The sequence below is a fragment of the Caldimonas sp. genome (assembly GCF_046291045.1).
Lineage (GTDB): Bacteria > Pseudomonadota > Gammaproteobacteria > Burkholderiales > Burkholderiaceae_C > Caldimonas.
In genome coordinates this window covers 1-106,471 of record NZ_JBKBSL010000006.1, presented here as the reverse complement: position 1 = coordinate 106,471, position 106,471 = coordinate 1, and the positions used below count along the sequence as shown (strand labels likewise).

Annotated in this window: 96 protein-coding genes, 5 tRNA genes, 1 pseudogene and 1 riboswitch; of the genes and pseudogenes, 49 read left to right on the top strand and 53 right to left on the bottom strand. The window is 68.1% G+C overall.

From position 1 onward, the window contains the following. Positions 1 to 26 precede the first annotated feature (26 nt). A complete protein-coding gene (locus ACK4ZD_RS03800; protein WP_409658949.1) occupies positions 27 to 527 on the bottom strand; it encodes a hypothetical protein in 501 nt (166 codons plus the stop codon). Positions 528 to 543: 16 nt separating this feature from the next. Beyond that, entirely contained in the window at positions 544 to 1,677 is a 1,134-nt protein-coding gene (locus ACK4ZD_RS03795; protein ID WP_409658947.1) for a JmjC domain-containing protein, read from the bottom strand. A gap of 25 nt (positions 1,678 to 1,702) precedes the next feature. On the opposite strand from ACK4ZD_RS03795, the gene ACK4ZD_RS03790 reads away from it, so the two are divergent. Continuing rightward, positions 1,703 to 2,224, top strand: a complete 522-nt coding sequence (locus ACK4ZD_RS03790) for a peptidylprolyl isomerase (protein WP_409658945.1) — start codon at positions 1,703 to 1,705, stop codon at positions 2,222 to 2,224. 37 nt (positions 2,225 to 2,261) lie between these two features. Here the strand turns inward: ACK4ZD_RS03790 and dut are convergent, their stop codons facing one another. From dut to ACK4ZD_RS03770, 4 genes are read right to left on the bottom strand one after another with little or no spacing between them, the layout of a single operon-like run. Then, positions 2,262 to 2,711 carry a dUTP diphosphatase gene (dut, locus tag ACK4ZD_RS03785; RefSeq protein ID WP_409658943.1) on the bottom strand — a complete coding sequence of 150 codons (450 nt, stop codon included), beginning with the start codon at positions 2,709 to 2,711 and terminating at the stop codon, positions 2,262 to 2,264. After that, positions 2,708 to 3,940 carry a bifunctional phosphopantothenoylcysteine decarboxylase/phosphopantothenate--cysteine ligase CoaBC gene (gene coaBC, locus ACK4ZD_RS03780; protein WP_409658954.1) on the bottom strand — a complete coding sequence of 411 codons (1,233 nt, stop codon included), beginning with the start codon at positions 3,938 to 3,940 and terminating at the stop codon, positions 2,708 to 2,710. The genes dut and coaBC overlap by 4 nt, the downstream gene beginning before the upstream one ends. A gap of 7 nt (positions 3,941 to 3,947) precedes the next feature. After that, complete coding sequence (locus ACK4ZD_RS03775) at positions 3,948 to 5,054, bottom strand: transglutaminase-like domain-containing protein (protein WP_409658941.1); 1,107 nt, start codon at positions 5,052 to 5,054, stop codon at positions 3,948 to 3,950. A 41-nt stretch (positions 5,055 to 5,095) separates the two neighbouring features. Beyond that, complete coding sequence (locus ACK4ZD_RS03770; protein WP_409658939.1) at positions 5,096 to 5,551, bottom strand: TlpA family protein disulfide reductase; 456 nt, start codon at positions 5,549 to 5,551, stop codon at positions 5,096 to 5,098. 330 nt (positions 5,552 to 5,881) lie between these two features. Between ACK4ZD_RS03770 and ACK4ZD_RS03765 the strand changes: the two genes are divergently transcribed. The 3 genes from ACK4ZD_RS03765 to ACK4ZD_RS03755 are packed head-to-tail and all read left to right on the top strand — an operon-like array spanning position 5,882 to position 8,820. Further along, a complete protein-coding gene (locus ACK4ZD_RS03765) occupies positions 5,882 to 6,442 on the top strand; it encodes a GbsR/MarR family transcriptional regulator (RefSeq protein WP_409658937.1) in 561 nt (186 codons plus the stop codon). Positions 6,443 to 6,466: 24 nt separating this feature from the next. Next, positions 6,467 to 7,828 carry a cytochrome ubiquinol oxidase subunit I gene (locus ACK4ZD_RS03760; protein WP_409658936.1) on the top strand — a complete coding sequence of 454 codons (1,362 nt, stop codon included), beginning with the start codon at positions 6,467 to 6,469 and terminating at the stop codon, positions 7,826 to 7,828. Next, positions 7,825 to 8,820, top strand: a complete 996-nt coding sequence (locus ACK4ZD_RS03755) for a cytochrome d ubiquinol oxidase subunit II (RefSeq protein ID WP_409658934.1) — start codon at positions 7,825 to 7,827, stop codon at positions 8,818 to 8,820. Before ACK4ZD_RS03760 ends, ACK4ZD_RS03755 begins: the two co-directional genes overlap by 4 nt. An 11-nt stretch (positions 8,821 to 8,831) precedes the next feature. Here the strand turns inward: ACK4ZD_RS03755 and ACK4ZD_RS03750 are convergent, their stop codons facing one another. Then, a complete protein-coding gene (locus ACK4ZD_RS03750) occupies positions 8,832 to 9,440 on the bottom strand; it encodes an NMCC_0638 family (lipo)protein (RefSeq protein WP_409658932.1) in 609 nt (202 codons plus the stop codon). 28 nt (positions 9,441 to 9,468) lie between these two features. After that, positions 9,469 to 12,096: an alanine--tRNA ligase gene (gene alaS / locus ACK4ZD_RS03745; RefSeq protein WP_409658930.1), complete on the bottom strand. Its 2,628-nt coding sequence runs from the start codon at positions 12,094 to 12,096 to the stop codon at positions 9,469 to 9,471. 216 nt (positions 12,097 to 12,312) lie between these two features. Here alaS and ACK4ZD_RS03740 point away from each other — a divergent pair, with 216 nt between their 5' ends. Beyond that, positions 12,313 to 13,791 carry an NAD-dependent succinate-semialdehyde dehydrogenase gene (locus ACK4ZD_RS03740; RefSeq protein ID WP_409658928.1) on the top strand — a complete coding sequence of 493 codons (1,479 nt, stop codon included), beginning with the start codon at positions 12,313 to 12,315 and terminating at the stop codon, positions 13,789 to 13,791. Between the two features lie 47 nt (positions 13,792 to 13,838). Here ACK4ZD_RS03740 and ACK4ZD_RS03735 read toward each other — a convergent pair. From ACK4ZD_RS03735 to ACK4ZD_RS03710, 6 genes are all read right to left on the bottom strand, one after another. Beyond that, positions 13,839 to 13,912: transfer RNA gene (locus ACK4ZD_RS03735), tRNA-Gly, on the bottom strand. Between the two features lie 76 nt (positions 13,913 to 13,988). After that, positions 13,989 to 14,064: transfer RNA gene (locus tag ACK4ZD_RS03730), tRNA-His, on the bottom strand. Between the two features lie 61 nt (positions 14,065 to 14,125). After that, positions 14,126 to 16,000 carry a SurA N-terminal domain-containing protein gene (locus ACK4ZD_RS03725; protein ID WP_409658926.1) on the bottom strand — a complete coding sequence of 625 codons (1,875 nt, stop codon included), beginning with the start codon at positions 15,998 to 16,000 and terminating at the stop codon, positions 14,126 to 14,128. Between the two features lie 182 nt (positions 16,001 to 16,182). Continuing rightward, a tRNA-Val gene (locus ACK4ZD_RS03720) sits at positions 16,183 to 16,258 on the bottom strand. 16 nt (positions 16,259 to 16,274) lie between these two features. Next, entirely contained in the window at positions 16,275 to 16,547 is a 273-nt protein-coding gene (locus ACK4ZD_RS03715) for an HU family DNA-binding protein (protein WP_104301907.1), read from the bottom strand. A gap of 238 nt (positions 16,548 to 16,785) precedes the next feature. After that, positions 16,786 to 17,898, bottom strand: a complete 1,113-nt coding sequence (locus ACK4ZD_RS03710; RefSeq protein ID WP_409658924.1) for a tartrate dehydrogenase — start codon at positions 17,896 to 17,898, stop codon at positions 16,786 to 16,788. 134 nt (positions 17,899 to 18,032) lie between these two features. On the opposite strand from ACK4ZD_RS03710, the pseudogene ACK4ZD_RS03705 reads away from it, so the two are divergent. Further along, positions 18,033 to 18,860 (top strand): annotated as a pseudogene (locus ACK4ZD_RS03705) (LysR family transcriptional regulator); the annotation flags it as partial. 56 nt (positions 18,861 to 18,916) lie between these two features. Here ACK4ZD_RS03705 and ACK4ZD_RS03700 read toward each other — a convergent pair. The 4 genes from ACK4ZD_RS03700 to uvrC are packed head-to-tail and all read right to left on the bottom strand — an operon-like array spanning position 18,917 to position 22,867. Then, positions 18,917 to 19,828: a DMT family transporter gene (locus ACK4ZD_RS03700; protein ID WP_409658922.1), complete on the bottom strand. Its 912-nt coding sequence runs from the start codon at positions 19,826 to 19,828 to the stop codon at positions 18,917 to 18,919. Further along, entirely contained in the window at positions 19,825 to 20,394 is a 570-nt protein-coding gene (gene pgsA, locus ACK4ZD_RS03695) for a CDP-diacylglycerol--glycerol-3-phosphate 3-phosphatidyltransferase (protein ID WP_409658920.1), read from the bottom strand. Before pgsA ends, ACK4ZD_RS03700 begins: the two co-directional genes overlap by 4 nt. A 15-nt stretch (positions 20,395 to 20,409) precedes the next feature. After that, a complete protein-coding gene (locus tag ACK4ZD_RS03690; RefSeq protein WP_409658918.1) occupies positions 20,410 to 20,904 on the bottom strand; it encodes a hypothetical protein in 495 nt (164 codons plus the stop codon). Between the two features lie 34 nt (positions 20,905 to 20,938). Continuing rightward, a complete protein-coding gene (gene uvrC, locus ACK4ZD_RS03685) occupies positions 20,939 to 22,867 on the bottom strand; it encodes an excinuclease ABC subunit UvrC (RefSeq protein ID WP_409658916.1) in 1,929 nt (642 codons plus the stop codon). 40 nt (positions 22,868 to 22,907) lie between these two features. Here uvrC and earP point away from each other — a divergent pair, with 40 nt between their 5' ends. The 3 genes from earP (at position 22,908) to mnmC (ending at position 26,704) form a co-directional block, all read left to right on the top strand. After that, on the top strand, positions 22,908 to 24,011 hold the full coding sequence (earP, locus tag ACK4ZD_RS03680) for an elongation factor P maturation arginine rhamnosyltransferase EarP (RefSeq protein ID WP_409658914.1): 1,104 nt from the start codon (positions 22,908 to 22,910) through the stop codon (positions 24,009 to 24,011). A gap of 139 nt (positions 24,012 to 24,150) precedes the next feature. Next, on the top strand, positions 24,151 to 24,705 hold the full coding sequence (gene efp, locus ACK4ZD_RS03675; protein WP_409658912.1) for an elongation factor P: 555 nt from the start codon (positions 24,151 to 24,153) through the stop codon (positions 24,703 to 24,705). Positions 24,706 to 24,772: 67 nt separating this feature from the next. Further along, entirely contained in the window at positions 24,773 to 26,704 is a 1,932-nt protein-coding gene (gene mnmC, locus ACK4ZD_RS03670; protein WP_409658910.1) for a bifunctional tRNA (5-methylaminomethyl-2-thiouridine)(34)-methyltransferase MnmD/FAD-dependent 5-carboxymethylaminomethyl-2-thiouridine(34) oxidoreductase MnmC, read from the top strand. Positions 26,705 to 26,709: 5 nt separating this feature from the next. Here the strand turns inward: mnmC and rmuC are convergent, their stop codons facing one another. The 4 genes from rmuC to ACK4ZD_RS03650 all read right to left on the bottom strand — a co-directional run bounded on the left by rmuC (position 26,710) and on the right by ACK4ZD_RS03650 (position 30,720). Beyond that, on the bottom strand, positions 26,710 to 28,164 hold the full coding sequence (gene rmuC / locus ACK4ZD_RS03665) for a DNA recombination protein RmuC (RefSeq protein ID WP_409658909.1): 1,455 nt from the start codon (positions 28,162 to 28,164) through the stop codon (positions 26,710 to 26,712). A 29-nt stretch (positions 28,165 to 28,193) separates the two neighbouring features. Next, positions 28,194 to 29,213, bottom strand: a complete 1,020-nt coding sequence (locus tag ACK4ZD_RS03660; RefSeq protein WP_409658907.1) for a 2-hydroxyacid dehydrogenase — start codon at positions 29,211 to 29,213, stop codon at positions 28,194 to 28,196. A gap of 117 nt (positions 29,214 to 29,330) precedes the next feature. Continuing rightward, a complete protein-coding gene (locus tag ACK4ZD_RS03655) occupies positions 29,331 to 29,762 on the bottom strand; it encodes an acyl-CoA thioesterase (RefSeq protein WP_409658905.1) in 432 nt (143 codons plus the stop codon). Further along, positions 29,743 to 30,720: a histone deacetylase gene (locus tag ACK4ZD_RS03650; protein ID WP_409658903.1), complete on the bottom strand. Its 978-nt coding sequence runs from the start codon at positions 30,718 to 30,720 to the stop codon at positions 29,743 to 29,745. Before ACK4ZD_RS03650 ends, ACK4ZD_RS03655 begins: the two co-directional genes overlap by 20 nt. A 236-nt stretch (positions 30,721 to 30,956) precedes the next feature. On the opposite strand from ACK4ZD_RS03650, the gene phaP reads away from it, so the two are divergent. After that, positions 30,957 to 31,508 (top strand): TIGR01841 family phasin, encoded by a 552-nt coding sequence (phaP, locus tag ACK4ZD_RS03645; protein ID WP_409658952.1) that lies wholly within the window; start codon positions 30,957 to 30,959, stop codon positions 31,506 to 31,508. 161 nt (positions 31,509 to 31,669) lie between these two features. Here phaP and ACK4ZD_RS03640 read toward each other — a convergent pair whose 3' ends face one another. Then, positions 31,670 to 32,605 carry a patatin-like phospholipase family protein gene (locus tag ACK4ZD_RS03640; RefSeq protein WP_409658901.1) on the bottom strand — a complete coding sequence of 312 codons (936 nt, stop codon included), beginning with the start codon at positions 32,603 to 32,605 and terminating at the stop codon, positions 31,670 to 31,672. Positions 32,606 to 32,803: 198 nt separating this feature from the next. Here ACK4ZD_RS03640 and ACK4ZD_RS03635 point away from each other — a divergent pair, with 198 nt between their 5' ends. The 11 genes from ACK4ZD_RS03635 to ACK4ZD_RS03585 all read left to right on the top strand — a co-directional run bounded on the left by ACK4ZD_RS03635 (position 32,804) and on the right by ACK4ZD_RS03585 (position 43,599). After that, entirely contained in the window at positions 32,804 to 33,571 is a 768-nt protein-coding gene (locus ACK4ZD_RS03635; protein WP_409658899.1) for a sulfite exporter TauE/SafE family protein, read from the top strand. A 20-nt stretch (positions 33,572 to 33,591) separates the two neighbouring features. Further along, complete coding sequence (locus ACK4ZD_RS03630) at positions 33,592 to 35,307, top strand: nitrite/sulfite reductase (protein ID WP_409658897.1); 1,716 nt, start codon at positions 33,592 to 33,594, stop codon at positions 35,305 to 35,307. 14 nt (positions 35,308 to 35,321) lie between these two features. Further along, the gene (locus ACK4ZD_RS03625) at positions 35,322 to 35,807 is read left to right on the top strand and encodes a DUF934 domain-containing protein (protein WP_409658895.1); all 486 of its coding nucleotides are present in this window, start codon (positions 35,322 to 35,324) and stop codon (positions 35,805 to 35,807) included. Continuing rightward, on the top strand, positions 35,804 to 36,556 hold the full coding sequence (locus tag ACK4ZD_RS03620; RefSeq protein WP_409658893.1) for a phosphoadenylyl-sulfate reductase: 753 nt from the start codon (positions 35,804 to 35,806) through the stop codon (positions 36,554 to 36,556). Before ACK4ZD_RS03625 ends, ACK4ZD_RS03620 begins: the two co-directional genes overlap by 4 nt. Beyond that, complete coding sequence (gene cysD / locus ACK4ZD_RS03615) at positions 36,553 to 37,512, top strand: sulfate adenylyltransferase subunit CysD (RefSeq protein ID WP_409658891.1); 960 nt, start codon at positions 36,553 to 36,555, stop codon at positions 37,510 to 37,512. Before ACK4ZD_RS03620 ends, cysD begins: the two co-directional genes overlap by 4 nt. Then, positions 37,512 to 38,804, top strand: coding sequence for a sulfate adenylyltransferase subunit 1 (locus tag ACK4ZD_RS03610; RefSeq protein WP_409658889.1), 1,293 nt, complete (start codon positions 37,512 to 37,514; stop codon positions 38,802 to 38,804). Before cysD ends, ACK4ZD_RS03610 begins: the two co-directional genes overlap by 1 nt. Positions 38,805 to 38,818: 14 nt before the next feature. Then, positions 38,819 to 39,607: a uroporphyrinogen-III C-methyltransferase gene (cobA, locus tag ACK4ZD_RS03605; RefSeq protein WP_409658887.1), complete on the top strand. Its 789-nt coding sequence runs from the start codon at positions 38,819 to 38,821 to the stop codon at positions 39,605 to 39,607. Between the two features lie 85 nt (positions 39,608 to 39,692). After that, a complete protein-coding gene (gene fdxA / locus ACK4ZD_RS03600; protein WP_409658885.1) occupies positions 39,693 to 40,016 on the top strand; it encodes a ferredoxin FdxA in 324 nt (107 codons plus the stop codon). Between the two features lie 9 nt (positions 40,017 to 40,025). Continuing rightward, positions 40,026 to 41,099: an NAD(P)/FAD-dependent oxidoreductase gene (locus tag ACK4ZD_RS03595; protein WP_409658883.1), complete on the top strand. Its 1,074-nt coding sequence runs from the start codon at positions 40,026 to 40,028 to the stop codon at positions 41,097 to 41,099. Between the two features lie 53 nt (positions 41,100 to 41,152). Beyond that, positions 41,153 to 41,253, top strand: a riboswitch (TPP riboswitch). Between the two features lie 65 nt (positions 41,254 to 41,318). After that, positions 41,319 to 43,487 (top strand): TonB-dependent siderophore receptor, encoded by a 2,169-nt coding sequence (locus ACK4ZD_RS03590; protein ID WP_409658881.1) that lies wholly within the window; start codon positions 41,319 to 41,321, stop codon positions 43,485 to 43,487. Between the two features lie 36 nt (positions 43,488 to 43,523). Beyond that, a tRNA-Asn gene (locus tag ACK4ZD_RS03585) sits at positions 43,524 to 43,599 on the top strand. A 60-nt stretch (positions 43,600 to 43,659) separates the two neighbouring features. Here the strand turns inward: ACK4ZD_RS03585 and ACK4ZD_RS03580 are convergent. After that, complete coding sequence (locus tag ACK4ZD_RS03580) at positions 43,660 to 44,058, bottom strand: hypothetical protein (protein ID WP_409658879.1); 399 nt, start codon at positions 44,056 to 44,058, stop codon at positions 43,660 to 43,662. A gap of 145 nt (positions 44,059 to 44,203) precedes the next feature. Further along, the gene (gene ppa, locus ACK4ZD_RS03575; protein ID WP_409658877.1) at positions 44,204 to 44,743 is read right to left on the bottom strand and encodes an inorganic diphosphatase; all 540 of its coding nucleotides are present in this window, start codon (positions 44,741 to 44,743) and stop codon (positions 44,204 to 44,206) included. Between the two features lie 224 nt (positions 44,744 to 44,967). Here ppa and ACK4ZD_RS03570 point away from each other — a divergent pair, with 224 nt between their 5' ends. Together ACK4ZD_RS03570 and ACK4ZD_RS03565 are read left to right on the top strand one after the other, a co-directional pair. Then, entirely contained in the window at positions 44,968 to 47,127 is a 2,160-nt protein-coding gene (locus tag ACK4ZD_RS03570; RefSeq protein ID WP_409658875.1) for a sodium-translocating pyrophosphatase, read from the top strand. Positions 47,128 to 47,578: 451 nt separating this feature from the next. After that, entirely contained in the window at positions 47,579 to 47,764 is a 186-nt protein-coding gene (locus ACK4ZD_RS03565; RefSeq protein WP_409658874.1) for a hypothetical protein, read from the top strand. Positions 47,765 to 47,791: 27 nt separating this feature from the next. On the opposite strand, the gene lpdA is transcribed toward ACK4ZD_RS03565, so the two are convergent. From lpdA to aceE, 3 genes are read right to left on the bottom strand one after another with little or no spacing between them, the layout of a single operon-like run. Then, positions 47,792 to 49,579, bottom strand: coding sequence for a dihydrolipoyl dehydrogenase (gene lpdA, locus ACK4ZD_RS03560; RefSeq protein WP_409658872.1), 1,788 nt, complete (start codon positions 49,577 to 49,579; stop codon positions 47,792 to 47,794). Between the two features lie 10 nt (positions 49,580 to 49,589). Beyond that, complete coding sequence (gene aceF / locus ACK4ZD_RS03555) at positions 49,590 to 51,215, bottom strand: dihydrolipoyllysine-residue acetyltransferase (protein ID WP_409658869.1); 1,626 nt, start codon at positions 51,213 to 51,215, stop codon at positions 49,590 to 49,592. Positions 51,216 to 51,238: 23 nt separating this feature from the next. After that, a complete protein-coding gene (gene aceE, locus ACK4ZD_RS03550) occupies positions 51,239 to 53,956 on the bottom strand; it encodes a pyruvate dehydrogenase (acetyl-transferring), homodimeric type (protein WP_409658867.1) in 2,718 nt (905 codons plus the stop codon). 329 nt (positions 53,957 to 54,285) lie between these two features. Here aceE and ACK4ZD_RS03545 point away from each other — a divergent pair, with 329 nt between their 5' ends. The 5 genes from ACK4ZD_RS03545 (at position 54,286) to ACK4ZD_RS03525 (ending at position 61,076) form a co-directional block, all read left to right on the top strand. Further along, a complete protein-coding gene (locus ACK4ZD_RS03545; protein ID WP_409658865.1) occupies positions 54,286 to 56,826 on the top strand; it encodes a PAS domain S-box protein in 2,541 nt (846 codons plus the stop codon). A gap of 8 nt (positions 56,827 to 56,834) precedes the next feature. After that, entirely contained in the window at positions 56,835 to 57,458 is a 624-nt protein-coding gene (locus tag ACK4ZD_RS03540) for a response regulator transcription factor (protein ID WP_409658863.1), read from the top strand. Between the two features lie 72 nt (positions 57,459 to 57,530). Next, entirely contained in the window at positions 57,531 to 58,388 is an 858-nt protein-coding gene (folD, locus tag ACK4ZD_RS03535) for a bifunctional methylenetetrahydrofolate dehydrogenase/methenyltetrahydrofolate cyclohydrolase FolD (protein ID WP_409658861.1), read from the top strand. Beyond that, positions 58,385 to 60,406: a M3 family metallopeptidase gene (locus ACK4ZD_RS03530; RefSeq protein ID WP_409658859.1), complete on the top strand. Its 2,022-nt coding sequence runs from the start codon at positions 58,385 to 58,387 to the stop codon at positions 60,404 to 60,406. The genes folD and ACK4ZD_RS03530 overlap by 4 nt, the downstream gene beginning before the upstream one ends. Before the next feature lie 34 nt (positions 60,407 to 60,440). Further along, the gene (locus ACK4ZD_RS03525; RefSeq protein ID WP_409658857.1) at positions 60,441 to 61,076 is read left to right on the top strand and encodes a glutaredoxin family protein; all 636 of its coding nucleotides are present in this window, start codon (positions 60,441 to 60,443) and stop codon (positions 61,074 to 61,076) included. A gap of 52 nt (positions 61,077 to 61,128) precedes the next feature. On the opposite strand, the gene rpiA is transcribed toward ACK4ZD_RS03525, so the two are convergent. Continuing rightward, positions 61,129 to 61,788, bottom strand: a complete 660-nt coding sequence (gene rpiA, locus ACK4ZD_RS03520; protein WP_409658855.1) for a ribose-5-phosphate isomerase RpiA — start codon at positions 61,786 to 61,788, stop codon at positions 61,129 to 61,131. A gap of 63 nt (positions 61,789 to 61,851) precedes the next feature. Between rpiA and ACK4ZD_RS03515 the strand changes: the two genes are divergently transcribed. After that, positions 61,852 to 62,889 (top strand): quinone-dependent dihydroorotate dehydrogenase, encoded by a 1,038-nt coding sequence (locus ACK4ZD_RS03515; RefSeq protein WP_409658853.1) that lies wholly within the window; start codon positions 61,852 to 61,854, stop codon positions 62,887 to 62,889. Here ACK4ZD_RS03515 and ACK4ZD_RS03510 read toward each other — a convergent pair. The 13 genes from ACK4ZD_RS03510 to uvrB form a co-directional block, all read right to left on the bottom strand. Further along, on the bottom strand, positions 62,876 to 64,030 hold the full coding sequence (locus ACK4ZD_RS03510; RefSeq protein ID WP_409658851.1) for an NAD(P)/FAD-dependent oxidoreductase: 1,155 nt from the start codon (positions 64,028 to 64,030) through the stop codon (positions 62,876 to 62,878). The genes ACK4ZD_RS03515 and ACK4ZD_RS03510 overlap by 14 nt on opposite strands. Beyond that, entirely contained in the window at positions 64,027 to 64,860 is an 834-nt protein-coding gene (locus ACK4ZD_RS03505) for an N-formylglutamate amidohydrolase (protein WP_409658849.1), read from the bottom strand. The genes ACK4ZD_RS03510 and ACK4ZD_RS03505 overlap by 4 nt, the downstream gene beginning before the upstream one ends. Positions 64,861 to 64,973: 113 nt before the next feature. Further along, positions 64,974 to 65,048, bottom strand: a tRNA-Val gene (locus ACK4ZD_RS03500). Between the two features lie 49 nt (positions 65,049 to 65,097). After that, positions 65,098 to 65,805 carry a DNA polymerase III subunit epsilon gene (gene dnaQ / locus ACK4ZD_RS03495; RefSeq protein WP_409658847.1) on the bottom strand — a complete coding sequence of 236 codons (708 nt, stop codon included), beginning with the start codon at positions 65,803 to 65,805 and terminating at the stop codon, positions 65,098 to 65,100. Positions 65,806 to 65,836: 31 nt separating this feature from the next. Further along, positions 65,837 to 66,175 (bottom strand): ISC system 2Fe-2S type ferredoxin, encoded by a 339-nt coding sequence (gene fdx, locus ACK4ZD_RS03490; protein WP_409658845.1) that lies wholly within the window; start codon positions 66,173 to 66,175, stop codon positions 65,837 to 65,839. A gap of 18 nt (positions 66,176 to 66,193) precedes the next feature. Further along, positions 66,194 to 68,050: a Fe-S protein assembly chaperone HscA gene (gene hscA / locus ACK4ZD_RS03485; RefSeq protein WP_409658843.1), complete on the bottom strand. Its 1,857-nt coding sequence runs from the start codon at positions 68,048 to 68,050 to the stop codon at positions 66,194 to 66,196. A gap of 58 nt (positions 68,051 to 68,108) precedes the next feature. Continuing rightward, a complete protein-coding gene (gene hscB / locus ACK4ZD_RS03480; RefSeq protein ID WP_409658841.1) occupies positions 68,109 to 68,627 on the bottom strand; it encodes a Fe-S protein assembly co-chaperone HscB in 519 nt (172 codons plus the stop codon). Between the two features lie 70 nt (positions 68,628 to 68,697). After that, a complete protein-coding gene (iscA, locus tag ACK4ZD_RS03475; protein ID WP_409658839.1) occupies positions 68,698 to 69,021 on the bottom strand; it encodes an iron-sulfur cluster assembly protein IscA in 324 nt (107 codons plus the stop codon). Positions 69,022 to 69,025: 4 nt separating this feature from the next. Then, positions 69,026 to 69,430, bottom strand: coding sequence for a Fe-S cluster assembly scaffold IscU (gene iscU, locus ACK4ZD_RS03470; protein ID WP_409658836.1), 405 nt, complete (start codon positions 69,428 to 69,430; stop codon positions 69,026 to 69,028). 30 nt (positions 69,431 to 69,460) lie between these two features. After that, positions 69,461 to 70,681, bottom strand: a complete 1,221-nt coding sequence (locus tag ACK4ZD_RS03465; RefSeq protein WP_409658834.1) for an IscS subfamily cysteine desulfurase — start codon at positions 70,679 to 70,681, stop codon at positions 69,461 to 69,463. Positions 70,682 to 70,728: 47 nt separating this feature from the next. Beyond that, the gene (iscR, locus tag ACK4ZD_RS03460; protein ID WP_019559624.1) at positions 70,729 to 71,262 is read right to left on the bottom strand and encodes a Fe-S cluster assembly transcriptional regulator IscR; all 534 of its coding nucleotides are present in this window, start codon (positions 71,260 to 71,262) and stop codon (positions 70,729 to 70,731) included. Between the two features lie 128 nt (positions 71,263 to 71,390). Then, entirely contained in the window at positions 71,391 to 71,900 is a 510-nt protein-coding gene (locus ACK4ZD_RS03455; protein WP_409658832.1) for a low molecular weight protein-tyrosine-phosphatase, read from the bottom strand. A gap of 14 nt (positions 71,901 to 71,914) precedes the next feature. Continuing rightward, positions 71,915 to 74,029: an excinuclease ABC subunit UvrB gene (gene uvrB, locus ACK4ZD_RS03450; protein ID WP_409658830.1), complete on the bottom strand. Its 2,115-nt coding sequence runs from the start codon at positions 74,027 to 74,029 to the stop codon at positions 71,915 to 71,917. Positions 74,030 to 74,128: 99 nt separating this feature from the next. On the opposite strand from uvrB, the gene ACK4ZD_RS03445 reads away from it, so the two are divergent. From ACK4ZD_RS03445 to nth, 4 genes are all read left to right on the top strand, one after another. Then, on the top strand, positions 74,129 to 75,328 hold the full coding sequence (locus ACK4ZD_RS03445) for an amino acid aminotransferase (protein ID WP_409658828.1): 1,200 nt from the start codon (positions 74,129 to 74,131) through the stop codon (positions 75,326 to 75,328). A gap of 229 nt (positions 75,329 to 75,557) precedes the next feature. Beyond that, on the top strand, positions 75,558 to 76,856 hold the full coding sequence (locus tag ACK4ZD_RS03440; protein WP_409658826.1) for a polyhydroxyalkanoate depolymerase: 1,299 nt from the start codon (positions 75,558 to 75,560) through the stop codon (positions 76,854 to 76,856). Continuing rightward, entirely contained in the window at positions 76,853 to 77,506 is a 654-nt protein-coding gene (gene rsxB / locus ACK4ZD_RS03435) for an electron transport complex subunit RsxB (protein WP_409658824.1), read from the top strand. The genes ACK4ZD_RS03440 and rsxB overlap by 4 nt, the downstream gene beginning before the upstream one ends. Positions 77,507 to 77,533: 27 nt before the next feature. Beyond that, entirely contained in the window at positions 77,534 to 78,175 is a 642-nt protein-coding gene (nth, locus tag ACK4ZD_RS03430; RefSeq protein WP_409658822.1) for an endonuclease III, read from the top strand. Here the strand turns inward: nth and ACK4ZD_RS03425 are convergent. The 4 genes from ACK4ZD_RS03425 to cobU are packed head-to-tail and all read right to left on the bottom strand — an operon-like array spanning position 78,136 to position 81,111. Continuing rightward, positions 78,136 to 78,714 carry a histidine phosphatase family protein gene (locus ACK4ZD_RS03425; protein WP_409658820.1) on the bottom strand — a complete coding sequence of 193 codons (579 nt, stop codon included), beginning with the start codon at positions 78,712 to 78,714 and terminating at the stop codon, positions 78,136 to 78,138. The genes nth and ACK4ZD_RS03425 overlap by 40 nt on opposite strands. After that, positions 78,705 to 79,499 carry an adenosylcobinamide-GDP ribazoletransferase gene (locus ACK4ZD_RS03420; protein ID WP_409658818.1) on the bottom strand — a complete coding sequence of 265 codons (795 nt, stop codon included), beginning with the start codon at positions 79,497 to 79,499 and terminating at the stop codon, positions 78,705 to 78,707. The genes ACK4ZD_RS03425 and ACK4ZD_RS03420 overlap by 10 nt, the downstream gene beginning before the upstream one ends. Then, positions 79,496 to 80,536, bottom strand: a complete 1,041-nt coding sequence (cobT, locus tag ACK4ZD_RS03415; protein ID WP_409658816.1) for a nicotinate-nucleotide--dimethylbenzimidazole phosphoribosyltransferase — start codon at positions 80,534 to 80,536, stop codon at positions 79,496 to 79,498. Before cobT ends, ACK4ZD_RS03420 begins: the two co-directional genes overlap by 4 nt. Then, the gene (gene cobU / locus ACK4ZD_RS03410; RefSeq protein ID WP_409658814.1) at positions 80,536 to 81,111 is read right to left on the bottom strand and encodes a bifunctional adenosylcobinamide kinase/adenosylcobinamide-phosphate guanylyltransferase; all 576 of its coding nucleotides are present in this window, start codon (positions 81,109 to 81,111) and stop codon (positions 80,536 to 80,538) included. The genes cobT and cobU overlap by 1 nt, the downstream gene beginning before the upstream one ends. Before the next feature lie 120 nt (positions 81,112 to 81,231). Between cobU and ACK4ZD_RS03405 the strand changes: the two genes are divergently transcribed. The 4 genes from ACK4ZD_RS03405 to ACK4ZD_RS03390 all read left to right on the top strand — a co-directional run bounded on the left by ACK4ZD_RS03405 (position 81,232) and on the right by ACK4ZD_RS03390 (position 83,333). Next, positions 81,232 to 81,462 (top strand): DUF904 domain-containing protein, encoded by a 231-nt coding sequence (locus tag ACK4ZD_RS03405; RefSeq protein WP_409658812.1) that lies wholly within the window; start codon positions 81,232 to 81,234, stop codon positions 81,460 to 81,462. Beyond that, complete coding sequence (gene zapA / locus ACK4ZD_RS03400; protein WP_409658810.1) at positions 81,459 to 81,788, top strand: cell division protein ZapA; 330 nt, start codon at positions 81,459 to 81,461, stop codon at positions 81,786 to 81,788. The genes ACK4ZD_RS03405 and zapA overlap by 4 nt, the downstream gene beginning before the upstream one ends. Before the next feature lie 253 nt (positions 81,789 to 82,041). Beyond that, positions 82,042 to 82,521, top strand: a complete 480-nt coding sequence (locus ACK4ZD_RS03395; protein WP_409658808.1) for an EVE domain-containing protein — start codon at positions 82,042 to 82,044, stop codon at positions 82,519 to 82,521. 29 nt (positions 82,522 to 82,550) lie between these two features. Next, on the top strand, positions 82,551 to 83,333 hold the full coding sequence (locus ACK4ZD_RS03390; protein WP_409658951.1) for a sulfite exporter TauE/SafE family protein: 783 nt from the start codon (positions 82,551 to 82,553) through the stop codon (positions 83,331 to 83,333). A 28-nt stretch (positions 83,334 to 83,361) separates the two neighbouring features. On the opposite strand, the gene ACK4ZD_RS03385 is transcribed toward ACK4ZD_RS03390, so the two are convergent. Together ACK4ZD_RS03385 and ACK4ZD_RS03380 are read right to left on the bottom strand one after the other, a co-directional pair. Beyond that, positions 83,362 to 84,459 (bottom strand): diguanylate cyclase, encoded by a 1,098-nt coding sequence (locus ACK4ZD_RS03385; RefSeq protein WP_409658806.1) that lies wholly within the window; start codon positions 84,457 to 84,459, stop codon positions 83,362 to 83,364. Positions 84,460 to 84,577: 118 nt separating this feature from the next. Then, entirely contained in the window at positions 84,578 to 85,837 is a 1,260-nt protein-coding gene (locus ACK4ZD_RS03380; RefSeq protein WP_409658804.1) for a type IV pili methyl-accepting chemotaxis transducer N-terminal domain-containing protein, read from the bottom strand. A gap of 264 nt (positions 85,838 to 86,101) precedes the next feature. Here ACK4ZD_RS03380 and ACK4ZD_RS03375 point away from each other — a divergent pair, with 264 nt between their 5' ends. After that, entirely contained in the window at positions 86,102 to 87,370 is a 1,269-nt protein-coding gene (locus tag ACK4ZD_RS03375) for an MFS transporter (RefSeq protein ID WP_409658802.1), read from the top strand. 42 nt (positions 87,371 to 87,412) lie between these two features. On the opposite strand, the gene ACK4ZD_RS03370 is transcribed toward ACK4ZD_RS03375, so the two are convergent. Further along, positions 87,413 to 89,125 carry a bifunctional protein-serine/threonine kinase/phosphatase gene (locus tag ACK4ZD_RS03370; protein ID WP_409658800.1) on the bottom strand — a complete coding sequence of 571 codons (1,713 nt, stop codon included), beginning with the start codon at positions 89,123 to 89,125 and terminating at the stop codon, positions 87,413 to 87,415. A gap of 166 nt (positions 89,126 to 89,291) precedes the next feature. Here ACK4ZD_RS03370 and nirB point away from each other — a divergent pair, with 166 nt between their 5' ends. The 5 genes from nirB to cobA (ACK4ZD_RS03345) are packed head-to-tail and all read left to right on the top strand — an operon-like array spanning position 89,292 to position 96,695. Then, on the top strand, positions 89,292 to 91,739 hold the full coding sequence (nirB, locus tag ACK4ZD_RS03365) for a nitrite reductase large subunit NirB (RefSeq protein WP_409658798.1): 2,448 nt from the start codon (positions 89,292 to 89,294) through the stop codon (positions 91,737 to 91,739). Positions 91,740 to 91,753: 14 nt separating this feature from the next. Further along, positions 91,754 to 92,110, top strand: coding sequence for a nitrite reductase small subunit NirD (nirD, locus tag ACK4ZD_RS03360; protein ID WP_409658796.1), 357 nt, complete (start codon positions 91,754 to 91,756; stop codon positions 92,108 to 92,110). Next, positions 92,107 to 94,914: a molybdopterin-dependent oxidoreductase gene (locus tag ACK4ZD_RS03355; protein WP_409658795.1), complete on the top strand. Its 2,808-nt coding sequence runs from the start codon at positions 92,107 to 92,109 to the stop codon at positions 94,912 to 94,914. Before nirD ends, ACK4ZD_RS03355 begins: the two co-directional genes overlap by 4 nt. Positions 94,915 to 94,957: 43 nt before the next feature. Further along, positions 94,958 to 95,908, top strand: coding sequence for a DNA-binding protein YbiB (gene ybiB, locus ACK4ZD_RS03350; protein ID WP_409658793.1), 951 nt, complete (start codon positions 94,958 to 94,960; stop codon positions 95,906 to 95,908). Further along, positions 95,892 to 96,695, top strand: coding sequence for a uroporphyrinogen-III C-methyltransferase (gene cobA, locus ACK4ZD_RS03345; RefSeq protein WP_409658791.1), 804 nt, complete (start codon positions 95,892 to 95,894; stop codon positions 96,693 to 96,695). Before ybiB ends, cobA (ACK4ZD_RS03345) begins: the two co-directional genes overlap by 17 nt. On the opposite strand, the gene rhtB is transcribed toward cobA (ACK4ZD_RS03345), so the two are convergent. Then, positions 96,676 to 97,305 (bottom strand): homoserine/homoserine lactone efflux protein, encoded by a 630-nt coding sequence (gene rhtB, locus ACK4ZD_RS03340; RefSeq protein ID WP_409658789.1) that lies wholly within the window; start codon positions 97,303 to 97,305, stop codon positions 96,676 to 96,678. The genes cobA (ACK4ZD_RS03345) and rhtB overlap by 20 nt on opposite strands. Positions 97,306 to 97,374: 69 nt before the next feature. Between rhtB and ACK4ZD_RS03335 the strand changes: the two genes are divergently transcribed. The 6 genes from ACK4ZD_RS03335 to ACK4ZD_RS03310 all read left to right on the top strand — a co-directional run bounded on the left by ACK4ZD_RS03335 (position 97,375) and on the right by ACK4ZD_RS03310 (position 102,615). Further along, complete coding sequence (locus ACK4ZD_RS03335; protein WP_409658787.1) at positions 97,375 to 98,583, top strand: NAD(P)/FAD-dependent oxidoreductase; 1,209 nt, start codon at positions 97,375 to 97,377, stop codon at positions 98,581 to 98,583. 161 nt (positions 98,584 to 98,744) lie between these two features. Beyond that, the gene (rpsU, locus tag ACK4ZD_RS03330; RefSeq protein ID WP_019559597.1) at positions 98,745 to 98,957 is read left to right on the top strand and encodes a 30S ribosomal protein S21; all 213 of its coding nucleotides are present in this window, start codon (positions 98,745 to 98,747) and stop codon (positions 98,955 to 98,957) included. 122 nt (positions 98,958 to 99,079) lie between these two features. Continuing rightward, on the top strand, positions 99,080 to 99,526 hold the full coding sequence (locus tag ACK4ZD_RS03325) for a GatB/YqeY domain-containing protein (protein ID WP_409658785.1): 447 nt from the start codon (positions 99,080 to 99,082) through the stop codon (positions 99,524 to 99,526). 23 nt (positions 99,527 to 99,549) lie between these two features. Beyond that, a complete protein-coding gene (locus tag ACK4ZD_RS03320) occupies positions 99,550 to 99,894 on the top strand; it encodes a TIGR01244 family sulfur transferase (protein ID WP_409658783.1) in 345 nt (114 codons plus the stop codon). 307 nt (positions 99,895 to 100,201) lie between these two features. Next, entirely contained in the window at positions 100,202 to 100,816 is a 615-nt protein-coding gene (locus tag ACK4ZD_RS03315; protein WP_409658781.1) for a TRAP transporter small permease subunit, read from the top strand. Continuing rightward, positions 100,813 to 102,615: a TRAP transporter large permease subunit gene (locus tag ACK4ZD_RS03310; protein ID WP_409658779.1), complete on the top strand. Its 1,803-nt coding sequence runs from the start codon at positions 100,813 to 100,815 to the stop codon at positions 102,613 to 102,615. Before ACK4ZD_RS03315 ends, ACK4ZD_RS03310 begins: the two co-directional genes overlap by 4 nt. A 206-nt stretch (positions 102,616 to 102,821) precedes the next feature. Here the strand turns inward: ACK4ZD_RS03310 and ACK4ZD_RS03305 are convergent, their stop codons facing one another. The 3 genes from ACK4ZD_RS03305 to ACK4ZD_RS03295 all read right to left on the bottom strand — a co-directional run. Beyond that, positions 102,822 to 103,904, bottom strand: a complete 1,083-nt coding sequence (locus tag ACK4ZD_RS03305; RefSeq protein ID WP_409658777.1) for a TRAP transporter substrate-binding protein — start codon at positions 103,902 to 103,904, stop codon at positions 102,822 to 102,824. Positions 103,905 to 104,166: 262 nt separating this feature from the next. Continuing rightward, complete coding sequence (locus ACK4ZD_RS03300; RefSeq protein WP_409658775.1) at positions 104,167 to 105,246, bottom strand: TRAP transporter substrate-binding protein; 1,080 nt, start codon at positions 105,244 to 105,246, stop codon at positions 104,167 to 104,169. 183 nt (positions 105,247 to 105,429) lie between these two features. Further along, positions 105,430 to 106,471: metallopeptidase TldD-related protein (locus tag ACK4ZD_RS03295; protein WP_409658772.1), on the bottom strand; the 1,042-nt coding region annotated here is incomplete at its 5' end.

Genomic DNA, 106,471 nt, shown 5'->3' with positions numbered 1-106,471 from the left:
GCGGATTATATAGGGTTTGCACTTAATCACAATCCCAGCGTGGTGACCGGGAAGTCGGGCACCCCCCGCTGGGCCAGTTCGCGCACCCGGTCCTGCATCAGGAGCAGGTCGGCCGCGGCCGTGTCCACGAAGCCGCGGTAGCGCAAGGGGTCGACCAGGCGCACCGCCTGCAGGCCCGGCGCGAACCAGAAGCACGGCACCTGCGAGGGCTCGACCTCCGGCAGTGCCAGGCACTCCACCACATGCCCCCAGTCGCGCCGCCAGGCCACCCAACGTGCATGGCGCCGCGGCACCTCGTCGAAGCGGCACGCCAGCAACGTCAGTCGCCGGTGGGCATACGCCCAGCGCGTGAGGGCCTGCACCACCGCACGCTCGCCCAGCGGCCAGTCCGCATAGTCCACGTCGCACAGCCAGATCTCGCGGCAGCCGACCTCGGCCGCCCGCTCGAAGGCCTGCACGAGCACCCGGTGGAAGTCGGCGCGGCTCGCGATGGGGGGCGGGGTCGCGCAGGTGTCGGTGGCGTCCATGGGCTCGCTCCTCGGGTCAGGCGGGCGCCGGGGCGAGCGGGTGCAGCCAGCCGTCCTCGGCCCACTGCAAGAGCAGCTCCCGCGCCGCATCGCTGGCCAAGCGCCAGGCGGCGGCGTCCAGTTCGCGACGATCGGCCAGCCGACGCATCAGCCGGGCGTCCGGTCCGGCAGCACGGAACGCCTCGCCATTGATGAAGACATGGTGCGTGTCATACAGCATCCGCGTGCGCCGGTCCAGCCGCAGGCCGTGCGAGAGATCGCCGGCCTCGCACGGCTCGAACCACACGCCGCGCTTGGGTTCGCTCAGGTACTCGCCCAGCGCGCACTGCAGGGCCCGGCGGTCCTGCAGCAGCGACTGCACCGCCTGCAGCGCGAAGTCCTGCAGGGCCTGCGGCATCCGGGCCGGCGTGGCGGTGGCCGCCTGCCGCGGGTCGCGGTAGAGCGGGCTGTCCTCGTCGGCCTCGCGGGCCTCGAGTTCGCGCACGAGCACCTCGCGCAGCAGTTCCTCGCGGCGCGGGGCGCGAAAGCCGATCGAGGCCGTCATGCACTCGCCCTCGGCCACGCCGTCGTGCGCCCAGCGGGGCGGCAGGTAGAGCATGTCGCCCGGCTCCAGCACATGCTCCTCCTCGGCGCGGAAGTGGGCCAGGATCTTCAGCGGCACGCCGTCGAGCAGCCGGCCATCGTCGAGCCGGCCGATGCGCCAGCGCCTGCGCCCGTGCACCTGCAGCAGGAAGACGTCGTAGGAGTCGAAATGCGGGCCCACACCGCCGCCGTCGCTGGCATAGGAAATCATCAGATCGTCCAGCCGCGCATCGGGCACGAAGCGGAAGGCCTGCAGCAGCCGGTGCGCGCCCTCGTGGTGCAGGTCCACGCCCTGCACCAGCAGCGTCCAGCCCGGACGCGACAGCGGCGGCAGGGCACGGCGCGGCAGCGCCCCGTGGCGAAGCTGCCAGCCGCGCTCGGTCCGGCGGATCAGGCGGGACTCGACGTCCTCGCGCGCCGCCAGCGCAAAGAGCTGGTCGCGCGTGGGCAGCTCGGGCAGGTGGCGCAACGCCTGGCGCACGAGCAAGGGTCGCTTGTGCCAATGACGGCGCATGAAGGTCTCGGGGCTGAGGCCGCCGAGCAGGGTGTGGGGACGTGAGATCTGCATGGCCGCCATTGTGCGATCATTGAGCATGCGCATCACCTCTCCCTGTGTCGTCAGCCTCACCTGGCGACTCGAAGACACCCTGGGTCACCTCATCGACGAGCTGGCCGAGCCTGTCGAGTTCTTCTATGGCGGCGACGATCTGCTGGCCAAGGTCGAGGAGGTGCTCGAGGGCCAGGAAACGGGCTTCGAGGCCCGGCTCCACCTGGAGCCCGAGCACGCCTTCGGTGACTACGACCCCTCGCTGGTCTTCTTCGAGGACCGCAAGATCTTCTCCGAGCACATCGAACCGGGCATGCAGTTCGACGGCCTGCCCGAAGGCATCACCACCCGCGACATGCCCGCCGACCGCATCTACACGGTCACCGAGGTCTATGACAGCCACGTGGTGCTGGACGGCAACCACCCCTTGGCCGGCATCGCGCTGCGCCTGGCGCTGAAGGTGCGCGACGTGCGCGAGGCCACCGAGGCGGAGATCGAGAATGGCAGCGTGGGCCAGCCGGTGGTCAGCGTGATGGCCACGGCGCCCGGCGGTTCACAGCTCCATTGAACCGCCATCCGGCCGTTGGACGTGCCCCAGGGGGCCGTCAATGCTGGCCGGTCGAGCCGAAGCCGCCCTCGCCGCGGTGCGAAGCGTCGAAGTCCTCGACCCGCTCGAAGCGGGCCTGCACCACCGGCACGATGACCAGTTGCGCGATGCGCTCCATCGGCTGCACCGTGAAGGTCTCGTGACCGCGGTTCCAGCAGCTCACCATGAGCTGGCCCTGGTAGTCCGAATCGATCAGCCCGACCAGGTTGCCCAGCACGATGCCATGCTTGTGACCCAGGCCTGAGCGCGGCAGGATCAGCGCGGCCAGCCCGGGATCGCCGATGTGCAGGGCCAGCCCGGTGGGGATGAGCCGGGTTTGGCCCGGCTCGAGCAGCAGCGGGGCCTCGAGGCAGGCGCGCAGGTCCAGGCCGGCACTGCCGGGCGTGGCATACGTGGGCAGGTGCTCGGCCATGCGGGGGTCGAGCACTTTCAGGGCGATCGTCGTCATGTGCGGGTCGGGGTGAGGCGTTGGGCGATCTCGCGCACCAGCAGGCGCGCAAGCAGAAGCTTGTCGGCGCGGCCGCCCTCCTCGGGCAAGGCCCGCTCGCCTTGCTCGTCCACCAGCAGCAAGGCGTTGTCGTCGCGGCCGAAGGTGGCCGGGCCGAGATTGGCCACGAGCAGGGGCACCCCCTTGCGCTCGCGTTTGGTGCGGGCGTGCTCGGCCAGTTTCTCGCTCTCGGCCGCAAAGCCTACGCAGTACGGAGGCTTGGGCAGGCGCGCCACGCTGGCCAGGATGTCGGGGTTCTCGACGAAGTTCAGCGCCGGACACCGACCCGAGCCGTCCTTCTTGAGCTTGTGTTCGGCCGCCAGGGCGGGCCGCCAGTCGGCCACCGCGGCCGTGGCGATGAACACGTCCTGCGACGACGCCACAGACATCACCGCCTCGTGCATCTGCACGGCACTGCGCACATCGATGCGGCGCACGCCGCGCGGCGTGTCCAACGCCACCGGGCCGGCCACCAGCGTGACCTCGGCCCCCGCCTCGCGGGCCGCGCGCGCCAGCGCAAAACCCATCTTGCCGCTGGACAGGTTGGTGATGCCCCGCACCGGGTCGATGGCCTCGAAGGTCGGCCCTGCGGTGATCAGCACCCGTTGGCCCTGCAGCAGCTTGGGCTCGAAGAAAGCAACGATCTCCTCGAAGAGCTCCTCGGCCTCCAGCATGCGGCCGTCGCCGATCTCGCCGCAGGCCTGATCCCCGTGGGCTGGGCCCAACAGCACGGCGCCATCGGCCACCACCTGGGCCACGTTGCGCCGGGTGGCCGGGTGCGACCACATCTCGCGGTTCATCGCCGGCGCCAGCAGCAGCGGGCAGGGCTGTTCGCCCACGCCCCAGGGCCGGGCCAGGCACGTCAGGCTGATGAAGTCGTCGGCGCGGCCTTGCGCCAGCGCAGCGATGCAGTCGGCACTGGCCGGCGCGATCACGATGGCATCGACCCCGCGGGTGAGGTTGATGTGCGCCATGTTGTTGGACTCGCGCGCATCCCAGGGGCTCGTGACCACCGGCTGGCCCGACAGGGCCTGCATCGTCACCGCCGTGATGAAACGCTCGGCGCTCTCGCTCATCACCACCCGCACCGAGGCGCCGGCCTTGACGAGCAGGCGCACGAGGTCGGCGCTCTTGTAGCAGGCCACGCCGCCCGACAGGGCCAGCACGAGCCTGCGGCCCTGCAGGGCCAGGGGAGGGTCAGATTTCACGGGCGGATATGGTGTACTTGAAACGGTCGGGATCGAGCGGATCGTAACGGCCCTGGGCATGCTCGGCCTGCGGGTACATCAGGAAACCCAGACGCGGGCCGTCCGAGCCGGGCAAGGCCACGTCATGCGCGGTGTTGTAGGCCATCCAGTTGCCCTCCCAGCCGCCGAACAGCCCCTCGTAGACGGGAGCGACGAGCGGATCGCGCGGATCCCGGATCCACTGCGCGGACTCCTGCCGCATGACCTTGCCCACGTCGGCCGGGTCCATCGCCACCCAGCCATGCTCGCGCAGGAAGACCTCGGCGCGGCAGTGCTGGGCCGATTTCAGGTTGACAGGGTTCGCGCCGAGTTCGCGGTAGCCAAATGCCGACGGCGCCAGCCGGATGCCGTAGACGTCGCGGGCGGGTACCCCCGCCGCGCGGCACAGCCCCACGAAGAGGGCGTTGATGTCCCCGCACTTGCCGCCGAAGTTGCCGGTCTCGAGCATGGCCTTGATGTCGCCCACGCCACAGCCGCGCACCAGCGGCTCCCGGTAGGTGGAATGAACCACCCAGTCGTAGATGCGCCGCACCTTGTCCGTGTCCCGGCGGGCGCCGCCGACGATTCTGCGCGCGGTGTCGCGCACGATGCCGTCGGTGGGCATGAGATCGGTGGGTTGCAGCCAGAAGCGCAACGTGGCGGGGTCTTCGGACACCCGCGACGGACGGTTCCAGTCGACGGCCCGGTCACGGGTGAGCACGACGCTGCTCACCTCGACCACGGGAGCCGACACCGAGGCCTCGAAGCGGGCCATCAGCATGCGCGCGCCGTAGCGGTCATCGGCGACGATGCGGGCGCTGGACGCGTTGCCGCGCCATTGGCTGTCGAGCGACTGCTGGTACCCGGTCTGCATGGACGGCAGCGGCAGCCACACGCTGGCCGCACCGGCCGCTTGCTGCAGTTCGACACGGGTGGTGACCTCAAAGCGGCGCCAGCCCCCCGGCGCCGGCTCGAAGCGGCGTTGTGCCCGGGCCGTCGCCAACGAGCCGAGCCCGAGCATGGCCGCTCCCAGACCCTGCAGCACGCGGCGGCGACGGTACACGAAGCCTTGAACCATGATTCTTTTCCTTGAAATGCAACGAGCCTCGACGCCGCGGATTATCGGTCCTGGCGCAGCAAGGGATTGATCAGATCGCGGGCCTGGGCGCCGGTCCAGTCGAACTCGCCGATCACGCTCCAGCGCGGCCGCCCCGTGCGATCGACGATCACGGTGGTAGGCAGCACGCGCGGCGTCCAGGCTCTGGCGGCCGCACCATCGCGGTCCATCAGCACCGGCAGCGCCTCGGGAATCTCGCCGAAGACCAGGTCCAAGAACGACCGCACCTTGGCCTCGCTCTCCTGGTAGTTGATCGCCAGCACGGCCAGCCCTTGGTCGGCCCAGCCTTCGGCCAGGCGCAGCAGGGCCGGCATCTCCGACACGCAAGGCTCGCACCAACTGGCCCAGAAGTTCAACACCACGACCCGGCCCTTCCAGTGGGCCAGACGGCGCGTCCCGCCCTCCAACGCAGCCAAGGTCAGCGACGGTGCCGGGCGATTGACAGGCCAGGGACGCACCAGGGCCCGAGCCCCGGCGCCGGAACGCGGCGCTTCGCGCGAGACGTGCGGCCCAAATCCGCCCTCCCCGCCCACAGCCACGGGCACAGCCCACAGGGCCGAAGGCCGCAGGCCCAGCAGCGCAGCCGCCCTCAGACAAGAGCGGCGGGATAAAACGTTGCAATGTGAGGCAGCAGCCACGACGAGCGTCCGGACGAAACGACGCGCAAATTATCCGCAGCCTGCACGCGCATTCCTGACCGCCCCGGCAGGTTTTTCCATATTTTCAGAAATTACTGAAATTTCAGACGATACTTGAGGCATCTCAAGACCCTCGTGCAAGCCATCCCCATGAACAGCATGACCCCCCTGGTGCGCAGCTTCGTCGCCCATTTCGGGGAAATGGGCAGCCGCTGGGGCATCAACCGCACCGTGGGGCAGATCTACGCGCTGATCTTCGTCTCGCCCCGCCCGCTCAATGCCGACGAGATCGCCGAGCGGCTCGAGTTCTCGCGCTCCAACGTCAGCATGGGTCTGAAGGAACTGCAGGCCTGGCGGCTGGTGAAGCTCCGGCACCTCAGCGGCGACCGCCGCGAGTACTTCGAGGCGCCCTCCGACGCCTGGGAGATCTTCCGCACCCTGGCCGAGGAGCGCCGCCGCCGCGAGATCGAACCCACGCTGTCGATGCTGCGCAACGCCCTGCTGGAGGAACCCACGCAGGAGGAGGACCGCATCGCCCAGGAGCGCATGAAGGGCATGCACGACCTGATCGAACTGATGACCACCTGGTTCGACGACGTGCAACGCATGGATGCCCAGACGCTGGCCCAGTTGATGAAGATGGGCTCGCGCGTGGGCAAGCTGCTCGAGTACACCGGCAAGCTGCGACCGCAAAGCGCCTTGCCCCGCTGATTCCCCCAGACCGCACCTCTTGCCATGGACGCCCTCCTCCTCGCCCGGCTGCAGTTCGCCGCCAACATCACCTTTCACATCCTATTTCCCACCATCACGATCGCGTTGTGCTGGGTGCTGCTCTTCTTCCGCTGGCGCTGGCTGCGCACGCAGGATGCGGCCTGGCTCGGGGCCTACCGCTTCTGGACCAAGGTGTTTGCACTGAGCTTCGCGCTGGGCGTGGTCTCTGGCATCACGATGAGCTTCCAGTTCGGCACCAACTGGCCGGGCTTCATGGAGCGCGTAGGCAACATCGCCGGCCCGCTGCTGGGTTACGAGGTGCTCACCGCCTTCTTCCTGGAGGCCACCTTCCTGGGGGTGATGCTCTTCGGTCATGGCAAGGTGAGTGAACGGGTGCACCTGCTGGCCACCTTTCTCGTGGCCCTGGGCACGACGATGAGCGCCTTCTGGATCCTCAGCCTCAACTCGTGGATGCAGACCCCGGCCGGCTACGAGATCCTCAACGGCGAATTCCACGTGACGAGCTGGGCCGAGGTGGTTTTCAACCCCTCCTTCCCCTACCGGCTGACCCACATGCTGCTGGCCTCGGGGTTGACGGTGGCCTTCTTGCTGGCGGGCCTGAGCGCCTGGCAGATCCTCAAGAACAAGGCGAATGCCTCCACGCCCAAGGTGATGCGCGCCGGCCTCACGCTGGGAGCGGTGCTCATCCCGCTGCAGATCCTCGTGGGCGACCTGCACGGTCTGAACACCCTGGAGCATCAGCCGCAGAAGATCGCGGCCATGGAAGGCGTGTGGGAGACCCAGCGCGGTGCGCCACTGCTGCTGTTCGCCTGGCCCGACGAGGCCACGCGCAGCAACCGCTTCGAGCTGGGCATCCCCAAGGGGGCGAGCCTCATCCTCACGCACGAGCTCGACGGCGAGATCCGCGGCCTCAATGAATTCATCGGCTCGCAACCGCCGGTGGCGCCGGTCTTCTTCGGTTTCCGCATCATGGTGGGCACGGGCTTGTTGATGCTGCTGGCAAGCTGGCTGGGTTGGTGGATGCTGCGCCGGCGCGGTTGGGCGCCCGAGCGGCTGCCGCGGCCCTTGTTGTGGGGCCTGACCGCGATGAGTTTCTCCGGCTGGGCGGCCACGGTGGCGGGCTGGTACGTCACCGAGATCGGTCGTCAGCCCTATATCGTGCAAGGCCTGCTGCGCACCTCCGAGGTGGTATCGAGCACTCCCGCCCCGATGATCGCGTTCACCTTGGCCGCGTACGTGACCGTCTACCTGGCCCTCATCGTCGCCTATGTGGGCGTGCTGGCCCACATGGCCGGCAAGCCCATCGACGCGCCGGTGCGCTATGCCAGCGCCCGCCCCACTCTCGCTGCAAAGTCCACTCCATGAGCTTCGACGACACCTTGCCCCTGATCTTCATGGCCGTGATGGGCCTGGCCATGCTCGCCTATGTCGTGCTCGACGGCTTCGACCTGGGCGTGGGCATGCTGATGCACCGCGCCACCCTCGAGCAGAAAGATGTGATGGTCTCGTCCATCGGCCCCTTCTGGGATGCCAACGAGACCTGGCTGGTGCTGGGCGTGGGCATCTTGCTGATCGCCTTCCCCAAGGCCCACGGCATCGTGCTCACGGCCTTGTACCTGCCTGTGGCGGTGATGCTGATCGGCCTGATCCTGCGCGGCGTGGCCTTCGACTTCCGCGTGAAGGCGCAAGACGAACACAAGCCGCTGTGGAACCGCGCCTTCTTCGCGGGCTCGATGATGGCCTCCCTGGCCCAGGGCTGGATGCTGGGCCGCTACATCACCGGCTTTGCCGAAGGCTGGCAGTTCACCGCCTTTGCCGCGGCCATCGCGATCGCATTGGCCACGGCCTACGTGCTGCTGGGCGCCACCTGGCTCGTCATGAAGACCGAGGGCGAGCTGCAGGCCCGTGCAGCCGGATGGGCCCGGCTGGCCTGGTTGCCGGTGGTGCTGGGCATCGCCCTGATCTCGCTGGCCACGCCCTGGGTGAGCGAGACGGTCCGCGGCCGCTGGTTCACGATGCCCGGGTTCATCGCGCTGCTGCCGATTCCGCTGGTGACCGCCGCCGCACTGGTCACGCTGCGCGTGCTGCTGAACTCGCCGCGTGTCTTGGGCCGCCTGTGCTGGGTGCCCTTCGCGCTGGTGGTGGCGGTCTTCGTGCTGGGCTTCTTCGGCCTGGCCTACAGCCTCTACCCCTATGTGGTGATGGACCGGCTCACCATCTGGGAAGCCGCCAGCGCGCCCGCCTCGCTCAAGGTCATTCTCTTCGGCACGGCGCTGACGGTGCCGGCCATCATCGGCTACACCGTCTTCGCCTACCGGGTGTTCTGGGGCAAGGCGCGTGAACTGACCTACGCCTGAGTCACCGCGACTCAGCGCCGCGGCAGCCCGTCGGGGTCGGACGCCGGTCCTGCGGGCGGCACCCGCGAGAGCTGTAGCACCTGGGCGGCAGGAGTGTCGGTCAGCGTGGTGACCGAGCCCAGGCCCAGGTCCATCGCGCCGCCCACGCGGCGATAGCGCGCCTGCCACTGGCGCCGCCAGGCCCCCGCGCGCTCGATGTGGCGCTCGAACTGCACCTGCACGCGCGCGCCACGGCTGGCGAGTTGGCCGATGGCTTGCTGCAAGGCCAGGAAGACGGCCGGCCCGATGCTTCGCTCGGCCCACACGGTGCACGCCCCATCAGTGGTGGTGGCCAGCATCACGGCCCCATCGGGGCTGCGCAGCACGGCGCCCGCGCGGCCGGCCAGCAAGGCGCCCACTTCGGGAAAGATCGGATCCAGCGGGTCGAAGCCCTGGGTGAGCGCCCAGTCCATCACCGGCACGGGCTCGCCCTCGTGGGCCACACACCCCTCGACGAACCAGCGCACCACCTCGGTCGGGACGGCGTCGCGCAGCCCCGCGACGTCCCGGGCCAGCCCGGCCGAAGGCACCCACACCCACAGCGCCGCGGCGATCACTGCGAGTCGCAGCCGATCGGCCATGGCGCAACACCGGCGACCGCGGGCCCGCTCAGACCCGCTCGGCCACCCAGGCCTGCACCGAAGCCAGGGCCTGGGGCAGCCGGCTGGCGTCCGTGCCGCCGGCCATCGCCAGGTCAGGCTTGCCGCCGCCCTTGCCGCCCACCTGCTGGGCGACGAAGTTGACCAGCTCGCCGGCCTTGAGCTTGGCGGTGCTGTCGCTCGTCACCCCCGCGGCGAGCTGGACCTTGCCGCCGTCGACGGCCGCCAACACGATCGCAGCCGTCTTGAGCTTGTCCTTGAGCTTGTCCATGGTCTCGCGCAGCGTCCTGGCATCAGCGCCGTCCAAGGTGGCGGCCAGCACGCGAATGCCTTTGACATCGACCGCCCTGGACAGCAACTCATCGCCCTGGGCCGAGGCCAGCTTGCCCTTGAGCGAGGCCAGTTCCTTCTCGAGCGAACGCACCTGCTCGAGCACCTGGACCACGCGCTGAGGCACCTCGGCCGGCGTGGCCTTGAGCGTGCCGGCCAGTTGGGTCACGGTGGATTCCAGCCCCTGCAGGTAGGCCAGCGCGTTCTCGCCGGTCACTGCCTCGATGCGTCGCACGCCGGCAGCCACGCCCCCTTCGGCCACGATCTTGAACAGGCCGATGTCCCCGGTGCGGGCCACATGGGTGCCGCCGCACAGCTCGCGGCTCGTTCCGATGTCGAGCACGCGCACCTGGTCGCCGTACTTCTCGCCGAAGAGCATGACCGCCCCGAGTTTCTGGGCCTCCTCGATCGGCATGATGCGCGCGCGGGTGTCAGCATTGGCCAGGATCTCGGCATTGACCAGCGCCTCGATGCGCCGGATCTGCTCCTGCGTCAGCGGCGCATGGTGGGCGAAGTCGAAGCGCGTGCGTTCGGCATTGACCAGCGAGCCCTTTTGCTGCACGTGCTCGCCCAGCACCTCGCGCAGGGCTTTGTGCATCAGGTGGGTGGCGCTGTGGTTGCGCATCGTGCGGGCGCGGCGCTCGCCATCCACCCGGGCATCGATCAGATCCCCCACCCGGATCTCGCCTTCGACCACGCGGCCGTGATGGCCGAACACATCGGCCTGGATCTTCTGGGTGTCTTCGACGAGGAAGCGCGAGGTCTTGTTGCGCAGCTCGCCGGTGTCGCCGACCTGGCCGCCGGATTCGGCATAAAACGGCGTGTGGTCGAGCACGATCACCGCATCGTCGCCGGCACGGGCGCTGGGAACCGAGGTTCCATCGACATAGACGGCCGTGACCCGGGCCCCCTCGTGCACCAGGCGCTCGTAGCCGTGGAACGTGGTCGGCGCCCCGCTGTAGTCCAGCCCGGCGGCCATCTTGAACTTGCCCGCCGCGCGGGCCTGCTCGCGCTGGCGCGCCATGGCCGCATCGAAGCCGGCCGAATCCACCGTCACGCCACGCTCGCGGCACACGTCGGCGGTGAGGTCCAGCGGGAAACCGTAGGTGTCGTGCAGCTTGAAAGCCAGTTCGCCGTCGAGTTGCTTCACGCCGCCGGCCAGCGCCCCGTCGAGGATCTCCATGCCATGCGCGATGGTCTGGAAGAAGCGCTCTTCCTCCTGCTTGAGCACCTCGGTGATGCGCATCTCGTGCTGGCGCAGCTCGGGGTAGGCCTCACCCATCTGGCGGACCAGCTCGCGCACGATGCGGTGGAAAAACGGCTCGCGCGCGCCGAGCTTGTAGCCATGCCGGATGGCACGTCGGGCGATGCGGCGCAGCACGTAGCCGCGGCCTTCGTTGCCGGGGATCACGCCATCGGCCACCGTGAAGGCGCAGGCGCGGATGTGGTCGGCGATCACCTTCAGCGACGGGGAATCCTTGTCGCAGTCGCCGGCGCCCGCGGCGTCCACCGCCTGCTTGGCCGCCGCCAGCAGCGCCACGAAGAGGTCGATCTCGTAGTTAGAGTGCACGCCCTGCAGCACCGCGGCGATGCGCTCCAGCCCCATGCCAGTGTCCACGCTGGGCTTGGGCAGCGGGTGCATCTGGCCGTCCTCGGTGCGGTTGAACTGCATGAAGACGTTGTTCCAGATCTCGATGTAGCGGTCGCCGTCTTCGTCCGGGCTGCCCGGCGGGCCGCCGGGGATGCCTTCGCCGTGGTCGTAGAAGATCTCGGTGCAAGGGCCACAGGGGCCCGTGTCACCCATCATCCAGAAGTTGTCGGACGCATAGCGCGCGCCTTTGTTGTCACCGATGCGGACGATGCGTCCGGCAGGCACACCAATGTCCTTGTGCCAGATGTCGTAGGCCTCGTCGTCTTCGGCGTAGACGGTCACCCACAGCTTCGAGGCCGGCAGCTTGAAGTGCTCGGTGAGCAGCTCCCAGGCATAACGGATCGCGTCACGCTTGAAGTAGTCGCCGAAGCTGAAGTTGCCCAGCATCTCGAAGAAGGTGTGGTGGCGGGCGGTGTAGCCCACGTTCTCGAGGTCGTTGTGCTTGCCACCGGCACGGATGCACTTCTGTGCCGTGGCGGCGCGCGTGTAGGGCCGCTTGTCGAAGCCAAGGAACACGTCCTTGAACTGGTTCATCCCGGCGTTGGTGAACAGCAGCGTTGGGTCGTCACCGGGCACCACGGGACTGGAGGCCACGATGGTGTGTCCCTTGGACTCGAAGAACTTCAGGAAGGTCTGGCGGATCTCGGCGGCTTTCATCCGGGGCTTTCTGGGCAGGCAAGACGGCGCGCCCCCTGCTTGGGCGGAGGCGCAAGCCGTAAATGCTTGATTTGGCGAATTTTTCGATTATAGGAAGCCCACCGAACGCTTGTGCTGCGTCGGCCCGCCGGCCGGTCTGGTCGCCCAGGTGTCAGCACTCGCCGGCGCGCCGGCCTATGATCGTCGCAACGTCCATTCATCCGAGGAAGTTCGTCCATGGATCCCGCCTCCTCCCCCCTGGCCGCTCTCCACGACCCCTCCCTGTTCAAGACCGATGCCCTGATCGACGGCCAGTGGGTGGCCGGCGGCGAACGCTTTACTGTGAGCGACCCCGCCACCGGCCGACCTCTGGCCGAGGTGGCCAACCTGGGCGCCCCTGAAACCGAGGCGGCCATCGCCGCAGCCCAAACCGCCTGGCCGGGCTGGCGGGCCCAGACGGCCAAACAACGCGCGAGCGTGCTGATGAAATGGTTCCAACTCCTGAACCAGCACGCCGACGACCTGGCCCGCCTGATGACGGCCGAACAGGGCAAACCCCTGCCCGAGGCCCGGGGCGAGGTGCTCTATGCCGCGAGCTTCGTGGAATGGTTCGCCGAGGAGGCCCGGCGCGTGTATGGCGAGACCATTCCCACCACCGATCCCACCAAGCGGTACCTGGTGATCAAGCAGCCCATCGGCGTGTGTGCGGCCATCACGCCCTGGAACTTCCCCCTCGCGATGATCACGCGCAAGGTGGCGCCGGCGCTGGCCGCGGGCTGCCCAGTGGTCATCAAGCCGGCCGAGCAGACGCCGCTGTCGGCCCTGGCCGCCGCCGAACTGGCCCAACGCGCCGGCATGCCGCCGGGGGTGCTGAACGTCGTCACCGGCGACAGCGCCCGCTCCATCGAGATCGGCAAGGTGCTGTGCGGCAGCGACGTGGTGCGCCACCTCTCCTTCACCGGTTCCACCGAAGTCGGGCGCATCCTGATGCAGCAATGCGCGCCCACCATCAAGAAGCTGTCGCTGGAGCTGGGCGGCAACGCGCCCTTCATCGTCTTCGACGATGCCGACCTGGACAGCGCCGTCGAAGGCGCCTTGGCCAGCAAGTACCGCAACGCCGGCCAGACCTGCGTGTGCGCCAACCGGCTGTATGTGCAAGACGGCCTCTACGAGGCTTTCACCGCGAAGCTGGCCGAGAAGGTGCGCGGCCTCAAGGTGGGCAATGGCTTCGAGCCCGGCGTGCAGCTCGGCCCGCTGATCGACGAGGCGGCCCTGGCCAAGGTGGAAGCCCACGTGGCCGACGCCACCGCCAAGGGCGCCCGCGTGCTGACGGGCGGCCAGCGCGTGGGCGAACGCTTCTTCGCCCCCACCGTGCTGGCCGATGTGACGCCCGACATGCTGTGCTCGCGAGAGGAGACCTTCGGCCCGGTGGCCCCGGTGTTCCGCTTCCGATCCGAGGACGAAGTGATCGCGCTGGCCAATGCCACCGAGTTCGGACTGGCGAGCTACTTCTACAGCCGCGACATCGGCCGCATCTTCCGGGTGGCCGAGGCGCTGGAGTACGGCATGGTGGGCATCAACACCGGCCTGATCTCGGTGGCCGAGGTGCCCTTCGGCGGCGTCAAGCAGTCGGGCCTGGGCCGCGAGGGCTCGCACCATGGCATGGACGACTACGTCGAGGTGAAGTACCTCTGCCTGGGCGACCTGCACAAGTGAGGGGGCCACCTCAACGAAAGGGCCGCTGGAGCGGCCCTGGATCATTGTGGAGCGGGTGAAGGGAATCGAACCCTCGTATCAAGCTTGGGAAGCTGGCGTTCTACCATTGAACTACACCCGCATCGGATGACGCGCATTATGACAGCGCATCGCTCCAAGGACAAAGGCCTCCGATCGCTCGAAGGCCTTTGAAATTGTGGGGTGGCTGATGGGACTCGAACCCACGACGACCAGAATCACAATCTGGGACTCTACCAACTGAGCTACAGCCACCGCAGAGCCTGAAATTATAGCCATGAAGCGGCCCGCCCGTCCAGACAGGCAGCCGTGGCGTTCAGCGCGTGACGGTCTGGGTCTTGACCTTGAAGCGTTCCTTGAGCGAGGCGTAGTAGGCCTGGGCTTCGGCGGCGCCCCAAGCTTCGGCGTACTGCGTCTTGAGCTGCTCGCCGGCGGGCGAAGGATCGCGGCCCAGCACTTTGTTGACGCGCACGACCGCGTAGCCCTCGCTGCCCAGGTCCACACCCACCCAGGCCGGCAGGGGGTCGGCGGCGGCCAGCGCGGCACGCAGCACCTGCGGCGGCAGCCCGCCAGCATCCAGCCGCGAAACCGCCTTGGGGCTTTCCAGGCTGGCCGACTCCGGGGCGGCGGCCTTCCAGGCCTCCAGCTTGGCCTGCCCTTCCTGGCGCGCCAGCTCGGCAGCCTTGCGGGCCACGACACGCTCGCGCACACGGTCACGCACCTCCTCCAGCGGCAAGGTGCGCGCCGGCGAGTGTTCGACGATGCGGGCCGAGACGAGCTGGCCCTGCCCCACTTCGATGGCCTGGGTGTTGCGCTTGCTCGTGATGCTGTCGGCGCTGAACAGGGCTTCGAGCAGCCGGGCGTTGGCCAGCGGGCCTTGGGCCCCGCTGGCGGGCTGGCGCTCGACACGCTCGGCCTTGCGCACCTGCAGCCCCAGCGCGTCGGCGGCGGGCTGGAGGCTGTCGGGCTGTTCGTAGACCAGGTTGCTGAACTGCTCGGCCACCTCGGCAAAGCGGGTCTGCGCGAGCTGGCTGCGCACGGCTTCCTCGATCTCGGCACGCACGGCCTCGAAGGGCTTGCGTTCACCGCCGCGCACATCGGTCAGGCGGATGATGTGGATGCCGAAGTCGGTCTCGACCAGATCGCTGGTCTGGCCGGGCTTGAGCGCGTAGACGGCGTCCTCGAAGGGCTTGACCATGGCCCCGCGACCGAAGAAGCCAAGATCACCGCCTTGCGCGGCCGAACCCGGGTCCTGGGAATGCTGGCGCGCCAGCTCGGCGAAGGCCTCGGGTCGGGCCTTGAGCTGATCGAGCAGTTGCTGGGCCTTGGCGCGGGCCTGCTCGCGTTGGCCGGCCTCGGCCTGGATGAGGATGTGGCTGGCACGACGCTCCTCGGGCGTGGAGTAGCGCGAAATGTTCTCCTCGTAGTACTTGCGCAGGTCGTCGGCCGAGATGTTCAGCCCTCGCTTGACCGATTCGATGTCGAGCACGAGGTATTCGACCGAGGCCTGCTCGCGCGATTGGAACTGCGAGGCATGGGCAGGGTCGTTGTAGTAGGCAGACAGCTCTTCTTCAGAGGGCTGGACACGCTCGGCGAAATCCTTGGCGGCAAAGAGCTTCCATTGCACCTCGCGCGACTGCAAGAAGGCGTCGAGGGCCAAGTCACGCACGGTGCGGCCCGCCACGGCGCTGCCGGCCACGGGGCCCATCACCTGACGCAGCGAGAGGTCGCGGCGCAGGCTCTCGGCGAACTGCTCGGAGCTCATGCCCTGAGCGCTCAGGATCTCGGAATTCACCGTGCCGTCGGGCCGGCGCAGGAACTCGAATTGTGGATCGGTCCGGAAGACACGACGCACCCGCTCGTCGGCCGTGACCAGGTGTTGCTTGTCGGCGGCCAGGGCCAGTACACGCTCACGCACCAGGGAATCCAGCGTGCTCTGTTTCATGGCCGGCGTATCGAGCATGGCGATGTCCACGCCGGGCATCTGCTGACGCACGCGCTCGATCGAACGGCGATGCGCTTCGTCGAGCTCGCCCTGCGTGATCTCCAGGTTGCCCACATGAGCCACGACTTGGCGGCCCTCGCGGAACTGGGTGTAACCGTCCAGTCCGAAGAAGACGAAGGACGGAATGATCAGCAGCAACAACACCAGGAACAGGATGCGCGAGTTGTTGCGGATGGCGTCGAACATCGGACAGACCTCTTGAGTGAGCGGCAGGCCGGCCGCCTAAGGATGAACCATCTTCAAAGACAACAAAGGCGAACCGCGGTTCGCCTTGGAGTCCTGTCGGTGGGTCCGGGGCCGCGCGTCGTGGTGTCACGACGCGGGAACGCGCATTTTAGCGCAGCCCCGACGGGGGGACGCAGAGCCCGTGGTGGGTGCTGAGGGGTTCGAACCCCCGACCTACGCCTTGTAAGGGCGCCGCTCTACCAGCTGAGCTAAGCACCCGGGCAAACGCCAACGGTCAGTTCAGCGCGTCCTTCAGGGCCTTGCCCGGACGGAACTTCGGCACCTTGGCCGCCTTGATTTTGATGGTGGCACCGGTGCGCGGGTTGCGGCCACTGCGAGCGGCGCGCTTGCCCACGGCAAAGGTGCCAAAGCCCACCAACGAGACGGTGCCGCCCTTTTTCAGGGTGGTCCGCACGCCGCCGATCATCGCTTCCAGGGCGCGGCTGGCAGCGGCCTTGGAGATGTCGGCTTGTTTGGCGATGTGCTCGATGAGTTCAGTCTTGTTCACGAAAACCCCCTCTCAAGGTGTCTCACACGAAAGATATGGATCCCGGCGCCGCGATTGCGCATGACGCTGTGATGGTGGTTTGGGCGGCTGGCGAAGCTGCGCGACCATTACAGCCACGGCCCCCGACAGTGTCAAGGGCGGATGCGGATTCTATGCGGTTTGCCGTTGCTTCATGAGTGAAAGATCCGCGTGAAATCTCGTCTTGACAGGGGTTGTGCGCCTTTCGCCCACCCTGCGGTCATGCGCCGCCCAGGGCTTGCGCCACCGCCCGGCCGAGATCTTCGGTGCTGGCCGCCCCCCCGAGATCAGGGGTGCGCGGTGCACCGCTGGAGGGTTCGAGCACCTGCTCGATGGCCGCCAGGATCGCGTCGTGCGCCTGTCGGTGGCCGAGGAAGTCGAGCATCATCGCAGCCGACCAGATCTGGCCGATGGGGTTGGCGATATGGCGTCCGGCAATATCGGGCGCCGAGCCATGGACCGGCTCGAACAGCGATGGGAAGCGCCGGTCTGGGTTGAGGTTGGCTGAGGGCGCGATGCCGATCGTGCCGGTGCAGGCAGGCCCGAGGTCGCTGAGGATGTCGCCGAAGAGGTTGCTGGCTACCACCACGTCGAAGTGCTCGGGGCGTTGCACGAAGTGGGCCGTCAGGATGTCGATGTGGAATTTGTCCACGCTCACCCCGGGATACTGCCTGCTCATGGCTTCGACCCGTTCGTCCCAGTAGGGCATCGTGATGGCGATGCCGTTGGACTTCGTCGCCGACGTGAGCTTGCGGCGCGGCCGCGACTGGGCCAAGTCGAAGGCAAACTTCAGCACGCGGTCCACGCCGATGCGACTCATCACCGTTTCCTGGATGACGATCTCGCGCTCGGTGCCTTCGTACATGCGCCCACCCACCGAGGAGTATTCGCCCTCGGTGTTCTCGCGCACGATCATCATGTCGATCTCACCGGCGGCACGCGGCTGGCCGTCTCGGCGTACCAGCGGGGAGCGGATGCCGGGCATCAGCCGAGCCGGGCGCAGGTTGATGTATTGATCGAACTCCCGGCGGAACTTCAGCAGCGAGCCCCATAGCGAGACGTGGTCGGGGATCTTCTCAGGCCAGCCCACGGCCCCGAAGAAGATCGCGTCGTGCCCGCCAATGCGATCCTTCCAGTCGTCGGGCAACATCTTGCCGTGGCGCTCGTAGCAGTCCCAGCTCGCGAAGTCGAACTCGTCCACCTCCAGCGCGATGCCGAACCGGCGCGCCGCGGCGTCGAGCACGCGCAAGCCCTCGGGCATCACCTCCTTGCCGATGCCGTCGCCGGCGATTGCCGCAATGCGCAGCTTGCCCGGGGCGCTCGAAACGTTCATGACTTTCTCCTTTGGTGCACCGCCCCGCCGGCGCGGCGGATCGGTCGGAAAGATTGTGGGTCGCCATGCCATCGCCCACAAGCAATGATCTGGCAATATATTCTTTCCTAGAAGGCATGAATTGAGATGGCCCAATGATCGAACGCCGTGATCTGCAACTGGTACTCGCCGTGGCCGACCAGGGCAGCCTCGCCGCTGCAGCGCGGGCACTGGACATGGAGCCACCCGCCGTGACCAAGCGGCTGGCGGCGCTGGAGTCACGCCTGGGCCTGAGGCTGTTCCATCGCACCACCCGGCGCCTGGGCCTCACCGACGAAGGGGAGGTGTTCTGCGCTCGGACGCGCGAACTGCAGGCCGGCTTGGCTGAGCTGGAATCAGAGCTGCAAGAGCGCGTGGGCGAACCACGCGGACTCATCCGTCTGGTCAGCACCCTGGGCTTTGGACGACGCTGGGTGGCCCCCGCGCTGGCCGATTTCCAGGCGCGGTACCCCGCGGTGGAAGTCCAGCTCCATCTGATGGAGCAGTGGCCGGACCTGGCCACCGGCAGCTTCGATGCGGCTGTGTGGCTGTGGCGTCCGCCGCAGACCGACGTGGTACTGCGCCGACTGGCAGGCAATCGGCGCATCGTCGTCGGCTCCCCTGACTACCTGCGCCGGCACGGCACCCCGCAGCAACCGGCCGACCTGGCGCATCACCACTGCCTCGTGGTGCGCGAGCATGACAGCCGCTACGCCACCTGGCGGCTCACGGCGCTGGACCGCCGGCGCCGCCCCGCCGAGGTCGCCGTGCGCGTGAGTGGGCCGCTGTCGAGCAACTCCGGCGAGGTCGTGCGCGATTGGGCGCTCGCAGGGCGGGGACTGATGCTGCGCTCGCTGTGGGACGTCCACGAGGCCCTGGCCGATGGCCGGCTCGTGCAGGTGCTGCCCGACTACGCCATGCTCGACGCCGATGTGCACTGGGTGGTCCGCCCGCGCGCGGCGGGCGCGCCCCTGCCCTGGCGGCTGCGCCTGCTGCAGGATCACCTCACACGCTGGCTGGCCGATCCGCCCTGGTTGCGCACCACGAGCCACACGCCCCAGGCCACGATGCCCATGCCGGCCAGCGCAAGGGCGGTGAGAGTCTCACCGAAGAGCAGCCAGGCCAGCACGGCCGTGCAAGGGGGCACGAGGTAGAGCAGGCTCGTGAAGGAGGTGGCGGCGCCACGCTGGATCAGCAGGTACATCAGCGAATTGCCGCCCAGCGTGAGCACCAGCACCGACCACGCCATCGCCCCGATGAAGTGTGGATGCAGGACGATCGGCTCGGCTTCCAATGCGGCCAGCGGGGCCGACACGGCCAGCGCGGCCATCAGTTGTACGGCGTTGCCGGTGCGCGGGTCGCCGCCCACGACGCACCGCTTCTGATAGAGCGTGCCCGCGGTGATGGCCAGCAGGGCCCACAGCGCCAGGGCCAGGCTCACCGGGCCGGCCTCACCCACCCCCAGCTTGTCCCACACCACCATCACGAGGCCCGCAAAGCCCAGGCCCAGGCCGGCCCACTGACGCAGGCTGACGCGGCCTTCCCCCAGACGATCGACCGCGCTCACCCACACCGCCGTGAGCACCGGCTGCAAGCCCACGATCAGCGCCACCAGACCGGCGCCCATGCCGGCCTTGACGGCGGCCCACACGCCGCCCAGGTAGCCCGCATGCAGCAGCACACCGACCACCGCCAGATGGCCCCATTGCGAACGGGTGGACGGCCAGCGCGCGCCAGCCCATCGGGCCCAGATCACCAGGCCGAGCACCGAAAAGGCGAAGCGCCAGGCCAGGAAGTTCATCGGTGGCGCATGAGGCATGCCGAAGCGGGCCACCACGAAGCCCGTGCTCCAGATGAGCACGAAGACCCAGGGCATGGCGCGCAGCCACGCGCCTTCGCCGGGGCGAGTCATCGGGACTTCGCGCGGATCTCGGGCAGCGCCTTCTGTAGGTAATAGACCATGGACCAGATGGTCAGGATCGCAGCCACGTAGATCAGGCCCGTGCCCCACAGGCGGGTGTCGATGAAGCGCAGGATCACGCCGTCATAGAGCAGGAAGGGGATGGCCACCATCTGGGTGCCCGTCTTGAGCTTGCCCAGCATGTGCACGGCCACGCTGCGCGAGGCCCCGATGCTGGCCATCCACTCACGCAACGCCGAGATGGCGATCTCGCGGCCGACGATGACCAGCGCGATCAACGCCCCCACCCGGTCCAGTTCCACGAGCACCAGCAGCGAGGCGCACACCAGGAACTTGTCGGCCACCGGGTCGAGGAAGGCCCCGAAGGCCGAGGTCTGGTTGAGCCGGCGCGCCAGCCAGCCGTCGGCCCAGTCGGTGAGCGCAAAGATGATGAACAGCACCGCGGCGGCCAGGTTGCGCGTGGCCACGTCCAGCGAGGGCAGGTAGAACACCCCCACGATGAGCGGGATGGCCACGATGCGGGCCCAGGTCAACAGGGTGGGGAGATTGAAGAACATGGGCGCGATTGTGGCTCAGTCCAGCGTTCGGGGTTTGAAGCGCCGGTCGTCCCGGAACAGGAAGGTTTCGGTCAGCCGCCAAGGTTGGGGCAGATGGGCCACGCTGCCGAAGGGCGCCGCACGGCGCACGGCCTCGATGGCCAGCTGGGTGGTGTCGCGCGCCTGTCCGGGATAGCGCAGCACCTCGATGCGCCGCACGCTGCCGTCGGCGTTGAGGTCGATGGCCAGCACGGGGATGGCCAGCAGCACATCGGGCGGCCGGTCCAGGTACACGCCCTGCGCATTGGCCGACACGATGCGTCGCGCGGCCCGCAGTCGGTATTCGTCCCAGTTGCGCGCGCGAGCCTCCACCGGCACCGGCGCGGCCGGATCCACCGCACGGGTCTCGGGCGCCGTCGGCGTAGGCGTTGGCGCCGGCGCCCTCGGCGGCGGGGAGCACCCCAGCAGCGCGGCACAGGCGGCCAGCGACGCGGTCCACAGGTGCAATCGGCAGTGTCGGCGGGGCTTCATGCGGGTTCTCCTCGTTGCAGACGTGACGACCGGTTCAGTGCAGCGCCTTGTAGATCTCTTCGGCCAGCTCGCGCGAAATGCCGTCCACCGTGGCCAGATCGTCCACACTGGCTTGGGCCACACCGCGCAGACCGCCAAAGCGTTGCAGCAGTCTAGCCCGCTTCTTGGGCCCTACGCCGGGGATGTCCTCGAGCTTCGATCCGCCCGTGCGCACCGAGGCACGCCGTGCGCGCATGCCGGTGATGGCGAATCGGTGGGCCTCGTCGCGAATCTGGGCCACCAGCATCAGGGCGGCCGATTCGCGGCCGAGAAAGACCTTCTCGCGGCCATCGGCGAAGACGAGTTCTTCCAGGCCCACCTTGCGGCCCTCCCCTTTCTCGACCCCCACGATCAGCCCAAGGTCCAGCCCCAGCTCCTCGAAGACCTCACGAGCCATGGCCACCTGGCCGCGCCCGCCGTCGACCAGCACCAAGTCGGGCAGCCGCGCCTCGCCCTTGCCCGCCGCCTCGGCCAGCTTGGCATAGCGCCGCGTGAGCACCTGTCGCATGGCGGCGTAGTCGTCCCCGGGGGTGATGCCCTCGATGTTGTAGCGCCGGTACTGGCCGGTTTGCATCTTGTGGTTCTCGTACACCACGCAGGCCGCCTGGGTCGCCTCGCCGGCCGTGTGGCTGATGTCGAAACATTCGATGCGGAAGCCGTCCAGGTTCTCGGGGCTGAGATCCAGGGCCTCCACCAGGGCTCGGGTGCGCGCTTGCTGCGAACCCTCCTCGGCCAGCAGCCGCGCCAGCGCCAGCTCGGCGCCCTTGAGGGCCATCTCCAGCCACACACGGCGCTGCTCGCGCGGCTGTTGCACGGCGTGGATCTTCCCTCCGGTCTGCGCCGACAGCGCTTCCAGCAAGGCCTTGTCCACCGGGTGGCTCACCACCAGCAGGGGCGGCACGCCGCCGTCCAGGTAGTGCTGAGCGATGAAGGCCTCCAGCACCTGGGCTTCCACGGACGGGCGTTCCGCAGTCTGCGACGCATCGTCCTCGTCCGCCGCCACCGCCGACGCCTCCTCCACATGAGTGGGGAAATAGGCCCGGTCGCCCAGGTGACGGCCGCCGCGCACCATCGCCAAGTTCACGCAGGCGCGCCCGCCCTGCACCTTCACCGCCAGGATGTCGGCATCGCGGTCGCTGCCGGTGTCCACGGCCTGCTGGTGCAGCACGCGCGACAAGGCCCCGAGCTGGTTGCGGATCTCGGCTGCCTGCTCGAACTCCAGCTTCTCGGCGTGCGCCATCATCTGTGCCTGCAAGGTGTCGATCACCTCCTGCTGCTCACCCCGCAGGAACCGCTCGGCATGGGCCACGTCGCGGGCATAGTCCTGCGGGCTGACCAAACCCACGCAAGGGCCCGAGCAGCGCTTGATCTGGTAGAGCAGACAGGGCCGGGTGCGGTGATTGAACACCGTGTCCTCGCAGGTGCGCAGACGGAAGACCTTCTGTAGCAGCTGGATCGATTCCTTGACCGCCCAGGCGCTCGGGTAGGGCCCGAAATAGCGGTGCTTCTTGTCCACCGCCCCGCGGTAATACGCCAGGCGCGGGTAAGCGTGCGAGGCGATCTTGAGATAAGGGTAGCTCTTGTCGTCGCGGAACAGGATGTTGAACCGCGGATGCAGCGTCTTGATGAGGTTGTTCTCGAGCAGCAAGGCCTCGGCCTCGCTGCGCACCACGGTCGTTTCCAGGCGCGCGATGCGGGAGACCATATGGCCGATGCGCGTGCCGCCATGGTTCTTCTGAAAATAGCTGGACACCCGCTTCTTCAGGTTGCGGGCCTTGCCCACGTAGAGCACGGTGCCCTGGGCGTCGAAGTAGCGGTAGACCCCGGGCAAGCCCGGCAGGGCCGCCACCTCGGCCAGCAGGCGCTCGCGATGGGCCTCGGACGGCGTACCGGCAGCGGACTCGATGGTTGCGTCGGAACTCATGCGGGAATTGTGCCGCTCCCGGCGCCCCCACAATGGCGGCATGCGTTGGGATCTTTTCTGTCGGGTCATCGACAACTACGGCGACATCGGGGTGTGCTGGCGGCTGGCGGCCGACCTGGCCGGCCGCGGGCAGGTCGTGCGGCTGTGGGTCGACGACCCCAGCGCCTTGAGCTGGATGGCCCCGCACGGCTGTACGGGCGTCGAGGTGCGCCTTTGGCGCGAGCACTGGGATCCGGTGGAGCCCGCCGAGGTGGTGGTCGAGGCCTTCGGCTGCGATCCGCCCGATCCGTACATCGAGCGCATGGCCGAGCGCAGCCCCCCGCCGGTGTGGATCAACCTCGAGTACCTCAGTGCCGAGGACTACGTCGAGCGTTCTCACGGCTTGCCTTCGCCGCGCTGGCAGTCGCCCGGTGCGGGGCTGGTCAAGCGATTCTTCTACCCGGGCTTCACGCCCCGCACCGGCGGCCTGCTGCGCGAGCCGGGCCTGCTCGCACGTCGGGCCGCCTTTGACGGTGCGGCCTGGCTGGCCCGGCAAGGGCTGGCCCTAAGTCCGCACGAACGGGTGGTCTCGCTGTTCTGTTACGACAATCCCCGACTGAGCCTCTGGCTCGAAGGCCTGACCGAGCACCCGACGCTGCTGCTGGTGACGCCCGGACAGGCCGCCCGTCAAGTCGCCGCCCTGCTGGGCCAGCCCCCCCGCGAGGGCAGGACCGACGCGGTGGGCGCACTGCGTGTGCACTGGCTGCCGCTGTTGACCCAGACGGAGTTCGATCATCTGCTGTGGGCCTGCGATCTGAACGTCGTGCGTGGCGAGGATTCGTTCGTGCGGGCCCAGTGGGCGGCCAGGCCCCTCCTTTGGCACATCTACCCCCAAAGCGACGGGGCCCACGCCCCCAAGCTCGAGGCCTTCCTCGACCGCTACCTGGAAGGAATCGCCCCCGGCGAGGCCGACGCCCTGCGGGCCTTGTGGCGCGCCTGGAACGGGTTGTCGGGCGACCTGCAGGCGCTGCACCCGTCGGCCTGGCCCGAGCCGACCGCCTGGCGCACCCATGCCGGGCGCTGGTGTGAGGCCCTGGCCGCGCAGGTGGACTTGTGCACCCAGGTGCTGGATCTGGCGCAAACTCTGAGGGCGCGCTCGGGGTAGAATAAGAGGCTTTGCGGTATCCGGGTGCGCACGCCTTGCGCGTGTTCGGCTATGAGGCGCCAGTCCCTTCGAACCCGGCCGTGTAGGCACCCCGAAGATTCGCACCGAGACCAGGACCGACCCCCAAGAGGGATTCACCATGAAAATTGCACAGGAAATCCGCGCCGGCAACGTGATCATGCAGGGTAAGGACCCGATGGTCGTGCTCAAGACCGAATACAGCCGCGGTGGCCGCAACGCCGCCACCGTGCGCATGAAGCTCAAGAACCTGCTGAACAACTCCGGTACCGAGGTCGTCTTCAAGGCCGACGACAAGATGGACCAGATCATCCTCGACAAGAAGGAGTGCACTTACTCCTACTTCGCCGACCCGATGTACGTGTTCATGGACACCGAGTACAACCAGTACGAGGTGGAGGCCGAGAACATGGGCGATGCCATCCACTACCTGGAAGACGGCATGGAGGTCGAGGTGGTGTTCTACGAAGGCAAAGCCATCTCGGTGGAACTGCCCACCACCGTGGTGCGCGAAGTCACCTGGACCGAGCCGGCCGTCAAGGGCGACACCTCGGGCAAGGTGCTCAAGCCGGCCAAGATCGCCACGGGCTTCGAAATCCAGGTGCCCATCTTCGTGAACCAGGGCGACAAGATCGAGATCGACACCCGCACGCACGAGTACCGCAAGCGGGTGTGAACCCCTTGGGATCCGTCCAAGAGCCGGCCTGTGGCCGGCTTTTTTCCTTCATGCACGCGGTGTGCCCATGAACACCCAGCCCATCCGGCCCGCCGTCGTCGAGTTCCGCGATGGAGTGCCGTTTGCGCCCACCTTCGGCGATATCTACCACGCGCGCGCCGGCGCGCTGGCGCAAGCCACCCACGTGTTCCTGAACGGCAACGCCCTGCCGCACCGCTGGGCCGGGCGCGACGACTTCACCATCGTGGAGACGGGCTTCGGGCTGGGCAACAACTTCCTCGCCACCTGGGCCGCCTGGCGTGCCGACGCTCAGCGCTGCGAACGCCTGCACTTCGTCTCGATCGAGAAACATCCCCTGGCCCGCGAAGACCTGGCGCGAGTGCTCGCCGACCACCCACTGGGCGACCTGGCGGCGCCGCTGCTGGCGCAATGGCCGCTGCTCACACCCAATCTGCACCGCCTGGAATTCGACAGCGGGCGGGTGCGTCTCACCCTGGCTTTCGGGGATGCGAGGGCCTTGCTGCCCGAATTGCGGCTGCGCGCCGATGCGTTCTACCTCGACGGTTTCGCGCCCGACCGCAACCCTGAGATGTGGGGCGAGCGCCTGCTGGCGGGGCTGGGCCGTCTGGCCGCTCCCGGTGCCACCGCTGCCACCTGGAGCGCCGCTCGTGCCGTGCGCGATGGCCTGTCGGCTGCAGGCTTCGAGGTGAAACGTGCGCCCGGCTTCGGCGGCAAACGCGACATGACGGTGGCACGGTTTGCGCCCCGGCACTGGGCGCCGCCGCCCGCAGCCCAGGCGCGGCCTGCGGTTCGCAACCGTCATGCCGTGGTATTGGGGGCGGGGTTGGCCGGCGCCAGCGTGGCCCACGCGCTGGCCGCTGCGGGCTGGAGCTGCGAACTCATCGACCGCCATGCCCGGCCGGCCGCCGGCGCCTCCGGCAATCCCGCGGGACTCTTCCATGGCATCGTACTGCCCGATGACGGGGCTCATGCCCGGCTGCACCGTGCCGCCGCGCTGCGTCTGCAGCAGGGGCTGCTGCGGCTGCGCGAGCGCCATCCCCTGACCGGTGGCTTCGAGGGCCTGCTGCGCGCTGACGACGGACCAGTGTCCTCGATGCAGGCCCTGCTGGCCCGCCAAGGCCTGCCGCCTGGCTATGTGCAAGCTCTGGATCCGACCGAAGCCGCAGCCCTGAGCGGCTTGCCCCTGGGCCGCCCGGCCTGGTACTTTCCGGGCGGCGGCTGGCTGCGGCCGGCCGACCTGGTGCAGGCCCTCTTGGCGCAGGCGGGTGAGGCCGTGCGCTGGCGCGGCACGCTGGAGATCCGTGCGCTGTCTCGCCTGGCCGACGGCTGGGCGCTGGTCGATGCCGCCGGCGCCGTGGCGGCCCGCGCCGAGGTGGTCGTGCTGGCCAACGCCTTCGAGGCCGCCTCGCTGGTCCCCGGCTTTCCCTGGCCGCTGCAGCGGGTGCGCGGCCAAGTCACCCGGTTGCCGGCCACGCTGCCCGGCCTGACCTTGCCCCGCATGCCCGTGGCCGCTGGCGGCTATCTGCTGCCCGCCCATGACGGGTGGTCGCTGTGCGGCGCAACCAGTCAGCCCGGTGACGACGACCCCACGGTGCGCGCGAACGACCACTCGCACAACCTGGCCCAGCTCGCTCGGCTGGGCGTGAAGCCACCAGCGGTCGATCCGGCCAGGTTGGAAGGCCGGGTCGGCTGGCGCGCCGTGACGCCCGACCGCCTGCCCCTGATCGGCCCGCTGCCAGACGTGGCCGCGCTGCCCACCCTGGGCCACCGTGCCGGTCAGCCCCGCCACCTGCCGCGCCTGCCCGGGCTGTACGCATGCACCGGGCTGGGGTCGCGCGGGATCACTTGGTCGCTGCTGGCTGGCGAGATCGCGGCCGCCTGGATCACGGGTCAACCCTGCCCGGTGGAGGGCGGATTGCTCGATGCGGTGGACGTGGGGCGCTACCTCAGTCGCCGTGCGCGCCGTGCGCGCCCTTGACGGACTCAGCCCCGCTCGTCCACAGCCTCGTCGGACAACAAGCCGGCGGCCTGGGCATCGGGCAAGGCCTCGACGGCTCGAAGCGCCCGGCTCATCTGCCGCGTGCGGGTCTCGGCCTTGTCCAGGGTGTTGAGCACCGTCTGGGTCTGGTCCTTCACGCGGGCCAGCACCTCCCCGAACTTGCCGAACTCGGTCTTGACGGCCCCCAGCACCTTCCAGACCTCGGACGAGCGTTTCTCCAGCGCCAGGGTGCGAAAGCCCATTTGCAGGCTGTTGAGCATGGCCAGCAAGGTGGTGGGCCCGGCCAGGATGACGCGGTGATCGCGCTGCAGGGCGTCGGTGAGGCCCGGGCGGCGCAGCAGTTCGGCGTACAGCCCCTCGGTGGGCACGAACAGCACGCCGAAGTCGGTGGTGTGCGGCGGGGCCAAGTACTTGGTCGCGATGCTGCGCGCCTCGTCGCGGATGCGCTGCTCCAGGGCCTTGGCCGCGGCCTCGGCAGCCTCACGGTCGGCATCGTCCTGCGCGGCCAGCAGCCGCTCGTAATCCTCGCGCGGGAACTTGGCGTCCAGCGGCAGCCACACGGGGGCGCCGTCGTCGCCCTTACCCGGCAGGCGGATCGCGAACTCGACCCGCTCGCGGCTGCCCGGCACAGTGGCCACGTTGGTTTCGTACTGCTCTGGGGTGAACACCTGTTCCAACAAGGCGGCGAGCTGGGTCTCGCCGAACACACCGCGGGTCTTCACATTGGTCAGCACCCGTTTGAGATCCCCCACCCCCTGGGCCAGCGACTGCATCTCGCCCAGGCCGCGATGCACCTGCTCCAGGCGTTCGGCCACTTGCCTGAAGCTCTCGCCCAAGCGCTGCTCCAACGTGGCATGCAGCTTCTCGTCCACCGTCTGGCGCATCTGCTCGAGCTTCTTCTCGTTGTCGGCGGCCAGCGCGGCCAGTCGGGTCTCCACCGTCTGACGCACCTCGGCCAAGCGGCGCTCGTTGGCCTCGGACAAAGCCCGCAACTGCTCGTTCAAGCCCTCGGCAAAGCGCCGCAGGGCGACGTCTTGCGCCTCGCGCGCCGACTGGGCCTGGGCAGTGAGTGCCGAGGCCGTCGAGCGCAGGCTGTCGGCGACGAGCTGCTGCAGGGTCGCCAGTTGCGCGCGGAAGCTGTCGATCTGCTCGTTCTGGGTGCGCGCCACGTCGCCCTGCTGAGTCATCAGGGTCTGCTGGAACAGCGCCAGCGTACCGCCAAGTTCCTGGCGCGTGCCTTGGGCGCTGCGGCTCAGTTCGTCTCGCAGCTCCCGCTCCAGGCGCACCAGCGCCTCGCCCTGCAGCCGCGTCTGCGCCAGCAGGTCCTCCCGACTGGCTGCCGGCTCGCGCCCGGCGCCGAGCATCCGCCAGGCCAGAACGATCAGCACCACGACATTGGTCGCGCCCAGCGCGGCCAGCCACCACAGATTCGATTCCATCGGCCGATTGTGTCAGTCCCGCAACGCTCTCAGCGCTTCAGCACTTCCGGGTTCACCGGCGTGGGTGGGCGGCCCGCATCCGGCCCGCAGCCCAGCGCGGCGATCAGGTTGTCCACCGCCAGGTTCGCCATGGCCCGACGCGTGGCCACCGAGGCGCTGGCGATGTGGGGCGTCAGCACGACATTGGGCACCTCCAGCAGGTGCGGATGCACATGGGGTTCACCCTCGAACACATCCAGCCCGGCCGCCGCGATCCGTCCGTCGCGCAAGGCCTGAGCCAAGGCCGCATCGTCCACCACACCGCCCCGGGCAATGTTGGTCAGGGTGGCCGTGCGCTTCATCTGCGCCAGCTCGGCCGCCCCGATGGCGTGGTGGGAACTGGGGGAGTACGGCACGACGATCACCAGATGGTCCGCCTCGCGCAGCAGCGTGGCCTTGTCGACATAGCGTGCACCGCACTGCGCCTCGGTCGCCTCGGGCAGGCGCGAGCGGTTGTGGTAGATCACCTTCATGCCGAAGCCATGCGCGCCACGCCGCGCGATGGCCTGGCCGATGCGCCCCATCCCCAGGATGCCCAGCGTGGCACCGTGCACATCCGGCCCCACGAACATGTCGTAGCGCCATTTCGTCCACCGGCCGGCGCGCAGATAGTGCTCCGACTCGGCGATGCGACGCGCCGCAGCCATCATCAGCGCAAAGCCGAAGTCGGCGGTGGTCTCGGTCAGCACGTCCGGCGTGTTGGTGACGACGATGCCGCGCGCGGTGCAGGCCTGCACATCGATGTTGTTGTAGCCCACGGCCATGTTGCACACCGCCCGCAGCTGCGGGTGGGCCGCCAGCAAGGCTTCATCGATGCGCTCGCTGCCGGTGGCGATCAGCCCGGCCTTGCCCTGCAGGGCCCGGCTCAGGGCCTCGGGACTCCACACCTCGTCCTCGGGATTGTCCTGGACCTCGAAGTACCCCCTCAGGCGGTCGATGATGTCGGGGAAGGTGGCGCGCGCCACAAGCACCTTGTGCACGACGGTCTCCTTGATGATGAGCCCGACCATTGTAGGAAGGCCCCCGGTCGACCGAGCTGAGCATGGGCTGAACGCCGCCGCCCATGAAAGCGCCGACACTCAAGCGCCAAGGCAGGTGCCGCACGATGAAGCCCCCGTACTCGAGCGCTATCGCAGCCCCTCCAGCGCCGCCGCCAAAGCCGCCGGCAGCGGCACCGGCTTGCGCGTGACGCGATCCACGTAGACGTGCACGAAATGCCCCCGCGCCGCCGTGAGCGGCTCGCCCTGCGCGAACAGCCCCACCTCGTAGCGCACGCTCGACGACCCCAGATGCGCCACGCGCAACCCGGCCTGCACCGTCTGCGGAAAGGCCAGCGGCGCAAAGTAATTGCACTGGGTCTCCACCACCAGGCCGATGACCCCGCCCGCATGGATGTCCAGCACGCCCCGGGAGATCAGGTACTCGTTGACCACCGTGTCGAAGTAGCTGTAATAGACGACGTTGTTGACGTGGCCATAGACGTCGTTGTCCATCCAGCGCGTGGTGATGGGCAGGAAGTGGCGGTAGGCCTCTCGGGGTTCAGCCTGGGGTCGGCTCATGCCGGGTGTCCTCCTCGAATGGGGCCTGGGCACGGGACCAACGCTGCCAGTGCTCGCAGGCCAGTTGCAGGGTGCGCCATTGCAGCGCCACGGTCTGTGCAAGGTCGTGGCCGTAGCCGCCGGCCATGGTGACGACCACCGGGATGCCCCGCTCGGCGGCGGCCCCCAGCACCCGGGCATCGCGCTCGGCCAGTGCGGCCGCCGACACCTTGAGGCGGCCCAGCCGGTCGCCTTCGTGCGGATCGGCGCCGGCCAGGTAAAAGATCAGGCCCGGGAGGGCACCCTCATGGCTGGCCCACAGCGTCTGCAGTGCGCCGTCCAGTGCATCCAGATAGGGCCCGTCGGTGCAGCCGTCGGGCAGTTCCACGTCGAGGTCGCTCACCTCCTTGCGGAAGGGGAAGTTGCGCGCCCCGTGCAGCGACAGGGTGAAGACGGTCGGGTCGTCGCGGAAGATCGCCGCAGTGCCGTTGCCCTGGTGCACGTCCAGGTCGATCACGGCCACGCGCAGCAGGCGTCGGGACTGGCGATGCCACTGCGCCTGCATCAGCCGGGCGGCCACCGCCACGTCGTTGAAGACGCAGTAACCGCTGCCCTTGTCAGCGTAGGCGTGGTGCGTCCCGCCGGCAAGGTTGGCCGCCAGCCCCTCCTCCAGCGCCGCACGGGCCGCCGCTATCGTGGCGCCGACCGAGCGACGGGCACGCTCGGCCATGGCCGGCGACCAGGGAAAGCCAATCTCACGCTGCTGGGCCGGACTGAGCGTGCCCTGCAGCACCGCCTCGATGTAGGCCGGCGCATGGGCCAGGGCCAGTTCCCCTTCGCTAGCCGCAGGCGCCTCCACCAGCCGCACGGCCGGCAGCTCGGCGGCCACGCGGTCGCGCAGCATCCGGTACTTCGCCATCGGGAATCGGTGCCCAGGCGGCAGTGGCAGCACGAAGCGGTCGGAGTAGTAGGCCAGCATGACAGCGGTGAGCGCGATCGGCGCATTGTGGACCGCCGAGGCCTCGCGGGCTCGTCACGGCGGCGACATATCCCTGCGGAACACTCGCCCCCGGAGTCGAGCCAGCACCTCTAGAGTAGGCCCCCTAAATCTTGCTGCATCGCAACAAAACTGCTTGCAATGCTTGCTAACTCCCCTATACTTTCGATCATGTTGCGATGCAACATAAATGTGTCCACCCACCCGAGGAGTCCTCGATCATGATGACCGCTGAACAACTGGTTGCCGCCCACAAAGCCAATGTCGAGACCCTGTTCGGGCTCACCCAGAAAGCCTTTGAAGGCGTCGAAAAGCTCGTCGAGCTGAACCTGCAGGTTGCCAAGGCCTCGCTGGCCGAGGCCGCCGAGCACGCCCAGGCCACCCTGTCTGTCAAGGACGCCCAGGAACTGCTGGCCCTGCAGGCCTCGCTGCTGCAGCCCAGTGCCGAGAAGGCCGCCGCTTACAGCCGCCATGTCTATGACATCGCTTCGAGCACCAATGCCGAAGTGAGCAAGATCGCCGAAGCGCAAATCGCCGAGGCCCAGAAGAAGTTCATGGCCGTCGTCGACAACGCCGTCAAGAACGCTCCGGCCGGCACCGAGAACGCCGTGGCCCTGGTGAAGTCGGCCGTGGCGGCGGCCAACAATGCCTTCGAAAGCGTCCACAAGGCCGCCAAGCAGGCCGCGGAAGTGGCCGAAGCCAACATCCAGGCCGTGACCAGCTCGGCCGTGAAGGCGGCCCAGACCCCGCGCGCCAAGCGCAGCGCCTGACACCCGCATTTGCAATCGGGGGGTTGAACTTTTCCGGTTCGCCCCGATTCTCAGGAATGCCGTGCAGCGTGGCTCCACGGTCTCCCTGAAAGGTTGTCTCCTCGGTACCTCCCAAGGTACCTTCAGCCCGGTGGTCCCCCACCGGGCTTTTTTCTGCACCTTCAGCCGGAGCGGGTCTTGGCGGCCAGACGCTCGCGGATCTGGGGCAATGCCGCCAAGGCGGCGTCGCGGCCGGCATCCATCGCCAGCCGGCGGGAGCGGAAATCGGTTCCCGCCAGGCCGGCCAGTGGCGGACGGATCACGACATCGGCCTCGCGCAGCTCGAAGTGATTGATGCTGCGCCCCATGATGGCAAAGGTCTGAAGCAACATGCGCATGGCATCGCCCACCGCGCCGCCCTGAGGCGGGGAAGAGATGTCCACGGCGATGACGAAGTCGGCCCCCATCTGCCGCGCAAAGCGCACCGGCACCGGCGAGACCAGTCCGCCATCGACGTACTCGCGCTCACCGATGCGCACCGGCTGGAACACCGCGGGCACGGCGCTGGAGGCTCTCACCGCCGTGCCGGTGTCGCCGCGCCGGAACAGTACCGGCTCCCCGCTGGCCAGATCGGTGGCGACGATGCCCAGCGGCAGCTTCATGCGCTCGATCGTCAACCCACCGGTCTGCTGATTCACGTAACGCGCCAAGGCCTCGCCCCGGATCACCCCGCGCAGCGGGAAGGACCAGTCGGTGATCGCCGTCTCGTCCATGGTCTCGGCCAGGGCACGCAGTTCGGCACGCGATTTGCCCGAAGCGTACAGCGCCGCCACCAGGCTGCCCGCCGAAGTGCCCACGACCAGGTCGGGCTGAATGCCCTGTTCCTCCAGCACCTGAATCACCCCGATATGCGCAAACCCGCGGGCCGCTCCACCACCCAGCGCCAGACCGATGCGCACAGGCCGCGGCTGCGGCGCGGGCGCCGGCGCAGGGGTCACCGAGACGGGCGGGGGAGTTTGACAGGCAGCAAGCGCCACGGTGGACAGCAACAGGCTGCGCCGGCGCAGCTGGTGCAAGCCCAGGCCGGTCCCGGGCGGGAACGAATCGGAAGCTGACATGGAGCGTGATGTTAGCCGGCTGGTGCAGCACCTTCGGTGGAAAGAAAAAAAGAAGCAGGCGTCACAAAATAACTTCACAGCATAACTATCAAATGATTTTGTAGTTCTCATTTATATAAGACCTCCCTACAGTCCCTCCATCCGCGCGGGATGCGCGCGCTGCGTTGGCCTTGCTGGCCGGGTTTCACAAGGAACAACATGGATTGGGTGGCTGTCGTCAGTGGATTCGGGGTCGGCGTGATCGTCGGCCTGACCGGCGTGGGCGGTGGTTCGCTCATGACGCCGCTGCTGCTGTCCGTCTTCAAGCTCAACCCGGCCGTGGCCATTGGCACCGATCTGTGGTTCGCGGGCCTGACCAAGGTCTCAGGCTCGGTCGCCCATCACCGCCAGGGCAATGTCGACTACCGCATCACCGGCCTGCTGCTGGCCGGCAGCGTACCCGCCTCGGTCGTGATGATCGGGCTGATGCACTACACCGGCGTCACCAAGGGCTGGGCCAGCGCCCTGACCTTCTCGCTGGGCATCGCCTTGCTGCTCACCGCCCTCACCGTGGCCTACCGTCAGGCCTGGCACCGCGTGGCTCTGAAGCTGCAACGCTGGTTGCCCGAGCACCGCAAACCCGTGCTCACCGTGGTTGCCGGAGCAGCCCTGGGTGTGCTGGTCTCGCTCAGCTCCATCGGCGCCGGGGCCATCGGCGCCACCCTCATCCTTTTCCTGTATCCGCACATCGAGGCGCGCCGCCTGGTGGGTACCGACATTGCCCACGCCGTGCCGCTCACGCTGGTGGCCGGCATCGGCCATGCGAGTCTGGGCCATGTCGACTGGACGTTGCTGGTCACGCTGCTGGTGGGCTCCATCCCCGGCATCTGGATCGGCGCACGCCTGACCCGCAATCTGCCCGACCGACTCGTGCGCGGTCTGCTGTGCGCCGCCTTGGTCACCGCCGGCCTCAAGGTCATCCACTGATTCGCCTCACGGACCCCGAGATGTATCAATACACCGAGTTCGATCGTCACTTCGTCCGACAGCGTGCGGCCCAGTTCCGCGACCAGCTGCAGCGCCACTTGGCCGGCCAGCTCGGAGACGAGGAATTCAAGGCGCTGCGGCTGCAAAACGGCTGGTACCTCCAGCGCCACGCGCCCATGCTGCGCATCGCCATCCCCTACGGCGAGGTCAGCAGCACCCAGTTGCGTACCTTGGCACGCATCGCTCGCGAGTATGACCGCGGGTTCGGCCACTTCACCACGCGCCAAAACATCCAGTTCAACTGGATCCCGCTGGAGCGTGCCGCAGACGTGATGGACGAGCTCGCAGCCGTGAACATGCACGGCATCCAGACCTCGGGCAACTGCATCCGCAACATCACCAGCGACGCCTTCGCCGGCATCGCCCCCGACGAGATCGTGGACCCGCGCCCCTATTGCGAGGTGATGCGCCAGTGGTCGACCCTGCACCCGGAGTTCGCTTTCCTGCCGCGCAAATTCAAGATTGCAGTCAGCGGTGCTGCCGAGGACCGTGCCGCCATCGGCTGGCATGACATCGGTTTGCAACTGCTGCGCAACGCCAATGGCGATGTAGGCTTCAAGGTGCTAGTGGGCGGCGGCATGGGCCGCACCCCTCTCATCGCCACCGTCGTGCGCGAGTTCCTGCCCTGGCAGCAGATCCTCGTCTACCTCGAGGCCATCGTGCGCGTCTACAACCGCTACGGCCGTCGCGACAACCTGTACAAGGCTCGCATCAAGATCCTCGTGAAGGCCGAAGGCCAGAAGTTCATCGACGCGGTCGAGCACGAGTTCCGCCAAATCCTCGAGCGCGACGTCGACGGAGCCGCTCACATCATCCCTCAGGAGGAGCTCGACCGCGTGGCCCAGCACTTCGACGCCCCCCCCGGCGTGCGCTACGACCCCCAAGCCGCCAACGATGCGCTGGCCGCCGCTGCGGCCGACGCCCCGCCGTCCTACCGTCGCTGGTTGGAGCGCAATGTGCACCGCCACCGCTTCCCAGGCTACCGCGCCGTCACGCTTTCGCTCAAGCGCGTAGGCCAGGCGCCCGGCGACGTCACCGATGCGCAACTGGAGCACGCCGCCGATCTGGCCGAGCGCTACAGTGCCGGCGAGGCCCGCGTCACCCATGACCAAAACCTCGTGCTGCCTTGGGTGCGCGAGTCGGAACTCTATGCCTTGTGGCAGGAGGCCAAGGCCGCCAGCTTCGCCACGCCCAACATCGGCTTGCTCACCGACATGATCGCCTGCCCCGGCGGCGACTTCTGCGGTCTGGCCAATGCACGCTCGATCCCGATCGCCGAGCAAGTCGCCCAGCGCTACCAGGATCTCGACGAGCTCTACGACATCGGCGACATCGATGTGCACATGAGCGGCTGCATGAACTCCTGCGGCCACCACCACACCGGGCACATCGGCATCCTCGGCGTCGACAAGGACGGCGCCGAGTGGTACCAGATCACCCTGGGGGGCTCGGACGGTTCCACGCAAAGCGGACCGGCCACGCCCGGCAAAGTGATCGGCCCCTCGTTCGCCGCCGACGAGGTGGTGGACGTGATCGAGGCCGTGGTCGAGACCTACCGCGAGCAGCGCGCGGCCAACGAACGCTTCATCGACACCGTCAAGCGTGTGGGCCTAGAGCCCTTCAAGAACGCCGCCAATGCAGTGCGCCGCACCACCGGCAAGGCCCTGGCAGCCTGAGGAAGGACACGACAATGAAGTTCATTCATCCCCACGACGACGCTTGGCAGCGGGCCCCCGAGGACGAAGCCGAGCCTCGGCCCGCCGCGCACCGCCTGCTGAGCTGGGCTCAATGGCAGGCGGTGCGCGCCACTTGGCCGGCCCACCTGCTCGCAGGCGTGCAAATCTCCAACGACACCGATGTCGAGGCGCTGGAGGCCGACCTGCCCCGCCTGGGTCTTGTCGTGCTGCACTTCCCGAAGTGGACCGACGGGCGTGCGTACAGCCAGGCCCGGCTGCTGCGCAGCCGCTACCGCTTTGCCGGCGAAGTGCGAGCCGTCGGCGAGGTGCTGGTGGACATGCTGCCACTGCTCGACCGCAGCGGCGTCGACGCCGTGCAACTGCGCGCCGACCAAGACGAGGCCGCCGCCCGCCGCGCGCTCGACTTCTTCAACGGCTACTACCAGGGCGACGTGCACGACAACCGTCCCCTGTTTGCCCGCCGGGAGGCCGTGTCATGACGGCCATCGAACTCTACGCCCGCCCTTCGCCGGACTATGCGGCACGCCATGCGCATGCCCTGGCCGTCCTGCAGTCGGCAGCCGCCGAGTTCCGCGGCCGCATCGTGCAGGCCACCAGCCTGGGCGCCGAGGACATGGTGCTCACCGACATGATCGCGCGCCACACCTTGGGCATCGCGATCGGCACGCTGCAAACCGGAGCGCTGCACGCCGAGACGCTGGCCCTCATCCCGCGCATCGAAGAGCGCTACGGCCTGCGCGTGGAGATCTACGAACCCCAGCACGAGGCTGTGGTGCACTTCGTGCGCAACCACGGCGAAAAGGCCATGTACGAAAGCATCGAGCTGCGCAAGCGCTGCTGTGCCATCCGCAAGCTCGAGCCGCTGTCGCGCATGCTGCAAGGCCGCCAAGCCTGGATCACCGGGCTGCGCCGGGAGCAATCGAACCATCGCGCCGAGGTGCCCTTCCGCGACCTGGACGACCAGCGCCGCGTCAAGCTCAACCCGCTGGCCGACTGGACCTGGAACGACATCTGGCACTACATCGCCACGAACGACGTGCCCTACAACCCCTTGCATGACAGGTTCTACCCCAGCATCGGCTGCGCACCCTGCACACGTGCCATCGCGGTGGGCGAGGATTTCCGCGCCGGCCGCTGGTGGTGGGAGGACGAAAAGGCCAAGGAATGCGGCCTGCACGTCCCCCAAGACACGCCCCCTGCCGTTTCCCTGATCGGAGCCCGCCCGTGAACGCGCCCGCAAGCATCGAACAACTCCTGCCGGAACTCGATCACCGGCACCTCGACTGGCTCGAGGAAGAAGCCATCTTCATCCTGCGCGAGGCCGTGGCGGCCTTCGAGCGCCCGGCCCTGCTGTTTTCGGGTGGCAAGGACTCCTGCGTGGTGCTGCGCCTGGCCGAGAAGGCCTTCAAGAACCACCTGGGCAATGGCGTCTTCAAGGGCCGCCTGCCTTTCCCCCTGGTGCACGTGGACACCGGCCACAACTTCCCCGAGGTGATCGAGTTCCGCGACCGCCGCGTGGCCGAGATGGGCGAGCGCCTGGTGGTCGGCCACCTGGAGGATTCGATCCGGCGCGGCACCGTGCGCCTGGCCCACCCGCTGGAGTCGCGCAACGGCCACCAGACCGTGACGCTGCTCGAGACCATCGAGGAGCACCGCTTCGATCTGATGATCGGTGGAGCCCGCCGCGACGAAGAGAAGGCCCGCGCCAAGGAGCGCATCTTCAGCCACCGCGACAGCTTCGGCCAGTGGCAACCCAAGGAGCAGCGCCCTGAACTCTGGACGCTGTTCAACACGCGCATCCGTCCGGGCGAGCACATGCGCGCCTTCCCGATCAGCAACTGGACCGAGCTGGACGTGTGGCTGTACATCGCCCGTGAAAACATCCCGCTGCCCAGCCTGTACTACGCCCACGACCGCCGGATCGTGCGCCGCAAGGGTCTTCTGGTGCCGGTGACCGAGGTCACCCCGCCCCAGGCCGGCGAGACGGTCGAGACCGTCCAGGTGCGTTTCCGCACCGTGGGGGACATGACCTGCACTTGCCCGGTCGAAAGCACGGCGGCTCATGCCGTCGAGATCGTCTCAGAGACGCTCAAGGTCACCGTGAGTGAACGCGGCGCCACCCGCATGGACGACCGCACCTCCGATGCCTCGATGGAGCGTCGGAAGAAAGAGGGGTACTTCTAATGAACGCCGCAGTCCGCACTCAAGAGATCGCGGATCACCGCGCCTTGCGCTTCCTCACCGCCGGCAGCGTCGACGACGGCAAGAGCACGCTGATCGGTCGCCTGCTCTACGACAGCCGGGCCATCCTGGCCGACCAGCTCGACATGCTGGAGAAGAAGGCCGCAGGCCAGCCCATCGACCTGTCGCTGCTCACCGACGGCCTGGAGGCCGAGCGCGAGCAGGGCATCACGATCGACGTGGCCTACCGCTACTTCGCCACCAAGCAGCGCAAGTTCATCATTGCCGATGCGCCCGGCCATGAGCAGTACACCCGCAACATGGTGACGGCTGCCGCCGGCAGCGATGCCGCCGTGGTGCTGGTGGACATCACCAAGCTCGACGTGGCGGCCCAGCCGGTCGCCTTGCTGCCGCAGACACGCCGCCACGCCCTGCTGGCCCACCTGCTGCGCGTGCCCAGCATCGTGTTCGCCGTCAACAAGCTCGATGCGGTGAACGATCCCGCCCGGGCCTACACCGCCGTGCGCAACGCCCTGCTCGACTTCGCCGAACAGGCCGACATCCAGGTCGCCGGCATCGTGCCCGTCTCGGCCCTGCGCGGCGACAACGTCACCCAACCGCTGGATGCGCCCTGGTACGACGGCCCCTCGCTGCTACAACTGCTCGAAACCCTGCCCACGGTGCAAGAGCGTGTCAGCGGTCACCTGCTCGTTCCCGTGCAGTACGTGGCCCGTGAAGGCGAAGGCACCGGCAACCAGCCGCGCACGCTGTGGGGCCGCATCGCCCACGGCCAAGTCAAGGCGGGCGACGCCGTGCAGATCGTGCCCAGCGGCGAGACCGCCGTAGTGGCCGAGGTGCGCCGCGCCGGCAGCGTGGTCGCCTCCTGTGTGGCCGGTGAATCGGCCGGCATCGTGCTTGACCGCCAGCTCGACGTCTCGCGCGGCGACTGGATCGCCACGCCCGGCACGGCCCGCACCACCCAGCGCTTCGCGGCCACGCTGGCCTGGCTCGACACCGAGCCGGCCGTCGTGGGTCGCAAGTATTGGGTGCGCCACGGCAACCGCTGGGTGCACGCTCGCATCACGGCCATCGACAGCCGCCTGGACATCCACAGCCTGCAGCCCACCGAGGCACATGAGCTGGCCGTCAACGACATCGGCCACGTCACCGTCGAGACGCAGCAGCCGCTGCCGGTCGAGCCCTATGCGGACAACCGCGTCGGCGGTGCGCTCATCGTCGTCGATCCGAGCAGCCACCGCACCAGCGGCGCCCTGCTCGTAAAGTCAGTCGGCTGAAGCAGGCGCTCGCCATGGGCAGGATCGCCTTCATCGGAGCCGGCCCCGGTGCGGCCGACCTCATCACCCTGCGCGGGGCCCGGCTGCTGGCCCAGGCTGACGTCGTGCTGTACGACGCCCTGACCGACCCAGCTCTGCGCGAACTCGCCCCCCGGGCGCGCTGGATCCACGTGGGCAAGCGTGGTTTCTGCGATTCGACGGCCCAAGCCATGATCAATGCGCTGCTGGTGCGCCATGCGCGCGAGGCGGATCTGGTGGTGCGGCTCAAGGGCGGAGACCCCAGCGTCTTTGGGCGTCTGGAAGAAGAACTCGAAGCCGCCGCCGCCGCAGGCCTGGCCACCGAGGTGGTGCCTGGCGTCACGGCGGCGCTGGCCGCGGCCGCCGGCACCCAGCGCCCGCTGACCCGTCGCGGGGCCGGCCGCAGCGTGAGCCTGACCACGGCCATGACACGCGCCGGCGACCTGCATGCCAGCCGCTGCGCCGACACCGAGGTCTTCTACATGGCCGGCCGCCAGCTCGGCGCCCTGTCCCGCCGCCTGCGGCAAGCCGGCTGGCCGGACGACACCCCGGCCAGCGTCGTCTCGCGCGCCGGCTGGCCCGACGAGCTGCACAGCGATCACACCGTGGCCACCCTGGCCCAGGCCAGCGTGCTGCACGCAGGACGCCCCGCCGTGGTCATCGTGGGCTGCGGCGCCCGGCCCCTGACCGCCGTGACCCGCCGGCTTTGTGCAGTACACGGCACGGATCCGGCCGACAAGGTTGTTGCCCCGGGTCAAGACACGAGCCCCGGCCCCCGGCCTTAGAATCCTCGCCAATGCGCCCGATCGGTCGGCTCGCCGCGGTGCTCCGGCCCGGCCTCTGTTTCCTCCATTCCTCGAGACTCCCCCTATGACCCACGTCGTGACCGAAGCCTGCATCCGCTGCAAGTACACCGACTGCGTGGACGTGTGCCCGGTGGACTGCTTCCGCGAAGGCCCCAATTTCCTGGCCATCGACCCCGACGAGTGCATCGACTGCGCGGTGTGCATCCCCGAGTGCCCGGTCAATGCCATCTTGCCGGAAGAGGACGTGCCCGGCGACCAGCAGCATTTCATCGCACTCAATGCCGAGCTGGCCAAGATTTGGCCGAGCATCACCAAGCGCAAGCCGCCCCTGCCCGATGCGGAGGAGTGGAAAGACCGCACCGGCAAGCTGTCCGAGCTCAAGCGTTGAGGTCGATGCATGGAAGCGCCTGAGAGCACGCTGCCCATCGAGACCGATGCCGTCATCGTCGGTGCCGGCCCGGTGGGTCTGTTCCAGGTTTTTGAACTGGGCCTGCTCGAAGTCAAGGCCCACATCATCGACTCGCTGCCCTACCCTGGTGGTCAGTGCATCGAGCTCTACCCCGACAAGCCCATCTACGACATTCCGGCCGTGCCCGTGTGCACCGGCAAGGAACTCACCGACAACCTGCTCAAGCAAATCGAGCCCTTCGGTGCCACCTTCCACCTGGGCCAGGAAGTCACGGAGGTGCGACGCCGCGAGGACGGACGCTTCGACGTGGCCACGGCCAAAGGCACGCGCTTCATCACCCGGACCGTCTTCATTGCCGGCGGCGTGGGGGCCTTTCAGCCCCGGCTGCTGAAGGTCGATGGCATCGAGAAGCACCACGACCGCCAGGTCTTCTACCGCGTCAAGAACCCGGCCCAGTTTGCTGGCAAGAACCTCGTCATCGTGGGCGGGGGCGACTCCGCCCTGGACTGGACGCTCAACTTCGCCCAGGACGGCCCGAACAGGGCCGAAAGCGTCATCCTGATCCACCGCCGCGACGGCTTTCGCGCGGCGCCCGCCTCGGTCGCACGCATGAAAGAGCTGTGCGACGCGATGGAGATGCAGTTCGTGATCGGCCAGATCACCGGCATCGAGGAACAGGGCGACCGCCTCACCGGCGTGAAAGTCACCGGCAGCGACGGCGTGACGCGCGTCGTGCCCCTGGACGTGCTGCTGGTCTTCTTCGGCCTGAGCCCCAAACTCGGCCCCATCGCCGAATGGGGCCTGGCGTTGGAGCGCAAGCAGGTCGTGGTCGACACCGAGAAGTTCGAAACCAGCATCCCCGGGATTTTCGCCGTGGGCGACATCAACACCTATCCGGGCAAGAAGAAGCTCATCCTCTCGGGCTTCCACGAGGCTGCACTGGCCGCCTTTGGCGCCGCGCCCTACATCTTCCCCGACAAGCGCATCCACCTGCAGTACACCACCACCAGCCCCAAGCTGCACAAGGTGCTGGGCGTCGAGACCCCCACCTTCGACGACTGACGCGCCACACGCACCTGCGCCATAATCCGCTGTGTTGCGCGGCCTGCCGCGCATCGCTCCGCTAGGGGTGTTGGGCCTGCCAGGGCCCGACTGAGAAAGTCCCTTTGAACCTGATTGAGGTAATCCTCGCGCAGGGAAGCGTCCGAACGACTGGGCCCCCGCTCCCCACGGGCCTCCTCCTTCCGCCGCCCACCTGCGTCCTGCCAGAAGAGATCGCAGATGGCCGCCGCAGTACATCGTTCCTCCTTCTTCATCCGCCCCGCCCTTCACCCCATTGCGCTGGCCTGCCTTGCCCTGATGGCCTGTAGCGCCCGAGCGCAGGCCGTCTCCGACGCCCTGCCCGTCATCACCGTCTCCGGCCAGGCCCCCACCGCCCGCGCCGAAGTGGGCGGCTTCGGTGCGGTGCCGCTGGCTCGCACGCCCCTGTCAGCCGCGGTCCTCCCCGAAGGCGACCTCAAAGACCGCGGCGCCACTCGCATCGCCGATGCCGTGAGCCTGGATGCCGCCGTGAGCGACAGCTACAACTCCCAGGGCTACTGGGACTTCCTGTCCGTGCGCGGCTTCGTGCTCGACAACCGCTTCAACTACCGGCGCGACGGCCTGCCCATCAACGCCGAAACCTCCATCCCGCTGGACAACAAGGCCGCACTCGAAGTGCTCAAGGGCACCAGCGGCATCCAGGCCGGCACCAGTGCGCCGGGCGGCCTGGTCAACCTCGTCGTCAAACGCCCCGAAGGCCGCGTGCGCAGCGCAGAGCTAGGCTGGCGCAGCCGCCACACCGTGGGCGCGGCGGCCGACCTCGGCGAGCGCTTCGGCACGGATGAACGCTTCGGCCTGCGCGTGAACGCTGCCTACGAACACCTCGACTCGCCCCTGCGCAGCGACACCGGCCACCGCCGCCTGCTGGCCGTGGCCGGCGACTGGCGCCTCAGCCCGGCCACCACCGTGGAAGCCGAGGTCGAGACCAGCCGTCGCAGCCAGCCCAGCCAACCCGCCTTCAGCCTGCTGGGCGACACCCTGCCCGCGCCCACCGACCCCCGCATCAACCTCAACAACCAGCGCTGGAGCCAGCCCGTGGTGATGGAGGCGCTCACCGCCTCGCTGCGCATGCGTCACCAGGTCGATGCCCGCTGGCGGCTCACGGCCCATCTGGGCACGCAGCGGCTGGCAACGGACGACCGCCTGGCCTTTCCCTACGGCTGCGATGCCGAAGGCAACTACGACCGCTATTGCAGCGACGGCAGCTTCGATCTCTACGAGTACGTCAGCGACGACGAACACCGTCGCACGCATGCGCTCGACCTTCATGTCGACGGCAACGTCCAGCTGGGCGGGATGCCGCACACCCTCACCGCCGGCGTACTGTTCAGCCGCTACAAGGCGCGCCTGGAAGACCAGATCTACCGCTGGGCCGGTATCGGCACCATCGACGGCGAGACCCAGGTGCCGCCGTCCGACAGGCGGGCCGCCCCCAACACGAACCGCACCGAGCGCTCCACCGAGTTCTATGTACGCGACACCATCGAGCTGGCCCCGCGCTGGACGGCCTGGGCAGGCCTTCGCCACACGCGCCTGCATCGCAGCACCGACAGCACCAGTGGCGACCCCGAAGCCACCGACTACCGCCAGTCCGTCACCACGCCCTGGCTGGCACTGAGCCACGAGTTCCTGCCTCGCCACATGGTCTACGTCAGCTGGGGCCGCGGGGCCGAATCCGATGTGGTGCCCAACCGTGCCCGTTACACCAACGCCGGGCAGGCCCTGCCCAGTCTGAAAAGCCGTCAGGTCGAACTGGGCCTGAAGGGACAGTCCGACAGCCTGCGCTGGGGCGTGGCCTACTTCGACATCAAGCGCCCGGTGACCTCCGACCTGGGCACGGACTGTTTCGACGACACCACCGGCGACACCTGCACGCGCCAGTTCGACGGCAACGCCCATCACCGCGGCCTGGAAGGCGGTGCCACCTGGGATCTGGGCGCCTGGCGCCTGAACACCAGCGCCATGTGGTTGCACGCCCGCCGCGAAGGTGCGGCCGACGCGGGCCTCAACGGCAAGCGTCCTGTCAACGTGCCCGGCCACACCGTGAAGGCCGGCGTGGAATACCGCGTGGATGCCCTGCCCGGCCTGCGCCTGGCCGCTGCGATGGTGCACGAAGGCGACCGCATGGTACTGGCCGACAACAGCGTGCGCATCCCCTCCTGGACCCGCTTCGACGTGGGCCTGGTGCACCAGCAGCGCGTGGCCGGCACGACACTCACCTGGCGTGCCGGCATCGACAATCTCACCGACAAGCGCGCCTGGCGCGAATCGCCCTTCCAGTACGGTCACGCCTATCTCTACCCCCTGGCGCCCCGCAGCTTCCGCGTGTCCTTGCAGGCCGACTTGTGAGCCCAGGAATTTTCTGGCTATAATTCAAGGCTCTGTTCCCCGATAGCTCAGTCGGTAGAGCGACGGACTGTTAATCCGCAGGTCCCTGGTTCGAGCCCAGGTCGGGGAGCCAAGATGAATGAGGCCCTGCACGCAAGTGCAGGGCCTTTGTCTTTGCCGTGATCCGTGGTGATCACTGAGGCAGGGCGCGGCGCGGGCTGCTGCGGCTCAAGCGCCCGATCAGCCAGTGGGCTGCGATGGCCAGGGCCAGCAGGGTCAGCATGCCCAGGCCCCAGCCGACCCACACGAGCGGCACGATCCAGCCGGCCATGGCCCCCACGGCCGGCAAAACGGCCTGTCCGGCTTCGATCAGCCACTGAAGCTGTGAACGCAGGAGTTCCAGCCACGCAGGGTCGATCCAAACGCCCAGCCACGGGGGCAGGGGCGCTTGCAAGACGGCCTGGGCCGCGCGCCCGGCCTCGGCCGAGCCGATCGATTGCACAGCCCAATGCGCCAGTTCCGCCATCACCCAGGCTCCCAAGGTCCACCCCACCGCGATCACCGCCCACGCGGCCCAGACCACAACGCGCATGATGCCCTCCGACAAAGCATTCGACACCCTGGCCTGGGACCGGGACGGTGGCCCCACGGTTCCCACCGACGGGCTCCCGGCACGAAAAAGGCCGGCACACGGCCGGCCCTTCCATCGCGGCCCCGGGGCTGCGCCCCGGCGCAGCTCACTGCTGCTGCGCCTTGGCGTAATTGGCGATACCGCTGGCCACCTCGGCCTTGGCCGCCTCGGGGCCATCCCAGCCCTGCACCTTGACCCACTTGCCGGCTTCGAGGTCTTTGTAGTGCTCGAAGAAGTGCTGAATGGCTTTCAGGCGCATCGGGTTGATGTCCTCGGGCTTCTTCCAGTGATCGTAGATGGGCAGGATCTTGGTGGTGGGCACGGCCAGCAGCTTGGCGTCCCCCCCGGCTTCGTCTTCCATCTTCAGCACGCCGATGGGGCGGCAGGTCACCACCACGCCGGGTGTGAGCGGAAACGGCGTGATCACCAGCACATCCACGGGGTCACCGTCGTCCGACAGGGTCTGGGGCACGTAGCCGTAGTTGCACGGATAGTGCATGGCCGTGGTCATGAAACGGTCGACGAAGATGGCGCCGGTTTCCTTGTCGACCTCGTACTTGATCGGGTCGGCGTTCATCGGGATCTCGATGATCACGTTGAACTCTTCGGGCGCTTTGGCGCCGGGGGTCACGTTGTGCAGGCTCATGGCGGATGTGGTGAATCGCGAGGGAAAACCCGGATTCTACCGAGGGCCCTTGCAGTGCCCTGACACCCGGCCACGGTGCGAGTGGCGTAGTGTCCGCTGGTAAACACGGGGCGAGCCGTCATTGCGGCGCCGCAGGGCTTTGCGTAGCATGGGCCGGCCAACGTGGCAAGCAAAGACCACGGGCCTTCGATCACCATCGGATCACCAGAGGAAGGAGCCCTTTCATGTCCACCGATTTGGCGCTGTATTTTGCGCTCGTGTGTGGCGTGGCCGCCGTCGTCTACGGTTTCGTGTCACGCAGCTGGATCCTGAAGCAAGACGCTGGGAACCCCCGCATGCAGGAGATCGCCGCGGCGATCCAAACGGGAGCGGCGGCCTATCTGGCGCGCCAGTACAAGACCATCGCCATCGTCGGCGTGGTGTTGGCCGTGCTGATCGGCATCTTCATCGACGGCGCCACCGCCGTGGCCTTCGTCATCGGGGCCGTGCTCTCGGGCGCCTGCGGGTTCATCGGGATGAATGTGTCGGTGCGAGCCAATGTGCGCACCGCGCAGGCGGCCACCCGGGGCATCGACACGGCGCTGGCTGTGGCTTTCCGTGGCGGCGCGATCACCGGATTGCTGGTAGTGGGCCTGGGCTTGCTGGGCGTGGGGGTGCTGTTCTGGTTCCTCATCATGAACGGGCAGGTCAACCCGGTCACGCCACTGTCGTCCGTGCTCAAGCCGCTGATCGGGCTGGCCTTCGGCTCCTCGCTCATCTCCATCTTCGCGCGCCTGGGCGGGGGCATCTTCACCAAAGGGGCCGATGTGGGTGCCGACCTGGTGGGCAAGGTGGAAGCCGGTATCCCTGAGGACGACCCGCGCAACCCTGCGGTGATCGCCGACAACGTGGGCGACAACGTGGGCGACTGCGCGGGCATGGCCGCCGACCTCTTTGAAACCTATGCCGTGACGCTGATCGCGACCATGGTGCTGGGCTCGCTGATGGTCACCGCCTTCCCGATGCAGGCGGCCGTGCTGCCGCTGGCGCTCGGCGGGTTCTCGATCATTGCCTCCATCATCGGCTGCGGCGCGGTCAAGGCCTCGCCGGGCATGAAGAACGTGATGCCAGCCCTCTACAAAGGCCTGATCGTCTCGGGCGTGATCGCGCTCGTCGGCTTCTTCTTCATCGTGAAGTGGGTGATGCCCGACGACGCGATCTACGCCAGCGGCACTCAGCTTCGTCTGTTCGGCGCTGCCGCGGTGGGCCTGGCGCTCACGGCGCTGATGGTGTGGATCACAGAGTACTACACCGGCACCGACTACTCGCCCGTCAAGCACGTGGCCAAGGCCTCCACCACGGGGCATGGCACCAACATCATCGCCGGCCTGGGCGTGAGCATGAAGTCCACGGCCTGGCCGGTGATCTTCGTGTGCGCGGCCATCATCGCCAGCTACCTGCTCGCCGGCCTGTACGGCATCGCGATCGCCGCGACCTCGATGCTCAGCCTTGCGGGCATCATCGTGGCGCTGGACGCCTATGGTCCGATCACCGACAACGCTGGCGGGATCGCCGAGATGTCCGAGCTGCCCCAGTCGGTGCGTGACATCACCGACCCGCTGGACGCCGTGGGCAACACGACCAAGGCCGTCACCAAGGGCTATGCCATCGGCTCAGCCGGCCTGGCCGCCCTGGTGCTGTTTGCCGACTACACCCATGGCCTGGAAGCCGCCGGGCACCATGTGAGCTTCGACCTGTCGAACCACATGGTGATCGTGGGCCTGTTCATCGGCGGCCTGATTCCCTACCTGTTCGGCGCGATGGCGATGGAAGCGGTGGGCCGTGCGGCCGGCAGCGTGGTCGAGGAAGTGCGCCGCCAGTTCAAGACCATCCCCGGGATCATGGAGGGCACGGGCAAGCCCGAGTACGGCACCGCGGTGGACATGCTCACCAGCGCGGCCATCAAGGAGATGATCATCCCCTCGCTGCTGCCGGTGGTCGTGCCCATCGCGGTGGGCCTGCTGCTCGGGCCCGAGGCGCTGGGCGGCTTGCTGATGGGCACGATCGTGACCGGCCTCTTCGTGGCGATTTCGATGTGCACCGGCGGCGGCGCCTGGGACAACGCCAAGAAGTACATCGAGGAAGGCCACTACGGCGGCAAGGGCAGCGAGGCCCACAAGGCGGCCGTCACCGGCGACACCGTGGGCGACCCCTACAAGGACACCGCCGGCCCGGCCGTGAACCCCTTGATCAAGATCATCAACATCGTCGCGCTGCTGATCGTGCCGCTGCTGCCGGTGAGCACGGCCACGAAAGCCGAGTCGGTGCCTGCGGCGCCGATGGTCCAGGCGCAGGCCGTGGCCTCCACGGTCACGCCGGCTGCGGCCCAGCCCGCTGCCCGCTGATCCCGTCCCACCCTTTGCAACGCCCGCCCCGCGCGGGCGTTGTGTCGTGGAGTGCCCCCTCAAGCCGCGCCCGGTTGTGGGCATTGCTTCACGCCGATGACGAGGTTCGACCCGCCAGGGTCGGGCCTGCCATGTTTCAATGCCGGCAATGGGGAACGTCGTGGGACTTCGAGGCTTGAGCGGACCGGGAATCTGGCCGGTGCTGGTCGTCGTCTGTGCCTGCTCGTCTGCATGGGCCCAGGCACGCGACACGACCGTCGCGCTGGCCGCCCCCGCTTTGGCCCGGCCCGCGCTCGTCGCCCCCGCACCGGCGCCGGCAGCCGTTCAGCCCGTGCCGCGGCCGGCCAGGAAGAAGGCGTCACCGGCCAGGGCGCCACAGAAGGAACCCGTCGCCCGGCCGGCTCCCGCCTCCCCGCCGGCACTCGACCTGCAGCTTGTCGATGCAGCCCCGATGTCGGCGCCGATGGGGGCGGCCCGCACGACACCGCTGGCCCTGCCTGCTGCGGCACGCCCGGCCACGGGTCTGGATCTGCGGGCCCCGGTGTCGGACCGCTGGTGGGTGGACGCCCGTCTGGTGGACGACGGTGACCGCCACCCCGAGCCGGGGCTGACGGTCGGCGTCAAGCTCAAGTTCTGAGCCCGCCCGGCCCCTGCCGGGCCGAACTCAACGGCGTGCCGGCGGCACGTCGGTGCAGGTGCCGTGCGCCACTTCGGCCGCCATGCCGATGCTCTCGCCGAGCGTGGGGTGCGGATGGATGGTCTTGCCGATGTCCACCTCGTCGGCGCCCATCTCAATGGCCAGCGCGATCTCGCCGATCATGTCGCCGGCATGGGTGCCCACGATGCCACCGCCCACGATGCGATGCGTGTCGGCATCGAAGAGCAGCTTGGTGAAGCCCTCGTCGCGCCCGTTGGCGATGGCCCGGCCCGAGGCCGTCCAGGGGAACAAACCCTTCTTGACCTGGCGGCCCTCGGCCTTGGCCTGGTCTTCGGTCAGGCCCACCCAGGCCACCTCGGGGTCGGTATAGGCCACGCTGGGAATCACCCGGGCGTCGAAGGCCGCCTTCTGGCCCGCGGCCACCTCGGCTGCCACATGGGCTTCGTGCACGGCCTTGTGAGCGAGCATGGGTTGGCCGACGATGTCGCCGATGGCGAAGATGTGCGGCACGTTGGTGCGCATCTGCAGGTCCACCGGGATGAAGCCGCGGTCGGTCACCGTCACGCCCGCCTTCTCGGCCCCGATCTTCTTGCCATTGGGGCTGCGGCCCACGGCCTGCAGCACCAAGTCGTAGAGCTGCGGCTCCTTCGGCGCGCCTTCGCCCTCGAAGCTCACCAGGATGCCGTCGGCCGTCGCCTGGGCGGCCACGGTCTTGGTCTTGAGCAGGATGTGGTCGAAGCGCGGCGCGTTCATCTTCTGCCACACACGCACCAGGTCGCGGTCCGCGCCTTGCATCAGGCCGTCGAGCATCTCCACCACGTCCAGCCGCGCACCCAGCGTGGAGTACACCGTGCCCATCTCCAGGCCGATGATGCCGCCGCCCACGATGAGCATGCGCTTCGGGGCGTGCTGCAGTTGCAGCGCGCCGGTGGAATCGACGATACGGGGATCGTCGGGCAGGAAAGGCAGGCGCACCGCCTGCGAGCCGGCTGCGATGATGGCCTGCTTGAAGCGAATGGTCTGCGTCTTGCCGGTCTTGTCCTGGCCGTCGCCGGTGGTCTCCTCGACCTGCACATGGTGCGGATCGACGAAACTGCCATAGCCGCGCACGATGGTGACCTTGCGCATCTTGGCCATGGCCGACAGGCCCCCGGTGAGCTTGCTCACCACCTTGTTCTTGTGGGCCAGCAACTTGGCGCGGTCCACCGTGGGCTCGCCGAAGCTCACACCCAGGTCGGCGAAATGCTTCACCTCGTCCATCACCGCCGCCACGTGCAGCAAGGCCTTGGACGGGATGCAACCCACGTTCAGGCACACGCCGCCCAGCGTGGCGTAGCGCTCCACCAGCACCACCTTCATGCCGAGGTCAGCCGCCCGGAAGGCGGCCGAGTAGCCGCCAGGGCCTGCGCCCAGCACGAGCATGTCGCATTCGATGTCGGCACCACCGGCGTAACTCGACGCGACGGGAGCCGGGGGGGTTGCGGCCGCCGGGGTGGGTGCGGGCGCGGGTGCGGGGCTCGCCGTGGGTGCCTGTGCGGGCGCTGCCGCGGCCGCCCCTTCAGCCTCCAACAACAGGATGACCGAGCCTTCGTTGACGGTGTCGCCCACCTTCACCCGGAGCTCCTTCACCACGCCCGCCCGGGGAGATGGAATCTCCATCGACGCCTTGTCGGACTCCACGGTGATGAGGCTCTGCTCAGCCTTGACTGCATCGCCGGGCTGGACCAGCACCTCGATGACGCCGACATCCTTGAAGTCGCCGATGTCGGGAACCTTGATCTCGATGACAGACATGCCGCGCTCCTTACAGCATCACGCGGCGGAAGTCCGCCAGCACCGAAGCCAAATAGGCATTGAAACGGGCTGCGGCTGCACCATCGATGACGCGGTGGTCCCAGCTCAGCGACAGCGGCAGGATCAGGCGGGGCTGGAAAGCCTTGCCGTCCCAGCGAGGCTCCGTGCTGGATCGGCACACGCCCAGGATGGCCACCTCGGGCGCGTTGATGATGGGTGTGAAGTAGCGCCCGCCGATGCCGCCCAGCGACGAGATCGAGAAGCAGCCGCCACTCATCTCGGCCGGGCTCAGCTTGCCCTCGCGGGCCTTGGCGGCCAGCTCGCTCATCTCCTGGCTGATCTGCAGGATGCCCTTCTTGTCGGCGTCCTTGATGACCGGCACCACCAGGCCGTTAGGCGTGTCGGCCGCAAAACCGATGTGGTAGTACTGCTTGAGCACGAGCTGCTCGCCGTCCAGGCTGGCATTGAACTCGGGGAACTTCTTCAAGGCCGCGACCGAGGCCTTGATCAGGAAGGCCAGCATCGTCACCTTGATGCCGCTCTTCTCATGCTCCTTGTTGAGCTGCACACGGAAGGCTTCGAGCTCGGTGATGTCGGCATCGTCGTGGTTGGTGACGTGCGGGATCATCACCCAGTTGCGGTGCAGGTTGGCGCCGCTGATCTTCTTGATGCGCGAGAGCTCCTTGCGTTGGACCGGGCCGAACTTGCTGAAATCGACCTGCGGCCACGGCAGCAGACCGGGAAGCCCTCCGCCGGCCACAGCCGCTGCGGCCGGCGCCTTGGCCTTCTGGGCCTGGGTGTGGACGTCACCGGCCATGACCTTCTTGACGAATTGGTGGACATCGTCTTGGGTGATGCGTCCCTTCGGGCCGGTGCCGGGAACCTCGGCCAGCGGCACGCCCAGCTCCCGCGCCAGGCGGCGGATGCTGGGGGAGGCATGGGGCAGTTGCCCCGATGGGGCGGCCGTCGCGCCAGAGGCGGGAGCGGGAGCGGGAGCGGGAGCGGGAGCGGGTGCGGGTGCGGGTGCAGGAGCCGGCGCCGCGACGGGGGCGGATGGCGCTGCAGCGGCCGTACCGCCCGCCGTCTCGACCAGAGCGATCGGCGTGCCCTTGGACACCTTGTCACCTACCGCCACTTTCAGCGCCTTGAGCACGCCGCCGTGCGACGACGGAATCTCCATCGAGGCCTTGTCGGATTCGACCGTGATCAGGCTCTGTTCGGGCACGATGGTGTCGCCGGGCTTGACCAGCACCTCGATCACCGCCACATCGCTGAAGTCCCCGATGTCGGGCACGACCACCTCGACCACACCGCCCGTCGCGGAGGGCGACGGTGCCGGCGTCGGCATGGGCGCGGGAGCGGCAGTCACCGGCGCGGGGGCGGGTGTGGCCGTCGCCCCTTCGGCCTCCACCAACAGCAGCACGCTGCCTTCGCTGACCTTGTCGCCCAGCTTCACCTTGAGTTCGCGAACGATGCCGGCATGCGTGGAGGGGATCTCCATCGAGGCCTTGTCGCTCTCCACGGTCACCAGGCTCTGCTCCACCGCAACGGTGTCGCCGGGCTTGACCAGCAGCTCGATGATTTCGACGTCCTTGAAGTCCCCGATGTCGGGCACCTTCACTTCGACCAATGCCATGTTCTTGTCCCCGTTCTTGCTGCTCAGGCGTACAGCGGGTTGATCTTCTCGGTGTTGATGCGGTACTTCTGGATCGCCTCGGACACGCGCGACAGCGGCACGGTGCCTTCCTCGGCCAACGCCTTGAGCGCGGCCACCACGATGTAGTGGCGGTTGACCTCGAAGTGCTCACGCAGCTTGCTGCGGAAGTCGCTACGGCCGAAGCCGTCGGTGCCCAGCACCTTGTAGATGCGCCCCTTGGGCAGGAAGGCCCGGATCTGGTCGGCGTAGTTCTTCATGTAGTCGGTGGAGGCAACCACCGGCCCGGCATAGGGCTCGAGCTGCTGGGTCACGAAGGGCACGCGCGGTGTCTGCGTGGGGTGCAGCAGGTTCCAACGCTCGCAGTCCTGGCCCTCGCGCGCCAGTTCATTGAAGCTCGGGCAGCTCCACACATTGGCCGACACGCCCCAGTCACGCTCGAGCAGTTCCTTGGCGACGATGGACTCGCGCAAAATCGAGCCGCTGCCCAGCAGGTTGACCTGCGGCGGCATCTTCGCACCTTCCTGCAGCAGGTACATGCCCTTGATGATCTGTTCCTCGGTGCCAGGCTTGAGGCCGGGGTGGGCGTAGTTCTCGTTGAGCAGGGTGATGTAGTAAAAGACGTTCTCCTGCTTCTCGACCATGCGCTTGAGGCCGTGCTGCATGATCACCGCGACTTCGTGGGCGAAGGTGGGGTCGTAGCTCACGCAGTTGGGGATGGTGCCGGCCAAGATGTGGCTGTGGCCGTCCTCGTGCTGCAGGCCCTCGCCGTTGAGCGTGGTGCGCCCGGAGGTGCCGCCCAGCAAGAAGCCGCGCGCCTGCATGTCGCCCGCCGCCCAGGCCAGGTCGCCGATGCGCTGGAAGCCGAACATCGAGTAGTAGATGTAGAAGGGGATCATGATGCGGTTGTTCGTCGAATACGACGTGGCCGCAGCGATCCAGCTGGCCATGCCGCCCGCCTCGTTGATGCCTTCCTGAAGGATCTGACCAGCCTTGTCCTCCTTGTAGTACATCACCTGGTCCTTGTCGACCGGGGTGTACTTCTGGCCTTCGGGGTTGTAGATGCCGATCTGGCGGAACAAGCCCTCCATGCCGAAGGTGCGCGCCTCGTCCACCAGGATGGGCACGACACGCGGGCCTAGGGCCTGGTCACGCAGCAGTTGCGTGAGGAAGCGCACGTAGGCCTGCGTGGTGCTGATCTCACGCCCTTCGGCGGTAGGCTCGAGGATCGCCTTGAAGGTGTCCAGCGAGGGCACGGTGAAGCTCTCGGAGCTGCGCGGCCGGCGCTTGGGCAGGTAGCCGCCCAGGGCCTTGCGGCGCGCATGCAGGTACTTCATCTCCGGCGTGTCGTCGGCCGGCTTGTAGAAGGGGATCTTGGGCAGCTCGCTGTCGGGGATAGGGATGTTGAAGCGGTCGCGGAAGTAGCGGATGTCCTCGTCCGACAGCTTCTTGGTCTGGTGGGCCGTGTTCTTGCCTTCGCCGGCCTTGCCCATGCCGTAGCCCTTGACCGTCTTGACCAGCAGCACCGTGGGCTGGCCTTTGTGGTGGTAGGCGCGGTGGAAGGCGGCATAGACCTTCTGCGCGTCGTGGCCGCCCCGGCGCAGCGCCCAGATGTCGTCGTCGCTCATCTTGGCCACCAGCTCCAACGTGCGCGGGTCACGGCCGAAGAAATGCTTGCGCACATAGGCCCCGTCGTTGGCCTTGAAGGCCTGGTAGTCGCCATCGAGCGTGTCCATCATGATCTTGCGCAGGGCGCCATCCTTGTCGCGCGCCAGCAGGGCATCCCATTCACGCCCCCACAGCAGCTTGATCACGTTCCAGCCCGAGCCGCGGAACTCGCCTTCGAGTTCCTGGATGATCTTGCCGTTGCCCCGCACCGGGCCGTCCAGGCGCTGCAGGTTGCAGTTCACCACGAAGATCAGGTTGTCGAGCTTTTCGCGCGCGGCCAGGCCGATGGCCCCCAGGCTCTCCGGCTCGTCCATCTCGCCATCGCCGCAGAACACCCAGACCTTGCGCTGCGAGGTGTCGGCAATGCCGCGGGCGTGCAGGTACTTCAGGAAGCGGGCCTGGTAGATGGCCATCAGCGGGCCCAGGCCCATCGACACCGTGGGGAACTGCCAGAACTCCGGCATGAGCTTGGGGTGGGGGTAGCTGGAAATGCCCTTGCCGTCGACCTCCTGGCGGAAGTGGAGCAGTTGCTCCTCGCTCAGGCGCCCTTCCATGAAGGCCCGCGCATAGATGCCCGGCGCACTGTGGCCCTGGATGTAGAGCAGGTCGCCACCGTGGGTGCCACCCTCATCGGTATCGTCGGCATGCCAGAAGTGGTTGAAACCCACGGCGAACATGTGGGCCAGCGATTGAAAGGAGCTGATGTGGCCGCCCAGATCCCCGCCGTCGGGCGGGTTGAGCCGGTTGGCCTTGACCACCATGGCCATCGCGTTCCAGCGCATGTACGCGCGCAGGCGGCCCTCCAGCTCCAGGTTGCCCGGGTTGTGGGCCTCTTCCGAGGGTTCGATGGTGTTCACATACCCCGTCGTGGCCGAAAAGGGCATGTCCACGCTGTGCTGACGCGCCTCCTCGAGCAGCTGTTCGAGCAGGTAGTGCGCGCGCTCGGGGCCTTCACGCTCAATGACGGCCGTCAGCGCATCGAGCCACTCGCGGGTTTCCTGGGCGTCGGCATCGTTGGCTGCAGGTGCGGCGGGGGGTTGGGGCATCGCGGACATGCTTGTCTCCAGCTCGGGGTTGACGGCCTCCCGGTCGGCCATGCGCATCACGCCATGCGAGACGGGGTCACGCGCATGCGCAGCCGCATCTGCCTCCGGGGTTCAGGGGCGAGTGTGGCACAGATCGGCGGTTTTTCAAATAGTGCGAGTAAATTTTACTTTATGAAATATGAGCGAACGGTCGTTCTTTTGACGTTCCGATCCGGCTCCTGCGCGGCGGGGACAGCTCACTGTGGCGCAGCGGCGCAGGCTCCACAAGGGGCTTGTCCCGCAGGTGGGATCCGGGCAGCCACCGCGGCGGCTATGGCCTGCGTTCGATAATTCCGGCCATGTCCATGCCTCATTCCGAGTTCCGTCTGAGCACCCACGAGACGGGATCGCCCCCGTCCAAGCGGCGCCTGCTGCGTGCCTGGTGGCGTCGGCAGTCGCCCGCCCGCCAGGACCGGTTCGCCACGCTCGGGCCGCTGGTGTCCGTGTTGCTGTTCCTTGCGGCCATCATCACGGCGTTCTGGTACTTGCGCATCGAGGAGATCGAGCGCGAACAGGAGTCGGTCAAACGCGACACCGAGGTGGCCCAGCAGCAGATCCGGCTGCGCCTGATCGAAAACCAAGAGCAGCTCGTGCGCTTGGCGCGCGAGGTCGCCACCGGTGCGATCGATGCGGACGAGTTCATCGGCCAGGCCACGACCCTGGCGCGCGAGCGCCCCGAATTGGTGAGCCTGAGCTGGCTGCTGGCCGACCGCACCCGGCATGCCAGCCATGTCTCGCCCAGCCACAGCTTCATGGGCAGCCGCTATGCCGAAGCGCCGGCCCCAGCGTCGGCGGCCTCGGCCGACGGCATGGCACGCAACGAGCCTGAATGGGCCTTCGACACCGCCCGCGAGTTGCGGCTGCCCGTGTACTCCCGGCCCTACGCCACCGAGACCGGCCTGCACGTCGTGCAGGTCCACGTGCCGCTGGTGGACCGCGCCACCTTTGCCGGCACCGTGGTGGCCGAGTACTCCGTCGAGGCGCTGCTGCGCTATTTCGTGCCCACCGAGGTGGCCAACCGGCACGGCATGATGTTGCTCGACGCCAACGGCCGCGTGCTGGCCAGCACGGTCTCGCGCGCCCCTGGACGGGAACCCCGCCGCGACGCCCTGCATCACGACATTCCCGTCGCGCCGGTGGGCAACGGGTTGATCCTGCGGGGTGTGGGCTACCGCACCTCGGTGGGATTGATCAGCAACACGCTGTTCTGGATGGTGACGGCGCTGAGCGTGCTCACCGTGTGGATGCTGCTGGGCACGTGGCGGCACATGCGCCGTCGCTTGCAGGTACAGCAGGCGCTGGTGGCCGAGACCAACTTCCGCCGGGCGATGGAGAACTCCATGCTCACCGGCATGCGCGCCATGGACATGGAAGGCCGCATCACCTATGTGAACGCTGCCTATTGCTCGATGACGGGCTTCTCCGAAGCCGAGCTGGTGGGCCGCACGCCCCCCTTTCCCCACTGGCCGCCCGACCGCATGGAGGAAAGCCGCCGGCTGTTCGAGCAGGAGCTCCAGGGGCGCAGCCCGCCCGGCGGCATCGAGGTCAAGGTGATGCGCAAGGACGGCACCCAATTCGACGCACGCATGTACGTCTCGCCGCTGATCGACGCCAAGGGCCATCAGACGGGTTGGATGACCTCGATGACCAACATCACCGAGGCCAAGCGCATCCGCGACCAGCTCTCGGCTTCGCACGAACGCTTCACCACGGTGTTGGAAGGCCTGGATGCCGCCGTCTCGGTGGTGTCGGTGCAGCAAGGCGAGCTGCTGTTCGCCAACCGCTCCTACCGCCTGTGGTTCGGTACGGACGGCAAGGGCCACGCCCTGCTGGCCGGCGCCCGGGAGTCCGAGTCCGCACCGGCGCTGTCCGACGCCGACGACGAGTCCGTGGACCATTTCGGCGGCCTGCCCACGCAGGAGCTGACCGAGACCGGTTCGGACCCTCGCGAGGTGTATGTCGAGTCCCTGGGGCGCTGGTTCGACGTGCGCTCGCGCTACCTGCAGTGGACCGACGGCCGGTTGGCCCAGATGCTGATCGCCACCGACGTGACGGCCCGGGTGCGCGCCGAGGAGCAGGCCGCCCGCCAGGCCGACCAGGCCCAGATCACCAGTCGTCTGATCACGATGGGCGAGATGGCCTCGTCGGTCGCCCACGAACTCAACCAGCCGCTCACGGCGATCTCCAACTACTGCAACGGGATCATCTCCCGGGTCAAGGCCGGCGCAATGAACGACGCCGAGCTGCTTGCCGCACTGGAGAAGACCGCCAAGCAGGCCCAACGCGCCGGGCAGATCATTCACCGCATCCGCGCCTTCGTGAAGAAGAGCGAGCCCCAGCGCCAGCCCGCACAGGCCCGGGAGATCGTGGACGATGCCGTCGAACTGGCAATGATCGAACTGCGGCGCCGACACGTGAGCATCCACACCTACGTCGCCCAGCGCTTGCCGCAGTTGATGGTCGATCCCATCCTGATCGAGCAGGTGCTGCTCAACCTGCTGAAGAATGCGGCCGAAGCCATCGACAGTGCCAAGCTGCCGCCGTCGCGGCGCAACATCGAGCTGCGGGTGGTGCCGCGCCACACACCCGACGAGGGCGGCGTGATCGAGTTCAGCGTCACCGACTCGGGCCCCGGCCTGAAGGAGGAAGTGCTCGGCCGGATGTACGAGGCCTTCTTCTCGACCAAGTCCGATGGCCTGGGCATCGGCCTGTCGCTGTGCCGCTCGATCATCGAGTCTCACCATGGCCGGATCCGGGCGGAGAACTTATACAATGGTCCGAGCGTCGTCGGCTGCCGGTTCAGCTTCACCTTGCCGGTAGAGATTTCCAACCCTAGCTGATTGCACCCATGAGCCTGATCCCCAAGAAAGGCACCGTCTATGTCGTCGATGACGACGAAGCCGTGCGCGACTCGCTGCAGTGGTTGCTCGAGGGCAAGGACTACCGCGTCAAGTGCTTCGACTCCGCCGAATCCTTCCTCTCTCGCTTCGACCCACGCGAGGTGGCCTGCCTGATCGCCGACATCCGCATGGATGGCATGAGCGGCCTGGAGCTGCAAGACCGCCTGATCGAGCGACGCTCCCCCCTGCCCATCGTCTTCATCACCGGCCACGGCGACGTGCCCATGGCAGTGAACACGATGAAGAAGGGAGCGATGGACTTCATCGAAAAGCCCTTCAAGGAAGAGGAACTCGTCTCCCTGGTCGAGCGCATGCTGGAGCAGGCTCGCGCGCTCTTTGCCCAGCAGCAAGAAGCCGCCAGCCGCGACGCCCTGCTCTCACGCCTGACCACCCGCGAGGCCCAGGTGCTCGACCGCATCGTCGCCGGCCGGCTGAACAAGCAGATTGCCGACGACTTGGGCATCAGCATCAAAACGGTGGAGGCTCACCGCGCCAACATCATGGAAAAGCTCAACGCCAACACCGTGGCCGACCTGCTCAAGATCGCCCTGGGCGCACAAGCCAAGGCCTGACGCCCTCCCCCATCCCGAGGCCGCTGCGACAGCGGCCTTTTTCGTTTCCGGCATCGCACTCAAGGATTCCCCATGACCGCAAGACTCATCGACGGCAACGCCCTGTCCCGGCAGATCCGCGCCGACGTGGCCCGCCGGGCCGCCGCCCTGGCCGCCCAGGGCCACACCCCCGGGCTCGCGGTCATCCTGGTGGGCGACAACCCGGCCTCCCAGGTGTATGTGCGCAACAAGGTCAAGGCCTGCCAGGACAACGGCCTGCACTCGGTGCTCGAGCAGTACCCGGCCACGCTGTCCGAAGCCGATCTGCTGGCGCGCGTGGAGGCGCTCAACCGGGATCCGGCCATCCACGGCATCCTGGTGCAGCTGCCCCTGCCGCCTCACATCGATGCCCACAAGGTCATCGAGACGATCTCTCCGCTCAAGGACGTCGACGGCTTCCATGTAGCCAGCGCCGGCGCGCTGATGGTCGGCCAAAGCGGGTTCAAGCCCTGCACGCCCTACGGCTGCATGAAGATGCTCGAATCCATCGGCTGCGACCCCAAGGGCAAGCATGCCGTCGTGATCGGCCGCTCCAACATCGTCGGCAAACCCATGGCCCTGATGCTGCTGCAGGCTCACGCCACCGTCACCATCTGCCACAGCGCCACGCCGGACCTGGCCCACCACACCCGACAGGCCGACATCATCGTCGCGGCCGTGGGCCGGCGCAACGTGCTCACCGCCGACATGGTCAAGCCCGGCGCCGTGGTCATCGACGTGGGCATGAACCGCAATGACGAGGGCAAGCTGTGCGGTGATGTGGACTTCGACGGGGTGTCGAAGGTAGCCTCGGCCATCACCCCCGTGCCCGGTGGGGTTGGTCCGATGACCATCACAATGTTGCTAGTCAACACCCTGGAGGCCGCCGAACGCGCGGCCCAGACACGATGAACTCGAACCCGTTGCTCGACTTCACCGACCTGCCCCGCTTCGACGCGATCCGGCCCGAGCACGTCACGCCTGCCGTGACCGAGCTGCTCGCCGCCGCCAACGAGGCCCTGGAGCGCGCCGTCAGCGAAGCCGTGCCGGCCGACTATGAGGCCTTGTCGGCCGTGCTCGACGTGGCCACCGAACGCCTCGGGCGCGCCTGGGGGGCCGTGAGCCACCTCAACGCCGTGGCCGACAGCCCGGCGCTGCGCGCCGCCTATAACGAGAACCTGCCGCGCATCACCGAGTTCCACACCCGGCTGGGCGCCGACGAACGTCTCTACGCGAAGTACAAGGCCGTGGCCGACAGCCCGGCCGCACGCGAGCTGCGGCCGGCACGGCAACGCGCGCTGTCCAACGCGATACGCGACTTCGTGCTGTCGGGCGCCGAGCTGCGCGGGCAGGCCAAGGTGCGGTTCGCACAGATCCAGGAACGCCAAGCCGAGCTGTCGCAGAAGTTCTCCGAGCATGTCCTCGACGCCACGGACGGCTACGCCTACTACGCCAGCGAGGCCGAGATGGCCGGCGTGCCCGACGATGCCCGCGAAGCCGCACGCCAGGCTGCCCGGGCCGAAGGCCGCGACGGCTACAAGCTCACCCTGCAGTTCCCGAGCTATTTCCCGGTCATGCAGTACGGGCAGGACCGCTCGTTGCGAGAGCGGCTGTACACCGCCTACGTCACCCGCGCCTCTGAGTTGGGTGAGCCCGAGCACGACAACTCCGCGCTGATGCGCGAACTGCTGGCCTTGCGGCAGGAGGAGGCCGAGCTGCTGGGCTATCGCAACTTTGCCGAAGTGTCCCTGGTGCCCAAGATGGCCGAGTCGCCGCAGCAGGTTCTCGATTTCCTGCGCGACCTCGCGCGCCGGGCGCGGCCTCACGCCGAGCGCGACCTGACCGAACTGCGCGAGTTCGCCCGCACCGAACTGGGTCTGCCCGAGCTGGCTGCCTGGGATCTCGCCTATGCCTCCGAAAAACTGAAGGAAAAGCGCTATGCCTTCAGCGACCAAGAGGTGAAACAGTACTTCACCGAGCCCAAGGTGCTCGAGGGCCTGTTCAAGATCGTCGAGACCTTGTTCGAGGTGGCCATCCGTCCCGACACCGCCCCGGTGTGGCACCCCAGCGTGCGCTTCTTCCGTATCGAGCGGGGCGGCCGGCTCGTGGGTCAGTTCTACCTCGACCCCTATGCCCGCCAGGGCAAGCGTTCGGGCGCCTGGATGGACGATGTGCGCAGCCGCTGGGCACGCCCCGACGGCTCGCTGCAGACCCCGGTGGCCCACCTGGTGTGCAACTTCGCCGAAGGCGTGGGCGGCAAGCCGGCCCTGCTCACGCACGACAGCGTGCTCACGCTCTTCCATGAGTTCGGCCACGGACTGCACCACCTGCTCACTCAGGTCGACGACATCGGCGTGGCCGGCATCTCCGGCGTGGAATGGGACGCGGTGGAGCTGCCCAGCCAGTTCATGGAAAACTTCTGCTGGGAGTGGGACGTGCTCAAGCACATGACCGCCCATGTGGACACCGGCGAGCCGCTGCCACGCCCCCTGTACGACAGGATGGTGGCCGCCAAGAACTTCCAAAGCGGCCTGCAGACGCTGCGCCAGATCGAGTTCGCGCTCTTTGACATGCGCTTGCATGCCGAGCCTGGTAGCCATGATCGGATCCAACAGGTGATCGACGAGGTGCGCGCCGAGGTCGCCGTCTTCCCGCCGCCGTCCTTCAACCGCATGCAGCACAGCTTCTCGCACATTTTCGCGGGCGGCTATGCGGCCGGCTACTACAGCTACAAATGGGCCGAGGTGCTCAGCGCGGATGCCTACAGCGCCTTCGAGGAAACTGGCGTGCTCGACGTGACCACTGGGCGGCGCTACCGCGAGCACATCCTCGAGGTGGGCGGCAGCCGCCCGGCCGAGGAAAGCTTTCGGGCGTTCCGTGGCCGTGAGCCCCGCATCGACGCCTTGTTACGCCACCAGGGCATGGCCTGAGCTAGCATCCGCCTTGGTTCGACGAGGAGGGCGCATGAAGCGAACGGTTCGATGCGGGGCCTTCGGGCTGCTGTTTAGCCTGCTGGCTGCCACGGCCGCGCAGGCCACGTACAAGGTCGTGGGCCCGGACGGCAAGGTCACCTACACCGACCGGCCGCCCGCCCAGGCGGGCGAGGTGCGCGCGGTCGGCAAGCCCGGTGGCGGCGCGTCCGGCCCCGAGCCGACCTTGCCGTTCGAGCTGCGCCAAGTCGTGGCGCGCTACCCGGTCGTGCTCTACACCTCCCCGGATTGCCAGCCTTGCGACGCCGGCCGCAATCTGCTGCGCCAGCGTGGCATCCCGCATACCGAATACAGCGTCACCACGCCCGCCGATGCCGAGGCTCTGAAGAAACTGGCCGGCAGCAATGAGGTGCCCTTGCTCACCATCGGCGCCCAAAGAATCAAGGGGTATTCGAGCAGCGACTGGAACGGCTACCTCGATGCGGCAGGCTATCCCAAACAGTCGCGTCTGCCCACGGGCTACCGCTTTGCGCAGGCCTCCCCCTTGGCACCACCGGCACCCGCACCCGCACCGGGACCGGCCCCCGAGGCCCCCCCGGCTGCTGGACCAACCGGCCCGGCGCAGCCCTTGCCACCGGCCGGCAACGCGCCACCGGGCTTTCGCTTCTGACCCCGCCGCTTGCGCGCGAAGGCCAGCCGGCGCACGAGGGGCTCCGGGGCCGTCAGAAGTGGAGCGAACGCACGCCTTCGGGCGTGCCCAGCAGGCACAGATGCGCCCGATGGCGGGCGAAGAGACCGACCGTGACCACGCCGGGCCACTGATTGATCTCGCTTTCCATCGCCAGCGGATCGTCGATGCGCAGGCCGGCCACGTCGATGATCAGGTTGCCGTTGTCGGTGACCACCCCCTCGCGCAGCTTCGGCTGCCCCCCCAGGGCCGCCAAGCGACGCATCACCTGGGCCCGCGCCATCGGGATCACCTCCACCGGCAGCGGGAAGCGGCCCAGGGTGGGCACCAGCTTGGACGCATCGGCGATACAGACGAAACGCTGCGCCAGGTCGGCCACGATCTTCTCGCGCGTGAGTGCTGCCCCGCCGCCCTTGATCATGCAGCCCCGGGGGTCGATCTCGTCGGCCCCATCGATGTAGACCGGCAATGACGTGACCTCGTTGGCGTCGAAGACCGGGATGCCGTGCGCCACCAAGCGTTCAGTGCTGCGGACCGAGCTGGACACCGCCCCCTGGATGCGGTCCTTGATGCGGGCCAGCTCGTCGATGAAGCAGTTCACCGTCGAGCCCGTGCCCACGCCCACGATGCTGCCGGGCACCACATGCTCGATGGCCGCACGCCCCACCAGGGCCTTGAGTTCGTCTTGCGTCATGGGATCGGGGGCTGCCGCCCGTGTGTTTGAGACAATCCCGCGATTATCCCGGACCGATCGCCCATGTCCCTCTTGCCCTACGCCCTCGCCCGCCCATTCCTCTTCGGCTTGGACCCCGAGCATGCCCATGAGCTGACCCTGGCCGCCTTGGCACGCACGCAGCGCACGCCACTGGCCTGCGTCTATGGGCAATCGCGGGTGGACGACCCCGTCACCGTGGCGGGCCTGCGCTTTCCCAACCGCGTGGGCCTGGCCGCCGGGCTGGACAAGAACGGCCGCTGCATCGACGGCCTGGCGGCCCTGGGCTTCGGCTTCATCGAGGTGGGTACCGTCACACCCCAGCCGCAGCCGGGCAACCCCAAGCCGCGCATGTTCCGCCTGCCGCAGGCCGAGGCGCTGATCAATCGGCTGGGCTTCAACAACGACGGACTCGAAACCTTCATCGCCAACGTGCGCCGGGCGCGCTTTCGCAGCAACGGCGGCATCTTGGGCCTGAACATCGGCAAGAACGCCAGCACGCCCATTGAGCGCGCCGTGGACGACTACCTCCTCGGTCTGGAGGGCGTCTTCCCGCACGCCGACTACGTGACGGTCAACATCTCCTCGCCCAACACCCAGAACCTGCGTTCGCTGCAGTCCGACCAGGCCCTGGACGAATTGCTGGGCACCCTGCAGGCGCGCCGCCAGGCGCTGGTACAGGCCCAGGGCCGCTCGGTGCCGATGTTCGTGAAGATCGCCCCCGACCTGGACGACACCCAGATCGGCGTGATCGCCGCCACCGTGCGGCGCCATGGCATCGACGGCGTGATCGCCACCAACACCACCATCGAGCGCAAGGCGATCGCCCACCTGCCCCACGGGCAGGAAGCCGGCGGGCTGAGCGGCCGCCCGGTGTTCGAGGCCAGCAACCGCGTGATCGCCGCCCTGCGTGCCGCCCTGGGCCCGGGCTATCCCATCATCGGCGTGGGTGGCGTGATGAGCGGGGAGGACGCCCGCGCGAAGATCGCTGCCGGGGCCGACCTGGTGCAGGTTTACACCGGCCTGATCTACCGCGGCCCGGGCCTGGTGCGCGAGGCGGCGCTGGCGCTCAAAGGCCGCTGAGCCGCTGCGGGATCGGCTCGCCCAGCGCCAGGGCAGCGGCGGCCTCACCGAGCGCGAGGCAGGCCGTCAGTCCGGGCGACTCGATGCCGAAGAGATTGACCAAGCCCGGCAGGCCGTGCTCGGCCGGCCCTTGCAGGCAGAAATCGCGGGCCGGCTCGCCCGGGGCCTGGAGCTTCGGCCGGACGCCGCTGTAGGCCGGCTGCAGGCTGTCGCCGGGCAGATCCGGCCAGTAGCGGCGAATCTCGGTCTCGAAGGCGCCGACACGTGCCGGATCGACACGGTAGTCGAGACGGCCTTCGCGGTCGGGCTGCACCCATTCCACGTCTGGCCCGAAACGCGCCTGGCCGCCCAGATCCAGGGTCAGGTGCACGCCCAGGCCGGCTGCCTCGGGCACAGGATAGATCAGCCGCGAAAACGGGCAGCGCCCCGACAGCGCGTAGTAGCTCCCCTTCGCAAAGTAGGCCTGGGGCACCTGGGCCGACTGCAGCCCCTCGATGCGCGCCGCCAGGGCCGGTGCCCACAGACCGGCGGCGTTGACCAGCACGCGGGTGCCCAGCCGCGTCACCTGCTGGACACCGGCGTCCAGCTCGAAGCCCCCGCTGACGCGGCGCACCTGCTGCACCGGGCAGGCCAGCGCCACCAGCCCTCCGGCCGCCTCCAAGTCGCCCTGCAGGGCCAGCATCAGGCCATGGCTGTCGACGATGCCGGTCGAGGGCGACAGCACCGCCGCGGTGCAGGCCAGCGCCGGTTCGAGGGCCCGGGCTTCGTCGGCCGCCAGCCAGCACAGATCGTGCACACCATTGGCCGCCGCCTGGGCCATCAACGCCCGCAGGGTCTCGTGCTGTGCAGCCGAAGTGGCCACCACCAGCTTGCCGCAGCGCCGATGGCTCACCCCCCGGCGGGCGCAGTAATCGTACAGCCAGGCCTTGCCCGTCACGCACAAGCGCGCCTTCCACGAACCAGTGGGGTAATAGAGCCCGGCATGGATGACCTCGCTGTTGCGCGAACTCGTGCCGGTGCCGATGGCCGTCTCGGCCTCCAGCACCAAGGTTTCCAGTCCGCGCAGGGCCAAGGCCCGGGCCACGGCCAGGCCGACCACGCCCGCGCCCACCACCACGGCATCGACACGATCCACGCTCACAGCCGCCTCGGGTCCAGCGTCAGCAGCTCGCGCACCAGATCCAGCAGCAAGAGCTTGAGCGCTCCGAAACCTTCGTGCGGCTCGAGCGTGAGCTCGTCCATGTAGAGCCGGCGGTTCACCTCGAGCTGGAGGGAGTGGCAGTGCTGCGAGGGCAGACCGTGGCGGCGCACGATCTCCACGCCCTTGTAGGGATGGTTGATGTTGACGCTGTGCCCCTGCGCCCGGAGGTAGTCGGCCATCCAGCGCGTCAGCGCGGGGCTGGCCGTGGTGCCATCGCGGTCACCGATCACGAAGTCGGGGTGCTCCATCCCGGGGAAGTCGGTGGCGTGGGACGACGCCACGGCCGGCATGGAATGGCAGTTGATGTGGATGCAGTAGCCGCGACGCTGCAGGGCCGCCTGGACCTGCTGGGCCAGGGCCTCGTGGTACGGATGCCAGCAGCGATCGATGCGACGGCGCACCTCCTCGACGCTGAGCTTGCGGTCGTACAGCGGCACGCCGTCATCGGTGAGCCGCCACACCAGGCCCTTGCCCAGGCGCACCTTCGGACCGGCCTCCACCGGCCCGGGCCATGGGCCGTCCAGGAGGGTGTCATCCAGTTCGGTCAGGTTGCGGTTGACATCGAGGTAGCTGCGCGGGAAATGGGCCTCCACCCAGCCCACCCCCAGGCCGGGGGCGAAGTCATAGAGCTTGTCGACGTGGGTGTCCTCGGCGCGGCGCAGCACGGCCAGGTCGCAGGCATGGCCGAAGTCGTCCGGGTACCAGGTGCCGCTGTGTGGAGAATCGAGCACCACCGGGGTGGTGCCAGGTCGGCTGGTGACGTAACGCATGACCTGATTGTGGCCCGGCGGCACCGACGCTGGAGATGTGGCAACTACGCGGTCATCCTGGTCGGGTCGCCAAAAGACCAAGGGCCCGGCACATGGCCAGGCCCTCGAGGGTTTGGTGGGTGGTGCAGGGTTCGAACCTGCGACCCCTGCCGTGTGAAGGCAGTGCTCTACCGCTGAGCTAACCACCCGGGAATCCGGACCGAGAGGCTGCAACGCAGTTCTCCCGAAAGACAAAGATTATGCCATAAGTTTTCGCCAGAGTGTCTTGCCTTTGGAAGATTTGTCGAGTTCTTCCAGCACTTGCTCGTGCGCCACCGCTTCGGCCTCGGTCGCGGCCAGCACGGGCAGCGTGAACTGGCGCAGATCGATGCGAGACACCTGCACTTCGGCTGTGCCGCCCTCCTCGGCCTCGATGACCAGGGACTCCTGGCCGCGGGTCATCTGGATGTAGACCTCGGCCAGCAAGCCTGCGTCCAGCAGCGCGCCGTGCAGGCTGCGGTTGGAGTTGTCCACTTCCAACCTGCGGCACAGCGCGTCCAGGGAATTGGACTTGCCCGGATACATCTCGCGCGCCATCAGCAGCGTGTCGGTCACCGTCAGGCGGTGCTCGATGAAGCGCGGCCGGCCCAGGCGCCGCAGCTCGGCGTCCATGAAGCCGAGGTCGAAGCTGGCGTTGTGGATCAGCACCTCGGCGCCCTCGAGGTAGGCCATCAGCTCGTCCACGATGGCGGCAAAGACCGGCTTGTCGGCCAGGAACTCGTCGGTCAGGCCGTGGATCTTGACCGCATCCTCGTGATTGGCCCGCTCGGGGTTGATGTAAAAGTGCTTGTTGTTCCCAGTGGGACGCCGGTTCACGAACTCGACGCAGCCGATCTCGATGATGCGGTCGCCCGCCTCGGGATTCAGGCCGGTGGTCTCGGTGTCGAAGAAGATCTGGCGGGTCATGCCGCGATTATCGCGGTTCGACCCGGACGGCTCAGTGCTTTTCCTTGGCGTGGTTGATCGAGTACTTCGGGATCTCGATGGTCACGTCCTTGTTCGCCAGGATGGCCTGGCATGACAGGCGCGATTGCGGCTCCAGGCCCCAGGCGCGGTCGAGCATGTCCTCCTCGCTCTCGTCGGGCTCGTTGAGCGACTCGTAGCCCTCGCGCACGATCACGTGGCAGGTCGTGCAGGCGCAACTCATCTCGCAGGCGTGCTCGATCTCGATGTTGTGGTCGAGCAGCGCCTCGCAGATCGAGGTGCCGGCAGGCGCCTCGATCTGGGCGCCCTCGGGGCAGTACTCGCTGTGCGGCAGGATCTTGATGACGGGCATGGAGTTCTCGTGGGGGCTTCAGATCTCGTCGAGCCGGCGGCCCGACAGCGCATCGCGGATGCTGCGGTTCATGCGCTCGGCGGCGAAGGCCTCGGTGCCATCGGCCAGGGCCCGGGTGGCCGCCTCGATCGCATGGTGGTCGCCGCCGGCAGCCACGTCGCGCAAACGCTGCATCAGGGCGTCGATGGCCTGGCGCTCAGGCTGCGACAGCAGGTCGCCATCCTGGTCCAGCGCCGATTGCGTGGCCAGCAACAGGCGTTCGGCCTCGACGCGGGCTTCGCGCAGGGCACGGTCCTTCATGTCGGCCTCGGCCGTGGCAAAGCCTTCCTGGAGCATGCGGGCGATCTGCTCGTCGCTCAGGCCGTAGCTGGGTTTGACACTGACGGCCGCCTCCACACCCGAGGTCTCCTCGCGGGCCGACACCTGCAGCAAGCCGTCGGCATCGACCGCAAAGCTCACGCGGATACGCGCCGCGCCGGCGGCCATCGGGGGGATGCCGCGCAGCTCGAAGCGCGCCAGCGAGCGGCAGTGCTCGACCTGCTCGCGCTCGCCCTGCACCACGTGGATGGCCATGGCGGTTTGGCCGTCCTTGAAGGTGGTGAAATCCTGGGCACGCGCGGTAGGAATGGTGCTGTTGCGCGGGATGATGCGCTCCACCAGCCCGCCCATGGTTTCCAGCCCGAGCGACAGCGGGATCACGTCGAGCAGCAGCAGCTCCTGCGCACCGGCATTGCCGGCCAGGGCGTGCGCCTGAATGGCCGCCCCCAGGGCCACCACCTCGTCGGGGTTGAGGTTGACGAGGGGGTCGCGGCCGAAGCAGGCTCCCACGGCCCGGCGCACCAGGGGCATGCGGGTGGAGCCGCCCACCATCACCACGCCCTGCACATCCTCGACCCGGGCCTTGGCGTCGCGCAACACCTTGCGCACCGTGGCGAGCGTGCGGTCCACCAGCGGGCGCGCCAGCGCCTCGAGCTGCTCGCGCGTGACGGCCAGTACCAGGTCGCGCTCTCCCACCGGGCATTGCATCACCGTGCGCTCCGCCGAGGACAGGGCCTCCTTGGCCCGGCGCGCGGCCACCAGCACGGCGCGCTTGTCCTGGGCCGAGCGCGCAACCAACCCCGCCTGGGCCAGCGCCCAGTCGGCCAGGGCGTGGTCGATGTCGTCTCCGCCCAGCGCAGTGTCGCCGGCGGTGGCCACGACCTCGAACACGCCCTTGGACAGACGCAGCAGCGAGATATCGAAGGTGCCGCCGCCCAGGTCGTAGACGGCATACAGCCCTTCGGAGCCATGCTCCAGTCCATAGGCGATGGCCGCCGCCGTCGGCTCGTTGATCAGGCGCAGCACGTTCAGGCCGGCCAGACGGGCCGCGTCCTTGGTGGCTTGGCGCTGGGCGTCATCGAAATAGGCCGGCACGGTGATGACCGCACCGAAGACCTCGTCGTCGAAGCTCTCCTCGGCGCGCTGGCGCAGCGTGGCCAGGATCTCGGCCGACACCTCCACCGGCGACTTCTCGCCCTCGCGGGTGGCGATCGCCACCATGCCCGGCTGGTCGATGAAGTGGTAGGGCAGCTTCTCGCGTCCTTCGATGTCGGCCAGACGCCGGCCCATGAAGCGCTTGATCGAAACGAGGGTGTTTTCCGGGTCGTCTGCCTGCGCGGACAGTGCCTCGTGACCAATCGAACGCCGCCCCTGCCCCAAGTAGCGCACGGCCGAGGGCAGGATCACACGGCCCTGGGCATCGGGCAGACACTCGGGTACACCATGGCGCACCGCGGCCACGAGCGAATGCGTGGTGCCCAGGTCGATGCCCACCGCCAGACGTCGCTGGTGCGGGTCGGGCGATTGGCCAGGTTCGGAGATCTGCAGGAGTGCCATGGAAAAGCGTGTGTCGGAAACGGGCCCGGGCAGACGCGGTGTCAGGGGGCCGCGGCGTCTATTGTCCCAGGCCGTCGAGTCGGCGCTCGACCTCCTCGGCAAAGCGCTCGATGAACATGAGGGCTCTGACCTGGTGGGCTGCTGCCTGGGCGTCGCCTTGATCGTCCAGCAAGACCTGCAACATGGCCAGCCGGTGGCTTCGCTCGGTCTGCACCTCGTCGGCCAAGGCCTTTAGCGCAGCCTCGTCCGCCGCCTCGTCCAGCGTCTCACGCCAGGCCATCTGCTGCATCAGGAAGTCGTGCGGCATGGCCGTGTTGTTGTGCGCCCCGATCGAGGCGCCGCGCAGTTCGCACAGATAGGCCGCGCGGCGCAGCGGATCCCTCAGGCGGTGGTAGGCTTCGTTGACCCGCACGGCCCATTGCATCGCCACCCGTTGGGCGGCCGCCCCTTCGGCGGCGAAGCGGTCCGGATGCACGCGGGCTTGAAGCGCCTTCCAGCGTGCTTCCAGCTCCGCACGGTCCAGTGCCTGGCGTGCAGGCAGCCCGAAGAGCTCGAAGTCGTTGGCCTGGAGATTCATGGTCGAAGGGACGCAAGACGCCCCGGCGAGCCGCTGCCCGCACGGCAGGAGCGACCGGATCGGGTGCCGCTCAGATGCGGAAGGACTCCCCGCAGCCGCAGCGGTCCTTCTCGTTGGGATTGTTGAACTTGAAGCCCTCGTTCAGCCCCTCACGCACGAAGTCGAGCTGGGTGCCTTCGAGATAGGGCAGGCTCTTGGGATCCACCAGGATCTTGACGCCATGGCCCTCGAAGACATGGTCCTCGGGGGCCACCTCGTCAGCGTACTCGAGCTTGTAGGCCAGCCCCGAGCAGCCGGTGGTCTTCACGCCCAGACGCACGCCCACGCCCTTGCCGCGACGGCTCAGGTAGCGGGCGACGTGGCGGGCTGCCGCCTCGGTCAGGGTCACGGCCATGGTGTCAGTGGGTCTGCGCCGCGGCCGCACCGGCCTTGGCCTTGTAGTCGTTCACCGCGGCCTTGATCGCATCTTCGGCCAGGATCGAGCAATGGATCTTCACCGGGGGCAGCGCCAGTTCCTCGGCGATCTGGGTGTTCTTGAGGTTCATGGCCTCATCCAGGGTCTTGCCTTTGACCCATTCGGTGACCAGCGAGCTCGAGGCGATCGCCGAGCCGCAACCATAGGTCTTGAAGCGGGCATCCTCGATCACGCCGGTGGCCGGATTGACCTTGATCTGCAGCTTCATCACGTCACCGCAGGCAGGCGCGCCCACCATGCCGGTGCCCACGTTGGCATCCCCCTTGTCGAAGGAACCGACGTTGCGCGGGTTCTCGTAATGGTCGATGACTTTGTCGCTGTATGCCATGGTCGCTCTCCAACTACTGCTCTGGCTGTGTCAATGGGCGGTCCACTGGATCGTGCTGAGATCCACGCCGTCCTGGTACATCTCCCACAGCGGGGACAATTCTCGCAGTTTGGCCACACGGTCCTTGAGCGTGGCCACCGCGTAGTCGATCTCTTCCTCGGTGGTGAAACGGCCGATGGTGATGCGCAGGCTCGAATGCGCCAGCTCGTCGCTGCGGCCCAGTGCGCGCAGCACATAGCTGGGCTCCAGGCTGGCCGAGGTGCAGGCCGATCCCGAGGACACCGCGATACCTTTGATGCCCATGATCAGCGACTCGCCCTCAACGAAGTTGAACGAGGCATTCACGTTGTGCGGCACGCGCTTTTCGAGATGGCCGTTGATGTAGACCTGTTCGATGTCCTGAAGGCCCTTGAGCAGGCGCTGCTGCAGCATGCGGATGCGCTCGATCTCGGTACCCATCTCTGCCTTGGCGATGCGATAGGCCTCGCCCATGCCGACGATCTGGTGCGTGGGCAGGGTGCCCGAGCGCATGCCGCGCTCGTGGCCGCCACCGTGCATCTGGGCTTCCAGGCGCACGCGCGGCTTGCGTCGCACGTAGAGCGCACCGATGCCCTTGGGACCGTAGGTCTTGTGCGAGGCCAGGCTCATCAGGTCCACCGGCAAGATGGACAGATCGATCTCGACCTTGCCGGTGGCCTGGGCCGCATCGACGTGGAAGAGGATGCCGCGCTCGCGGCACATCGCGCCGATGGTCGGGATGTCCTGGACCACGCCGATCTCGTTGTTCACGTACATCACCGAGACCAAGATCGTGTCGGGGCGCAGCGCGTCCTTGAAGCGGTCGAGGTCGAGCAGGCCGTCTTCCTGCACGTCCAGGTAGGTCACCTCGAAGCCCTGGCGCTCGAGTTCCCGCATGGTGTCGAGCACGGCCTTGTGCTCGGTCTTGACCGTCACGAGGTGCTTGCCTTTGCCCTTGTAGAAGTGCGCCGCACCCTTGAGTGCGAGGTTATTCGACTCGGTCGCCCCAGAAGTCCAGACGATCTCGCGCGGATCGGCGCCGATCAGCTCGGCCACCTGGGCGCGCGCCTTCTCGACGGCCTCCTCGGCCTCCCAGCCCCAGGCATGGCTGCGCGAGGCCGGGTTGCCGAAATGCTCACGCAGCCAGGGGATCATCGCGTCCACCACGCGCGGGTCCACCGGTGTCGTGGCGCCGTAGTCCATGTAGATCGGGAAATGCGGGGTCATGTCCATGTCGGCTTGCAAGGCGGGGCCCGCAGGCCCCTGCTGGCGTGGGTGCGTTACTTCGAAAAGGCGTTGCCCAGGGCAAACACTGAATTGGGGGCGTTGACCTTGATCGGCTTGACGACCGGCTGGCTGGAGATGGCCCGCTTGACCGGCTGCTCCTCGATCGACACACCACGGGCGAGCTGGTCTTCCACCAGCTTGCGCAGGGTGATGGAGTCGAGATACTCGATCATCTTCGCGTTCAGGCTGGCCCACAGGTCGTGCGTCATGCAGCGGCCCTGGTCCTCGCCCATGCAGTTTTCCTTGCCGCCGCAGCCGGTGGCGTCGATCGGCTCGTCCACCGCGACGATGATGTCAGCCACGGTGATGTCCTCAGCCTTGCGGCCCAGAGAGTAGCCGCCGCCCGGGCCGCGGGTGCTCTCGACCAGCTCGTGACGGCGCAGCTTGCCGAACAGTTGCTCCAAGTACGACAAGGAGATCTGCTGGCGCTGGCTGATGGCGGCCAGGGCCACCGGGCCCTGATGCTCGCGCAGCGCGAGGTCGATCATGGCGGTGACGGCAAAGCGGCCTTTGGTGGTAAGACGCATGTCGAACTCCTTGTACTGTCACCCGGAGGGTGATCATCGGTTGAACCCAAACAAGGCTTGTGGCCCGGGTTAACCCTCGGATGAATCCGAGTGATTTACTCGATTATGCCTGAAGCCTAGTTTTTTGGTCAAGTTTGGCTTCGGAAGTTCCCGCAGGCCGGTACGAGCTGCGCGCTCAGATGCGCCACCAGGCCCTGCGCCGCCGATTCCAGGCAGTCCAGCACCAGTTCGAAGCCGGCGGGTCCGCCATAGTAGGGGTCGGGCACCTCCTCGCGCCGCGGAGGCGGGGCGAATTCCATCATGCGGCGCAGCTTGTGGCGTTCGGCCGGCGGGCACTCGTCGCGCAGCCAGCGCAGGTTGCCGTGGTCCATGGCCAGGATCAGTTCAAATCGCTGGAAGTCGGCAGCTTCCACCCGGCGCGCGCGCAGGGCGCTCAGGTCGTAGCCTCGGCGTGCGGCGTGCGCCTGCGAACGCTCGTCGGGCGGTGCACCGATGTGGTAGCCATGGGTGCCCGCGGAATCCAGCCACACTCGATCGGCCAGTCCCGCACGTTCGACATGGTAGCGCACCACGGCTTCAGCCGTGGGCGAGCGACAGATGTTGCCCATGCAGACGAACAACAGGCCGACACGTTGCATCTGCCGCCCTCCCCTCACGGCCGCAGCGGCACGATGTGGTCGCCCACGGCGGCGCCGAAGGCCTGCTCCTTGAGCAGCGCGAGCTGGTCGCGCACGCGGGCAGCCTTCTCGAATTCGAGGTTGCGGGCGTGTTCGAGCATCTGCTTTTCCAGCTGCTTGATGCGCTTGCCCAGATCCTTCTCGGACAGAGCCTCGACCTCGGCGGCGGCGTGGACGGCCTGCAGGTCGTCCCGGCCAGTCTTGTCGGTATAGACGCCGTCGATCAGCTCCTTGACCTGCTTGACCACGCTGCGCGGCGTGATGCCCTGGGCCTGGTTGTGGGCAAGCTGCTTGGCGCGACGCCGCTCGGTCTCGTCGATGGCCCGCTTCATCGAGTCGGTGATCTGGTCGGCATAGAGGATCGCTTTGCCGTTGAGGTTGCGCGCAGCCCGGCCGATGGTCTGGATCAGCGAGCGCTCCGAGCGCAGAAAGCCCTCCTTGTCGGCGTCGAGGATGGCCACCAGCGACACCTCGGGGATGTCCAGGCCTTCACGCAGCAGGTTGATGCCCACCAGCACGTCGAAGCTGCCCAGGCGCAGGTCGCGAATGATTTCCACGCGCTCGACAGTGTCGACGTCGGAGTGCAGATAGCGCACCTTGACGCCGTTGTCGGCCAAATAGTCAGTGAGCTGCTCGGCCATACGCTTGGTCAGGGTGGTGATGAGCACGCGTTCGCCGGCCTGCACCCTCAGGCGGATCTCGCCCAGCACGTCGTCGACCTGGTGCGTGGCCGGTCGCACCTCCACCACCGGGTCGACGAGGCCGGTGGGACGCACGACCTGCTCGACCACCTGGCCCGAGGTGCGCTGCTCATAGTCGGCGGGGGTGGCCGAGACGAAGATGACCTGGCGCATCTTGGTTTCGAACTCCTCGAACTTCAGCGGCCGGTTGTCCAGCGCCGAGGGCAGGCGGAAGCCGTATTCGACCAGCGTGGTTTTGCGCGAGCGGTCACCGTTATACATCCCGCCGAGCTGGCCGATGAGGACGTGGCTCTCGTCGAGGAACATCAGCGCGTCGGGCGGCAGGTAGTCCACCAGCGTGGGCGGGGGCTCGCCCGGCCGCGCCCCCGAGAGGTGGCGGGTGTAGTTCTCGATACCCTTACAGTGGCCGACCTCCTGGAGCATTTCCAGGTCGAAGCGGGTGCGCTGCTCCAGGCGCTGGGCCTCGACCAGCTTGCCGGCCTTCACCAGCTCGTCCAGGCGCTGGCGCAGCTCTTCCTTGATGGTCTCGATGGCCGCCAGCACGCGCTCGCGCGGCGTGACGTAGTGGCTGCTGGGATAGACGGTGAAGCGCGGGATCTTCTGGCGGATGCGGCCGGTGAGCGGGTCGAACAGCTGCAGCGACTCGACCTCGTCGTCGAAGAGCTCGATGCGCAGGGCCAACTCGGAGTGTTCGGCCGGGAAGACGTCGATGGTGTCGCCGCGCACACGGAAGGTGCCGCGAGAGAACTCCGTCTCGTTGCGCAGGTACTGCATGCGCACGAGCTGGGCGATCACGTCGCGCTGGCCCATCTTGTCGTGCACCCTCAGCGTCATCACCATCTGGTGGTAGTCGCTGGGATTGCCGATGCCGTAGATGGCCGAAACGGTGGCCACGATGACCACGTCGCGACGCTCGAGCAGGCTCTTGGTGGCCGACAGGCGCATCTGCTCGATGTGCTCGTTGATCGAGCTGTCCTTCTCGATGAAGAGGTCGCGCTGCGGGACGTAAGCCTCGGGCTGGTAGTAGTCGTAGTAACTGACGAAGTATTCCACGGCGTTCCTCGGGAAGAACTCGCGGAACTCGCTGTAGAGCTGGGCCGCCAGCGTCTTGTTGGGCGCGAACACGATGGCCGGCCGGCCCAGGCGGGCGATCACGTTGGCCATGGTGTAGGTCTTGCCCGAGCCGGTCACGCCCAGCAGGGTCTGGAAGCTCAGGCCGTCGCGCACCCCTTCGACCAGGGCCTCGATGGCCGCAGGCTGGTCACCAGCCGGCGGGTAGGGCTGGTAGAGCTGGAAGGGGGAGTCCGGAAAACGGATGAAGCGGGCCTCGTTGGGGCTGTCCACCGCGGTGGCGACTTCTGCGTTGTGGGCAAGGCTCACGTCGTTCATGGGCAACCTAGAATGAGGGGTTCCCCTGCTGCTGGGTGGCGGGGCCAGCCCATGAGCGTAGCCCAGATCGGAATTTCCCTCTACTGACAAGGACAGAGCATGTCTTCCCTCTTTGCCGCCGTCGAGATGGCGCCCCGCGACCCCATCCTGGGGCTGAACGAGCAATTCAACGCCGACCCGAACCCGGCCAAGGTCAACCTGGGCGTGGGCGTGTACTACGACGATGATGGCAAGTTGCCGCTGCTGCAGTGCGTGGCCGCCGCGGAAAAGCAGATGCTCGAAGCCCCCAAGGCCCGCGGCTACCTGCCCATCGACGGCATTGCGGCCTATGACAAGGCGGTGCAGGGCCTGGTTTTCGGTGCCGATAGCCAGGCCGTGAAGGCCGGGCGCATCGCCACCGTGCAGGGCCTCGGTGGCACGGGCGGGCTGAAGATCGGCGCCGATTTCCTGAAGAAGCTCAACCCCAAGGCGCGGGTGCTGATCAGCGACCCGAGCTGGGAGAACCACCGCGCGCTGTTCGAAAATGCCGGCTTCGAGGTGGGCACCTATCCCTACTACGATGCGACGCGCCGCGGCGTGAACTTCGACGGCATGCTGGCCGCGCTGAAGGCCGCCCCGGCGGGCACCATCGTCGTGTTGCATGCCTGCTGCCACAATCCTACCGGCTATGACCTCACCTCGGCCCAGTGGACCGAGGTGATCGCTGCCATGACATCGGCCGGCCTGGTGCCCTTCCTGGACATGGCCTACCAGGGCTTTGGTGACGGCATTGCCGAGGACGGCGCAGTGATCGGCCAGTTCATGGCGGCCGGGCTCGATTTCTTCGTCTCCACCTCGTTCTCCAAGAGCTTCTCGCTGTACGGCGAGCGGGTGGGTGCCCTGAGCGTGGTGTGCGAGAGCAAGGAAGAAGCCGACCGGGTGCTCAGCCAGCTCAAGCGTGTCATCCGCACCAACTATTCCAACCCGCCCACCCACGGCGCCCAGGTGGTGGCCACGGTGCTGACCACACCCGCCCTGCGCCAGCTCTGGGAAGAGGAACTGGCCGGCATGCGCAAGCGCATCAAGGAAATGCGCACGGCCCTGGTCGAGCGCCTGAAAGCCGCCGGCGTCACCCAGGACATGGGCTTCATCACCCAGCAGCGCGGCATGTTCAGCTACTCGGGCCTGAGCCAGGCACAGATGCAGCGCCTGCGCAGCGAGTTCGGCGTCTACGGCGTCGACTCGGGCCGGATCTGCGTGGCCGCACTCAACAGCAAGAACATCGACTACGTGGCCGCCGCCATCGCGAAGGTGCTTTGACCGAGCCGCCTGCGCACCGGCACCGCCCCGGGCCGGTGCGCATCCTGTCGCCCAGGCGACATCCGAGTGGGATATGCGCCGAAAAGGCGCACTTTCACCGCCTTTGTGCGCGTTTGCCCCAGGCCCGGCTTCACACAGGATCGCCAGGTCGTGCCTAGAATGATGCAGTGCAGCAACCCACACTGCACGTCCCAGGCCACCCGCCAACACTCTGACCGAAGAGGGCCGCATGCTGTACCAAATCTACGAGACCCAACGGGCTCTGCTCAGTCCCTTTTCCGAGTTCGCCAGCGCCGCTGCCAAGCTCTACAGCCATCCGCTGTCGCCGTTTGCCCATGTGCCTCTGTCCGACCGCGTCGCCGCCAGCCTGGATCTGATGCACCGCTTGTGCAAGGAGTATGAGAAACCGCAGTTCGGGATCCACACGGTCCAGGTCGACGGGGTGGACGTGGCCGTGCAGGAGCAGGTGCCGCTGGCCAAACCGTTCTGCCGGCTGGTGCGCTTCAAGCGCTTCACCGACGAAGGGGCCTTGCTCGACAAGATGAAGAAGCAGCCCGTGGTGTTGGTGGTGGCGCCGCTGTCGGGCCACCATGCCACGCTGCTGCGCGACACGGTGCGCACGCTGCTGCAGGATCACAAGGTCTACATCACCGACTGGATCGACGCGCGCATGGTGCCGGTGGAGGCCGGCCCCTTCCATCTCGACGACTATGTCGAGTACATTGAGGAGTTCATCCGCTTCATCGGCCCCGAGGTGCATGTGATCTCGGTGTGCCAACCCACCGTGCCGGTGTTCGCCGCGATCTCGCTGATGGCCAGCCGCGGCGAGCGCACGCCGCGCTCGATGACCATGATGGGTGGCCCCATCGACGCCCGCCGTTCGCCCACCGCAGTGAACAACCTGGCGATGAACAAGAGCTACGAGTGGTTCGAGCACAACGTGATCTACCGCGTGCCGCCGAACTACCCCGGCGCGGGCCGGCGGGTGTACCCCGGCTTCCTTCAGCACGCCGGCTTCGTGGCGATGAACCCCGATCGCCACCTGAGTTCGCACTACGATTACTTCATGGACCTGATCCGCGGCGACGACGAGAGTGCCGAGGCACACCGGGCCTTCTACGACGAGTACAACGCCGTGCTGGACATGCCGGCCGAGTACTACCTGGACACGATCAAGACGGTGTTCCAGGACTTCGCGCTGGTCAACGGCACCTGGCGCGTGCGAGGCGAGCTGGTGCGACCGCAGGACATCCGTACCACGGCGCTGCTGACCGTGGAGGGGGAGCTCGACGACATCTCCGGCGCCGGCCAGACGCAAGTTGCGCACGAGCTGTGCACGGGCATTCCGAAGAAGGAGCAGCCGCATTTCACCGTGCCGGGGGCCGGCCACTACGGCATCTTCTCGGGCAAGCGCTGGCGCCAGCTCGTCTACCCAGTCGTGCGTGACTTCATCTGGCAGCACGAACTGCATCCCCTGGAGGCGCCGCGGGCTGCTGCTGCGCGCCGCAAGACCACTGCGGACTCGTGAACGCAGTCCGGCCCGAAGACATCGATGCCCTGCTGCCGCAGACGCAATGCACGCGCTGCGGCTACCCGGACTGCGCCGGCTACGCTCGCGCGATCGCGGCCGGCGAGGCCGACATCAACCAGTGTCCGCCTGGCGGGGCCGAAGGCATTGTGCGCCTGGCCGCCCTGACCGGCCGGCCGGTGCAGCCACTGTCTCCGGCCCATGGCAAGGAAGGTCCGCGCATGCTCGCCGTCATCGACGAGGCGTGGTGCATCGGTTGCACGCTGTGCATCAAGGCCTGCCCGGTGGACTGCATCGTCGGCACGAACAAGCAGATGCACACGGTGATCGACGAGCTGTGCACGGGCTGCGAGCTGTGCGTGCCGGTCTGTCCGGTGGATTGCATCTCGCTCACGCCGGTGACCACGGCCACGGGCTGGGCCGCCTGGAGCGAAGCCCAGGCCCGGGAGGCCCGCCAACGCTACGACTGGCACCGGGAACGGTTGGCCCGGGAGGCCCGCGAGCACCAGGCCCGGCTGGAGGCCAAGGCCCAGCACAAGCTCGAACACCTGGAAACCGAGACCCGGCTCACCGACCCGGCGCAGATCGAGCGCAAGCGCGCGGTGATCGAAGCCGCCCTGGCCAAGGCCCGGCAGCGGCGCAGCGGCTGAAACCCCGCCGAGGCACAATCGCGGCCCATGACGCCGCAAGACATCGACGCCTTCTTCGCCACCCTCCAGGCGGCCAACCCTCAGCCCAACACCGAGCTCGAATACACCAGCGTGTTCGAGCTGCTGGTGGCCGTGCTGCTGTCGGCCCAGGCCACCGATGTGGGCGTGAACAAGGCCACGCGCAAGCTTTTTGCCGTGGCCCACACGCCCCAGCAGATCCTGGCCCTGGGCTATGACGGCCTGTGCGGCTACATCAAGACCATTGGACTGTACCGCAACAAGGCCAAGCACCTGCTGGAGACCTGCCGCATCCTCGTGGAACGTCACGGCGGCGAGGTGCCACGCACGCGCGAGGCGCTGGAGGCCTTGCCCGGCGTGGGCCGCAAGACCGCCAACGTGGTGCTCAATGTCGCTTTCGGCGAGCCGACGATGGCGGTGGACACGCACATCTTCCGCGTGAGCAATCGCACCGGCCTGGCCCCGGGCAAGACACCGTTGGCGGTGGAGACGAAGCTATTGGAGCGGGTGCCGCCGCGCTACCTCGTGGATGCCCACCACTGGCTGATCCTGCACGGTCGCTATGTGTGCCAGGCGCGCCGGCCGCGCTGTTGGCAGTGCCAGGTGGCGCGCTATTGCGAGTTCTCGCCCAAGACGCTAGCGGCGGCCTGAGCGAAATCCATCGCGCCGCCATACGGCGGCGCTGCCGGCCACAGCGCCGCCGTGGCCGGCAGCGGTCGGCGCTGCGCCAAATGCCACGCCGTGGTCATCCAACCGCCATGCGTGACGACATAGCGCCGCTGACCGCCGCATTCGGCGAGGAAGTCGGCGCAGCGCCGCGCGAGATCGTCCAGGCTCTCACCGCCGCCCGGACGATGGTAACGCAGGTCCGCGCACCAGGCGTCGATGGCCTCGATGGGGATCTCCCCCCAGGCCCGCCCATCCCAGTCGCCAAAGTCCAGCTCGCGCAGCCGGTCGTCGATGTGGTGGCGCCAACCCCAGGACGACAGGCACTCGCCGACCGCTCGGCAACGCTGCAAGGGCGAGGTCCAGACCTCGCGCGGGCCCGCCTCGCTTCGGGCCCAACGGCGGATGCGATGCGCCAGGCGCCGGGCGCGGCGCGGATCGACGGGCAGATCGGTGCGCCCCAGGCACAGGCCCTGCGCCCCTTGGGGTGCGGGGTGCCGCCACAGGCGCAAGCTCAGATCCATCGCAGGCTCGCCACCAGGGCCAGGTAGAGCGCCAGCTCCGAGAGCTGCTGCGCCGCGCCCAGCCCGTCGCCGGTGTAGCCGCCGAGGCGGCAGCGCAGCCAGCGGCCGCACCACAGGCCGGCCAGCGCGGCCGCGGCCAGGGCGGCGGCCATCGCCCATGGCGGCAGGAAGAACGCCGCCCCTGCGGCCGCCAACCCCGACCAGGCCAACGCCACGGCCCACCCGGGGCCGGACAGCTGCGTGGCCAAGGGCTTGGCCTTGGCGTGCTCCGGGTCGCCACCGTAAGGCAGCGCCCGGATCAGACCGACCGACACCGTGCGCGAGACGGTGTGCGCCAGCACCAGGGCCGCCGGCACCCAGGCGAGGGGCAGGCTCGCCAGGCATGCGGCTTTCAGGCCCAGCATCATCACCAAGCCCACCGTGCCATAGGTGCCAATGCGCGAATCCTTCATGATGGCCAGCGCCCGTTCCCGGCTCACCGCGCCGCCCAGGGCATCGCAGGTATCGGCCCAGCCGTCTTCGTGGAAGCAGCCGGTCATCCACAGGCTGGCCGCCATCGCCAGCCCCACGGCGATCGCCGGGGGCAGCCACAACGCGGCCAGCACGAACACTGCGGCGCTGAAGCCGCCCACCATCGCGCCCACCAGCGGGAAGTGCCGCGCGCTGGCCTGCAGCCATTCAGGCGCATAGCCGACACGGGCCACCCAGGCACGCGGCAGCGGGATGCGGGTGAAGAACTGCCAGGCGATCGCGACCAGCCGCAGTTCGTGGCCGAGTCCGCTCATGAGCGGTCGCTCACCCCGGCCGATTCGAAGCTGGCCATCTCGGCCAGCAGCTTGACGCTGGAGACGATGAGCGGCCAGACCAGGGCCGCCCCCGAACCCTCGCCCAGGCGCAGGCGCAGATCCACCAGCGGCTCGACGCCCAGGTGGGCGAGCATGCGACGATGACCAGACTCCTCGGAGCGATGCGCAAACACGCAGTAGTCGAGCACCTGGGGTGCCAGGGCATGGGCCACCACCACGGCCGCGCCAGTGATAAAGCCATCGACGACCACCAGGCGCCGCTCGTGCGCGGCCTGCAGCACCGCGCCGGTCATCATCGCGATCTCGAAGCCGCCCAGGGCGGCCAGCGCCTCCAGGGGAGACACGGCTGACGCGTTGGCCTGCAAGGCACGCTCCAGCACGGCGCGCTTGTGCATCAGCCCGGCATCGTCGAGCCCAGTGCCGCGGCCCACGCACTCGGCCAGCGGCGCTTGAGCCAAGCGCGCCAGCAGCAGCGCCGCGGCCGAGGTGTTGCCGATGCCCATCTCGCCCAAGAGCAACACGTTGCCGGGCAAACCGCGCACCACCTCGATGCCCGATTGCAGCGCCGCCCAGCACTGGACGGGTGTCATGGCCGGACCGGTGCTGGCATCGGCCGTGCCGGGGGCGATCTTGCGGATCAGCAGCCCTTCTCGCGGGGCGAACTCATGCGCCACGCCCGCATCGACGACACGCAGGGCCAGGCCGTGCTGGCGGGCCAGCACACTGACCGCTGCCCCGCCAGCGAGGAAGTTCTCGACCATCTGCCAGGTGACGTCGCTGGGATAGGCCGAAACCCCCTGACGCGCCAGGCCATGATCACCGGCAAAAACCACGAGCTGAGGATCCCGCAATGCAGGCTCCTCGGTGGCCTGCACGAGACCGATCTGGACCGCCAGGGCTTCGAGACGACCCAGAGCGCCCAGCGGTTTGGTCTTGCGGTCCAGCCGGTGCTGCAGGCGCTCGCGCAGGCGGGCATCTTCGGTCGGCAGGATGCGGGGCAGGTCGGCAGGGGTCATCAGCGGCTTTCGGGCGAGGGTTTGAGTGTCAGGGGCAGCCCCGCCACCATGAGGGTGACGCGGCGTGCACGTTCGGCCAGTTGCTGGTGCAGCCGGCCCAGCGCATCGACGGTGCGGCGCGTGTCGGCGCCCATGGGCATGACGCCCAGGCCAATCTCGTTGGAGACCAAGATCACCCGGCCGCTCAGGCCGGGCAGCACCTCGAGCAGGGCATCGACCTCGGCCTGCACATCGCGCGCGGGCACGCCCGGCGGCGGGCACAGGTGCTGGGCCAGCCACAGCGTGAGGCAGTCGACGAGGACACAGCAATTGCGGTGCACCTGCGCGCGCAGCGTGGCGGCGAGAGCGAAGTCGGCATCGGGCAGTTCGATGCTCAGCCAGGACGCCGGCCGCCGCCGGCGGTGCTCGGCAATGCGCGAACGCATCTCCTCGTCGCCAGCCCAGGCCGTGGCGATGTAGACGATGCGATCCCCCGCCGCCTCGGCTTGAAGGGCCAAGGCCTCGGCATGGCGGCTCTTGCCTGAACGGGCACCGCCGAGGATGAGATGGAGGTTGAGATCAGGGGCAGGCTGCATCACCTGGGGGCATCGAAGGCCCCACGCATTTTAGGCCGCGCCCGTGCCTGGCCCCGTTGTGGCCGCGTCACCGGGCCCGGCCGCGGACTTCTACAATGCGGTTCAAGGATGGGCCGCCCCATGTCAACCCTCGACGAACTTGCCGATCGCATCGAGCGCCTGCTGCTGCGCCACGAAGAGCTGCGGCGCACCAACGAGTTGCTCCAGCAGCAGCTCACCCAGGTGTCCCAGGAGCGCGACAGCCTGCGCCAGCGGCTCAACACGGCACGCGCGCGCATCGATGCCCTGCTCGAACACCTGCCGGCCGATCCGGCTCAGGCCACCCCGGATCGACAGGAGGAGCGCTCATGAAGCAGATCGAAGTGACCATCATGGGTCAGAGCTACATCCTGGGCTGTGCCGACGGCGGCGAGGCGGCCCTGCTGGAAGCCGTCAATGCGGTGGACCGGGAGATGTGTGCGATCCGCGACGCCGGCAAGGTCAAGGCGCGCGAGCGCATCGCGGTGCTGGCCGCCCTGAACATCGCCTTCGAGCTGGCCAACCGCCCGGTGTCTGCCCCCTCCCCTGCCCCTTCCACCGCCTCGGTGGACGCGGCCTCGCCCTCCGACGGCCAGGCCCTACGGGCCTTGGTCGCACGCATCGACGAAGCTTTGAGCCAGGAAGGCCGCCTGTTCTGACGGGACGGGCTCGGTCGTCCCGCCTCGGTGCAATGACGGGCGTAGAATCAAATGGTCCGTCGCGTTCGCGGGAGTTCTAAATTTCCTTGAACCGATGCTCACTGAGCAAGGGCCTGGAACATTGCCTGGCTGGTGTGATCGTCTCGCGTCAGACGAACCCGAGGCCTTGCTGACCTCGCCCACCTGAATCCCCTGGGTTCAGGAATGCGGCTCCCGGCTCGCGGCGGACACCCCGTCTGCCGTCCTCTCGCCCATGCCGAAAGAACAACAACAGTACTGGCTCATGAAGAGCGAGCCGGACGAATGCTCGATCGACGACCTCGCCGCGGCCCCCGGGCAGGCGGTGCCGTGGACCGGCGTGCGCAACTACCAGGCGCGCAACTTCATGCGCGATGCGATGCGCATCGGCGATGGCGTGCTGTTCTACCATTCGTCTTGTCCCGAGCCGGGCATTGCCGGGTTGGCCGAGGTGGCCAGCGACCCCTATCCCGACCCCACGCAGTTCGACCCATCCAGCCCCTACCACGACCCGGCCTCGCGCCCCGAGGCCCCGCGCTGGATGCTGCGCGACGTGAAGCTGGTGCGCAAGACGCGGCTGTTGTCCCTCAAGGAGATGCGCACGCGCCCCGAGCTGGCGACGATGCGCGTGCTGCAGCCGGGCAATCGCTTGTCCATCACCCCCGTCACGCCCGAGGAATGGCGGGCGGTCCTTGCCTTGCTGGAGCTGTCTTGACTCTCGAATGGCTGTTCATCGCCGAGCTGATGCTGCTGGGCTGTTTCACGGGTTTCCTGGCCGGCCTGCTGGGCATCGGCGGGGGCATGCTGCTGGTGCCCTTCCTCACCTTCTTGCTCGCGCAGCGGGGGGTCGAGGCGCAACTGGCGGTGAAGATGGCCATTGCCACCTCGATGGCCACGATCCTGTTCACCTCGATCTCCAGCGTGCGGGCTCACCACAAACGTGGCGCCGTGCGCTGGGATCTGGTGCGTGGCCTGGCGCCGGGCATCGTGCTGGGCGGCTTGCTGGCCGGCGCGGGGGTGTTCGCCCTGCTCAAGGGTCAGTGGCTGGCGCTCTTCTTTGCGGCCTTCGTGGGCTTCTCGGCCACGCAGATGCTGCTGGACAAAAAGCCCAAGCCCACCCGGCAGATGCCCGGTGCGGCCGGACAGGTGGCCGCAGGCGGCGTGATCGGCTTTCTCTCGGGTCTGGTCGGTGCCGGCGGCGGTTTCGTCTCCGTGCCTTTCATGACCTGGTGCAACGTGGCCATCCACAACGCCGTGGCCACGAGCGCGGCGCTGGGCTTCCCGATCGCGCTGGCCAACGTGGCAGGCTATGTGATGGGCGGCTGGTCGTTGCCGCCGGCCCTGCCCGGGGCCTTCGGCTTTCTGTACTTGCCGGCGCTGGCGCTGATCGCCGCCGCCAGCGTGGTGTTCGCCCCGCTGGGCGCGCGCGCCGCGCATGCGATGAACGTGAAGCAGCTCAAGCGCGCCTTCGCCGTGCTGCTCTACGGGCTGGCAGCCTACATGCTGTACAAAGGGTTGGCCGGCTGAGCGTCCTTCGGCGGCCGCGCGCCGGGAATCAGAGCGCCGGCGCCGATGCGGGCGGCCGGGGCCGGAAGGGGATGCTGGCCAGCACCACCCCGTTGCCACCGCGACGCTGGGCTTCCGACAGCGCCCGCTCGGCCAGGCGCAGCAGGTCAGGCAGCTCGTCGCTGGTGTGAGGAAAGCTCGCCACCCCCATCGACACGGTGAAGCGCAGATCCTGGCCGTCATGCATGACGATCTGGGCCTCGCACTGACGGCGCACCCCTTCCATGCGCGCATGCGCCGTGGCCAGGCCCACGCCCGACAGCAGCACGGCGAAGCGGTCGACCCCGATCCGGCAGGGGGCATCCATGGCGCGGGTGTTGCCGCGCAGCAGTTGGCCCAGCGACTGCAGGCAGCGGTCGGCGGCCTGTCGGCCATGACGGGCCACCAGATCCTCGTGGTCATCGACCTGGATGGTCACGAGCGCAAACTCGCGATGCTCGCGCGCAGACAGGTCGACTTCGCGCCGCAGCTGCTCTTCGAAATGACGCTCGTTGTAGACGCCGGTGAGCGGGTCGCGCACGCCCTGGTCGCGCAGTTCCTGGCGCAGATCCTCGTTCTGGCGCTGCTGCTGCTCCAGCAGGTGCAGCGCATGCCGAAGCTTGTCCTGTGTGCGGCGCAGCTCGCTGAAGTCGAGCCACAGGCCGGCCAAGCCCACACCGTGGCCTTCCAGCGGCACGGCCATGCGGGTGCACACCAGGTCACGGGAGGTGAGCTTTTCCTCACGCTGCAGCGGCAGGCGCTGGGCACGCGCCGCCTCGTCCCCGTCCTTGAGGACGGCTGCCGCCTCGGCATCGAGCAGTTCGGCGTCGGTGTGCCCAATCACGTCGTGGACCGAATGACCGAGCACGGCCGCGGCCGCAGCGTTCACGAACAGGTAGCGTCCTTGGGCATCTTTGACATAGATCCCGGTGGGCAGTTGCTCGCAGGCCGCCTGGAGCAGGTGCACCAGCGCCTCCGGGCCCAGGCCGCTGCGGCGCGTCTGGGCCAAGACCTGGGCCAAGGGGTCACCCGAGGCGGGTTCGGTGCTGTCATCCATCGACGCGTGGAGCGGCCGGTGCCGCACGAAGCCGGCGATCAAGTCGGTCATGGGGTGGGTACTGCTCTGCCCGGCGGGGTATCCGCCTTTTGGGGGATTGTCACCCCTTCCGGGCACCGCGGCGGCCGGCCCACCCCCCTCATTCGGGGCATACCGCGTCGAAAAAGTCTCAACCGAGCAGCCGCTGGAGGCTCAGTTCGTAACGTTCGGTCAGGCGATCGAGTTCGGCCAGCAACGTTTCACTGGACCGCGCCAGGGCGATCCGGCCGGCTTCCTGGTGGATCCGACCGGCCCCGTCGAGCACGGCAGACCAGGCCTGCGCGGCAGCTTCCAGCGACTCGCGAAGTTCCGCGCTGGCCAGAGGCAGCGAGCGCAGGTAGTCCTGGGCCTCGTCGAAGGCGCGGGCAGTGGTCTGGGCCTCGGCCAGGGCCGAGCGGTCCTGCGGCGCAGGCAACAAGTGGGCCAACAAGACCTGCTTGGCCAGCCGCTGCGAAAGCATGCGCTGGCGACCGGCCACGTTGATGACGTGCAGTGTGGCCGCCGGGCCCGACTGCTCCAGCACGGCGGTCAGCCGCTCGGCCTGGTCGAGCAGCCGCTCGGCATGGGCGTCCACCACGGGCAGATCCTGCACGGTGGCAGGGCCGCCGAGGCCAGCCTTCAACGCGGCCCAGGCCGATTGCACCGAGGCCAGCAGGTCGCCGAAGCTGGCAGCCGACAGATGGCGGGCCAGCAGCGCCAGGTTCTCATCGACACGCTGCACGGAAGCAGCCAGCCTGGCCTGGCTGTCTTCCACCTCCAGGCCGCAGGCTCGCAGGGCATGGAGCTTGACCAGACGCTGCGAGAGCATGCGCAACTGCCCGGCCCGGTTGACCGCCTCGCCATGCCGGGCGGCGTCGATCAGCTCGCGCGCGACGAGGCCGACGCGCCGGTTGGCCTGCATGGACGCCCGACGCAACGCCCGGAAGGCCTCGTCCTCACTCATCTGCGTGGCGCGCATCAACAGGCCCTTGGCGCGGTCGACCAGCTTGCGTTCCTCGAAGCGCTGCCGCAAAGCGGCAAGCTCATCGCGCAAGGCCCGTTCCTGTCCGAAACGCAGCCGAGACAGCGCCCATTCGGTGCGCAACCGCTCGCGTGCATAGCCGTGCACCACGCAGCCGTGCACCCCGGCCTGCAGGGCGCGGTCCAGACGCTCCACCTCGGTGTCAGCCGTGTACAGCAGCACCGGGCGCGGCTCGGTGTCGCGCAGGCGTTCCAACGCCTGCACGCACGCCTCGTCGAGGCGGGTGGTCCAGCCCACCACCCCATCCGGTGCATGCCGCACCACCTCGCGCACCAGCATGTGGCAGACGGTAGCACCAAGGACGTGAAAACCCACGGCCGACAGATCGGCTTCCAAGGTGGCACGGTGCAGGGGATCCTCGGCCAGCACGAGCAGGGTGACGGGACGGCAGGCGGGGGCGTTCAGGGCAAGACTCCGGACAAGGGGACACCTGGAGCGACAAGCAAGCTTCGCACCCGTTGCGGCACGGGCCGTGTGGCGCTCGCCTTGGCACGGATGTTGCTGCATTGCAGCAGGGTGCAACGCCGCACCCGGACCGTGCACCGCACCGCCGGTCCTGCGCATGATGCCGTGCGCAACACAGTGCCTCCCTTCCCGCCGGCCCGCAGGGCAGCGGGTTCATCGAGGCTCGTCATGTCCGGCTCCACGACTTTCCTGAAATCCGGCCACTGGCCGACACTGTTCGCGTCCTTTCTCTATTTCGACTTCTGTTTCGCCATCTGGGTGCTCAACGGCGCGATGGGCCCGTTCATCGGCGAGAGCTTCAAGCTCACGCCTGCGCAGCAGGGCTTCATGATCTCGGTGCCCATCCTGGCCGGCGCCCTGATGCGCTTCCCCTTGGGCGTGCTGGCCCAGTACATCGGCCGCAAGAACGCCGCCATGGTGGAGATGGGCCTGATCGTGCTGGCCCTGGGCTATGGATTCTTCTTCGTGGACAGCTACGACAGCGTGCTGGCCATGGGCGTGCTGCTGGGCATCGCCGGTGCCAGCTTCGGTGTGGCGCTGAGCCTGGGCAGCGGCTGGTATCCGCCGCGCTACAAGGGGCTGGCGATGGGCATCGCCGGTGCCGGCAATTCCGGCACGGTGCTGGCCGTGCTGTTCGCCCCGCCCCTGGCCACACACTTCGGCTGGCAGACAGTGTACGGCCTGGCGGCCTTCACGATGCTGCTGCCCATGGCCGTGATGTGGTGGGCTGCCAAGGAGCCGCCCGACCGCGAGCATCAGACCCTGCGCGAGCACATCTCCTGCCTGTTCGAGAAAGACGGCTGGGCCTTCAGCCTGATCTACATCGTCACCTTCGGCGGCTTCATCGGCCTGGCCAGCTTCCTGCCCACCTACTTCCACGACCAGTTCAAGGTCACCAAGGTGGAGGCCGGCCAGCTCACGATGCTGGCCACGCTGATGGGCTCGGCCGTGCGCGTGGTGGGCGGCTACGTCTCCGACCGCGTGGGCGGCGTGACCACGCTCACCGGCGTGCTGCTCATCGTCAGCGTCACCCTGGTGCTGTGCGGCCTCGCCGGCGGCTCGGTGGTGGTCACCACCTTGCTGTTCATGCTGTGCTTCGCGGCCCTGGGGGCGGGCAATGGTGCCCTGTTCCAGCTCGTGCCCCTGCGCTGGCCGCTCACCACCGCCGTGGCGGGCTCGATGATCGGCGAGATCGGGGCCCTGGGCGGCGGCTTCCTGCCCAACGCGATGGGGGTGTCCAAACAGTACGCCGGCACCTACCTCTGGGGCTTCGTTTCCTTCGCCGTGCTGGCCCTGGGCCTGCTGGTGATGCTGCGCATCGTGCAGATCCGCTGGACCCGCACCTGGGCCGAGCGGGGCGGCCGGGCGCGCGTGACGCCCGTCGAGTCCTCCCCACTGGACTACGGGCGCCCGGAGCTGCGCGGCATGGCGAAGTGAGCGCAGACGGTCATGAGCACAGCTCTTGCCCCCTATCGGCTCTCAGCGCGGCAGAAAAAGCAGCCACACGATGAGCAGCCCGTTGAAAAGCAGCGAGACGGCCAGCGCAATCTTCCACAGCGCGGCCGGATCGCGCACCACCAGCGGCGTGGGCGGACGCGCCGGCAAGGGCCGCGAGGCCCCGCGCTCGAGCGCCAGCGCGAACTCCTCGGCCGTCTCGAAGCGCTGGCGACGCTCGCGGGCCACCGCCTTGAGCACCACTCGGTCCAGCCAGACGGGCACGTCCGGGCGCCACTGCGAGGGTGGCCGCGGATCGTGGCGGAAACGGGCGAGCTGATAGGGTTCGACCTCGCCATAGGGCAGCCGCCCGGTGAGGGCCTGGTACAACGTGACCCCCAGCGCGTAGAGGTCGCTGCCGGCATCGGCCGGCAGCGGGTCGTCGGGCAGCCACTGCTCGGGATTGATGTAGCTGGGGGTGCCCGCATGCAGGCTGCGAGTGGCCTCGGGCTCGCGTCCCGAGACGGCCACGCCCAGGTCGAGCAACCGCCACCGGCCGTCCTCCCCCCGGTGCAGGTTGGCCGGCTTGACGTCCCGGTGGATCACCCCTTGACGATGCAGCCGCCCCAGGGCCCCAAGCACCGCACGGCCGGCCTCCACGACCTCGGGCACACCCAGGGGTCGTCCCCGGGCCATGAGCTGCTCCAGGGTCTGGCCGCCATGCCAGTCGTACACCACGTAGAACGCGCTGGGATCGGCCAGGTCGTGCACATGCACCAGGCCGCTCCTCGATCGGTCGCGGGCCACGCGGCTGCCCAGCCAGGCCTCGTGCGCCAGCATCGCGCGCTCCTGCGGATCGCCGGCACGGGCTTCGTGCAGTGTCTTGATCACCACCAGGGCCTGCGTGCTGCGCTCGCGCGCCTGGTAGAGCCGGTGCACGCCGTTGTCGGCCAGCACCGCGGTGACGGTGTAGCCATCCAGCGTGTCGCCGACCCGCAGCCGGGGCGGCACCGGGAGCCGACGGCCACGCAGCAACAGGTCCTCCAGGCGGCCGGCCGAGAGTCCGGCCACGCGGATCACCAGCGCCGTGGCGTTGTCACGGCTGCCGGCGGCCAGGGCCGCGCGCACCAGCGCCTCGCTGGCCGCCTGGGCCGTGCCCTCGCGCGCAAGCGCTGCCAGGTCGCGCCGGCGCAGCACCCCGTGCACGCCGTCGCTGGTGAGCACGAAGACATCGCCGCGGTGCAGCTCGCCCTGGCTGTAGTCGACACGCACGTGGTCGTCCAGACCGATCGCGCGCGACAGGGCATGGCGCAGGTCGGGATGGTCGACGCTGTGGTCCTGTGTGAGCTGGAAGCACTCACCCTCGCGCAACAGCCAGGCCCGCGTGTCGCCCACATGGGCCAGCGTGTAGCTGTGACCGTGCAGCACCAATGCGGTGAGCGTGCACATGGCCGCCCCATGCGCGCTGCCACGCCGGTTGTGGCCGGCCAGCCAGGCGTTGTGTGCGTCGATGAGCCGGTCCAGCGCCACCGTGGTGTCCCAGGTCTCGGGCACGGCGTGGAAATCCTGCACCAGGCTCATCACCGTGGTCTGCGCCGCCAGCCGGCCTTGGCCGCCGCTGGCCACACCGTCGGCCACGGCCGCGATCAGGCCGCGCGTCTCGTCAGAGGGCGCCGGCTGCACCACCGCGGCGAAGTCCTCGTTGTTCTCGCGCGGCCCGCGCTCGCTGGCATGGCCTATGTCGACGTCGAAGCTCATGGATGCACGGGCGTTGGGCGCCGGAAGGGAACGGCTCGGCACTGTTGCCCAAAGCGCGGCGCCATGCAAGCCCCGAAACGGTGCACACCAGCGGCTGCGGCCCCTCGGGTCGTGGCATCCCCCTTGCTATTTCCGCCTGGGCAGGCTCATTGATGGAGTTCGGCAGATGAAGAAGATGAAACTGGTGATGGTGGGCAACGGCATGGCCGGCGTGCGCACCCTGGAAGAGTTGCTGAAGATCGCACCCGATCTCTACGAGATCACGGTCTTCGGTGCCGAGCCGCATCCGAACTACAACCGCATCGCGCTGTCGCCGGTGCTCGCGGGGGAGCAGACGCTGGAGGAGATCATCCTCAATCCGGTGTCGTGGTACGAGGAGAACGGCATCACCCTGCACCTGGGCAAGAAGGTGGTGGAGGTCGATCGCAGCCGCCGCATCGTGCGTGCCGAGGACGGCACCGAGGCCGCCTACGACCGGCTGCTGTTGGCCACCGGCTCCAACCCCTTCATCCTGCCGGTGCCGGGCAGGGACCTCGACGGCGTGATCGCCTACCGCGACATCGCCGACACCAACACCATGATCGAGGCGGCAGCGAAGTACCGACATGCCGTGGTGATCGGCGGCGGCCTGCTGGGCCTGGAGGCGGCCAACGGCCTGATGCTGCGCGGCATGCAGGTCAGCGTGGTGCACATCGCCCCCTGGCTGATGGAGCGCCAGCTCGATGACGTGGCCGGCAAAATGCTCCAGAAGTCACTGGAGGAACGCGGGCTGAAGTTCCTGATCGGTGCCCAGACCCAGGCGCTGATCGGCGGCCAGGACGGGCGCGTCATGGCTGTGCAGTTCAAGGACGGCTCGGAGGTGCCGGCCGACCTCGTGGTCATGGCCGCAGGCATCCGACCCAACACCGAGCTGGCCGAGAGAATCGGCCTGCACTGCCACCGCGGCATCGTCGTCACCGACACGATGCAGACCGTCACCGACCCGCGCATCTACGCGGTGGGCGAGTGCGCCTCGCACCGCGGCGTGGCCTACGGCCTGGTGGCCCCGCTGTTCGAGCAGGCCAAGGTCTGCGCCACCCATCTCGGTCATTTCGGCATCGGCCGCTACCTGGGCTCGCAGGTGTCCACCAAGCTCAAGGTCACCGGCATCGACCTGTTCTCGGCCGGTGACTTCATGGGCGGGGACGGCACCGAGGAAATCGTGATGAGCGACCCCTACGGCGGGGTCTACAAGAAGCTCGTGCTCAAGGACGACAGGCTCGTGGGCGCCTGCCTCTATGGCGACACGGTCGACGGCGCCTGGTACTTCAAGCTGCTGCGCGAGGGACGCCCCGTCCACGACATCCGCGACCGGCTGATGTTTGGTGAATCGAACATCGGCGACACCGGCCACGAGGGCCACAACAAGGCGGCGGCGATGGCCGATGACGACGAGGTCTGCGGCTGCAACGGCGTGACCAAAGGTGCCATCTGCAAGGCCATCAAGGACAAGGGCCTGTTCACGCTGGAGGAGGTGCGCAAGCACACCAAGGCGAGTGCCTCCTGCGGCTCGTGCACCGGCCTGGTGGAACAGCTCCTGATGTTCACCGCCGGCGGCGACTATTCGGCCACGCCGAAGAAGAAAGCCCTGTGCGGCTGCACCGATCACAGCCACGAAGACGTACGCCGGGCCATCCGCACGCCACTGCCCGACGGCAGCAAGCTGCTCACCATCGACGCCGTGATGCGCCATCTGAACTGGCGCACGCCCAACGGCTGCGCCACCTGCCGACCGGCCTTGAACTATTACCTCCTCTCCACCTGGCCCAAGGAAGCCCAGGACGACCCGCAGTCACGCTTCATCAACGAACGCAGCCACGCCAACATCCAGAAGGACGGCACCTACTCGGTGGTGCCGCGCATGTGGGGCGGCGAGACCACCGCCGACGAACTGCGCCGCATCGCCGACGTGGTGGACAAGTACAAGATCCCCACCGTCAAGGTCACCGGCGGCCAGCGCATCGACCTGCTGGGCGTGAGGAAGGAAGACCTCGTCCACGTCTGGCACGATCTCGGCATGCCCTCGGGCCATGCCTATGCCAAGGCCCTGCGCACCGTGAAGACCTGCGTGGGCAGCGAATGGTGCCGCTTCGGCACGCAGGACAGCACCCAGATGGGCAAGGACCTGGAGCGCGCGCTGTGGCGCATGTATGCCCCGCACAAGGTCAAGCTCGCGGTCAGCGGCTGCCCGCGCAACTGTGCCGAGGCCGGCATCAAGGACGTCGGCGTGATCGGCGTCGATTCGGGCTGGGAGATCTACATCGCCGGCAACGGCGGCATCAAGACCGAGGTGGCCCAGTTCCTGGTCAAGGTCCGCACCCCCCAGGAGGTGCTGGAGTACAGCGGCGCCTTCCTGCAGCTCTACCGCGAGGAGGGCTGGTACCTCGAGCGCACCTGCCACTACGTGGGGCGCGTCGGTCTCGACCATGTGAAGAAGAAGGTGCTCGACGACGCCGAGGGCCGCAAAGCCCTGTGGGCGCGGCTGCAGTTCTCGCTGGACGGCGAGCCCGACCCCTGGTTCGAGTTCGACAAGGCCAAGGTCGACACCCGCCAGTTTGAGGCGCTCAGCGCCTGACCCAAGGAGCCCCCATGAGCCAATGGAAACCCATCTGCCGCGTCGAGGACATCCCCCGGCTGGGCGCGCGCCGCGTGCAACGCCCTGTCGGCTGCGCGGTGGCCGTCTTCCGCAACGCCGACGACCAGGTCTTTGCGCTGCTGGACCGCTGCCCGCACAAGGGTGGTCCGCTCAGCCAGGGCATCGTCTTCGGCACCAGCGTGGCCTGCCCCCTGCACAACTGGACCATCGGTTTGGACGACGGCTGCGCCAGGGAACCCGACCAAGGCTGCACGCAGCGGTTCACGGTGAAGGTCGAGTCCGGTCAGGTCTACCTCGACATGCACGAGCTCGACACACTGGCCCTGGATGAGGCGAAGGCAGCGGCATGACACAGGCGCCGGTCCGGCAGACGCGGTCCACCTGCCCCTACTGCGGGGTCGGCTGCGGCGTGATCATCGAGTCGCAGGGCGCGCAGATCACTGGCGTGCGCGGCGACCCCGAGCATCCGGCCAACTTCGGCCGGCTGTGCACCAAGGGCAGCACCCTGCACCTGACCGCCAGTGCCCCGCTGGCCCAGCACACCCGGCTGCTGCGGCCCATGCGCCGGGCCCAGCGTGGGCAAGCGCCGCAGGCGGTGGGCTGGGACGCCGCGCTGGACGAGGCCGCCGGCCGGTTCGCCGACACCGTCGACCGGCACGGCCCCGATGCCGTGGGCTTCTACATCTCGGGGCAGCTCCTCACCGAGGACTACTACGTCTTCAACAAGCTGGCCAAGGGCCTGATCGGCACCAACAACATCGACACCAACTCGCGTCTGTGCATGAGCAGTGCGGTGGCGGCCTACAAGCTCACACTGGGCGCCGATGCGCCGCCCAACTGCTACGAAGACGTCGACCATGCCGAGGTGATCTTCATCGCGGGCTCCAACACCGCCTACGCCCACCCCATCCTGTTCCGGCGCATCGAGGACGCCAAACGCGCCAACCCGAAGCTGAGGATCATCGTCGCCGACCCGCGACGCACCGAGACGGCGGAACTTGCCGACCTGTACCTGCCCTTGCAGCCCGGCACCGACGTGGCCCTCTTCCATGGCATGCTGCACGTGCTGTTGTGGGAGCAGCTCACCGACCCGGCCTTCATCGCCGCCCACACCCATGGCTTCGAGGCCCTCCGGCGCCGCGTCCTCGACTTCCCCCCCCAGGAGGCCGCCCGGCTGTGCGGCATCGAGACGGCTGCGCTGATCGAAGCCGCCCGGTGGTTCGGACAGTCCCGCGCCACGCTGTCGCTGTACTGCCAGGGCCTGAACCAGAGCAGCAGCGGCACCGCCAAGAACGCCGCACTCATCAACCTGCACCTGGCCACCGGCCAGATCGGCCGCCCCGGGGCCGGGCCGTTCTCGCTCACCGGCCAGCCCAACGCCATGGGCGGCCGCGAGGTCGGCGGCCTGGCCAATCTGCTGTCGGCGCACCGCGACCTGTCCAACCCCCAGCACCGCGCCGAGGTCGCCCGTCTGTGGGGTGTGGCCGACGTGCCGGCCACGCCGGGCAAGACGGCTGTCGAGATGTTCGAGGCCGCCGCCCGCGGCGAGATCAAGGCGCTGTGGATCGCCTGCACCAACCCGGCGCAGTCCCTGCCCGACCAGGCCACCGTGCGCAAGGCGCTGGAGCGCTGCGAGTTCGTCGTGGTGCAGGAAGCCTTCGCCACCACGGCCACCTGCGCCTACGCAGACCTGCTACTGCCCGCCAGCACCTGGGGCGAAAAGGAAGGCACCGTCACCAACAGCGAGCGCCGCATCAGCCGCGTGCGGGCCGCCGTGGTGCCCCCCGGCGAGGCCCGCGCCGACTGGCACATCGCGGTCGAGTTCGCCCGCCGGCTGGAAGCCCGCTGGCCCGCTCGCCTGAACGGACAGGCCACGCTCTTTCCCTACGACACCCCCGAGGCCATCTGGAACGAGCACCGTGAATCCACCCGCGGGCGCGACCTGGACATCACCGGCCTGAGCTACGCCGATCTCGAGCACACTCCCCGGCAATGGCCCTGCCCCGAAGGCCAGGCCCCGCGTGCGCGGCTGTACGAAGACGGCCGCTTCCCCACGCCCGACGGGCGGGCCCGCTTTGCCGACGTGGCCTACACCCCGCCGGCCGAACCGCGCGATGCCCGCTACCCCTTCAGCCTGACCACCGGCCGGCTGCGCGACCACTGGCACGGCATGAGCCGCACCGGCCTGCTCGGGCGGCTGTTCGGTCATGTGGGCGAACCCGCCGTGCAATTGCATCCGCAGGACATGGTGCGCCGTGGCCTGAAGGACGGCGACCTCGTTCATCTCACCTCGCGCCGTGGCTCCATCGTGTTGCCGGTCCAGGGCAGCGAGCAGGTGAGCTTGTCCCAGGCCTTCCTGGCCATGCACTGGGGCGAAGAGTTCCTCTCTGGCGCCAGCAGCACCGGCGAGCGCCTGGCCGGCGTCAACGCCCTGACGACCCCTGCCGTCTGCCCGACCTCCAAGCAGCCCGAACTCAAGCACGCCGCCGTCAAGGTGCTCAAGGCCGAACTGCCTTGGACCTTCTTGGGGGCCGCCTGGCTGCCGGTGGGTCAGGCCCACCGCGCCATCGCCGCCCTGCGCACGCTGATGCCCCACTTCGCCTACGCCAGTTGCGTGCCCTTCGGGCGTGAGCCCAGCGAGCGTGGTGTGCTGGGTGTGCTCTTTCGAGCGGCCGCCTACGAGCCCCCTGGGGACGAGCTGCTCGCGCGCATTGAAGAGGAGCTCGGCTTGGCCGGCGCTGAAGTGCTGCGCTATGCCGACCGCCGCCGGGGCCAGCGCCGTGCGATGCGCCTGGTGCCCGGCGGGCACGGCCGCCAGGATGCCCGGCTCGAAGCCTTCGCGCTGGCCGGCGACACCCGCGCCGAGGCCTGGGTGCGGGCCTTGCTGCAAGACGAACTGCCCGCCCAGGCCTACGGCCGCGCCCTGCTCGCGCCCGGCGCCAAGCCGCCAGCGACGCTGGCCCCGCGCAGCCGCCAGGTCTGCACCTGCCTGAACGTCACGGAATCGGAAATCCTCGCCACCTTGGCGCAATGCCAGGGCAGCGCCGAGGAGCGTCTGGCCCATCTCCAGGCCGAACGGCGCTGCGGCACCCAGTGCGGCTCCTGCGTGCCCGAACTGCGCCGGCTGGTGCGCACGGGCCTGCAGGCGGCGTGACAATGGGGCCCCTCCCTGGTTCGGACTCCCGACGCACGACCTCATGAGCATCGCCCCCTACATCAAGGAGATCGGCCGCGGCAAGGAAGGCGCCCGCGCCCTCACCCGCGAGCAGGCCCGCGACCTCCTGTGCCAGGTCCTCGACGGCCGGGTCAGCGACCTCGAACTCGGCGCCTTTGCCATCGCGATGCGCATCAAGGGCGAATCGGTCGAGGAGCTGGCCGGCTTCCTGCAGGCCACAAGGGACCGCTGCCTGCCCATCGCCCCCGGCCGCCCCCTGGTCGTGCTGCCGTCCTACAACGGCGCGCGCAAGCTGCCCAACCTCACCGCCCTGCTGGCCCTGATGCTGGCACGGGAAGGGGTGGCCGTGCTGGTGCACGGCATGCCGGACGACCCGGGCCGCGTCACCACCGCCGAGATCTTCCGGGACCTCGGCCTGGCACCGGCCGAAACCCCCGGCGATCTGGAGCGCCGCTGGGCCCGAGGCGAGCCCGCCTACATCCGCACCGAGCATCTGTGCCCGCCGCTGGCGCGATTGCTCGACGTGCGCTGGGTCATCGGCCTGCGCAACCCCGGCCACACCGTGGCCAAGCTGCTCGACCCGGGCGAAGGCCTGCGTGTCGTGAACTACACCCACCCCGAGTACGGGACCTTGCTGACGCAGTTCCTGCAAGCCACCGCGGCCCACGCGATGCTGCTGCGGGGCACCGAAGGTGAGCCCTTCGCCGACCCGCGCCGCACGCCGCGCATGGACGTCTTCCTGGCGGGCCGGCCCCGCCCGGAACTGGGGATCCCCGCGCGCGAGGGCGTGCTAACCGACCTGCCGCGGCTGCCCGCCCAGTGCGATGCCGCCACCACGGCGCGCTACATCCAGGCCGTGGTCAGCGGTGCACGACCCGCGCCGGCCCCGCTGCAGCAGCAGGTGGAATGCCTCTTGCAAGCACTGTCCCGGCAACAGGACACCAGGACTTTTTCCCATGACCCATCGGCCTGACCCGCCCGCCGCCCCCCGGGCACCGCTCGTCACCCTGGTCGGCGCCGGTCCCGGCGACCCCGAACTGCTGACGCTCAAGGCCGTGCGGGCCATCCGCCGTGCCACCGTGCTGCTGGTGGACGACCTGGTCGGCGACGGTGTGCTGCGCCACGCCCGGCGCGGCGCGCGCATCGTGCCGGTGGGCAAGCGTGGCGGCTGCCGCTCCACCCCGCAGGACTTCATCGAGCGGATGATGATCACCGAGGCCCGCCGCGGCGAACGTGTCGTGCGGCTCAAGGGCGGAGACCCCTTCGTCTTCGGCCGCGGCGGCGAGGAGGCCGAGCACCTGCGCGCCGCCGGCCTGCGGGTCGAGGTGATCAACGGCATCACCGCCGGCCTGGCGGCCTGCACGGCCCTGGGCGTGCCCCTGACCCACCGCCACCATGCCCACGGCGTGATCCTCGTCACCGGCCATGCCGGGGACGGACAGTCCGACCTCGACTGGGCCCAGCTCTCGGCCACCGCCGCCCAGGGCTTCACCCTGGTCATCTACATGGGCGTGGCCCGCCACCGGCACATCGCCGAAGGGCTGCGCACCCATCTGCGCGGCGACACGCCAGCGGCGGTGGTGCAGCACGCCACCCTGCCACAGCAGCGCCATGCCGTGACCACGCTGGACGCCCTGGCCGCCACCGTGGAGTGCGAAGGCCTGGGCAGCCCGGCCGTGATCGTCGTGGGCGACGTGCTGCAGGGCCTGGCCGCCCTGCCGCGGCACGACGCCAGCCCCCTCACAGCGGCTGCCGCTTGAACGCGGCCAACGCCGCCCCCATGCCCATCAGCACACCGCCGAAACCGCGGTTGAGCCAGCGCACGGCACGCGGGGTGCGCAGCAGGCCTTGCAGGCGGGCGGCCAGCGCCGCATAGCCGTGCATCACGATCACATCCACCGCACACATCGTGGCAGCCAGGATCAGCAACTGCAGCAGCAATGGCCGGCCCGGGTCGATGAACTGCGGCAGCACGGCCACCATGAAGACGATGCCCTTGGGGTTGGTCGCATTGGTGAACAGCCCCGTCAGGAAGCGCCGGCGCGCCGGCAGCGGCGGCAGGCGCACCGCCCCCGGTGCCACCGCGGCGCTCGAGCGCCATTGCTGCAGGCCCAACCACACGAGGTAGGCCGCGCCGGCCCACTTGACCACCGTGAAGGCCGTCTCCGAGGCCATCAGCAGCGCGCCCAGCCCGGCCCCGGCAATCACCAACACGATCGTCAGCCCGGCCTGCAGCCCGGCGATCGTCACGCTGGCCGCCCGCACCCCGTAAGACAGCCCGTGGCTCATCGACAGCACCGCCCCCGAACCCGGCGACAGCGCGATCGCCCAGCATGCGAAGAAATAGGCCCACCACACATCCAATGGCATGTCCGACTCCCGGCCCCACGGCGGCGGGGGGCCCTGCCCCGATGGTAGCGTGGCCCTACACTGCGCGCCGTGCATTCCTATGACGTGGTGGTGATCGGCGCGGGCGCGGCCGGTCTGTTCTGTGCCGGCATCGCAGGGCAGGCAGGCCTGCGCGTGCTCGTGATCGACCATGCCGCGAAAGTGGCCGAAAAGGTCCGCATCTCCGGCGGCGGACGCTGCAACTTCACCAACCGCGACGCCGGCCCGGCGAACTTCCTGTCCGAGAACCCGCACTTCTGCCGTTCGGCCCTGGCCCGCTACACGCCGCAGGACTTCATCGCCCTGGTGCAGCGGCATCGGATCGGCTGGCACGAAAAGCACAAGGGCCAGCTCTTCTGCGACGAGTCCTCGGAAGACATCATCCGACTGCTGCTGCGCGAATGCGAAGCCGGCGGTGTCACACGCTGGCAGCCCTGTCGCGTGGCCGCAGTGCGCCACGGCAGCGCCGGCTTCGAATGCGACACCGATGCCGGCACCGTGCGCAGCCCCCGCCTGGTCGTGGCCACCGGAGGCCTGTCCATTCCCAAGATCGGTGCCAGCGATTTCGGCCACCGCCTGGCCCGCCAGTTCGGACATCGCATCGTCGAGACCCGTCCCGCGCTGGTGCCGCTCACCTTCGACGGCGAGGTCTGGGCGCCCTTTGCCGGCCTGGCCGGGGTGGCCCTGCCCGTGAGCATCCGCACCGGGCAGGGCCGCACCGAGGCCCGCTTCGACGACGACTTGCTCTTCACCCACCGCGGCCTGAGCGGCCCCGCCATCCTGCAGATCTCCAGCCACTGGCGGGCGGGCCAGCCGCTCACGATCGACCTTTGCCCCGGCCTGGACCTGGCGCAGGCCCTGCGCCACACCAAGCCCGGGTCGCGCAAGCAGCTCGCCACCGTGCTGGCCGAGCACCTGCCGCAGCGCCTGGCCGACGCCTGGCTGTACTCGCTGGGGCTGGGCGGGGCCCGCCCGCTGGCCGACACCCGGGACCGCGACCTCGCCACCCTGGCGCAGCGGCTGCAGTCCTGGCAGCTCCTGCCCAGCGGCACCGAAGGCTACCGCAAGGCCGAGGTCACGGCCGGGGGGGTGGACACCCGTGAACTCAGTTCCCAGACCCTGGAAAGCCGTCGCCTGCCGGGCCTGCATTTCATCGGGGAGGTGGTGGACGTGACCGGCTGGCTGGGCGGCTACAACTTCCAGTGGGCCTGGGCCAGCGCGGCCGCCTGCGCACGCGCCCTGGCCGCCGCCATGCCGTGAGGCCCGCCCCCAGCCTCCTTTGCAAACCGGCCTGGGCTGGCTATAATCTTTGTCTTTGCTGGCAAACCGTGCGTCTTTGGCCTTGGCCGTACACCAAGGGGCTCAGAGTTCCGTCAGGAGCCTGGGCGGGGCGCCAAGAAATTCAAGGATCCGCATTCTCAATGACTACCATTCGCGTCAAAGAAAACGAGCCGTTCGACGTGGCCCTGCGCCGCTTCAAGCGCACCATCGAAAAGCTGGGCCTGCTGACCGAGCTGCGTGCCCGCGAGTTTTACGAGAAGCCCACGGCCGAGCGCAAGCGCAAGAAAGCCGCTGCGATCAAGCGCCACTTCAAGCGTGTGCGCAGCATGCAGCTGCCCAAAAAGCTGTACTGAGCCCGGCAGCGGCTGCCCCGCGCAGCCCGGCTTGACCCAAGCCCGCCTGGGGACGCCCGGCGGGCTTTGTGCTTTCTGGGCCGATCGCGGCATACTTTCCTCCTGCTTCCACCGAGACCCCCATGAGCCTGAAGGACCGCATCTCCGACGACATGAAAGCTGCCTTGCGCGCCAAGGACAGTGAGCGCCTGTCGACCATCCGCATGCTGATTGCCGCGATGAAGCAAAAAGAGGTCGATGAGCGCATCACCCTCGACGACGCCGCGGTGATCGGGATCGTCGACAAGCTGATCAAGCAGCGCAAGGACGCTGCTGGGCAGTATGCCCAGGCCGGGCGCACCGACCTGGCCGACAAGGAAAACGTCGAGATTGCCGTGCTGGAGGCCTATCTGCCCCAGCGCCTGAGCCTCGAGGAGATCGCGGCGGAAATCGAACGCCTGGTGGCCGAGGTGGGCGCCACCGGTCCGGGCGACATGGGCAAGGTCATGGCGGCCGCCAAGGCCGCCTTGGCCGGTCGCGCCGACATGGGCCTGGTGTCCGCCGCCGTCAAGCAAACCCTCAGCCGGTGAACGGCGCCCAAGGAGTCCCCCCCATGTCCCTGCCCCTCCAAGCCATCGCCCCCGACGTCTGCGTCGCCCCCCAACTCGATCCCTCGGCCATGGCCGAGGCCGCGGCTGCTGGCTTCAAGAGCGTCATCAACAACCGCCCCGACTTCGAAGGCGGCCCCGATCAGCCCACCAGCGCCCAGATCGAGGCCGCCGCCCGCGCCGCCGGGCTGCAATACGTCCACCTGCCCGTCCCTTCGATGGGCCAGACGCCCGAGCAGATCGCGCAAGCGGCCGAGGTGCTGGCCTCGCTGCCCCGCCCGGTGCTGATGTTCTGCCGCTCGGGGGCTCGCAGTGCCCGCCTCTATCAGGCCGCCACCACCGCCAACTGATCCTAGTTTGGGCCTCAGCGCCCCTCCTTGGTGCATCACCCCTTCCCCACGGGGCCTCGGCGCGGCCGAGCTTCTAGGGGTCTTCCCTAGAATCCGTGCAAACACGCGGCGTGTTCAGGCGATATTCAGTTCAAGCTCCTTACAGTGCGCGGCGGCATTCATCGTCCGGGCAGCGCGTCGTCGAGCGAGCTGGCCCGGGCGCCCTTCCCGTGCCACCCCCGGTCTGCAGCGCCCAGGACCGACCCGCCCTGCGATGCGGGCCGGACGGCGCGGTCGGCCTGTGCAGTTCCACGTTCTTGGAGTCCACGTGAACATCTTGCTCAGCTTGTCCAGAGCGATCGACTGGATCAACGAACAGATTGGCCGTGCCCTCATGTGGCTGGTCCTGGCGGCCGTGCTCATCAGCGCGGCCAATGCCATCGTGCGCAAGACCCTCAGCACCAGCTCCAACGCCTGGCTGGAGATCCAGTGGTATCTCTTCGCCGCCGTGTTCATGTTGGGTGTGGGCTACGTGCTGCTGCACAACGCCCATGTGCGCATCGACTTCGTCGCTTCGCGTTTCTCCAAGCGCACCAACGCCTTCATCGACATCCTGGGGCTGGTGGTGTTCATCATCCCGCTCAGCCTGATCCTCATCAACCTGTCCTGGCCGCTGTTCGTCAACGCCTGGAACAGTGGGGAGATGTCGCAGAACGCCGGCGGCCTGGTGCGCTGGCCGATCTATTTCCTGATCCCGGCCGGCTTTGCCATCCTGCTGGCGCAGGCCGTCTCGGAGCTGATCAAGCGCATCGCCTTCCTGACCGGGCATCGCAGCGAGCCCTTCTCCCACATCGAACGCAAGAGCGAGGCCGAACGGCTGGCTGAAGAACTCGCCCAGGAAGCCCAGGCCCACGACCACCTCCCCGCCAAAGCCCAGTCATGAGCGAATTCCTCGTCAACAACTTCGTCCCCGTCCTTTTTGCGGGACTGCTGTTCTTCCTGCTGTGCGGGATCCCGGTGGCCTTCGGCCTGGCGGCCACCGGCTTGTTGTTCGGCTTCATCGGCATGGAGCTGGGCCTGTTCGGCGCCAACCTGTTCCAGGCACTGCCGCTGCGGATCCTGGGGATCATGCAGAACGAGACCCTGCTGGCCATCCCGTTCTTCACGCTGATGGGCATCATCCTGGAGCGCTCGGGCATGGCCGAAGACCTGCTCGAGACGGTCGGCCAGGTGTTCGGTCCGGTGCGAGGCGGCCTGGCCATCGCAGTGATCCTGGTGGGGGCTCTGCTGGCGGCCACCACCGGCGTGGTGGCCGCCGCGGTGATCTCGATGGGCCTGATCTCGCTGCCCATCATGCTGCGCTACGGCTACAACCGCACGGTGGCCACCGGAACGATCACCGCCTCGGGCACGCTGGCCCAGGCCATTCCCCCGTCGCTGGTGCTGATCGTGATGGCCGACCAGCTCGGCCGCTCGGTGGGCGACATGTATGCCGGTGCGCTGATCCCCGGCCTGCTGCTGGTGGGTTGCTACCTGCTGTTCGTGATCCTGCTGGCGATCTTCCGCCCGAGCTGGGTGCCCGCCCTGCCGCCCGAGGCCCGCATCTACCGTGAAAGCAATGGCGCCAGCGGCCACCGTTCGCTCGTCGTCCTGCTGGCGGTGTGCGCCGCAGCAGGCTTCGCCTGGTCCCGGGTGCACTCATCCATCATCAACCCGCTGGTCGAACGCCCCTTCGCCGAAGCGCCCGGTGACGAGATCTTCATCCTGTCGATGACGGTCGCGTCCGTGCTGGCGCTGGTGCTGGCCCTGCTGAACCGGCTTTTGGGGCTGCACTTGCTGTCCAAGCTGGCCCAGCAGGTCACCTTCGTGCTGATCCCGCCGCTGGTGCTGATCTTCCTGGTGCTGGGCACCATCTTCCTGGGCGTGGCCACGCCCACCGAAGGCGGCGCGATGGGGGCCGTCGGCGCCCTGATCATGGCCACCGCCCGTCGCCGATTGAGCTTTGCGGTGCTGAAGCAGGCTCTGGACAGCACAGCCCGTCTGTCGGTCTTCGTGCTCTTCATCCTGATCGGCTCGACGGTGTTCAGCTTCACCTTCAATGCCGCCGACGGCCACATCTGGGTGGAACACCTGTTCGACAAGCTGCCCGGCGGCCAGCTCGGCTTCCTGATCTTCGTGAACTTCCTCGTCTTCGTACTGGGGATGTTCATCGACTTCTTCGAGATCGCCTTCATCGTGATCCCCATCCTCGCGCCGGTGGCCGAGAAGATGGGCATCGACCTGATCTGGTTCGGCGTGATCATCGCGATGAACCTGCAGACCTCCTTCCTGACTCCCCCCTTCGGCTTTGCGCTGTTCTACCTGCGCAGCGTGGCGCCGAAGGCCGACTACCTCGACCGCATCACGAACAAGCTGATCCCCGCGGTGAGCACGCCGCAGATCTACAAGGGTTCGATCGCCTTCATCTGCATCCAGTTGGTCATGGTCGGCGTCATCATCGCCTTCCCCGGCCTGGTGACCGGCAACATCTCCCAGGGAGAGAAACTCAGCGCCGATGAGGTGATGCAGCAGTTGCAGATGCCGGTCGACCCCGAGTTCGGTGCCGAAGAGGAAGAAGCCTCCTCCGATCCGGCCGGAGAGGCAGCCAGCGAGCCCGAAGCCGGCGCCCCGGCCGCCGCCGAGGAAGAGGAGGATCCTGCCCGCGCCCTGGAGCGCGCGCTCCAGCCGCCCCCTCAACGCTGAGACGCTGCGCCTGTCTTGGCCCGCACAGGCCCTGCGCGACCCGCAGGGCCTTTGTTCTGCCCCGTCCCGAGGAGACCGCAGACCCCGGGCCTTTCACCGGGCCCCAATGAAAATCCCGCCCGGCGCGGTGGCGGGGCGGGATGGGAGCAGACTGCGTGACGCGCCGGCCGGGCCCACTCACCGGCGGCCGGCGCCGCCGGCCAGACTCACAGCTTGGCGGCTTGCAGGTAGCGGTCGAACTGCGCCTCGGTGAAGCGGAACCACAGGTTCTGGTCGCGACGGAAGTTGGCGTAGTCGCTGTAGACCTTCTTCCAGTTGGGGTTCTTGGCCGACAGGTCGGCGTACAGGGCCATGGCTTCCTTGAAGGCGGCGTCCATCACCGCTTTCGGGAAGGCCACCACCTTGGTGCCGGCGGCCACCAGTTGCTTGAGCGCCGCCGGATTGCGAGTGTCGTACTTGGCCTGCATCTCGGTGTGGGCATAGGCCGCGGCCGCCTCGATGATGGCTTTGTATTCCGCCGGCAGACCCTCGTAGGCCTTGGTGTTGACGTACAGGTCGAGCTGCGGACCGCCTTCCCACCAGCCGGGGTAGTGATAGAAGGGCGCCACCTTGTTGAAGCCCAGCTTCTGGTCGTCGTACGGGCCCACCCACTCGGCCGCGTCGATCGTGCCCTTCTCCAGCGCCTGGTAGATCTCGCCACCGGGGATGTTCTGCGGCACGCCCCCCAGGCGCTCGATCACCTTGCCGGCAAACCCGCCGACGCGGAACTTCAGGCCCTTGTAGTCGGCCACGGTCTTGATTTCCTTGCGGAACCAGCCCCCCATCTGCGCGCCGGTGTTGCCCATCGGGAAGCTGATGATGTTGTACTGCGCATAGAACTCGCGCATCAGCTTCAGGCCGTTGCCCTCGTACATCCAGGCGGTCATCTGGCGCGAGTTCAGGCCGAAGGGGATGGCGCAGGCCAGCGCGAAGGTCTCGTCCTTGCCGAAAAAGTAGTACGGGGCGGTGTGGGCCATCTCGACGGTGCCGTTTTGCACGCCATCGACCACGCCAAACGGGGGCATCAGCTCGCCGCCGGCATGCACCGAGATCTGAAACTTGCCGCCCGACATGTCGCTCACCTTCTTCGAGAAGGTCTCGGCAGCGCCGTAGATGGTGTCCAGCGCTTTCGGGAAGCTCGAGGCCAGACGCCAGCGAATGTTGGCCTGGGCGTGCACGATGGCAGGCGCAGCGCCAGCGGCCAGGACGCCAGCCAGGCCGGTGGTGCGAATGAAGGAACGACGTTCCATGGAGACACTCCTGTGTATCGAGTTGAGGTGAAGATGACGCGAGAACACCCTCGTGAGGGTCCACGAGCGTGCGCGAATTCTAGGAGGGGGATTTCAGCTTCCTGACAGGGTTTTTCCCGTGCGCAAGTTCACTTACGGGCAAGCCCGGCCCTCGATGTCAGAATTCTTTCAGCTTGACTTGACCGCATGAAAAGCAAGCCCCATGAAAAAAGCCCCGCCAGGCGGGGCCTCGTCTCGGAGCATGGGCCTCAGGGGCCGTCGGTCACAGCTTGGCCGACTGCATGTAACGGTCGAACTGCGCCTCGGTGAAGCGGAACCACAGGTTCTGGTCGCGGCGGAAGTTGGCGTAGTCGGTATAGACCTTCTTCCAGTTGGGGTTGGACGCCGACAGTTCCGAATACAGCGCCATGGCCTCCTTGAAGGCCGCATCGATCACCGCCTTCGGAAAGGCCTTGAGTTGGGTCTTGGCCGCCACGAGCTGCTTGATCGCCACCGGGTTGCGAGCGTCGTACTTGGCCTGCATGTCCACATGGGCATAGGTGGCCGCCGCCTCGACGATGGCTTTGTAGTCGGCCGACAGGGCCTCGTAGGCTTTGATGTTGATGAAGAAGTCGATCTGCGGCCCCCCTTCCCACCAGCCAGGGTAGTAGTAGAAAGGCGCCACCTTGTTGAAGCCCAGCTTCTGGTCGTCGTACGGGCCCACCCACTCGGCCGCGTCGATCGTGCCCTTCTCCAGCGCCTGATAGATCTCGCCGCCGGGGATGTTCTGCGGCACGCCGCCAAGGCGCTTGATCACCTCGCCGGCGAACCCGCCGATGCGGAACTTCAGGCCCTTGTAGTCGTTGACCGAGTTGATCTCCTTGCGGAACCAGCCGGCCATCTGCGCCCCGGTGTTGCCGCCAGCGAAGTTGATGATGTTGTACTGCGCGTAGAACTCGCGCATCAGCTTCAGGCCGTTGCCCTCGAAGGTCCAGGCGGTCATCTGGCGGGAGTTCAGGCCGAAGGGGATGGCTGCGCCGATCGCGAAGGTCGGATCCTTGCCGAAGTAGTAGTAGGGCACGGTATGCCCCATCTCGACGGTGCCGTTCTGCAGGGCATCGACGATGCCGAACGGAGGCATCAGCTCGCCGCCGGCATGCACCGAGACCTGGAACTTGCCGCCCGACATGTCGTGGACCTTCTTGGCGAACACCTCGGCCCCGCCGTAGATCGTGTCCAGCGACTTGGGAAAGCTCGACGCGCAACGCCAGCGCACCACCGGCTGGGCATGGAGGGCCGGGGCGACCCCGGCGGCGAGCACGCCGGCCAGCCCGGTCGTGCGGATGAAGGAACGACGTTCCATGGAAAGCTCCTGTATGGATCTATGTGAAGCCCGCAGGCGGCGCGATTCTAGGAACGGCTCAGAGCCGCACGGACCGGGGAGATTCCGCTTAGAGGAATCACGCATTCGGGCCCGTTTTTCAGGTCTTGCTCAGGGCGTCGTGGTACACCTTCAAGCCTGACCGAGCGGATGTTCAGCCAAACGTCAGGAACCGGCCACCTTCATCGACTCGACCAGCACCGAGCCGATGGTTTTCGAGCCCAGCGTGTAGGCATCGGCCCCCACCGCGACGATGTGGCGGAACATCTCGCGCAGGTTGGAGGCGATGGTGATCTCCTGCACGGGGTAGGCGATGCGCCCGTCCTCCACCCAGAAGCCCGCGGCGCCGCGCGAATAGTCGCCGGTCACGTAGTTCACGCCTTGCCCCATGAGTTCGATCACGAACAGGCCACGGTGCAGCTTGCGCAGCATCGCGTCCAGATCGTCATGCGGCTGCGTGAGCCGGCTGGTCAACCGCAGGTTCTGCGAACCGCCGGCATGCCCGGTGGTGCGCAGACCCAGCTTGCGCGCGGAGTAGCTCGACAGGAAGTACCCCTGCACGACCCCGGCTTCGACCACCCGGCGCGCACGGGTGAGCACCCCCTCGTCGTCGAAGGGGGCGCTGCCCTTGCCCTTGGGAATGTGCGGATCTTCGTGGATGTCCACATGCTCCGGAAAGACCTGGCGGCCCAGGCTGTCGACCAGGAAGGACGCCTTGCGGTATAGCGCACCGCCGCTGGTGGCCTGGACGAATCCGCCCAGCAGCCCGGCAGCCAGCGTCGATTCGAACAGGACGGGGCACTCGCACGTGGGGATCTTGCGAGCGTGCAGACGCGACAGGGCCCGCTCGGCCGCATAGCGCCCCACCGCCTCGGGCGAGGCCAGCTCGGCAGGGTCGCGCATCGAGCTGTACCAGGCATCGCGCTGCATGTGCGCACCACGCCCGGCAATGGGGGCCACCGACAGCGAATGACGCGAGCTGGCGTAGCCGCCGCGGAACCCCCGCGTGTTGCCCGCGAAGAAGTGCGACTGCTGAGCCGACACACCCGCACCTTCCGAGTTGGTGATGCGTCGATCCACCGCAAAGGCGGCCGATTCGCAGCGCAGTGCCAGCTCGGCCGCCCCGGCCGCATCCAGCGCCCAGGGATGGAAGAGGTCGAGGTCGCGCTCGGCCGCCTCACCCAAAGCCAGATCGGCTTCATCGGGC

Coding starts and splice junctions, on each gene's coding strand:
- zapA (WP_409658810.1), top strand. CDS start 81,459: ATGAAGCAGATCGAAGTGACCATCATGGGTCAGAGCTACATCCTGGGC.
- ACK4ZD_RS03390 (WP_409658951.1), top strand. CDS start 82,551: ATGCTGCTGGGCTGTTTCACGGGTTTCCTGGCCGGCCTGCTGGGCATC.
- ACK4ZD_RS03420 (WP_409658818.1), bottom strand. CDS start 79,499: ATGAGCGGACTCGGCCACGAACTGCGGCTGGTCGCGATCGCCTGGCAG.
- iscU (WP_409658836.1), bottom strand. CDS start 69,430: ATGGCATACAGCGACAAAGTCATCGACCATTACGAGAACCCGCGCAAC.
- nirD (WP_409658796.1), top strand. CDS start 91,754: ATGAGCCAATGGAAACCCATCTGCCGCGTCGAGGACATCCCCCGGCTG.
- ACK4ZD_RS03325 (WP_409658785.1), top strand. CDS start 99,080: ATGAGCCTGAAGGACCGCATCTCCGACGACATGAAAGCTGCCTTGCGC.
- lpdA (WP_409658872.1), bottom strand. CDS start 49,579: ATGTCTGTCATCGAGATCAAGGTTCCCGACATCGGCGACTTCAAGGAT.
- ACK4ZD_RS03505 (WP_409658849.1), bottom strand. CDS start 64,860: ATGCGTTACGTCACCAGCCGACCTGGCACCACCCCGGTGGTGCTCGAT.
- ACK4ZD_RS03655 (WP_409658905.1), bottom strand. CDS start 29,762: ATGAGCCGACCCCAGGCTGAACCCCGAGAGGCCTACCGCCACTTCCTG.
- ACK4ZD_RS03635 (WP_409658899.1), top strand. CDS start 32,804: ATGGATTGGGTGGCTGTCGTCAGTGGATTCGGGGTCGGCGTGATCGTC.
- dut (WP_409658943.1), bottom strand. CDS start 2,711: ATGACGACGATCGCCCTGAAAGTGCTCGACCCCCGCATGGCCGAGCAC.
- iscA (WP_409658839.1), bottom strand. CDS start 69,021: ATGGCCGTGACCCTGACCGAGGCGGCAGCCCGCCACGTCGCCCGCTAC.
- efp (WP_409658912.1), top strand. CDS start 24,151: ATGAAAATTGCACAGGAAATCCGCGCCGGCAACGTGATCATGCAGGGT.
- uvrC (WP_409658916.1), bottom strand. CDS start 22,867: ATGAGTTCCGACGCAACCATCGAGTCCGCTGCCGGTACGCCGTCCGAG.
- alaS (WP_409658930.1), bottom strand. CDS start 12,096: ATGAAAGCCGCCGAGATCCGCCAGACCTTCCTGAAGTTCTTCGAGTCC.
- rpsU (WP_019559597.1), top strand. CDS start 98,745: ATGACTACCATTCGCGTCAAAGAAAACGAGCCGTTCGACGTGGCCCTG.
- ACK4ZD_RS03740 (WP_409658928.1), top strand. CDS start 12,313: ATGGATCCCGCCTCCTCCCCCCTGGCCGCTCTCCACGACCCCTCCCTG.
- aceF (WP_409658869.1), bottom strand. CDS start 51,215: ATGGCATTGGTCGAAGTGAAGGTGCCCGACATCGGGGACTTCAAGGAC.
- ppa (WP_409658877.1), bottom strand. CDS start 44,743: ATGAGCCTGCACAACGTGACCCCCGGCGCCAAAGCGCCCGAAGAGTTC.
- ACK4ZD_RS03375 (WP_409658802.1), top strand. CDS start 86,102: ATGTCCGGCTCCACGACTTTCCTGAAATCCGGCCACTGGCCGACACTG.
- rpiA (WP_409658855.1), bottom strand. CDS start 61,788: ATGACGCAAGACGAACTCAAGGCCCTGGTGGGGCGTGCGGCCATCGAG.
- mnmC (WP_409658910.1), top strand. CDS start 24,773: ATGAACACCCAGCCCATCCGGCCCGCCGTCGTCGAGTTCCGCGATGGA.
- ACK4ZD_RS03755 (WP_409658934.1), top strand. CDS start 7,825: ATGAGCTTCGACGACACCTTGCCCCTGATCTTCATGGCCGTGATGGGC.
- cobT (WP_409658816.1), bottom strand. CDS start 80,536: ATGACCCCTGCCGACCTGCCCCGCATCCTGCCGACCGAAGATGCCCGC.
- ACK4ZD_RS03800 (WP_409658949.1), bottom strand. CDS start 527: ATGGACGCCACCGACACCTGCGCGACCCCGCCCCCCATCGCGAGCCGC.
- ACK4ZD_RS03595 (WP_409658883.1), top strand. CDS start 40,026: ATGGAAGCGCCTGAGAGCACGCTGCCCATCGAGACCGATGCCGTCATC.
- ACK4ZD_RS03570 (WP_409658875.1), top strand. CDS start 44,968: ATGTCCACCGATTTGGCGCTGTATTTTGCGCTCGTGTGTGGCGTGGCC.
- ACK4ZD_RS03580 (WP_409658879.1), bottom strand. CDS start 44,058: ATGCGCGTTGTGGTCTGGGCCGCGTGGGCGGTGATCGCGGTGGGGTGG.
- ACK4ZD_RS03725 (WP_409658926.1), bottom strand. CDS start 16,000: ATGTTCGACGCCATCCGCAACAACTCGCGCATCCTGTTCCTGGTGTTG.
- earP (WP_409658914.1), top strand. CDS start 22,908: ATGCGTTGGGATCTTTTCTGTCGGGTCATCGACAACTACGGCGACATC.
- ACK4ZD_RS03660 (WP_409658907.1), bottom strand. CDS start 29,213: ATGGTCGGGCTCATCATCAAGGAGACCGTCGTGCACAAGGTGCTTGTG.
- cobA (WP_409658887.1), top strand. CDS start 38,819: ATGGGCAGGATCGCCTTCATCGGAGCCGGCCCCGGTGCGGCCGACCTC.
- ACK4ZD_RS03385 (WP_409658806.1), bottom strand. CDS start 84,459: ATGACCGACTTGATCGCCGGCTTCGTGCGGCACCGGCCGCTCCACGCG.
- ACK4ZD_RS03590 (WP_409658881.1), top strand. CDS start 41,319: ATGGCCGCCGCAGTACATCGTTCCTCCTTCTTCATCCGCCCCGCCCTT.
- ACK4ZD_RS03640 (WP_409658901.1), bottom strand. CDS start 32,605: ATGTCAGCTTCCGATTCGTTCCCGCCCGGGACCGGCCTGGGCTTGCAC.
- ACK4ZD_RS03545 (WP_409658865.1), top strand. CDS start 54,286: ATGTCCATGCCTCATTCCGAGTTCCGTCTGAGCACCCACGAGACGGGA.
- ACK4ZD_RS03790 (WP_409658945.1), top strand. CDS start 1,703: ATGCGCATCACCTCTCCCTGTGTCGTCAGCCTCACCTGGCGACTCGAA.
- pgsA (WP_409658920.1), bottom strand. CDS start 20,394: ATGTTCTTCAATCTCCCCACCCTGTTGACCTGGGCCCGCATCGTGGCC.
- ACK4ZD_RS03650 (WP_409658903.1), bottom strand. CDS start 30,720: ATGCTGGCCTACTACTCCGACCGCTTCGTGCTGCCACTGCCGCCTGGG.
- fdxA (WP_409658885.1), top strand. CDS start 39,693: ATGACCCACGTCGTGACCGAAGCCTGCATCCGCTGCAAGTACACCGAC.
- ACK4ZD_RS03440 (WP_409658826.1), top strand. CDS start 75,558: ATGCTGTACCAAATCTACGAGACCCAACGGGCTCTGCTCAGTCCCTTT.
- nth (WP_409658822.1), top strand. CDS start 77,534: ATGACGCCGCAAGACATCGACGCCTTCTTCGCCACCCTCCAGGCGGCC.
- folD (WP_409658861.1), top strand. CDS start 57,531: ATGACCGCAAGACTCATCGACGGCAACGCCCTGTCCCGGCAGATCCGC.
- ACK4ZD_RS03565 (WP_409658874.1), top strand. CDS start 47,579: ATGTCGGCGCCGATGGGGGCGGCCCGCACGACACCGCTGGCCCTGCCT.
- dnaQ (WP_409658847.1), bottom strand. CDS start 65,805: ATGACCCGCCAGATCTTCTTCGACACCGAGACCACCGGCCTGAATCCC.
- ACK4ZD_RS03310 (WP_409658779.1), top strand. CDS start 100,813: ATGAGCGAATTCCTCGTCAACAACTTCGTCCCCGTCCTTTTTGCGGGA.
- ACK4ZD_RS03625 (WP_409658895.1), top strand. CDS start 35,322: ATGAAGTTCATTCATCCCCACGACGACGCTTGGCAGCGGGCCCCCGAG.
- ACK4ZD_RS03465 (WP_409658834.1), bottom strand. CDS start 70,681: ATGGACATGACCCCGCATTTCCCGATCTACATGGACTACGGCGCCACG.
- ACK4ZD_RS03525 (WP_409658857.1), top strand. CDS start 60,441: ATGAAGCGAACGGTTCGATGCGGGGCCTTCGGGCTGCTGTTTAGCCTG.
- cobA (WP_409658791.1), top strand. CDS start 95,892: ATGACCCATCGGCCTGACCCGCCCGCCGCCCCCCGGGCACCGCTCGTC.
- ACK4ZD_RS03540 (WP_409658863.1), top strand. CDS start 56,835: ATGAGCCTGATCCCCAAGAAAGGCACCGTCTATGTCGTCGATGACGAC.
- ACK4ZD_RS03760 (WP_409658936.1), top strand. CDS start 6,467: ATGGACGCCCTCCTCCTCGCCCGGCTGCAGTTCGCCGCCAACATCACC.
- ACK4ZD_RS03445 (WP_409658828.1), top strand. CDS start 74,129: ATGTCTTCCCTCTTTGCCGCCGTCGAGATGGCGCCCCGCGACCCCATC.
- ACK4ZD_RS03795 (WP_409658947.1), bottom strand. CDS start 1,677: ATGCAGATCTCACGTCCCCACACCCTGCTCGGCGGCCTCAGCCCCGAG.
- ACK4ZD_RS03425 (WP_409658820.1), bottom strand. CDS start 78,714: ATGGATCTGAGCTTGCGCCTGTGGCGGCACCCCGCACCCCAAGGGGCG.
- ACK4ZD_RS03305 (WP_409658777.1), bottom strand. CDS start 103,904: ATGGAACGTCGTTCCTTCATTCGCACCACCGGCCTGGCTGGCGTCCTG.
- ACK4ZD_RS03320 (WP_409658783.1), top strand. CDS start 99,550: ATGTCCCTGCCCCTCCAAGCCATCGCCCCCGACGTCTGCGTCGCCCCC.
- ACK4ZD_RS03300 (WP_409658775.1), bottom strand. CDS start 105,246: ATGGAACGTCGTTCCTTCATCCGCACGACCGGGCTGGCCGGCGTGCTC.
- ACK4ZD_RS03455 (WP_409658832.1), bottom strand. CDS start 71,900: ATGCAACGTGTCGGCCTGTTGTTCGTCTGCATGGGCAACATCTGTCGC.
- fdx (WP_409658845.1), bottom strand. CDS start 66,175: ATGCCCGTCATCAAGATCCTGCCGCACAGCGAGTACTGCCCCGAGGGC.
- ACK4ZD_RS03630 (WP_409658897.1), top strand. CDS start 33,592: ATGTATCAATACACCGAGTTCGATCGTCACTTCGTCCGACAGCGTGCG.
- ACK4ZD_RS03620 (WP_409658893.1), top strand. CDS start 35,804: ATGACGGCCATCGAACTCTACGCCCGCCCTTCGCCGGACTATGCGGCA.
- hscB (WP_409658841.1), bottom strand. CDS start 68,627: ATGAATCTCCAGGCCAACGACTTCGAGCTCTTCGGGCTGCCTGCACGC.
- iscR (WP_019559624.1), bottom strand. CDS start 71,262: ATGCGTCTTACCACCAAAGGCCGCTTTGCCGTCACCGCCATGATCGAC.
- ACK4ZD_RS03775 (WP_409658941.1), bottom strand. CDS start 5,054: ATGGTTCAAGGCTTCGTGTACCGTCGCCGCCGCGTGCTGCAGGGTCTG.
- ACK4ZD_RS03370 (WP_409658800.1), bottom strand. CDS start 89,125: ATGAGCTTCGACGTCGACATAGGCCATGCCAGCGAGCGCGGGCCGCGC.
- ACK4ZD_RS03700 (WP_409658922.1), bottom strand. CDS start 19,828: ATGACTCGCCCCGGCGAAGGCGCGTGGCTGCGCGCCATGCCCTGGGTC.
- nirB (WP_409658798.1), top strand. CDS start 89,292: ATGAAGAAGATGAAACTGGTGATGGTGGGCAACGGCATGGCCGGCGTG.
- ybiB (WP_409658793.1), top strand. CDS start 94,958: ATGAGCATCGCCCCCTACATCAAGGAGATCGGCCGCGGCAAGGAAGGC.
- ACK4ZD_RS03710 (WP_409658924.1), bottom strand. CDS start 17,898: ATGAACGTTTCGAGCGCCCCGGGCAAGCTGCGCATTGCGGCAATCGCC.
- ACK4ZD_RS03355 (WP_409658795.1), top strand. CDS start 92,107: ATGACACAGGCGCCGGTCCGGCAGACGCGGTCCACCTGCCCCTACTGC.
- uvrB (WP_409658830.1), bottom strand. CDS start 74,029: ATGAACGACGTGAGCCTTGCCCACAACGCAGAAGTCGCCACCGCGGTG.
- ACK4ZD_RS03750 (WP_409658932.1), bottom strand. CDS start 9,440: ATGGCCGATCGGCTGCGACTCGCAGTGATCGCCGCGGCGCTGTGGGTG.
- ACK4ZD_RS03405 (WP_409658812.1), top strand. CDS start 81,232: ATGTCAACCCTCGACGAACTTGCCGATCGCATCGAGCGCCTGCTGCTG.
- ACK4ZD_RS03530 (WP_409658859.1), top strand. CDS start 58,385: ATGAACTCGAACCCGTTGCTCGACTTCACCGACCTGCCCCGCTTCGAC.
- ACK4ZD_RS03690 (WP_409658918.1), bottom strand. CDS start 20,904: ATGAAGCCCCGCCGACACTGCCGATTGCACCTGTGGACCGCGTCGCTG.
- cobU (WP_409658814.1), bottom strand. CDS start 81,111: ATGCAGCCTGCCCCTGATCTCAACCTCCATCTCATCCTCGGCGGTGCC.
- ACK4ZD_RS03765 (WP_409658937.1), top strand. CDS start 5,882: ATGAACAGCATGACCCCCCTGGTGCGCAGCTTCGTCGCCCATTTCGGG.
- ACK4ZD_RS03515 (WP_409658853.1), top strand. CDS start 61,852: ATGTCCCTCTTGCCCTACGCCCTCGCCCGCCCATTCCTCTTCGGCTTG.
- ACK4ZD_RS03610 (WP_409658889.1), top strand. CDS start 37,512: ATGAACGCCGCAGTCCGCACTCAAGAGATCGCGGATCACCGCGCCTTG.
- rhtB (WP_409658789.1), bottom strand. CDS start 97,305: ATGCCATTGGATGTGTGGTGGGCCTATTTCTTCGCATGCTGGGCGATC.
- rmuC (WP_409658909.1), bottom strand. CDS start 28,164: ATGGAATCGAATCTGTGGTGGCTGGCCGCGCTGGGCGCGACCAATGTC.
- ACK4ZD_RS03395 (WP_409658808.1), top strand. CDS start 82,042: ATGCCGAAAGAACAACAACAGTACTGGCTCATGAAGAGCGAGCCGGAC.
- aceE (WP_409658867.1), bottom strand. CDS start 53,956: ATGTCCGCGATGCCCCAACCCCCCGCCGCACCTGCAGCCAACGATGCC.
- hscA (WP_409658843.1), bottom strand. CDS start 68,050: ATGGCACTCCTGCAGATCTCCGAACCTGGCCAATCGCCCGACCCGCAC.